Origin of the sequence: Altererythrobacter sp. B11 (assembly GCF_003569745.1) — a bacterium.
In the GTDB taxonomy this organism is placed as follows: domain Bacteria; phylum Pseudomonadota; class Alphaproteobacteria; order Sphingomonadales; family Sphingomonadaceae; genus Croceibacterium_C.
Map to the genome: position 1 here is coordinate 2,820,344 of NZ_AP018498.1, position 112,896 is coordinate 2,933,239.

The window sequence follows — 112,896 nt, forward strand, 5'->3', positions numbered from 1 at the left end:
GTGCGCGAGGAGGCGCAGATTTTTCGGGGAGCGTCGAGCGATGGCTACGACCTCAAGGCGCTCGTCGCCAATCACGTCTTGCTGCGGTTCCCGAACGTGATTGTGACGCCCCATAATGCCTATAATACGCAAAGCGCCGTTCGGCGGATCATCGAAACCACCGTGGAGAATATCGAGGCATTCGGGCGCGGCGAGCCGCGTAATCTGGTTGGGGAACGGTAAAGTTCACACCTTCTCCAGTGCACAGAACCAGCAGCCAAGTCCGCTACGGGCCTTTACCGCGCCCCCTGATCGGCGCCCGGATGGTTTCGGGCCGGCGAACACCGCCGTCGGAACATCAAACTTTTGCTCGCTTTGATCATGCTCCGGGTCGTAGCGATCACGGCACGACGCTTATGGCGGCACCAGGCTCAGGTATCCCTGATCAACCCCCTGCGATGGTGCGCGCTAAGGGCATCCGGCATGAACCGCTGCCCCAATGGAGCGATCCACCATTTTTGCCCTTGCCCGCGTCGTGTTCAGACAGAGCCTTCAGGCGACCCAGCCATAAGCCCCCCAGGCATAGGGAGGCATTGTTTCGACGCTCAGTTCCAGACCCTTTACGCCCGGGACATTCTCGGCTGCGACCCGGAGCGCGTCCACTTGATCCTGCGAATCCACAAGGCCCCAGATACGCACGATCCCGTCTGCGACAATCACGCTGATACCGTAGGACGGGGCCCAATCCGCTTGCTCGAGTTCCTTGAGAAGCTGTTCGCGGATTGTCTCGTCTGCGACTGACACGGGGGGAGACGCCATGTCTTTGCCCGCGGCCAGACCGCGTATAAGATCGGCGCGACTGACAATGCCGACTACTTTGTCCTCGCGCATGACCGGAACACGCTTGATCCTTTGGGTTTCGAGCAGGTGTGCCACTTCGCTGCTCAGGGAATCCTCCGTGACGGTAACTACTTCGGGCGTCATCACGTCTGCGGCGGAGCGCCCGCGTGCCTTCACATAATCCGCCGCGCTTGCCCCCTTTTTGGAGAAATGTCTCAACCACCAGGAACCGTGCGGATGGCTACCGTCCTCGGTCCTGCGCAGCAGGTCCCCTTCGCTAACAATACCCCTGAGCTCGCCGCTGGCATCGATCACCGGCACGGCACTGATATGCCGCTCAAGAAGGAGCCGGGCAACCTCCGGGATCGGTGTCTCAGGCGTAACCGAAACGACCGAGGGTGTCATAATGTGTTTCATCTTCATCATTGATGTCCCAGAGCTTTGGCGATGGTACCGATGCCGAGCGCGGTATTGGTCCTGGCAATGGATTCATTCGGATCACGAATTTGCCCGACCAGAGCCCTTATTGCGTCGATCGTTTCAGGAATGACGATCGCCTGGTTATCGACCATGTAACCGTAGAAGAGTTCATCCCCTTCCACCTTCAGCATGTCCGACCACAGGGCTACTTCGTAGAGGTTGTCGTGAGGCCGGCCGAGATCGGCCATCAACTCCTTCACGGTGTTGATGGCCGTCAGTCCATCTGCCATGCGGATGAGTGCGATGCGGCTTGACGAACGAAAGGCCTCGAGGACCTCTTCCTTTTCCGCCGGGCGGGTCAGTTGCACCGCCCAGTAGTGCAGGTGCGCCAGGGTTTCGGGTACCTTTACCGCCATAGTGACGACATCGAGCTCGGAATCGACACTCTTTGCATCAGGCCCCTGATGGCTAGGAATTTCGGGTTCGGGAACCAACGTATTCATGATTCCGCCGAGATGACTCTCCCACGGGTCGGTGGCGCGGCGCAGCAACGTACCCCGGGCCCGGCGGAGCAGGCCGGCATTTTTCAGCGCGCTCAACGTCCGGACAATCGAGGTCGTGTTGCAGGAAACAACGCGGGTGCTCTCCCGATCGAGCGCGCCCACGTAACTCGACTCGGCCACGAACGAATGCCCGGTGACCGTATGCTTCTCGCCGCCCTGAACGATGAATTTGATACCCACCTGCCGGTAGATTTCGACATTCTTGGCCGCTACGTGCTTCGGCGTGCAATCGACGACCAGGTCGGCTGCTGCGAGCAGATCCTCAAGCGTTCCGCTCACATTGAGTCCGGCTTCACGCATGAGGTCGGCCTGTTCTTTCGCCGCACCAAATAGCCGATAGCCCTTTTGCGTCACCATGCGTGAGCGCCAGTCGGCGTTGATGTCGGAAACCCCTGCGAGTTCCATATCGTCCTGCCGGGCAACCGCGTCGGCCACCCGTTTGCCGATGACACCATAACCGTTGACGGCTACGCGGATCTTTCGATTTCCATTCACGTCATTCTCCTCAGGTTGATTGATTCTCGCTGGCTGTCCATCGGTCAATCCTTCTATAGCCGGCCTGACCGCCCGACCGCCCCGACCAGTCGGAATGATAACCCCAACGCCAATAAATAGCCGAGGAGCGCGAGCAGCGGGACGTTGCCCAGCACCCGTGGCCCGGCGCTGTGCAGCATCAAAAGGGACGCCGCGATGTAGAGGCCCAGGGTCACGAGCGCCAAGGCGAGCCGGTTGCCGGTCCTGTCGAGGTGAGCTTCGATGGTTTCCAGTCCCTCGTGCCGGACAATTATGGCGGGGTGGAAGCCATCGCTCTGCAGGCGCCGGAGAAAGGCCGCGAGCACGCCGGGCAAGTCATGGGCTGCCAGCGCGGCTTCTGCCTTCAAACGAGCGCGGCCACCATTGCCCGTCTCATCACTCAGGAGGCGTTTCATCACGTCGCGACCGCGCGCCAGCAGCGTATCGAGGATTTTGAGGTCCGGATCGAGCGTACGCAGAGCGCTCTCGATGAGGAATAGGGTCCGCATCAGAACCACGAGGTTTTGCGGCAACATAACCTTGTCGTCAGGACCCAGATGCGCAACCCGCAGGACCGCCTCGGCAAGCGACCAGTCTTTCAATGGCAGTGACGCATAGTCGGCGAGTATTTCGTCGATGCCCCTGATAAACGCGGATCGGTCATCGACCTGATGGAGCAGCCCCAGGTCGATCGCTGAATCCAGCATCCACAGCGGGTCGCCACTTACGAAGGCCTGAAGGAAAAACGCGAGCGCGCGGCGTGTACGGTTATCGAGATATCCTGTCAGACCAAAGTCGTGGAAGCACAGTCTTCCATCAGGCGTGACGAATAAATTGCCGGGGTGTGGATCGCCGTGGAAGAGCCCGATGACGAAGAACTGGTTAAGATAGGCGTCGACAAGTACTTCCGCCAGGCGAGGGCCATCAACCGAAGGGTCGGCAATCCCCGTCCCACCGCTCATTTCCTGGACCAGAACGGTCTCGGTTTGAAGGTCGTCAATTACATTGGGGATAAAGAGCGACGGCCAGTCGCGAAAGGCTTCGTTGAAACGGCGGATGTTGCGTGCCTCTTGCCGGAAATCGGTTTCCTTGCGCAGATTAGCCCATATTTCGTCGACGAGACGCAGCGGTTGAAGGCGCTCAAGTCGGGGGGCAATGATTATGAGTAACCGGGTGGTAGCGACCAGCGCACGCATGTCGCGGTCGATGCGGGCGCGGATTGCGGGCCGGCGAATCTTGACGATGACCGCGCGCCCGTTGTGCAGACGGGCGCGGTGGACCTGCGCAATGGACGCGGCCGCCAAAGGTTTGGTCTCGAAAGTCGCAAAGAGTTGCTCGGTCGACTGGCCAAAGGCTTCCTCGACCGCCTGTTGCGCCTCAGCACCTGGAAAAGGCTCGACATTATCCTGCAGCCGCCCCAGTTCATCGAGCCACCGCTCGGACAACAAATCCCGGCGCAAGCTCAATGTCTGCCCGAGCTTGACGAATGTCGGACCGAGCCGTTCAAGCGAAATGCGGGCGCGGCGTGGTAAGCACGAGCGATCGGGCGGTGTGCGGCGCAATCGCTCATACGCAGCGAGGCCGAGCAGACCTATAGCCCGTGCGCCAATGTGGAGAAGCCGACCGATCATGATGCCCGCAATCGGACTCTCGCGCTCATAGCGCGGCTTTCGAGAAGTGCCCGCGCGCCGGCCACTGGCCCCTGGGAAATCGCGCGGACGGACGGTTGCCGGCGGCGACAGTCTCGTAGAGTCGACCCTGGTATCCGGTGCCTCCGACAGGATCAATGCGAGGCCTGATGTCGCAGTCGCGGGGCGATGAGCGCGGACCAAGAATGGATTGCCTCTGGTCGCAATTGCCGAGTCGCGCTTTCCGGGCTGTAAGAACTCGTACGGCAGGGAAACGCCGCGCGTCCCCTTGCCGCGCGCGTCCACCGAGAGCTATCGCATGCATCCGTGCATCGCGCCGCAGCCATTCCATCCTCATGCCAACCTCCTCTCTGGAAAAACCGCCTGGCCGGGTCGCCATCAAAACCGGCGGGCTGACCTCGAGAGAGACGCGCGAGCACCGGCATTGTTACAGAGGCGCCTTAGCGAAAGGTCAGGAGCGGCGAGTGAGGACCGCGCTTATCCTCGCTTTGCCGCGGAGGAAATATCGTCGCCCCGGTGCCACTGTTCGAGCCATGATAGATCGGTGTATCGTGCCGGCATTTGGTTATCCTCCGCGTCTCCAATATACTTGGAAAATTCCACCTGACGGATACGATGACCGGCCGCCTCGAGACAGGCGCGAACGCTCCGCTGTGATGAGGCAACGCTGGTCTGTATGATCTCGCAGCCAAGTCGGAACGCGAGGCTGTCAATGGCAGCGACCAGAGACCGGGCGACCGGCGCCTGCTGACCGATGCCGAACGTGGCGAGATAATGTGCTACAAGGGGCTTGGGACTCTTAAGCGGTTCGACTCGGTACAGGCACAGCCCATAAAGGTGGCCAGAAGCGACTGTCGCTGCGAGAATTCCGCGTCTGTCGAATTTATCTTCCAATGTCAGGGGACTGGCAATCCGGATCCATTGCTCGAACATCAAAATGGGTGCGACTTCTCGGACAAGAGGAAACGCCTGGCCGATTTGCGTGCTCCGGAGCGGGGCGACGCTGATCGGATTCCCGAAATTCATCTCGTGCGGCATTCACAACTCCATCACCGCAGCAGTTGATAATGCGGGGATCGCGGAGTTCCTTGATGTGTCTCAATTGTTAAGCTAAAAATTGGTGGACGAAGGAAGTCCATGAAGAGCGCATGCGCACAGCAAGTACAGTCACTCTCGTCCGGAAAGGAGCTCTTGCCGGAACCCTGCGCTGCATGTGCCGCGCGCGTCCTCAGTGTATGCGATGCGATCGACGATTGCGATCTTGACCGACTTGCCGCGATTACCAGCGTGCAGGACATTGCTCGGCATCAGATTTTCGTGACCGAAGGCGACCCGGCAGACCACCTTTTCAATGTCACCGACGGTACGGTAAAAGTCTACAAGCTGTTACCCGATGGCCGGCAACAGATTACCGGTTTTCTGTTTGCCGGTGACTTCCTCGGGCTCTCTTTCCTGGAAAGATACGGCTGCAGTGCAGAGGCAGTCACGCGGGTGCGATGTTGCCGATTCCCCCGCAAGCAGTTCGCTGCCATGCTGACGGACTTTCCGGGCATCGAGCGGCGGCTTCTCGGGATAGCATCCAACGAACTTGCGGCCGCACAGGACCATATGGTGCTGCTCGGCCGCAAGACCGCGCGCGAACGGGTCTCCACATTCCTCCTCATGCTATCCCGCCGCGCCGCGCGGTCCGGAGGAACCACTGATCCTGTCATACTGCCCATGACCCGGACCGATATCGCCGACTATCTCGGTCTCACGGTAGAAACCGTAAGCCGTACCTTCACCCATCTGAAAAAGGGTGGGTTCATAGAACTTCGCGAAGCTGGCATCGTCCATCTCTCCAACCTATCTGCGCTTGAGGACCTCAGCCAAGGTTTCTAAACTGCCGGGCCGTCAGGTCAGGACCAGCTCCTGACTTCAACGGTTACCCACCCCATCTGCCGTCCAGGTCGTGTTGACGGCGCGGTCACTATATTTTGGCGCATCCGCCCAGTTGCCCGCGGCGGCGGCGCCATCGCTCTGCCTCGTCACATCGACAGTCGAGGAAACCATGAACCGGGCAGGTCATGCACATTTCTTCCAGCCGCTTCTTGAGCGCCTGACGACCGCGATGGAGCCTGACGGTGATATTGTTTAGACTAACACCAAGGCTCGCCGCGACGCGGTCGCGGGGTTCTTCTAGCAAGTCTATGCGCCAGATCACTTCGGCATATTCCGGCTTGAGAGTTGGCAAGAGCTTGTAAAGACAATTGCAGATCGCCTCTTCGAGCTCGTCATCCGGCTCGATCGACAGTTCCTCGAGATCGAAGGGATCCACGATTTCCTCCCGTTTACGCCGTTTGCTGGCTCGACGCTGGTGATCAACGATTGTCGTGGCGAGAATGCGGCTGAGCCAGCCACGAACGCTGCGCACATCGCGCAGGTCAGCAGACCGCTCGACAGCGCGGAGCATGAACATCTGCAGGACCTCCTCGGCCTCATCCCCGCTGCCCAGTCTCCGGCGAAGAAAACCTAGTATTTGCCGATGGCCTTCGACGAGCGCGCGGCGAACTGCAGCATCCGCTGCCCGGGCGGCGATGTCCGGATCATCATCCGGCAATGGGTCGTCATGCGTCAATGTGCGTCTCCAGCCATTATCGACGCAGTGGCGTAGCGGTTGTTACAGGCAAGCCTGCCTATAAAGGCTTTTCAGACCTCGATTGATGCAAGTGTGCCTTAACGGAAGTGAAGCTTGGGTCTGACCTTTGAGGGGCCTGCGCCTCGACGAATATACCTGCCGAATCCCTGCGGCCCTTGAGCCGCGGTGACGTGACCCGCTAGCGCGATGGCGCAACCGATCGGACCGTCCTCGGGCTCGCTGGTGGCCGATGCAGTGCACTCTCGCATCCGGCGCACCACGAACACCAGGCGGGCGATCCAAGCCGCACGGCCAATGCCCTCGGAATTGCCAGAACGCCTCCGCCCGCACCGATACCGCGCCTTGCCGGGATCACCCTCTGTCAGGAGAACCGGCGCGTGCCAGAGGAGCAGTCTGATCCATTGGGTGAAATGATCTTGGTTAGAATCCCGATGTGATTGACTGCTCTTCTGACGATGCGAGGGCGTTTGATATTCAAACGATCACTCCACTCCTTCCTGGCCCTGCCAGGGCGCGCCATGCCGCCAATCCTCCCCTGTCTCGCACAATGGACAACAGGTGGCGCGCAAGTCAGAAGAAGGACGCCGCAATGGCAGCTCCTTTCAGACCATCGTGTTCGCTGTTCCGGTGCGCCCCGTGCGCTATAGGACGACAATCGCAGTCGCCGGAGTTCCTGAAATGGCAGGTGGAACAGCGCTTTTCGATCTGATCCTTCATCGCCCTACGCGCCCTGTGCAGGCGCACTCCGATATTGTTGGACGTGAGCCCGAGATCAGCCGAAATAGTTTCTCGCGGTTCTCCTTCGAGATCGACGCGCCGAATGATCTCGGCGTAATCCGAGCGAAGCGCCGGCAAGGCGTCCTGAACGCAAGTGCATGGATTTTCATCGTAGTCCGTTTCGGGAGTATCCGCCATTTCCCGGGGCTCGGCTTCATAGGCATCCCTGCCCCGCTGCCGCGCCGCGCGCCGCCGATAGTGGTCAATAAGCGAATTGCGCAGGACCCGGCGAAGCCAGGCGTCCACCTTCCCGTTGTCCTGCGGTTCCCGGGCGGCCCGAAGGACTTTGACGCAGAAATCCTGAAACGCATCTTCCGCTTCCTCGGTACGGCTCAGCCGCCGTTGGAAGTACCGCATGAATTCGGCGCGACACTCGGTCAGTCGTTGGATGACGGCGTCCTCGCCGAGCGCAGACGAGGGTCGGAATGGCCCGTTATGTGTTAAGGTTGGCATAGTAAGACCTCCATGCCGAGAGGAAATCAAAAGGGGGGTTCGGATCGCAAAGGACCCGCGTGTACCCACCGCGGAAAGCCGGATTTACGCGGTGAGCCGGGGCGGTGGGATCTCTTGTTCGAGGAGTGCAGGATCAAAAGCGTCCGCTGGCCCGATCGACCATGCTCCGGTTGTCGGTGCGGCGCGACGAGACAAGGTGCTATCGGGCAGAACCGCGCAGCAGATCGACGAGCGGCAATGGCCAGCGGGTGCAGGGGACTGTTTGTGAACCGCGCCGGTCGTGCAATGCTCTTCCAGTTCGGCTACTTGCGAAGTGGATGGCGCGACCGGAGCCGCGAACACGGCCGCATCGAGATGAAGAAAGTTCAGGCCGAGCGCCAGCAACAAGGAGAGCACCAAGCGGCGCAAGCTTGCAGCACGATTGGGGTTTCTTGCAGAAGCTTTTCTCACTGGAGCGGCACCGACATATCCGATGGCCCGGTCGCCATCGGGGGCACCTGACACGCGAATGCCTCGGCCGGCATTGAGCTATGTCAACGCCGCGCATCTAAGTCGGCCGGCCGGGCGCCCTACCGGGTTCGCTCCAACGAGCGCCAACATTGGTTTGTCTTTTCCGTTGTTCGACTTTCCGGTGCGCTCACGGCCGAGGCGGAATTTGCCTGCTCAGTTCGCCGTAAAGCCGCTCGACATCTTCACGGCGGCACAGGCCAGTGCCAGGCGACAGTACGGCGGCAGCGCCTGCCGCCATGCCGTAGGCGAAGGCATCTTGCTCATCGCGGCCCTGCGCCAAAGCGAGTGTCATCGCCGCGACGAAGCTGTCGCCAGCGCCGACCGCGCTCTTCGCGACCACGTCGAGCGCCGGCTGACGTAGCGCGGCTTGAGCGGTCACGAGCAGCGCACCGTCGCGCCCAAGCGTCAGGGCCACCATCTCTGCCGAACCAGCATCAATGAGTTCCCTGGCCGCCGCCTCTTGTGCCGCGCCGTCGGCGAGCCTGCGTCCGACCAGCGCCTCGAGTTCGCCAAGGCTGGGCTTCACCAGGTGGACGCCGCGAACAAGCCCGGCACGAAGCGCGCTTCCCGACGTATCGAGAACCAGTCGAATTCCCTTGCGGTGCGCCAGGGCAGCTACGGTCTCATAGAAATCGTCGGGAACAGCACGCGGCAAGCTGCCGCTGGCGACGAGGTATTCGCAATCGATATCTTCGAGGGCCTCCAGGATTGCGCGCCATTCCCACTCCATCACGAGCGGGCCCGCGGGGACGAAGCGATATTCCTCGCCGCTCGAGCGTTCAAAGACTGCGTGGCTGATGCGGGTATGGTCCTCGATCGGTATACGACGGTGTGCAATCAATGCGGTTTCGAGAAGGTCGTCGAGCACACTGCCGGTCGCGCCGCCGGCCAGATACATCGCAAGTGCAGGGCCACCCAGCTCCCGGATGACCCGGGCCACATTGATACCGCCTCCTCCAGGGTCATAGCGTTCATCGGACGTTCGGATCTTGTGAACCGGTCGCACCAAGTCCGCCTCGGCAGAGCCGTCAATCGAGGGATTCAGAGTCAATGTCACAATCGTCTTCATTCGCCAGCTCCTCCCAGCTATCCTGGACACGATGCCGGCCGATGGACAGCAACCGGGTAGCGCCGCCCGCCAAGGGCAGCGTAGCAAGTCTTCTGTGATCTCGAGCCGGACATCGTGCGACAGACGTTGCTTATGCCGATTTGTTACGCGCGGGCCGCTCCCATGGTCCTTTCGAGAACCGCCGACAGGTGAAAAGCCGCGCCGATACGTCGGTCGTCTCCCCGGCCCATGCCGCAAACTTGCCCGTCCGGAGGACCACCGCAGGAGCGAGCGGCGCGCGCACCGGTGTAATGCGCCAGCAGCGCGTTCGTCTAATGGTAGTCCTTCTTCTTGGGAGCCTCTCTTGTGCGCCCGCAGGGAGAAAAGAAGCTTCATCACTCGAAGTAGGGCAGAGCGCTGATGCCGGTCATCGGTGGACCGCCGCAGAACGGAGACACAGCAAAGCGATGAGCCCTGGTCCGGCCGATCCGCATGAAGAGGGTTACGCGGCCTTCCTCTTTGACCTTGACGGCGTGGTCACCAATACGGCGCAGCTGCATGCAGCGGCATGGAAGCAATTGTTCGACGAATACCTTGCCCAGCGTACAAACCGGCGCGGCAAGCCATATCGAGCGTTCGGAGAAGAGGACTACCGACGCTTCATCGATGGCATGCCCCGATACGAGGGAGTGCGCAGCTTCCTCGTATCGCGCAAGATCAGCCTGCCCCATGGCGATCCTGCCGATCCGCCTGATCGCGAGACGATCTGTGGTCTCGGCAACCGCAAGAATCGTTTCTTCCAGGAGCAGCTGGCAGATAGCGGCGTAGAAGTCTTCGAAACCAGCGTTGCCTTCATCCGAGAGCTTCGCCGTCAAGGCGTGAAAACCGCTCTCGTCTCCTCAAGCAAGAACGCATCGGCTGTCCTCGATGCAGCCGGTCTGAAAGGGATTTTCGACGTGCGGATCGACGGCGTGGAAGCCGAACGGCTTTCGCTGGCAGGAAAGCCGCGGCCAGATACCTTTCTCGAAGCAGCGCGGCGCCTGGAAACGCCCCCGCAACACTCGGTTGTCATAGAAGATGCCATTGCCGGTGTAGCGGCCGGCAGGGCGGGCGGCTTCGGACTCGTGATCGGTATCGACCGGACCGGCGTTGCGGCTGCCATGAAAGCAAATGGTGCCCATATCGTGGTTGAGGATCTTGCCGAACTGGAGCTTCGCCCGATTCCTCCGATCCAGTATCATCAGACCGCCGATCTGCTGCCCGACGCCCTCTCCTGCACGGCCGGCATATGCGCACTATTTTCCAGAAAGCGTCCGGCCGTTTTTCTCGACTACGACGGCACGCTGACGCCGATCGTCGCCCGGCCAGAACTTGCCGTCCTGTCCGCCGAAATGCGGGGGATCCTCGCGGATCTTGCCTCGCATTGCCATGTCGCCATCGTCAGCGGGCGCGACCGCGCGGAGGTGGCTCGTCTGGTGGGCCTAGACGGTCTCGTCTATGCTGGAAGTCATGGCTTCGACATCGCAGGTCCCGATGGCTTGCATGAGGAGCATGAAGGCGCTTCCGCCTTTCTTTCGGCGCTGGACCGTGCCGAAGCACTGCTCCAGGCCGAGATTGGCGACATCGAAGGCGTTCTGCTCGAACGCAAGAAGTTCGCCATCGCTGTCCACTACCGTCTGGTGGCGCGAAGGCAAATCACGCGAATCAAACGCGCCGCGGAGACGGCGGCTGAACGCCATGGCCTGAGGCAAACGACCGGCAAGAAGGTTTTCGAGTTGCGTCCGGATTTGGACTGGGACAAGGGCAAAGCCGTTCTCTGGCTGTTGTCCGCGCTCGATCTCGAAGCAGAAGACGTCGTGCCGCTCTATGTCGGCGACGACGATACGGACGAAGACGCGTTTGCCGCACTGTCAGGTCGGGGGATCGGCATCCTGGTGACGAACGCTGACCGCCATACCTTAGCGCAGTATAAATTGTCGGACACCCAGGCGGTCGAGCAGTTTCTGGGCTCCCTCTCTCGAAAGCTGGCGCGTCGTGGCTAGTTGGACCCTTGCCTATGACGGCTTCGACCCGGACCAGGAAGCCTTGCGCGAAGCGCTGTGCACGCTCGGCAACGGCTATTTCGCGACCCGCGGCGCCGCGGAAGAGAGCGATGCGGACGAAACCCACTATCCCGGCACGTACCTGGCGGGCGGATACAATCGTCTGGTGACGGACATTGCCGGGCGGCCGGTCGAAAATGAGGATCTCGTCAACCTGCCGAACTGGCTCCCGCTCAACTTCCGGCCGGAGGGCGGCGAGTGGCTCAATCTGCCCAGCTCCCAGATCCTCTCCTACCGCCAGGAGCTGGACCTCGAGCAAGGCGTGCTCCGGCGCGTAATGCGCGTGCGCGACCGCGAAGGGAGGGAAACGCGTCTCACCGCCCGCCGTCTCGTCCACATGGGTTCGCCCCACCTTGCCGCGATAGAATGGACGCTTGCACCAGACAACTGGTCGGGGGGCATCGAAGTGCTGTCCGCCCTCGACGGACGAGTGACCAACAGCGGCGTTACGCGCTACCGCCAGCTCGATGGCAAGCACCTCATTCCATTGATCGCCGAGGAGCTTGGTGAGGACGGACTCCTTCTCGTCGCTGAGACCAGCCAATCGCATATCCGGATCGCCGAGGCGGCCCAAACTCGCGCTTACAGCAACAACGAACGGATAAAGAGCGAACGCCAGTTCCGGCAAAATCACGGTTATGCCGCTCACGCGCTCTCTTTCGAGGTGGCCGAAGGAAGCCCCGTCACGATCGAAAAGATTGTCGCGCTACACACTTCGCGTGACCGGGCTATTTCGAGTCCCGAGCAGGCGGCGCGGAACACGCTGCGCAAGGCAGGGCGCTTTGCGGCGCTGCTCGAGGATCACGCCCGCGCCTGGTCGCAACTGTGGCGCCGCTGCGACATCAGTATGGAGGGACGAAAGCGCACGCAGATGATCCTGCGGCTGCATATCTTTCATTTGCTGCAGACCGTTTCACCGCACAGCGTCGATCTCGATGCCGGTGTGCCCGCGCGCGGCCTTCATGGCGAGGCGTATCGGGGGCATATCTTCTGGGACGAACTCTTCGTCTTCCCTTTCTTCAACCTGCGCATCCCCGAGATCACGCGCGCGCTGCTGTGCTACCGGCATCGCAGGCTGCCCATGGCACGATGGCTGGCGAGCGAGAGCGGATATCGCGGCGCCATGTACCCGTGGCAGAGCGGCAGCGACGGGCGGGAGGAGACGCAGGTGCTCCATCTCAACCCCAAATCCGGCCGCTGGTTGCCCGACAACTCGCACCTGCAACGTCATGTCAACGCCGCCATCGCGTACAATGTCTGGCGCTATTACCAGGCGACGGGAGATCACGAGTTCCTGTCATTTTACGGCGCGGAAATGCTATTCGAGATCGCCCGATTCTGGGCGAGCATAGCAGTCTTCAACCCAATTCGCGGCCGATACGAAATTCGCGGCGTAATGGGCCCGGACGAATTCCACGATCGCTATCCCTGGTCAGATACGCCCGGACTCGACAACAACGCCTACACCAATGTCATGGCAGCCTGGGTGCTCGGTCGCGCATTGGAGGCCCGCAACCACCTCGATGCTGAACGGCGGACCGAACTCGACGAATCACTCGGCCTCAGCGCGGAGGACCTCGCCGCCTGGGATGAGATCGGCCGCAAGCTGATGGTGCCGTTCCACGAAGGAGTGATCAGCCAGTTCGAAGGTTATGAAAGGCTGCTGGAGTTCGAGTGGGAGGCTTACCGAGAGAGGTACGGAGACATTCGCCGGCTCGATCGCATCCTTGAGGCCGAGGGAGACACCGTCAATCGCTACAAGGCATCAAAGCAGGCCGACGTGCTGATGCTGTTTTATCTCTTTTCGTCCGAAGAACTGGAACAATTGTTTAGCCGTCTTGGCTTTAGCTTCGAGAGCGAGATGATCCCGCGAACCGTCGATTATTATCTACGACGAACTTCCAACGGCTCGACGCTGAGCGGGATTGTCCATTCGTGGGTTCTGGCCCGATCGAACCGCGCGGAATCCTGGATGCAGCTGAAAGAGGCTCTGGAGAGCGACATTGCCGATGTACAGGGAGGGACGACGCCAGAGGGCATTCATCTTGGCGCCATGGCCGGTACGGTTGATCTGATCCAGCGCGGGCAGACCGGCCTGGAAATTCGCGACGACATGCTGCGGCTCGACCCTTGCCTTCCACACGAGCTGCAAGGCCTGAGCTTTCGCATTCGCCACCGCGGTCAGTGGCTCGATGTCGAAATCGAAGGCGGCCGCATCAGCGTGTCTGCATCCGAGAGCTGGAATGGGCCCAGCCGGCTTGTGATCGGCGACAGAAGCTATCCTCTGAGCGCGGGCGAAGTCCGTCAGGTGGCTTGCCATTACCCACGGCGTGGTGCTGGCCCGGTTGAAGGTGGCTGAGCGTGATGATCAACGGGACTGTCCTGCGATTTCGACCTAGGCGGCCCAAGCAACCGTGGTGCGGAGCTTGTGGCAATTTGGAGTTCGCTCAGGCACGCCTCTCAGCAAGTTGCCGGCGCCGCGTCGTCGGACCGGGTGATGAATGGCTCTGTGCGCCGCGCGTGCATGACCACCTCAATCGGCACGATCCGGCACTTTCGGCACCTAGGCCGGCCCGCAACAACACAGGAAACGAAAGTGAGCTACTACTTTGCCGAGACCATCAAAGCAGGAGACATCGAAGCCGCGCACGGGCGCGTTAAGGCGGCGCTGCAAGAACATGGGTTCGGCATTCTCACCGAGATCGACCAGCAGGCAACGCTAAGGAAAAGATCGGCGCGGACTTCCGGCCTTACCGCATCCTTGGCGCGTGCAATCCAAGCCTGGCGCACAACGCATTGCTGGCCGAGGACAAGATCGGAACCATGCTGCCCTGCAACGTCACTATCCAGCAGGTTGCTGCCGAGGCGTTCGAAGTCGCTGCGGTCGATCCGGCCGCTCGATGCAAGCGATCGAAAACGCGGCGCCGGCATAGGTCGCGGCAAGCGTGAGGGATAAATTGAAAGCGGTGATAGCGGCGCTCTGATAGCGGCTCAATCGGCCCGTGCACCCCCCGAGAAATGAACAAGGAGAATGCCTACCCAAGGAAATATTCACGATCAACCCATCGAAATCAAGAGGAAATGATGATGAAACGTACGTTTTTTACTGCCGCACTCGCCACTGCGCTCGCCGTGTCGCCAGCTATGGCGCAGCAGGCCCAACATCAGCACGGCACTACAAATACCGAGGCCGGTCAACCGGACCATCCGGCCGGCATGATGTTGGGGTCCCAGGCGATGAGAGAGCACCAGCAGAAGATGGAGGAAATGCGTGCACTTGTGCAGAAGGCGCGCGCCGCCACCGCTCCCGCCGAGCGCCAACGGCTGATGGCCGAGCACCAGCAGAAAATGCAGGAACACATGGCAAGCATGATGCAAGGCGACCATTCCGCCATGATGCAGGCATGTCAGGAGCGCATGGCGATGATGCATGACATGATGGAGCAAATGGCGGCTCAGCAGAGCGAAATGTCCCACCAATAGCGACCCGATTACGAGCCGCCGCGCCGGTAAAACGGCACGGCGGCCGATCGGGCGTCCAGTAGGAAGTCGCGGAAACGCAGCTCGAAAGACTGTCTCGCCATGCTTCGCGCTCGGGGCTCATCGACGCGATAATCGTCTGTTGTTTGTTTCCATGGCGCCGCGGCAGGAGCTATTCAATTCTCGGCGGCGTCGAGCGGCACCATTATGCGGCAGAGCAGGCCGCGGGGGAGATAGTCAAATTTAACTGTTCCGCGCAGAGATCGCGTGAGCGATGTTTCGATCAGGGTGCTGCCAAAGCCGCGGTGTGTTGGCGGAGATACGGGCGGACCGCCGCTCTCTCTCCATTCCAGTGTCAAAAGACGGCTTCCATCTCCTTGCTCAATACCCCATTTCACCTCCACGACACCCGTCGAGACGCTCAGGGCGCCGTATTTCGCGGCATTGGTAGCCAATTCATGCAACACCAATCCGACTGAAAGCCCCATCTTCGCGTCGAACGAGATCGGTGGACCCTCGAGCACGACATTGGTGCCGTCCGCGTTCCGGAAAGGCTCCAACTCACGAAGGATCTGATCAAGCAGAGTGGTGCGGCTCTCGCCACCCTGCGTCAGGTTCAGGCTCTTGGCGATCGCGCCAAGCCGCCCCTGCAGCGCTTGCTTGTAAGCGTCCACGGAGCTGGTACCACGGGACGTCAGACTCACCACGGACTGGACCAGCGCCATCATGTTCTTCATGCGGTGATTCAACTCGGCGGCGAGCAGGCGGCGTTGCTCCTCGAGTTCTCGCCGCTCGCTCACATCGAAGGTGACGCCTACCATAGTCTCGGCTTCTCCGGCCCGCCCCCACAAAACCGCTCCCTGCCCGGCTACCCAGCGGGACGACTCTTCCCGGTCGAGAACCCGGAATTCACGGGCGAATTCGCCATCCTTCGCAATTGCTCTATCGAGAACTCGACGCAGCTCTGGCAGATCGTCCGGGTGAACTTTTGCAAAAGCGTCATCGACATTTAGCGGTCCCTGTTCGCTCAGACCCCATAGGTGACGCATGGCGCCGTCTCCGACGAGTTCGTTGTTCTGCAGGTTCCATTCCCATGTGCCCATGCGCCCCCCCTCCAGCGCGAGGCGCAGGCGGCTTTCGCTCGCTGCAAGCTTACGGTTGTGAGCCTCGAGTTCCTGCTCAAAACGCCTGCTCTCCGACACGTCTCGGATCACGACCGTGAGGGTAATCCTCCCATCGAGCACATGCCGGGATAACGTGGCTTCCACGGGGAACTCTTCCCCATTCTTGCGTCGGCCGAGAACCTCCCTGCGATGCCCCATGATACGCCGGGTTGCCTCGGAACCAGCCGCGAACGCTTGGACGTCGCTGACATGTCTGGCATGGAAACGGCTGGGAAGAAGGATCTCGACCGCTTTACCAAGTATCTCGTCGGCATCGTAGCCGAAAATCTCTTCAGCTGCGCGGTTGAAAAGCAGGATGTGTCCGCTTTCGTCTGTGCTGACGACACCATCGCCAATCAGCGCAAGAATATCCGATCCTGAAGCTGCTGATGCAGGATGGTTTCGGCCGACCATGGATCCCCTCCCGATGTGGCCATCTACATGAAAAGTCGGCATGTCTTGCCCCCGTCCCACGGCAATGCCAAGAGCTATCGGGCCATCGCACTGAAGAGCTTGGGAGCCGACATGAAAGCTCATCATGGAAATGGTCGCTTCGAGGCCTCCTGTCCGGAGAGAGCTTCAGAAGCGCGCTGTTGATCCCGATCTACCGCCCCCCGGTCCAGACATCGTGAACGCGTCATTTGACTGCCGGCAGAGATGGCAGGACGCGATTGTCTCCCATCGACAAAACCCCCGATGAAACCGGGAGCCAACTTTCCGCGCGCCAGCCCAAAATTATCATCTATTCTGATGCCCCGAGTTTTCTGGAGGTACACAAATCCTGTGACGAACGAACACCGGGGGGATAAGAATATAAGCCAGTGAAATCGTCAGATCGGCCGATATGAAGAAACGACTGTACGCACGGCAGATTACGGCAATTTGCTTGTTGATAACGGCCGCTTGTGACCGCACGGGGGCCCAGATCGGCGGCGATCCCTCCGAGGTCATTTCACATGATCTGGGGCCATTCTTCCCGGCCGAAACCGCCATGTACGACAGCATGAAAGCCGCCATCGGAACGAGCTCGGGCGACAATTGGGTAAGAATGATGATTGCGCACCACGAGGGCGGAGCGGCACTGTCGCGGGTGCTTCTTCAGGAAGATCCACCTCCTGAAATCCGGGCGCTGGCAATGCACACGGTGCGAGCGCAGGAACGCGCAGTCCGCGAGCTTGAGAAGCTGCTGCGCGACGGGCCTATTGATGTCGAGAGCGCGCTGGTCTTCCTACGGCCGATACAAAAAATGCACGATGCAACCACTGGCGTTTTCGGTCCCGATGTGTCCAGGGTCTGGTTGAGGAAGATGATCGAACATCATCGCGGCGCGATAGAAATGTCCAATATCTTACTGAAGCAACCTGGCGTTCCCAGTGACACGGCCAGTGCGGTCCGGATGCTCAGGAACGAGCAGGCTAAGGAGATGAAGGTTCTCGAGCGTGCGCGGGAGGGAACGGAATCCTAGAGGTGCGACGGAACGAAGTCCTAGACGGTTGTGTACACATTTTGATCTCACCTTCATCGTCGCAGCGCCACGATGCCGGGCAAAGCCTTGCCCTCTAGCCATTCGAGGAACGCTCCACCTGCGCTCGACACGTAACTGAACCGGTCGGCAACGCCGGCATGATTGAGCGCCGCGGACGTGTCACCCCCGCCCGCGACTGCCCGAAGTTGCCCGGCATCCGCCAGATCGGCGATCGCCCGGGCGAGAGCTACCGTTCCCTGGTCGAAAGGCGGAACCTCGAACGCTCCAAGCGGACCATTCCAGACGACGGTCCGCATGTGCTTCAGCGCCTTCTCAAGAAGCGCTACTGTCGCGGGACCGACGTCGAGGATCATGTCGTCTGCGCGGACCCGCTCAACCGAAATCGTACGCGAGACGGCACCGGCGCTCAACTCGGTGGCTACGACCACGTCGATCGGCAGGAAAATCGCGCAACCGGCTTCGTTGGCACGGTGGATAACCTCACGGGCATTGTCCAGCATTTCGCGTTCGGCCATCGATCTGCCTATCGGCCGGTCCTGGGCAGCCAGAAAAGTGTTGGCCATCGCACCCCCAATCCCGAGGCCCTGTACCTTAGCGACCAAATTGACGAGGAGATCGAGCTTGGTGGAAACCTTTGCTCCGCCGACAAACGCGAGCACCGGACGATCCGGGTTCTCGAGAATCAAGCTCAGGGACTCGAGCTCAGCCTGCAGAGCGCGCCCTGCCACCGCCGGCAGCACGTGCGCGATGCCCTCCGTCGATGCATGGGTACGATGCGCTGCGGAAAATGCGTCATTGACGTATATGTCGCCGAGGTTCGCGAACTGCGCAGCCAGCTCCGGATCGTTGGTCTCCTCACCCGGATGAAACCGCGTGTTCTCCATAAGCAGCACGTCGCCCGGTGCCGCGGCTTTGACAGCCTCTTTCGCTTGGCCGTCGCGCCAGTTCGTCGCGACGAAACCAACCGGCATGCCCATCGCTTCCTCCAGCGCGCCCGCGACCGGCTCGAGACTCATATCGGCAACCACCTTTCCCTTCGGACGCCCCAGGTGCGAAAGGAGGACAACTTTCGCGCCCTTCGCGATCAGTTCGCGAAGCGTAGGGATAATGCGCTCGATCCGGGTGGCATCGGACACGACCCCTCCCTCCACAGGCACATTGAGATCGACCCTGACGATCGCGGTCTTGCCGCCAAAGCAGATGTCATCGAGAGTTCGCAACGATGCGGCAGAGGAGGGCCCGGCCATAATGTGCGCCTTTCATTCTGTTTGCGAACGGGTGGAAAATCTCCACGCTCAGTACAAAATTTGTTCCGATCGCCTTATCAGCTTTGCTCGGCCGAAGAACTGGCCGAGACCGCCACTGCAATTGACGATCCGGCTCATACTCGAGAATATTCGCTTCCCAGCAGAGGCTTGCGTGTCAGAACCATAGACGCACGCCAACGACGAAACTGGTGACGCTCGGATCCTCTCCGGCAGCCCTGGCATAATCGGCGCTTTGGCCAAGCCGCCACTCCTGATCGATCCCGATATAAGGCGCAAATTCTCGCACGAACTCGTATCGCAAGCGCAAGCCGGCTTCGATCCGGTCGACGCCGGCGCCTATCCCGAGCTCTGGAATGTCCTGCGCTGCGAGGCCTATCTCGGCGCGCGGCTGCAGGATCAGCCGCTGGGTGAGACGCTGGTCAAGCTCGCCCTCGATACGCGCGGTGACATCACCTTTGTTGGAAACGAAGGCGGCCGCATCGACTTCGAAAAGGTAAGGCGCAAGGCCTTGGATGCCAACGACTGCGTGCGTCCGGTCGGGACCGGCAAGATCTTGTCGTACACCCGCTTGCAGATCCCACCAGGGGCCAATTGCGTGGCTCCAGAGCGCCTGCACTTCAGCCGATTCCGGCTTCTCGCCGAAGACGCCTTCACCTTCGCTCTTGAACCAGAACTTGTCGATATCGCCGCCGTAATAGCCTTGAACATCCCACAAATATCCATCTTTGCCCTGGCGGGCGCGATATTCCGTCCGGTCAGCGATGAACCAGAAGACGGGCAGGCCGCTGACCACGCGCGCCACGGCTGCGCGCGAAGCTGCCATGGTTTGGGAGCCGACGAAGGCGTCGGCCGCATAGGCAGGGCCAGAAAACGCCTCCGGCGGCGGCGGAGCTTCCGGGATTCCCGCAACTTTATCCATCGCGCCATGGGCAGAGTGATCCATGGCGCCCTGGTCCATCTCCATGGCGCTCGCGGGATCGTGGCTGACGGCGCCCGAATCCATTCCCCCCGGCTCGCCCTCCTGCTGATGATCCATCGACCCGTGATCCATCGGCGGCAGCGCTGTGGCTGCCTGAACTTCACTTCCCTGTTCGGGATGCGCCGAATGCGGCGGCGCCTTATCTGGTGCATCTGCTTGCACTTCGTGGCGTTGGTGCGCCTCATGGTCTTGTGCGTATGCAGGAGCTGCCGAAGCCAGCAGAAGAATGAACGCTCCAGTCCTCATTGCCCAACCTCCCCGTTCAGAGGGCGGACGGTGACGACCTGAAACATGCCGTTGTGCATGTGGTAGATCAGGTGGCAGTGGAATGCCCAGTCGCCAGGCTCATCGGCAGTCAGATCAAAAGTTGCACTGCTTCCTGGCTGGACCGTAAGCGTATGCTTGAGGGGCTGAAAACCGTCGTGGCCATTCACCAGTTCGAAGAAGTGGCCGTGCAGATGGATGGGATGCGCCATCATCGTATCGTTCACCAGACGCACACGGACGCGTTCGTTGAACGCGAAGCGAATGGGGTCATCGGTGACGGCAGAAAACTTCTTCCCGTCAAACGACCACATGTAGCGCTCCATGTTACCGGTCAGATGAATCTCGACCGAGCGCGAGGGCCGGCGCTGATCCCTGTTCGGTTTGGCCGCCACCAGGTCCTTGTACGTCAGCACGCGGTGGGAGACCTTGTCGAGCCCGGTACCGGGATAGCCCATGCGGTCGACCGGATTCATCGCCACCATGTCGAGCCCCGGACCGACCTTTACGTCCGGTGGCAACTTCGATGTGTCGCGCATGCTCATTCCGTCCATCGCCATCGCACCCATTGGCGCAGACTGCGCGCCTCCGACGCCTTCATGGTCCATGGAGCCAGGTTCCATGTCGCTCATGCCCATATCGGCCATTGTCAGCAGCGGCGGCGCGCGGAGTTCAGGGACGGAAGCGCGCGCGCCCGGTCGGGCCGCGAACATGGCCAGCCCCATCCCGGTGCGATCCATTGCTTCTGCGATAAAAGCAAAGGCATCGCCATCTCTCGGCTCGATGATGACATCGTATGTTTCCGCGTTGCCAATCTGGAACTCGTCCACCTCGAAGGGGCGGACATTCTGCCCGTCTGCGGCGACAACTGTCATCGGCAATCCGGGAATCCGCACATTAAAATAGGTCATCGCGGCGCCGTTGATGATTCTGAGGCGGATTCGTTCACCCGGGCGATAGGCAAATTCCAGCCCGTCCTCGGGACCATATCCGTTGACGAGGAAGCTGTAGGTCGACCCGGTCACATCGGAGATGTCGGTCGGCATCATTCGCATGCGCGCCCACATCCTGCGCGTCGCACCGCTCAGCGGATAATTGTCGGTTGCAGTGGTTTTGTTGTAGTTGAAATAGGCGTCGGCCACCTTGAGCTTTTTCATGATCGTATGCGGGTTCATCGGCGACCAGTCCGAGAGCATGAGGACATAGTCACGATCATAGGCGAAAGGTTCAGGCTCGGCCGGATCGATGATGATGGGGCCGTAATGTCCCATTGGCTCCTGCAACGTGTGCGCGTGCCACCAGTAGGTCCCTGCCTGCCGGACCGGGAATTCGTAGCGGAAGCGGTCGCCGGGCTTGAGGCCGGCCATCGATACGCCCGGAACACCGTCCATTAGGAATGGAACCAGCATGCCATGCCAGTGGACCGAGGTATCTTCCGAGCTGTTGTTGAGCAAATCGACGACGAGATTCTGTCCCTCTCTCAGACGTAACAACGGTCCCGGGATCGTTCCATTGACCGTGACAGCGGGACCATGACGAGTCCCCGTCTCGAAAACGGCGTCGGCCACCGTCAGGCTTAGATAGTCTCCCGACAGGACATCGCTCCCGCGACGGGCAAGAGTTCCCCCAATCGCTCCGCGCGCCCAAGCCGGAATGGCGCCCACGATACCCAAGGCACCGAGCGAAGCGCTGCCTGCGGCCAAAAACTTTCGTCGATCAATTGATGTCATCTATTATCTCTGCTGGCTGTCGGTCGTGCGTTTTCTGATTCGTGAGTTGGCAAACACCCTTTGATTGCCCTCGCCCATGATCCAGATCAAAATATCCATTGATTGTATCGGCTTGCTCTTGGCCAAGTCCCAAAGCCCGGGGCCTATGGAGAGAGGTGGGCTCATCTAAGGTGTGATTGCCACTTTGAGGACACCGTCACGCTGGTGGGCAAAGAGTTCATAGGCCGCTTCGATGTCGTCGAGCTTATAGCGATGGGTAACCATGGGCCGGAGGTCTACCCTCCCCGCCGCCACGACCTCGATGAGCCGGCGCATGCGTTCCTTTCCGCCCGGACACAGCGTCGTTACGATGCTGAGATCGCCAAGCCCGGCGGCGAACGCATTCAGCGGGACCTTGATATCCGCGGAATAGACGCCAAGGCTCGAAAGCGTTCCGCCTGGACGCAGCACCCTCAGGCATGCCTCGAATGTTGCCTGGCTTCCGAGTGCCTCGATCGCGACGTCCACCCCGCGCCCGTCGGTCAGGCGCAGTATCTCGTTCACGGGATCGAGGGTGCCGGCGTCGATCACGGCATCAATGCCCAGCGCCCTGGCGGTGTGGAGACGCGCGGGCAAGCGATCGACTCCAATGACGAGGGTTGCCCCGGCAAGCTTCGCCCCGGCCGCAGCGCAGAGGCCAATCGGCCCCTGCGCGAATACCGCGACGGTATCACCGATCCGGACGCCGCCTCGCTCTGCGCCCCCAAAGCCCGTCGACATGATATCCGGGCACATCAACACCTGCTCGTCCGTCAGACCGTCGGGTACAGGGGCCAGGTTAGCCATGGCGTCCGGCACCAGCACATACTCCGCCTGGCAGCCGTCGATGGTGTTTCCGAGCTTCCATCCACCGATCGGTTTCCAGCCATGGCGAGCGCCCGCCCCGTCTTGCGAATGAAAGCCTGCAAGACAGGCGTTGCTGTGGCCGCTGGGGGAGATCGCGCCTGCGATTACCCGCTGACCTTCCTGGTACCCCGTGACGGCCGAGCCCAGCTTTTCGATAATCCCGACCGGTTCGTGTCCAACGGTGAGGCCGGGGACAACCGGGTATTCGCCTTTCAGAATGTGCACGTCGGTGCCGCAGATGGTGGTTGTGGTGATCCGCACAAGCGCATCGAGTGCCCCGACTTCCGGAATCGGCTTCTCATCGAGGACAATTCGCCCCGGCTCCACGAACACCGCTGCCCTCATCTTCGCCATGATCGTCCTTTTCTTTGTGCACACGCACCTCTTGCGAGGACACAAAGAGATGTACCAAGCCCGCGCAACGCGTACTGATCGGCAAATTTTTGCTGGCAGGCGTTTCCGTGCACAAGGCCACAGACGCTTGTCGAGACGTGATATTACAGCTTTCGGAGCTGTCATATTCCCGGCGAAAAATCGCCAAGATCAGGTTTGATGGAAATCGCATTGTAGGACCCGATTAGCTAACGGCCTCCAGTGGTCCGTGCAGCGAAGTCCGAGCGGGCAAGACCAATAGCCGGTCTTCAAACAATTTTTGCGGATAGGCCCCTGAACCGAAGAACTTTCGCTTTCATAACCAGTGTGACTCCGTGTCGCCGGTAGGTAAGCGTGATGCTGGACGGTCGGATTTGCCACTAAGCTGGCGCCGCGCCAGAGCGGCGGCCGCATCGAGCCGCAGTCTTAAATCGTCAGGAAGGCAGCGCATCAGTCTGCGGCCACCCGGCGACGATTGACCGCAAAGCCGAGGACAAGCGCGACAAGGACGAGAATCTGCGCCGCGATCGTCTCGAGCGTGGGGAAAAGGCCGATGATCGAAAGTCGCGGCACGAACGATAGCGGCGCGATATCGATCCAGCCTGCCTCCTGCAATGCGGCGACACCCTTGCCCGCGAGCACCACTGTCAACGCGGCCATCAGCCAGGAGCTGTAGCGGAAGAAGCTGGCGATCGGCAGTTGCCGGCTGTACCGCAGCATCGTCCACGCGAGGCCGGCGAGCACGAGCACGGCGGCGACCGTTCCAGCAAGCATTGCCGCTCCGTTGCCCTGCGACCACAAGGCGGCAAAGAACAGGATCGTCTCGAACACCTCGCGGTATACGACGACGAAAGCGAGGCCGAACAGCAACCAGCCCGACTGGCCGCCCAAGGCCCTGGCGAGCTTTTCCTGAATATACCTCTGCCACTGGCCGGCCTGCGCCTTGCCGTGCATCCAGATGCCCACCGACAGCAGCACGACCGCCGCAAACAGGGAGCCGAACCCTTCGGTCAGCTCGCGGCTCGCGCCGCTGATGCCGATCGCATAGGTGGCCACCAGCCAGGTCGCTCCTCCGGCAACGAGAGCGCTCGTCCAGCCGCCGTGAACGTAGCGCAACACGTCCTTGCGGTCCGCCTTCTCCAGAAACGCCAGCATCGCCACGACGATGAGCAGCGCTTCGAGGCCTTCGCGCAACAGGACGGCAAACGCGCCGGCGAACGTGGTGACGGCGCTCGACGCGCCGGGCGCGAGGGCGCGCTCGGCGTCATCGAGGAGCGTATCGATTGCTCCCGCCTGCGTCGCTAGGGCATCGGGCGCTATTCCGTCGCCGATCGCTGCCCGGAACGCGCCCATGCGCGTCTCGATATTCGCCATCAGTCCGGCGTCCTTGGCGCTGAGCAGCGGCTCGATGGGTTCGAAGCCGTCGAGATAGGCCGACAGAGCGAGCGCCTTGGCCCGTTTCCTGTCTCCGGAGCGGTAGGCGTCGACGCTTTCGCCGAGCCTGGCGCGGGTCGTGGCGATGGCTTTGCCGGCATCGCCCGAAGGCCGCGCCGTCACGGCTTCGGGATGGCCGCGGAGATAGGCCATGACGGCATCGGCCCGCGCCTGTCCGATCTGCTCGCCCAGCGCTTCGGGGGTGGTCGTGACCAGAGCCTTGAGGTCGGGAATTCTGGCGCGAATGTCGGCGCTGCTCTGCCACAACGTTTCGCCGCGGCGGACATCGGCCTGTGAAAAGGCGAACGCTCCGGCGCGGAAGGCGAGCGCCCAGCGATCCTCGGCAGAAAGGTCGCGAAAGCTCTGCATCGCGGTGCCGTCGATCCCTTGAGAGATGACCTGCTCGAGTGCCGCGAGGCTGCGCTTGCGCGCGCGGGCGGTGTCGGTGAACGCAACGGGCGGCGTTTCGAGCCCGGCAGCATCGGGTCCCTTGCCGTTGCCGCTCGCGCCATGGCAGGCGGCGCAATTATCGGCGAAGAGAGCAGCACCACGCGCGACGTCCGGCGCCGTCGAAGGCGCGACCGGGACGGGATAAGCCTCGAGCAGAACGCCGGAGATCGTCTGAGAGGTCGCAGCTATCCGCGCCGCTGGAGCTTTCGCGGCGATCTGGTTGCGCAGGACGCGCGCCTCGCGGACCAGCTCGGCCTTCTTCGGCCGGTCGGGCAGTGCACCGATCTCGTCTGCGATTGTGGCCGCGAACTCCTGCATCTCGGCATATTCGCCCTCGCTGGCGATCTTGCCCCCCGACACCGCGCCCTCGTAGTCGACCGCGATGTAATCGAGGAGCTTCCACGTGGTGCCGACCCTTTGCGCGGTTGCCGGATCGAGCGTCTGGGCTGCCGCAGGCGACACCGTGAGCCCCGAAGCTACGATTGTGAGCAGGATTGCCAGAAACACGCCCAGACGGCGCACCATGAGATCCGATCCGAGATTCGTCATGCGGCGCGCCTACACCCTGAAGTCGCTACAGGGTCAAGGCTATTGCGACGCATTCTTAGAATGGACCTCGACCAATGTGGCGGACGAACCTGACGCTTCTGCGAGATCGCTCAGTGCATGCCTCACGATTTGCCACCCGCCAGACAGACCGAGCGCCGCCATGATCGCGGCGACGATGAGATCGGGCCAGGCCGTGCCGGTCCCGAATACACCCGCGGCAGCGGCAACTACCGTGAATACAACAAGGCGTCGCTCGCTAGGCTCACCTTCATCAAGCGGGGACGCGATCTCGGCTTCTCGATCGATCAGGTCAGCCAGCTGATGAATCTCACGCGTAGCGCGGGGGAAAACTGTGCCACGGTCGATGCGATCGCGGTTCAGCATCTCGCCGCGGTCGACCGCAAGATTGCCGATCTGACCGCCTTGCGCCGGGAATTGACGGGGCTCGTGGACTCTTGCGCCGGCGGTTCGATCGGCGATTGCGATATATTGCGAGCCCTTTCGCCAGAGGGCACCGAAGAATAGGTCTCGATGACTACGTAGAGCGGCACGCCAACTTCGCAGCGACAAGAAGACAGGAACCCGGTGTCGCCGGGTTAAAGATGCGACCCACCACCGACGGATCTATCTGCCGTCAACGGCAGCCACGGCGTCCCATCGCTGCATTTTTCGCCGTCGTTCCCGTCGAGCTCCGGAAGGTGGTTCAGCGAGGCCACCCCGGATTGTCGGCGTCAGAGCAAAATGGTGCTCGGCCTGACCGTGCAGCGAACCGATTCAATCTTACTCCGGGTCACGCGATGTCCGAAAAGGTAAGCGGATCGCGTCGCCCGAACTCGACGCAACTTCTCCCACCCACCTGTCAATTTCGGATTCAAGCCAGACCGTGCAACGCGGGCCCAGAACGCGAGAGCGCGGGAACCGCCCTTCCCGCATCCTCTGGTAGATAGCCGACCGCTTCAGGCCTACGCGATGCATCACCTGAGGTAACCGCAGGAGCCGGTCGCTTCCATTTCCATCGCGCCCACGGACAGTCTGCTCAATCGCATCCGGGTCAGCGAGGTGATCGCGCGTTTGATCCATCTCACGCCGGTTCGACATAGAGTGCATCCCTGCGGTCGAGCTCGTCGATATGGTCCGACAGCAGCCGGGCGACGCGATGCGCCGTGCCCTTGGCCCAGCGCGGTTTCACGTCATGTACCTGATTGCCGAGCACGCGCTCGAGCGCGGAGGGAAGCTCGGCGATAAACTCGCCGAAGAACAACGCGAGATCCGACTGCAGCCAGCTGGTCGCATGGTCGCCGCTGCTTCCGAGGAAGAGCAGCAGGTGCGCATGCGGCGGGATGCCGCACGCCGACAAGAGTCGCAGTGCCTCGCCGATGCTGGCGGATCTCTCTCCTGACAGGATGCGCCTCAGCGCGTCCCTGTGAATGTGCGCCTCGCGCGCGATGTCGCAGCGGGTACGGCCGCTGGCCTCAAAGGCAGCCAGAAGCACCCGCGCGAGGTCTGCACGAACCAGGGGTTCGGCGAGCGGGCCATTCTCGGTCATGGTCGATTCCTTGAAAACTGCAGAACGACTCACCGGCTAGCCGCGAAGGAAAGGTGTAGGAAAGCGAAAAGAACAGTAGAAGAACATGGAGGAAGCAGCGAATCAGCCGTGGTCTGTGATTCGCGCGAATTCCGGCTGATGAAGCGCAGAATGCGGCACCGTGCGCGCAGATCGCATCCGGGGATGCGCATCAGACGGTCCGAGGCCTGCAAAAATCGGCCTGAACCCGATTCGATGTCGGTTTCTGCTTGGCCGGTGCTTCCGAAACTCAGTTCCTGATTTCCTACAAAACCGGCGGGTATGGGCCCCCGATTACCCTCGCTGGGAATTATGCGTTCCGCTGGTCAGAAGGCAACACCTCGCTCCCGTACCTGCTGGTCGAAGTTGCTCCGGCTCAGGTAGGTTCTGCCTGAGAAATTTGAGAACCATCAAGCCGCGCCGATCAAGGCTCGAGCTTGATCTGCAATTGTTCTAGAGCTGTCACGTCGACACCTTCATCAACGAGACGGTCAAGATAGGCCAGCAGGTCGTCTTGCCGCGGCTGCCCAAATGCCAGCCTGTAGAGTGTCAGGCTGCGTTTGAGCCAACGCAGCCGCGTGTTTTCTCGACTCATCGGTAGCATTGGTACGCGGCGCTCGACCTTCACCGGACCATCAAAAACCCAGTACGGAACCAGTTCGGATTTGCTCGTGGTAGCGCGCTTGGCCGCGTTGAACATCGCCTCCCATGGGTCCGCAGGTTCCTTTGTAGACGTGCGGATTGCATCGGCGTGTGCCCGGGCAACATTGTGCCGGACCGCATGTCCTTTGAACCGGTGAACACGCCCTTCCCTTTGCTCAAGATCGACCGGGTTCCCCGGGAGATTCCAGTGATAGACTCGATAGCAATAGGGATGAAAATCCAAGCCCTCCTGACCAATCGATGTCGTGGCCAGCACGAATGGTCTGAAGGGCGAATTGAACGCATCTCGCACGCTTCCGAGCCGCACTGTTCCGCCTTCATCGTCCTTGTATTCAGCCAATCGCATAGCGAAGCGACCGCGCATCCTGATGGACGGATGAAAGACGACCCTGCCGTCCTCAACTCCCACATCATCGACATCAATCTGGGAGGGGCGGACTGACAAGGCGTGGGTCATGGCCGCGGCCACGCCGGCGACACGTTCACGCTCGGAGCTCCCGGCCAAACCCTCGCCTTCGACGAGATAATGGGCGTACTCGTCGAGCACTGACTGGAGGTTGTGCTCGACACCATGCGTCAATGCGCTGCGCCAGTAATGGTCATCGCGCTCTTGCCGTAGGAGAGCAACGGCGTCGTGCTGATTGAAGAGCGCCCGAAAACCCCAGGCGATTGATGCCGCGGCGTCCAGCAAATGCGGGTCATCCCAAGCCAGTCCTGGCGCAATGCGATGGAGCGCGCGCAATGCACAGACAGCCGGACTTCCCAAGGCTACATCGACCAGCAGATCCAGCGTGTCGTTGTCGAGCTCCCCGAGGGATGCCTCGGTTGCAGTCCTTCGCAACTCGGCGATGTGCTCTCGAAAGCCTTCCTCCTGGATCGTCCATCTGTAACCGAGATACTGCAACCATCCGGAAGACTTGGTCTTCAACAATACGTCGATCGTTGCCGGTGTGGACCATTCTGCATCCCTGCCAGCTACTTCTTCACCATTTTCCTTGGCGAACAGGTGCCCCAGTGCAGTACGAATACGATCCGCAATCGCTGCGCGCATTTCTGCAACCGACAATTGTTGCGGAGCGCCAGAAAAGACGCTTAGCGGATCACAGATTCTGGCCAGTGTTGGTGACGGATAGATCAGGTGCAACGCGCGCATAGCAGCCGGGCGACCATCGACCAGCTTGAACTGAAGCGGACGGCGGCGCGTGGCTTCCGAGTAGGACCGAACCACCGACGCTGCCCCCATCCGCCGTTCGGCTTCGTAGGAAAGCAGTGCAGCAAGCGCATCGGGCACCATCTGCCATGCAGAAAAGACAAGCGCTTTCGTAGCCGGTGCGCCCTCAGATGCCGGACCATAATATGTGACCGCCGGGGGAAGCCAGAGGTGCTGATGCAGCCCGGAGTCAAACAAATCAGCCATCAATGCTCGAAGGCGCCCATTAGCCGGATCAATCGGCTGATAAGCTTCGACCTGTTCGCGACTAATGCCCAGCGCCTGCGCATCGCTCAACGCTGATATCAGGGCCGGGTTCGAATTTGCGGCTTTATCCTTCAGGCGATGCTTAAGCGTGTAATCACGCATAAAATTCAGGAGGTAAGGTGCGGACTTCCAATACTCGATGATTTCGCGCGCATCGACGGCTCGCGCTACGCGGGCAAACGCTTCGGCCTGATGGAGATCCGCAGGTGCGAGCGGCACTTTGATCGATGGCTCCGTCAGCATCGAATCTCGTTCAGCAGTACTGCCAACGCGCTCGGTGCGCGCCATAACGCGCTTCAGTGTACGCTGAACCTTGTTGCGCGCGCGCTTGGCGTCGGTCGCGCTCGTCGGCAGTTGCTGGATGAGGTGGTCCCGGAAATCTGGACAGGGTGCTAAGCTAATCCCGACCTGAGGAATGGACGGGAAATGAAGAAGACGAGGAAGCGGTACAGCGCAGATTTCAAGGCGAAGGTGGCGCTGGAGGCGCTCCGGGGTGACCTGACCCTGGCCGAGCTGGCAGCGAAGCATGGCATCCACCATACGATGATCGCGGCCTGGAAGCGCCAGGCTGTCGAGGGAATGGGGAGCACGTTCTCCGGAGCCGGCGATGCAGCCAAGGCAGCCAGCGAGGCCGAGGTGGAGAAGCTGCACGCCAAGATCGGCCAGTTGGTCGTGGAGCGGGATTTTTTAGCCAAAGCCTCCGGTCGATGAGCGTGGCACGGAGGCGTTCGATGATCGAACCTGCTCACCACCGGCTGTCGATTGCGGCGCAATGCCGGCTGCTGTCGATCAGCCGGTCTTCCTATTATTATGCGCCGGTGCCGGAGACCGACGAGACGCTGGCACTGATGCGGATGATCGACGCGGCGTTCCTCGACATGCCATGGTATGGTAGCCGCCAGATGGTCCGGCACCTGCGCCGCGAGGGCCACGATGTCGGCCGACGACGTGTGCGGCGGCTGATGGCGAAGATGGGCTTGTCGCCGATTTACCAGCGCCCTCGGACCAGCGATCCGAACCCGCAGCACCGGATCTATCCGTATCTTCTGCGCAAACTGGTGATCGAGCGCCCCAACCAGGTGTGGTGCGCCGATGTGACGTATATCCCGATGCGCCGGGGCTTCTTGTATCTGGTCGCGGTGATGGACTGGGCGACCCGCAAGGTGCTGGCCTGGCGGCTGTCGAATACGATGGACGCCGGCTTCTGCGTCGCCGCACTGGAAGATGCGCTGGCGCGCTTCGGTAAGCCGGAGATCTTCAATACGGATCAGGGTAGCCAGTTCACCAGCTTCGCCTTCACCAGCGTGCTGCGCAACGCAGAGGTCAAGATCAGCATGGACGGTCGAGGCCGTTGGATGGATAATGTGTTCATCGAGCGGCTGTGGCGATCTCTGAAGTATGAATGCGTCTATCTCCACGCCTTCGAGACCGGCTCGGAGCTGCGCACTGGCCTCCGGCGATGGATCACCTATTACAACACGCAGCGACCGCACTCGGGTCTCGCCGGGCGGACCCCGGCAGAGGCCTACGGGCGGATCAGCGAACCAGATCATGGGGGGCATGCCCCCCATGATCTGACGACCAGACTGGCGGCATAATCACATCGGGGATTAGCTTAACTTCGTCGCCGACCTGTCCAAGAAGGCGGAACCACCTCAGATGAATTCGAAGAATTTCGTGCGATCCGTGTTGGCGAACATGTCGTCACGCAGCGCGTAGAGGAATCGGACCCTGCGCTTCACGCCCGCATTCTCGTTAACCAGGCTGTTAATCTCCCTCAGGGTTACGAAGATCTCGGCGTTGTCGAACCGATCCAGATCCTCAATGATCACGAGATCGTGGTCCGTCGACTGGAAGAAGTAGATAATCTCGTCAAGGTGGCGGTTAAGGATGGAATCGAGGTCGTCGGAGGCGGGCCGAAGTTCCACATCTTTGAGCGAGATGCTCTTCAACGAGAGGCCGAAGCTGGCGACGTAGAGGTGGTGTATGCTCGCCCACAAAAATGCCGTCGCGAGCGCGAAGCTCGCCAAGTTACGCCAGTTCTCGAGAGCGATTGGATCAAAGAAGCTGCCGTCGACGACTGTCGAGGCCTGCGAGAGGACGTGCCAGAGCGCGATCAGGCCGACGGTCACGAAGATCGAGACGAAAGTGGCCGACAGGCCTGGTGACCTGATCCGCTTGAACCGTGAGAGGGGCAACTTGTCGGCGTCCGCCCCGTAGAGCATCTGCTGTAGGATGCTTCGCTCGATCTCCTGCCCGCTTACCTTTTCGATTTGGGAACCTGCCTCGGGAAGGAAGGCCGCCAAGGATATGTGGAGTGCCGTGCGGTCATACCTCTTCAGGAAAGTCTGTATGATGCTGCTCTTGCCCGATCCATAAGGGCCGGTGAGCGCGATATTTGAAACTTTGGGTCTGCTGAGCGCGTATTCGAGGGCATCCGAGTAGACGCCGGACTTGTCCGCTTGGTCCGTCGGTGCGAGATCGACGAACTTCGACGGAGCTTCGACGGCCTCGTTCTGCCTCCCGATGTCCGCCGCGAAGCCCGAGAGCTTGTCGGCCGACCATTCGAGCGCGTTCTTGAGTATAATTCTCATCGCGCGACGATGTAGCATTGCAACGGCTTCCGCAAATAATCGCGTCGGCTTTTGTCCCCCTAATCCGTTGCGGAACCGTCGGACGCGACGTCAGAGAGTTTGTTTCATAAGATCCGTAAGTTGAACGGCTGCTCTGCCGCGACCTGTCGCCTTTAGCAGACAGTCCGCTTCCGGCCCAGTTTCAGTCGTGCGGGGATCGCATGAGCCAGAGGAACTGAAGACTTCAAGGAATGCAATTCGAACGGATTCTCGGTTCCGGGACACATCAGCCCTTATCAGAAGCTTCAGCAGCCAGACAAAACCTTGCGATCAACCCCGTGAGTAATGCAGCCAACAGCATCGGCACGGCGAACACGAGAAAGCTGGCAAACAGGCTGTGACCGGAACTCAATGCGACCCCGCCAACAGCCGGACCTGCGACAGCGCCTAGCCGACCAATGCCAATCCCCCAGCCGACTCCGGTCGTCTTGAACTCGGCCGGATAAAGTTTTGCGGCAACCGCATACAGGCCGCCAAAGCCGCCTTGGACAAGAAAGCCGATTGCGAACAGGCCGATGAAAAAGATCAACACGGGCGTATGAACAGCGCCGAACGCCAGCATCGCCAAGAAGGCGAGGATGAAGAAGCCGACGATCAGCAAAGCCAACTCGAACTTGGCAGCAATCCAGCCCAGGCAGAATAGCCCGACTAAAGCCCCGAGATTGAACACGGCGCTTCCGTTAATGGCGGTTGCCAGCGAGTAGCCAGCGGCGATGGCCAGGCGAGGTATCCAGCTCGTCAAAAAATATAGCGTGAAGAACGAAGCGAAGAACGCGCCCCAGAGCAGGATTGTGCCAAGACGATAACTTGAACCAAATAGCTTGGCAATTGGCGGCGATTTCGACGCTGAGCGCCCTTCGGGCAGTGCCTCGATTTCAGCAAGCCGCTGCGCCGCAAGGTACCGGTTTGCCTTGGCGAGCGCTCCGCGTGGCTGCCGCGCCAACAGGAAATCGATCGATTCCGGCAGGGCTACCAAGACGACCGGTACAATGATTGCCGATGCCAGGCCGATCAGCACGAACATACCTTGCCAACCAAACTCCGGAATGATCCAGCTGCCTGCCAGACCTGCCAGGGTGGCACCGGCAGGATAGCCAGCCGTGGCCGTTGTCACAGCAAACGCCCTGTAGCGATCAGGTGCATATTCCGAAGCCAGGGCAGCGACACTGGCCAGGATCGAGCCGATACCCAGTCCCGTAATCACCCGCAGCACTGCCAGCATCGTCAATGACGTTGCCAGCGCCGACAGCAGCATTCCCAATCCGATAATGACCGATGCGAGGACGATGACCTTCTTACGCCCATAGGTATCGGCAAAAGGAGCCAGGAACAGCGCCCCCAGTGTCATTCCGGCCAGCCCACTGCTGAACACCAGCCCGAAAGCTGCGTCGCTAACCTGCCATTCTTCAGTCAGGACGGGTGCCACGAATGAAACGACCAAGACGTCTGCGCCGTCCAGCATGTTCAGGACAAAGCAAAGAATCAGAGTCCTGACCTGAAGGGCACTCCAATTCGACACTGCTACAACTCCTCTAGCCCAACCAACCATTCGCACATTTGCGTCAGGCCGTTGACGTCGCGGTCAATGGCCGGACGCTGGTCACTGAAGCTCAAGCCAGTTCAGGTACTGCTCGATCCAGCCGTCGCTGGTGGTCCCCTGCGGCCTCATGCCAAAGCCGTGCCCACCGCCGGAGAACAGATGGAACTCCACCCGATTGCTTTCGGCCAACCAGGATTGCAGTGGAGCAAGCCCGGATTGTTGGAACAGCGGATCATCGACCGAAATCGCATAGAACAGGTCAGGACGAGCCCCGCTCCCGACGGGCTCCGGCAGCGGCGGGTAAATCAGCGCAACATGATCAAGCAGTTCGGCTTGAGAGCGTTCTTCCAGCAGGCGAATTGTAGTGTGTGCACCGGCTGAGAACCCGATTACTCCCAAGCTGTCTGGATCGATGTTCAAATCATCAGCCATCGCTCGCACGACATCAATCGAGCTTGCCAGGTCATCCATGGCCATAGGTTGTTCGACCAAGGTGCCGCTGCCGAGACTTCCAAAGCTCGCCAGCACTTCCGCCGCAAATTCGTCGGCATCTCTTGGAGTGCTGTTGTGCCGGTATTTCAGGACCAGCGCTGTGTAGCCGTTCGCTGCAAGTCGGTTGGCCACATCGATGCCTTCACTCCCGAAGGAAACAAACGAATATCCGCCCCCCGGTACGACGATGACCGCTCGACCATTTGACCTGCCGACGGGCGGTCGAACAACATACAATGCCGGACGACTTACGTTGCGCACCCACATCTGGTTAAAGACGCGGTTCCACTGTTCGGTATCTTGCGTGTCGGCGGGCACGGTTGGGAGCGGAATTGTCTCACCTATGAATGCGGGAAGTTCTTGTGCCACCAACGGTGGAAATGAAGGCCCGGCTTCCTGAGCGTAGGCAGGTGCTATGCATAGGCTTGCAGCCAAGGCAAGAATTTGTGTGAAGCGCATGCCTTCCTCCCGGACTAGTCCGTTATTCCCATCACGCGCTTGTTGAGGTCGCGGTCTGCGTTACCCGCAGCGAAGTCGTCGAAGGCGTGTTCGGTGACGCGGATGATGTGATCGGCGATGAATGGCGCGCCTTCAGCCGCGCCTTGCGCCGGGTGCTTCAGCGCGCACTCCCATTCGAGCACGGCCCAACCGGCGAAATCGTACTGCGCCATCTTCGAAAAGATGCCCGAGAAATCGACTTGCCCGTCACCCAGCGAGCGAAAACGACCAGCCCGATCTACCCATGACTGGTAGCCGCCGTAGACGCCCTGCCGCCCGGTCGGGTTGAACTCCGCATCCTTCACATGGAAGCACTTGATGCGCTCGTGATAGATATCGATGTAGTCGAGGTAGTCGAGGCATTGCAGCACGAAGTGGCTGGGATCGTAAAGGATGTTCGCGCGCGGGTGGTTGCCGGTGCGCGCGAGGAACATCTCATAGGTCACGCCGTCGTGCAGGTCTTCGCCGGGATGGATCTCGTAGGCGATATCAACGCCGCAATCGTCGAAGTGATCGAGGATTGGCAGCCAGCGACGCGCCAGTTCGTCGAAGGCGTCTTCCACCAGCCCAGCGGGGCGCTGCGGCCAGGGATAGATGTAGGGCCACGCCAGCGCGCCGGAGAAGCTGGCGTGGGCGTTGAGGCCCAGCCGCTTGCTGGCCGTGCCTGCCTTCTTCACCTGGTCGACCGCCCATTCCTGCCGCGCCTTGGGATTGCCGCGCACGTGTTCTGCCGCAAAGCCATCGAACATGGCATCGTAGGCCGGATGCACGGCGACCAGCTGACCTTGCAAGTGAGATGAAAGCTCGGTGATTTCGAGACCATGCGAGGCGGCGACACCTGTCACTTCATCGCAGTAGTCTTGGCTGTCGGCAGCCTTCATCAAGTCGAACAAGCGTCCGTCCCAGCTGGGGATTTGGATACCCTTGTAGCCTAGGCCCGAAACCCATTCGCAGATCGCGTCGAGCGAATTGAACGGGGCTGAGTCGCCCGCGAACTGGGCGAGGAAGATCGCCGGTCCCTTGATCGTTTTCATGTGCTCTCTCCCGCTTCTCAGACAGTCAGGTCCACCCAGCCAGCCTCGTTGGCGCTGGCGCGGACGGCGGTATCGATGAAAGCCATGCCGCGCAGCCCTTCGGCAATGCCCGGCAAGCATGGCGCATCCTCACCGCGCAAGGTGGCGGCAAAGTCACGGTAGATATTGGCGAAGGCTTCGAGGTAGCCTTCGGGATGGCCGCCCGGCGTGCGGGTTCGCGCCGCGGCGAGCGGACCGACCGCGTCGGTACCGGTCTGGATCGTCTCTATCCGGCCATCGGCGTGGAGTATCTCCAGCCGGTTCGCATCGTCCTGCTGCCAGCGCATCCCGGCCTTGTCGCCATAGACGCGGATGCGCGTGCCGTTGAGCTCGCCCACTTCGATCTGGCTCGCCAGCAGCACGCCGCGCGCACCGTTGGCGAAGCGCAGCAATACGGTGCAATCGTCGTCCAGCGTACGACCGGGAACCACCGCATCAAGGTCGCCCAACAGGCGCGTGACTTTCTCCCCGGTAACAAATTCGGCGAGGTTGAAAGCGTGCACACCGATGTCGCCGATGCACCCGCCCGCGCCCGCCTGCGCCGGATCGACACGCCATTCGGCCTGCTTGCCCTCAGCGGGTTGCGACAGCCAGCCTTGAGGGTATTCGACCACGACCTTGCGCAAGGTCCCGATAGCGCCAGCAGCGATCCGCTCGCGCATTTCGCGGACCAGTGGATAGCCGGTGTAGGTGAAGGTGACACCGAAGGGCAGGCCCGCTTTGGCGACCGTTCCTGATAGTTCTTGCGCTTCAGCCAGCGTTGCGGTCAATGGCTTGTCTGTCATGACCGGAAGACCCGCCGCCAGCGCAGCGCGAGCAGACGGCAGGTGGTTGTGGTTCGGCGTAACGATCGAGACGAAATCGATCCCGTCCTCGCGAGCCTTCTCGGCAGCGAACATCTCGTCCAGCGAGCCGTAAGCGCGGGCCGGATCGATCAGATACTGAGCGGCAGCTGAGCTCGATCGATCAGCGTTTGAAGAAAACACACCCGCGACCAATTCGATTTCGCGATCAAGCTCGGCAGCGAAGCGGTGCACCGGACCGATAAAGGCTCCCGGTCCGCCACCGATCATGCCCATCCTGAGACGACGCATCATTTTGCTCCTCTTCCACTATGTGTCGGCTCGAGTCTGGCAAATGCTACGAACGCGGGATCAGGCACCGTCGCCTGCGCCAACAAGGTGAGTGCGCCAGAGCGATCGCAAACCGAATATGATGCCACGAGGTCAGCCGGTCGGTCGGCGACCATCAGAAAGCTTCCACCCGGGGCAAAAGCAAAGCTGCGCGCTGCTACGCCAGGGTGCAGGGACTTGGCCAGCGGGACCGAGCCTTGGCGTTCGAGTTGGCCGTCCTGCCCGATTGCAAACCAGGCGATGCAGTCCTCGCCGCGATTATTGGCATAGACGAACCCGCCCTGTGGATGGACCCGAATTTCAGCAGGTTCATTCGGGCCGTCATAGCCGGACGGCAAGGTGCTCACCTGAGACAGTTCTTCGAGCATTCCCGTTGCGGCATCAAACGCCAGCGTTGCTATCGTGGACGCGAACTCGCAGGTCGCGAAAGCAAGGCCGGTTACCGGATCGAAGGCGAGATGGCGCGGCCCGGTTTCTTCGGCCAATTGCAGAACGAAGACCTCCTCCAGCTTCGCGCTTAGCTGGAAGACGTGAATGCGGTCTGTGCCCTTGTCGCAGACCAGCAGGAACTCGCCCGAGGGATCGATCACAGCGCTGTGTGCATGCGGGCCGGACTGCGCGTGACCGCCGTTTTGCGGCGAAGAATTGGGGTCTTTGCCATGGCCTGAAAAGAGGTGAACGTCGCTAGCCGGTTCGATCCGACCATCCGCTGTCAGCGGAAAGACCGAAACCGTAGAGTCATCGTAGTCGAAACGAGTTTCCCAATGGCCATCGTCGCGCTGAACCAGTTTCTCGACGTGGGTGAAGCCCGCATGGTTGGCGCTGACGAGCAAGCCTCGCTTCGGGTCGTGCGCAAGGTAGCAGGGGAAGGCACCAAGAGATGGTCGGGAACCAAGGTGGGCAAGTTCCCCAGATTCAAGATCGAGCCTCAGCGCATGGACCGAAGACGCTCTGCCCACCGGCCCGCGCCCATCGGTCTTGACCTCGTTCACGGCGAACAAGGTTTCGGTCGCCGGCGAATAGACAAGGTAGCCAGCTTCTTGCGGCACGGAATGGTGACCGAGTTGTTCGATATTCCGGCCATCATCGCTGATTTCGAAGGTGTAGATGCCGCCCGGACCACCGCCTTCACCAGCGTAAGTGCCGACAAAAGCAAGAAGACGATTTGCAGGCCCTTCCGCCACGATATTAGGCGTCCACCGGAACGCGCAGCAGTCGGCGCAGCATTTCGTGATGGCGGTGGACCTGCTCCACCTCGTCCATCATTTCAGCGCGCGTGCGGTCCTGCGAGTAGCGCTGACCTTCATATTCGGTGTTGATGTAGCCGGTGAAGCCACCTTGTTGCAGAGCGCGAAGGGCACCTTCATAATCGATGGCGATGTCCTGATACTCGCCGGGTCGCCCCGGGATTTCGGACATATGATTGAACTTGCCGTGGCAGCTGACGACGTGTCCGGCAAGCTGGCGCATCGTATCAAGCCCGGTGTTCGACTGCATGATCGCCTCGGCGACGACGATGTAGTCAAGCTCGCCGGGTTGCTCGACGCGCGCATCGGCGAATGCTTTGAGTTCCGAAAACGGGCCAGCCAGTTCCGCCACAGCTTCGCCAGTGGTCAGGTAGCGTTTGAAAGCTGCACGCAGATTGCCCGCAGTCTCCAGCGACACGGCGTCGAGTGGAAACGGCCCTCTGTCCTCGCGCAGGAGCAGGGACAGTTCCACCGCTGCCGCGCTTGCTTGCGGGCTTGCACCGCGACGTTCGTATTGCGCCAGAAGGACTTCAGTGGGGCGAAAACCAAAAATGCCGAAATCAGGCACGATGCCCAAACGGTCAGTCCCTTCGCGCTCGGCAAATTCAATGATCTCGGTAACCTGCCTGCCTTCCAGTTTCATCGGCTGGTGCACTTCCTTGCCCAGCCTGAGGTCCAGCTTTTCGGCAGTCGGCAGAGCCATCACCATGACCTCGAACGGACAGGTGGAAAGCACGCGAACATTGCTGAAGCCCAGCCGCTTGGCGAGATGCATGTCGCGAATGAGGCGATCCGCCACTTCCTCGTAGGACATGACATGATCGCGGAACTGGAGGACGTCGAAAGACACATCCATCGTTACCGGAACCGTGCCGTACCGTTCCATCCACCCGAACCACTGGCGCACGAACTCCTCGCCCGGATCGGGGTAACGCAGGCTCATTTCATCAACGATCTCGATACCGTCCGCGCCCGGCAGGTTCTCGCCCACTTCGCGGATCTGGTCTTCAAGCGTCAGCTCGCGAAAGAACTGTGACTGCTGGTAGCTATAGAGTGAGACACCGAGCTTCATGCGAGCACCTGTTCGTTGGGCTGGAGTTCGAGTTCGTAGGTTACCACCTGCGGTGTCTTGTCAGAACCCGCGCCGGTGCCAGGTTCGGGTGGCGCTTCCACCCACGCTTCGTCCGTGGGCAGGTAACCATAGGCCGCGATCACGCATTGCTGGAAATCGATCACATGCGTGCCGGGCTCAAGGCCGCCGGGCTTGCGAACGTGGAGTATGGCTTCGTCGTCATAGTCCCAGTGCTCCCAGACAGCCTTTTTGATCTCCTCGAAGCTGCGTGGCGGCTGGCCATTGACCTCGAACGTCTGCGCGTCACGCGGGAAGACGGTGCCATCAACGCACAGGTAGTAGCCGGTGTGCAGCGAGAGGAAAACGCCGCGATAGTTCGCGATCCGGACGGCCATCGAAAAGCCGACTACCTCGCCATCTTCGACGTCGTTGCGGAGGCTATCCTGGCGGATAAGGTAGTTATCAAACATTGTAGTCTTCCTTGGGCTTCTCGCCCGCGGGCTTGGATGGAAACAGGGCGATCCAAATCACGGTAGTGGCGACCGCAAGGCCGACCGGAACCCACCACATTGGGACCCATGCGCTCGCTCCTTCAGCCACGTTACGCGTGACGAAGGCCGCGAAAAGCTGGCCAGACAAGGCCGATCCAATCGCAGCACCAAAGCCGGAGATCATCAGGATCAACCAGCTCTGAGCCTGCGCAGCCAGACGCGCAGGGGCAATCTTTGCGATGAACATGGCGGCGATCACGATGAAGTAGTCGTTGCAGATGCCGTGCAGCGCGACGCCAACGACAGCGAAAGTGTTGGAACCATCGGCTGCCAGAATGAAAAGCAGGAAGCGCACGCCCCACATGGCCATCCCGAACAGCATCGCCGCCTTCATGCTGATCCGCGCCAGGACGAAGGGAATGGTGACGATGAAGAGCACTTCGGACAATTGCCCAAGTGCCAACACGCCTGCGACATTCTCGAACCCCAGCGCACCAAGATATGGCGAAGCAAAGGCGTTGTAGAATGCCAGCGAAATCGAAGTGAACAGAGTGCATCCCATCAGCACCGCGAACTTGCGATCACGGAAAAGGCTGAGCGCATCGATGCCGATGACGTCTCCAAGCGAGAACCTTGCGCCTTTGGCCGGAGGGGGGCTGGCGGGGAGCGTAAGTGCATAGATCGCGAGCGCAACCGCACCTGCGGCGGCGACATAAAATACATTGGTCGAAGCGGAGAAGCCGAGTGCACCGACTGTAAGGCCTGCCACGACCCATCCAAGCGGACCGAAAACCCGCACATAGGGGAAGATCCGCTGCTGCACGCCAAGTTCAGCCAGAGCGAGCGAGTTCACCAGTCCAAGCGTCGGCTGGAAGAACAGCATATGTACGAAGATCATCGCCAGCGTCGTTCCAGTCGCGCCGCTGGCAATGAGATTGGGGATCGCGAAGAGGACGATCGCCCCGGCCACGTGCAGCAATGACAGCAAGACGCGTGGCGGCAGGTAGCGGTCACCGATCGCACCCATGAAAAGCGGTGAGATGATCGCGGCGACTGCACTCAACAGATAGGCCTGCCCAATGATGTCGGCAGCGCCATTGGTCGCCAGCACCAGTCCCAGCGTTGCGAACCAAGCTCCGAAGACGAAGAACTCGAGGAGCATCATGGCGCTCAGCCGCATTGCAAGCGTGCGATCGCCTCCACTCAGGGGGATGACTTCGAGATTGGCCTCGCTCGCCGGGGGTGTTGCAGGTCCTGCCATCGTGTCCTCGTCTAGAGCTCCCCGTTGGTCATTGCCTTTGCGGCATACTCGCCCGCACGCAGGCTCAACGCCATCAAGGTAAGAGTAGTGCCCGAGCAGCCGCTGGTTGCGAAGCTGCTGGCATCGGTCACGAAAACGTTCGGCGCGTCCCACAACTGGTTGTGCGGATTGAGCACCGACTTTGCCGGATCATCGCCCATGCGCGCGCCGCCGCTTTCGTGGATCGCGGCACCCATTGCCATGCTCTTGCGGAAATTGGTGCGGAACAGGAAACGGCTGAACCAGTCTGCTTCCGGGAAGGCGCCCTCCCCCTTTTCCTGCAAGCCCAGGTAGGAACCAACGAACTGGGTACCGAGGCCAGCCGCGGAAGCCATTTCGTCGATAGCCTCGACCTGGCGTGCGAGCATCGCCTTGTCGTTCTCGCCCATCGCACAGGCAATGTGCGGGATCGGCATGCCCCACTTGTCCTTGCGGCGACGGTCGAGCGAGACACGGTTGTCCGCCTGCGGCAGCATTTCGCCGAACCCCATGATGCCGAACTTGGCAGGCTGGTCGTCCCGCGAGAAGAGCCTGCCGATGGTGCCCTGGAAGCCGAACCCGCGAATAAAGTCCGGGTCACTGCGATTGCCGAGGTTGGCGAAACGCGGAATGTAGACGCCGCCGCTCACGCCATAAAATGGATCAGGCTCGACAGTATCGTCTGCTTCCCAGCCGGTCCGACCGGGAACAGTGCCCATGATCATGCTCGGCAACTGATCCATGAAATAGCGACCAAGGTTGCCAGAGGAATTGCCAAGCCCATCAGGATGACGGTCCGAGCTTGAATTAAGCAAAAGGCGCACCGTCTCGATCGCCGACGCGCCGACGAACACTGTGCGACAGCCTACCTGATGCACTTCGCGCGTTTGCCGATCGACAAACTCGACACCTGTCGCTTTCCCGGTCGTGGGATCAGTCACGATCCGCCGCACCACCGCATCCGAGCGAACGTCGAGATTGCCGGTGTCGAGTGCCGCCTGAAGTGGTTGGGGAGTGCGCTTGATATTGGGCGGCATGTAGCGCCACGAGATCGCGTGGCGCTCCTCCCATTCATTCTCAACCTTCGATTTGAAGTCGGCTTCGGCCTCGGTCAGCTTCGACGGACCAGCATAGACTCCATCAGGAAGGTTGGGGATCCCGTCTTTGCAGCCACGAATGCCAAGGGTCTCTTCGACACGTGAGTAGTATGGCGCGAGATCGTCATAGCCAATCGGCCAGTCTTCCCCGTAACCGTCCCGGCTGGCTGCCTTGAAGTCTGCATCCGACCAGCGCATCAGCACCCGGCCATATGTGTGCAGACGCCCGCCAAGCTGCTTGCCCCTGATCCACAGGTACGGCTTGCCGGGAGGGGTCGAATAGGGATGCTCGCGATCGTTCACGAACAGGTGGCGCTGATGCTGGCTGTATAGAGCAACGCGCGATTGCAGCGGCTGGCCATCGAGAGCCGCACGGATGCGCGCCCACAGCTGGATACCTTTTTCACGCGGTCCCTTGCCGTTGACCGGGAAGTCTTCCATGGTGATGGCTCGACCGGCTTCCAGCAACAGGACATCCAGCCCGTGTCGCGTCAGTTCCATCGCGGCGAAGCTTCCCGCCGCCCCGGAACCGACAACAATCACATCATAGGCCGATTTCATGTCCATCATCCTGTCGAGTTCCTAGTCCGGTACTAGGCCAGCCGCCACTGTTCTCCGGTTCAGGGAGTCCTGGAGGCTGGGCGGCACCCGGACATGAGGTCCGGGTTCCAGGGAGGAGAAGTAAGTCTCGGTGTGGGCCTAGAACTGGAAGCCAGCGCGCACGCCGTACTGGCGTGGATCTGTCAGCGTGAAAGCACCCAATTCAAACTGGCCAAGCAGCCTGTTGTCTTCCAGATTGCGCGCAAACGCCTGGATGAACCATGCGTCATCCGGAGCGAAATAGCCGAGTGTCAGGTCGGTGCGGGTATAATTTTCCTGCGCGATCTGGGCGCCGGTATTGCCATCGGTCACGACATAGGAGCTTGAGAACTTCAACGCGGCGCTGCCCGAAATCCGGCCACCATTGGCGAGCTCGAAATCCTGCGTGATGCCGATCCGGCCAGACCATTCAGGCGAACGGTCGAGCGGTGTACCAGCAAAGTTCAGGGTTGGATCGCTCTGTAGCGGGAAGAAATCGTTATATTCCGCATTGAGATAAGCGAGGCTGTAATCGATCTGCGTTCCGGGACCGAGACGCAGCCAACCTTCGGCTTCGAGTCCAACAATATCGGCACTCGGAATATTGCGCGTAACTTGGCCACCGGTCGACAGAACGAGGCCAAGCTGTAGATCCTTGTAGTCGTACATAAAGCCGGTCAGCGCGAAATACAGCGCTTCGTCGAGCACGGTACCCTTGATCCCGGCCTCATACGAGGTGATCGTTTCCGGCTGGTAGTAGAACGGCACCGGAGAGACGTCGGCGGGAGAGCCATCGTTAAAGCCACCAGCCTTGTATCCGGTGGTGACGTTGGCGAATGCCAGAACGTCAGGGTTGAGGTCTGCTTCCAGTCCTACGCGCCAGGTAAACTTGTCACCTGAAATGCCGCCACCTGGATACGTTCCGTCAAAGATTGTGCGGCAATTGCCGGGTACGCTGCAAAAGCCTTCAGCTTGCAGGAAGTCTTGGTATCCCAGTCGGCGCTTCTTGTCGTCAGTATAGCGGAGGCCACCCGTTACCCGGAATCCGTCAACTAGCTCGTATGTCGCCTGACCAAAGACAGCAGCGGATTCGGCTTGGGTGTCGATATCGTAATCCAGAACAAAGCCGACGTTCACGAAGTCGAGGTTTGGTTGAACGTGCACTTTTTCCTTGAAGTAGTATGCCCCTACGACCCATTCCAGCGGTCCGCCACCGTTCGAGGCCAGCCGCAGTTCGTGAGACTGCTGGTTGCTGTCACCAACGTTCAGGAAGTCACCGTTTGAGGTAAACGGCACGAAGGGTGCCGGGATATCGTTGCGCGAAGCCCGGTCGCTGGCAGAGGTTTCGCGGTAGCCGAACAGGTAGGTGAGGTCGGCAAAGTCAAAGCCGTGGTTCAGTTCGACGGTTACGCCACCGGTATTGCGGCGACCGAAGGTATCGCGGCCCGGATTCTGGTACCGCAGGCTCTTGTCGTCGTTCTGGGCCAGCGCACGATCGAGAGCGATCGAACCGGCGCCACTGTTGCGCAGCCAGGCGTAGTCGCCCGATACGAACAAGTCGGTGGCATCACCCAGTTCAGCACTGAGGCTGACACGCATCGCAAAGTCGTCCTGGCTGTCGAGCGGGTCGTTGCCGTCCTGAGTGGCCGTGAAGCCATCGTGACGGTTGTACGAACCAGCCACGCGTAGAGCCACTCCGTCGGCTAGCGGGGCGTTGATCATGCCATTCAGGCGAACGGTATCCCAGTTGCCGTACTCGGCTGAGCCAGAAGCTTCGAAATAGTTGCGCGGACGGGCGCTGATCACGTTGACCACACCGGCCGTGGCATTACGACCGTAAAGCGTACCCTGCGGCCCGCGAAGGACCTCAACCCGTTCAACGTCGAACATGGTCGCGTATTGGTCGGGGAAACGAGCGATGTAGATGCCGTTCAGGTTGAACGCAGTCGACGGGTCACCCTTGTCAGTGAAGTCAGCACTGGCCACGCCTCGAATGCTGAAACCGGCGACACCCACCTGGATGTTGGGCAGCACGTTGGGCAGATCGGTCGCGCTAGTGACGCCTTCCGACTGCAGTTCGTCGCCCGAAATCGCGACGATAGCGCCAGCGACATCTTCAAGCGCCTGCTCACGGCGGTTTGCGGTGACAACGATGGTGCCGCCAGAGCTGTCATCGCTGGCTGCTGCGCCGTCGACATTTTCTTGAGCAATTGCCGGAGCCGACACGGCCATAGCCACGCCGAGCGCGAGCGTAGAAATTCCGGTGCGAACAGAAAGCATAGCATCCTCCCAAAGAGCGTTCGAGTTCTCAGTCTCGAATCACATCCAAATGTTGTGGGATCTTTCTACCGTTCGACCGTTCACACCCTCAATCTCTTTATTGTTCGCGTCTGGAGCGCGAATTTCGCTAAAACTGCAGAAGTCGGCGCTTGACCATTCGGATTTGGAACATAGAAATCAGAACCAAGTGGCAGGGTGGACGAGATGGGCAAAACTCCTAATCGCACCGATCGGACCGCGAACGTCCAGTTGGTGCTCGATCATCTCAGGCAGAAAGGGCCATCGACGCAGGCTGAGATCGCCCGCGCGACGAACCTGGCGCGAGCAACAGTCAACAATATCGTGCAAGCCCTGCGCGATCAGGGAACGCTCGAATACAACTGGAAGAACAAGCGTGAGGCGCTCGTTTCGCTTTCTTCTGCACGGGGATCGATCGTTTCCATCCTCGTGCATTCTGGCCAGGCCGAAGCAACCCTGTTCGACTTCCAGGTACAGGAGCGGATCACGCTCGATGTTGCGGCTCTCAGGAATCCGGATGACCGGATCGGCAGCCCCGAAGAAGTATTGCATGTAGCCAAGGGGGCCATCGCGATCGGTGCCGCGCGCAATGCTCCCGTTTCTGGCATCTGCATCGCCATGGAAGGGCCTATCGAGCGGCGGTCAGGTATGATCGCCCGGTGGGCATGGCAACGCTATCCCGACTGGACCAACCTGCCCGTGTTCCAGCACTTCGATCGACATCTGCGTGTGCCATTGGTCGTCGACAACGACGCCAACCTCGCCGCATTGGCTGAATGGATGTGGGGCGTCGGACAGGGCCACAACGACTTCGTCCATCTCACCTGCTCACAGGGCATCGGCGGGGGCATAATCATCGATGGCAAAATCTATCACGGCGGCACCGGATTGGCCGGTGAGATGGGTCACATGGTGATCGAAGAAGATGGAGAGCTGTGCTTCTGCGGCAGCCGCGGCTGCCTCACCGGCTTCGCCTCAGAGCGCGCAATCTTGACGGCGCTTGGTAGCATGGACCACCGCAAGGACTCGCTCGATGAAGTTGTCGAGAGTGCCAAGGCTGGTGATGCCGCCTGTCAGAGGGTTCTCTACGAGGCGGGCGTCCACCTGGGACGTGCGCTTGCAACCGTTGTGCGGGTCCTTGGGCCAAGCATGGTTTCGCTAGGCGGTACGCTAGGCGAGGCAGGCAGGTTCGTTTTCGACGGACTGCACTCGTCGCCGGAAATCATCAATCTCCGGGCGATCGGCACAGCTGCAGAGTTTCGCGCTTCCGAAGTTGGCAAGGATGCCGCCATGCTTGGCGGCGTCGCGGCGATCCTTGCGCAGATCAACCTCGGATTGGAACGGGTCGATCCATGGATGAAGAGCCCGGCCCCTGCGGCGAGTGAGAAAATATCGCCGGAGCCGGACTCTGACTGATCAGGCTGCAAGATAGGGGCGGTAACCCTCACGCACCTTGCTTTCGAGCGGGCTCGAAGAGACCGTGGCACGCACGGTGCACTGACGGTGACGTTCGACCAGCGGACGGTTGGAGCCGCCATTGGGTTCACCCCAGGTCAGTTCCACCTCGTCACCTTCGGAGACGGCGCTGGAGTCGAGCAGTGCCAGCGAAATCCAGCGACGAGCGTTGGAGCTGTAGACGACATAGGTCGAGAAACCGCCGATCTTTTCGCCGTTCTTCATCACCGTATCGAAGGGGAAGGTGGCGTAGTAGGCTGCCGGTGCTTCCATGAACTTGCAGCGTTCATCACCCTCGTTGAACTGCGAGCGGAAAATGTCCACTACGTCTTCGTTGTTCCACATCAGGGTCACCTTCTTCAGGCGTGGCTCGTCCTTGGCAGCGACCAGGGCGTCACGACCAATGAAATCGCGGTCGTAGTCGATGAAGTTGTACCCGGCGTCCCAGGGCCTGATGTAGTAGTCTTCGATGCGATCGCTGACCATGCTGCCGCCAAGCGAAGCGCCTGCCTCGAAGCCACGATCCGGCAGCCATTTGCGATAGTCAGCCAGCTTGGGGTCAGTATACACCGCAGGCAGCACAGAGGCATACCAGCCGCTCTCGGTGCTGGCGGTGGAGTAGGCGCGTGCGCCACCCTGGATCAGGCCGAGATCGCGGCCCGCTTCAAGGATCGTCTGGCGCACTTCCTCAGCTTCGTCAGCCGGACCCCAGAGCTCGAGACCGGGAGCGGCTGCCATGCCGTGCTTGAGTGCACGAACGTTGCGACCGGCGACCTTGATCTGGCCCATGTTGAAGAACTTGATGTCCTCGATCGGACCTCCGTTCACGCGCTCCAGGACTTCCCATGCCTTGGGACCCTGCACTTCAAAGCGGAAGGTACGGCGACCACGAGTACTGGCAATGGTGCGCTCGTCGCGTTCGACGACGACGTCATAACCACCGGCAACAGCGTTGTACTGCACCCAGTTGGGGATGTGCGGGCGACCGACCAGGTTCACGCGGTGATCGTCGAGGCCGAACAGGACAGCGTCGCCAATCACCTCGCCATTGTGGTTGCAGCAAACGAACTGCTTCGCCTTGTTGCGACCAAAGTTCTTGAACTTGTTGATACCGAGATCCGACAGCAGGCGGATGGTGTCAGGGCCTTCGACATAAAGGTCCGGCATGTGGTGCGACTGGTCGAGCAGGACCGCGGTGTTGTTCCACGCCTCGCATTCGTCGCGCCAGTTGGAAAATTCCGGCGCAACCGGGAAAACGTAGCTACCGATCTGCGAATTGCGCAGCATTTCGAGCGCGCCGCCCGACTGATCAATCTTGTCCTGCAAAGTGCCCATGGCGTCTCTCCGATTTCGTTGCTTCGGCGCTGCACCTACGCCAGCACACAAGTCGGCTCAACGATTTTTGTATCCCAAACTTGAACGATCGAGGTCATATTCTCGGATTTCTGCGGGATATTCGCGCTCTTGGTATCCCAAAATGGGCAAAAAGGCCGTCGAAGTGATTGACAAGGGCTTCGCTGAGCCTTCCAATAAGCCCATGCAAAATGGTTCACTCGAAAACACCGTCAAGGAAATGATCCTTCGCGAAGACCTAGCTCCCGGCGAGCGCCTGACCGAAGCCGGTCTGGCAGAACTCCTTGGCGTCTCGCGCACTCCCGTCCGCAGCTTGCTACCAATGCTCGCGGCACAGGGATTCCTGGAGCCAGTAGGGAAGCGCGGATACGTCGTTGCGAAATTCGGCGAGAAGGAAATCTTCGACGCGCTGGACTTGCGTGCCATGCTCGAAGGCTGGGCCGCGCGAAAGCTGGCAGAAGAAGGCGCCAGCGAAGAAGTCCTTGCCAAGCTGGACGAATGTCTGGCCGAAGGGGATCGCCTGTTCGACAAGGGCAGCTTCTCTCTGGACGACGAAAACCGCTACGGCAGCATGAACGAACGCTTCCACCGGCTTGTGATCGAAGCATGCACGTCGCCGATCCTGACGACCTTCATGGAGCGGCTCGAGCACGTGCCATTCGTCGCACCCTCGGTCATCGTCTTCGACCAGATCGGTCTACGCAAGGCATTCGAAATGCTGCACCGCGCCCACGGCTTCCACCACGCAATCGTCGATGCAATCCGCGATCGCGACGGCGCACGCGCCGAGTTCCTCTTCCGCGAGCACGCCAATCATCAGCGTGTGAGCATGTTCGCCCGGCGGAAGGCGTCAGCGAGCGCTTAAGCGAGTATTCGGCCGACAGCGCATATTGGCACCGCATCCGCAAGCGTGGAACGTCGCCCTCCAACTACGGGCAAAAATCAAGCCACCGCATCCAACCCGTTGCGCTGAATGATCGACAGCAGTCGCAGCGCTGGACCTCCCGGTTTCTTCGCGCCGCGCTCCCAGTCCGAAACAAGGTTCTTTGACACATTGAGGTAGCGCGCGAACACCGGTTGCGAGACATGCTCAGCCTCGCGAATAGCCTTGATCTCGTCGGGAGACAGGACAGGCGCAGGCGCAAGGCAGGCTGCGTCGAACTCGCGCATGGTGCGCTTGTCGATGCTGCCCGCGTCGGACAAGCCTTCCATCATCTCGTGGACGGCGGCCATCGCCTCGCTCTTATAGGTCTTTGCCTTAGCCTTGCTCATCGTTCTTCACCTCGACCAATCGGCCTGCTTCAACTTCAGTTTCGATCTGGTCCTCGTCCAGCTCCAGCATGATGCCAGCAGCCTTGCGATAGACCTTCAGTTCCGCCGCACTCAGGTTTGCTTTCCCACTCTTGGCGAAAGCAAACACGAATATGGCCCGCTCGCCCGAGCGGAAGATCAGGATCGAGCGATAGCCGCCTGACTTGCCTCGACCCTGACGCGCAATGCGCTGCTTGATAAGGCCGCTTCCGAGATCGGCATCGATCAGGCCGGATTCGGCCCGATGAACGGCATCAGCAAGCGTGGCATCGCTGATCCTTTCCTTTGCTGCAAACTTGGCGAACCAGCGGTTGGCATAAATGCGGATGTGCGGGCTCTTAGTCATGCAACACCGCCTCACTATCACACATAGTGTTATGGTTCAATGAATGGCTGCCGCCCATCATTTGCTCGATCAGGTCGCCAACCCGCTGCCCAGCTTCGATGACCGGGCCATCGTCAAGGTGCGCGTAGCGGGCGGTGGTGGTCACATGCCTATGACCTAGCAGTTTGCCGATCATCGGCAGTGTTTCGGAGCGAGCGGCTGCGTGACTGGCGAAACTGTGCCGCAGGTCGTGCAGGCGCACGCCCGGCAGATCTGCATCCGCCCGCACATCTTTCCAGCATCCGTCGACGACCAAGGGACGCCGGGTCATGGGATTCCAGAACACTTCCGGTTGGTTCTTGTGACGCGGCAGGCATTGCAGGATTGTCCATGCGGCTTCGCCGAGCCAGACGGTGCGCGGTCCGGTCTTGCTGTCGGTCAGTCGCAAACGCCTCGCCTTCACCTCGCTCCACAATAGCCCAGTGATCTCGGATTTGCGGCATCCAGTAAGCATCAAGAGATAGAGCGCGGCGCAATGTAGCGGATGCGAATTTCGGCGCTTATTGAGCGCTTCTCCCAGACGCTGGAACTCCTGATCGGACAGGAACCGCTCGCATTTGCGCCGTCTGTTCATCCTAATCGCAGCGCAGGGATTTGAACCTTCGGGCTTGATCCCCCACTTTTCAGCCTTGTTCATCAAGGCGCGCAGGATTTCATAGGAACGGTTGGCGGCTCCCGGACCTCCGATGTCAGTCACGCGATTAAACCACTCCTGCACATGGGATTCGTCTATCTCGTCGAGGAACATTCCTGCGAACGCCGATTGCAGGTAGTTCTGGCGGTAGAGCCCGTGCGTTGTCTGCGTCGAACGCTTCCAGCTCGGCGAGACCTTGCGCCAATAGGTGTCGAGGAAGTCGGAATAAAGCGGCACCTTGCGTCGTTGCTTGCGCTTCTCGGCCGGGTTCTGACCAACCTGCGCGCGCAATAGGACGCGGCGGGCGACATCCATCGCCCTGGCTTTGCTCAGCACCTTGGCATTGCCGATCGTCACCGTACGTGTGCGACCCTGCATCGCGGCCTGGACGATGTAGATCCTCCGTCCGCTGGCATAGTGTCTGATGCCAAAGCCTGGCAGCTGCTTCGACCAGGTCGTTCTTCGCAGCTGACTGTCCCCATCGGTCCTGCCAATCGCGACGACCTTCATCGACCCCATTTCCTCGGCGACGATGGACTTGAGCGTGCGCGCGTTCATCGACCCACTCCCACAAGGCGAGCAATCGATCCCGAGACGCGCTCGGCTGCATCGGCGACCACTTCATCCGACAGATGCGCGTAGCGCGATGTAGTTTCCGCCAGGGCGTGGCCAAGCAGCTTGCCGATCACCATCAGCGAGATGTTGTCGCGGATCGCGGTCGAAGCGAAGCTGTGCCGTAGGTCATGAAGGCGCACATCAGGCAATGCGGCGCGATTGCGGATTTCCGGCCAGTACATGCTCAGCTTGGTCGGCTTGTCAGAATCACGCGTCGAGGGGAACAGCAGTCCGCTCGTGTCTCGATCCGGGATCGAAGCGATGACGCTCACGGCCTGCCGATTGAGATATACGATCTTCGCACCCGTCTTGCTGTCTGGCAGCATCAGGCGGGGTTCCTGGACCCATTCCCAGCGAAGCTTCTCGATCTCTCCGCAGCGCGCGCCGGTGTAGATCAGGAGACGGATCGCCGCGACGACCAGTGGGTTCTCCAACTCGAAGTCAATCAGTGCGGACCCCATTTGCCCATACTCACGGGCGGAGAGGAAACGCTCCATTCGTTTGCGCTTGTAGCGGGGCGTGCCTCGGCAGGGGTTCGACCCGCGCGGTCGAAGGCCGAGCTTCTCGGCGTAGCTCATCATCACTGACAGGATCGGAATGGTTCGATTGAAAGTGCCGGTCCGCTCGGCAAATCCGTCGCGCCAGAACAAGACATCAGCCTTAGTGATCTCATCGACGCGGCGATTGCCGAAAGCCGGAAGGATATGGCGCTTGATGCTGCCACGATTGCCGCGCCGGGTGCTTGGTTTCCAGTGTCGCGCATAATCTGCCCAGAAGCGTTCGGCGTAGTCGCGCATCAGCGGCACCTGCTTTGACCCAGACCCAGAAGTTTTTCGCGTAGGCAGGCCATCAAGCGCCACCTCGATCAGCTTGTCGCGTGCCAGTCTCCGCGCTTCCCTTGCGGTGATCTGGCGCGATGTGCCGAGCGATACGCGCCGCTGCTTGCGGCGCTGGCGGAACATCACGAACCAGGTCCGTCGCCCAGAGGGATGCACCCGCAGGCCAAAGCCGGGCAGGTCTTCATCCCAATACTCGATCATCTCCTTGCCAGGCCTGCGCCGGGCAATATTGCCGTTGAGCCTTACCTTCCGCGCGCTTGTCTCACCCTTCCCCTCGCGCCCATCAGACGCTCCGGAAAACAAGTGATTCTGGCTTGATTTTTCAGGTAGCACATGGCCATTTGCACCCATTGTTCTGCTCCTCGATTTCGAGGAACAAAATCAGGCAACCGTTTGGTAAATAATACCTTTCTGCGGCAGAGCTGCGTCCGGTGTGCTCTTCCGTCCCCAGCTTAGAGGGTAGATCCCAGTGTCATGACCTGCACGGGATCGACGGTTTTGAAGTCCGAAGTCCAAGGGATGAAGACGATGCCGCTCGATTGCCGATTGTGCTAAAGATCGATCGAGTCCGCCGGCAGGAAGAATGGTGTCGCGGGCATCCCACCGGGAGCATGGATATGGCGGACGTTACACTGAGCGCGACACCCAAAGGCAACGGATTCCAGGCAACCGTTACCTATTCGAGCGGCGTGTCGATCAGTTCAGCGGAAGCCTTTCCGACGAAGGCCGAGGCCATTTCAGCAGCGGCCATGAAGGTGCTCGACATGCCCGATCGGCTGGAGGAATTCGATGTGTCGGACGCCGAGGACTGATGCTGCAGGGAATGCTCGCGCGAAACCCAGGGGAGGGACGATACGGGACCCGAGCAAAAAGAAAGGAGGAAGCCCTGACGGACTTCCTCCTTGTGTGTAGCCTCAGAATTCATCGCTCAGCTTTCCAGGCACCGTGTCGATGACCCGGTCCAGCATGGCCTTGGGCAGTGCGCCGTAATCGCCCTCATCGACCGCGATGTAACCTGCCTCACCATCGGTCAGGACATATTGGGTGAAGTAGCTGTGAAGGGACCGGGCATGAGCCTTGTCGAGTGCGGCAACGAAAGCTGCCTGATCTGCCTGGAATGAACCCTGCGCGATGTTCAGTGAAGCGTACATGATCTTTCCTCCTGATGTTCGATGCGTCGCATCAGGAGCTGCGAGGATGTGGGTGACGGGCCGGGTCAGGGACCGCGCATAGCGCGGCGGCGAAGCGGCGATGGGGGAAACGATTTTTGCCGGGCTTGCCCGGTAAAAATGGTGGGGCCCCGTCGTCCTTGACGCGGCCCCAAAGCCCGCATCACACTTGGACTTTCTGCGAGAGAGACCTCTCCAACGTCAGCGTGAAAAACACTGGCATCGCGGCAAAAACCGTTTTCCTACATGGCCCCATGCTGGCACTGTCGCGCGTGGAGGGGACCAACGGCCAGCGAAAGGACAATATGATGGCCAGGTCCAAACCGAGTGCGCGTAATGCGCTCAAGAAGCTGCGCGAGCAGCGCGATGAACTCGATGCACAGGAGGCCAGGCTCCGTGATGAAGCAGCCGGCGAACTGGGCAAGGTTCTTCTCGAATGCGGAGCCGAGACGATCGAACCGGCGCAACTGAAGCAGCTCATCCGCGCATCGCTTACCATCGGAATCGACGATGCTCTCAAGCGGCTCTCCCCAGCCTGACACTTCAACCGCGGCGGGGTGTGGGCTCGATGCCCCGCCCCGCCGTTCACGCCAGCGAGCACAAAAAAAGGCCCCGATGGCGCGAACCATCGGAGCCTTGTTGTTTGCGGGAAGAACTCAGTCCTCGTCGATGTCGGGCGCACCCTCATTGTTCGACGCCCGGCCTTTGGTGAGGAAGTCCACCTTGTCGGCGATGATCTCGCAGCCGTAGCGCTTGGTGCCGTCCTGGTCTTCCCACTGCGTATAGTGGATGCGCCCCTCGACCGTCACGAGCTGGCCCTTGGTGCAATACTTGGCGACGTTCTGGCCGAGCCCGTTGAAGCAGGTCACGCGGTGGAATTCGCTGTCCTTGGCGGTGTAGCCGTTTTCGTCCTTGTAGGTCTTGCCGTCCTTGCGGGCGGGACGGTCGGTGACGACCGAGATCGAGGTGATGTTGGTGCCGCCCTGGGTAGTGCGGGTTTCGGGGTCGCGAGCGATGCGGCCAACGAGGATAACGAGATTGGTCATGGTCTTTCTCCTGATCGAGCATTCCGGGTCCATCCCGGCTGCAAACCCGACTAGGAAGCGGCCACGGCGAAGCGCACCGAAGGGCAACCTCAATCTGGTTCGGGTGGTGCGGGCCGCCGGGCGCAGCCCGGCAACTCGGCCGGACCTGATCGGGGTTGCGCGTCTCGACGGGGATGCTTCAGGAAAGGTTTGCTTACAGGCCGGGTTGGTCCCGAGTGCCTTGCACAGGCTAAGCCATGACTTTTCGCATTGACGGGCTGCGACGTGCGCCCCCCGACCTCGCCTGCCTTCAAGGCGACATCATATCTCGACGACGAAAGCTCCTCCCGAAGCCGACGAATGACCACCTGAAAACGCACCGCTAGCACCAGTCTCCACGGTGCCAAGCGGCATCGGCTCGTCCAGGCGATGCCCCCGCAACATCCAGTCTTGGGGCGTGATGAGGCGCCCCCAATCCGCAAAGGAAGGGATCGCACCCAAGTCCTCGCGGACGTGCTGCTCGCCTATAAGACGAACGGGCACGACACGGCTGTCGGCGTTGACGATGGTAGGCCCGAACAGCGTTTCAAGCATGAAAATGCCTTCGGCATGGTGCCGAAGGGCCCGGTGCCGCGGATCAGCAAAGATCGCCTTCGACTGGTCAAACCATTGGTGGAGCGGCAGGTAATCTTCCACCACCCCTCCCCATTTCCGGACCGACGATAGGGCGTGATAATAGCAATGAGCCATCGCACTTCTCCTAGAGATCAGTCGAATGGTCGTCGGTCGCCGTGTAACGCAGCTGGCAGTCCAGAACGAAACTCGGCGTAGCCACGTCGATGATCAGTTCGCCGCAGGCACCATCATTGATTTCCCATCCGGGATGATGGCGTTCGAGAGCAAGGTACGTCAGTTGCTCGATGGCGGAATTGAGGCTCTGGTCGTCGCCTTCTCCAGCATAGTCGATCGTCACTTCGGGACACGGAACACTCGCCCCGACGGCATCAGAGAAGACGCATTCTTCGACCGCACCGCTGTCGCCGCACCCATCGAAGCGGATTTCTACGCGGGCAATTTCGGCATTGCGCAGCGGGTCAATGATAGCTGCCTTGAGCCGTTGGATTTCACTTTGTGCCTGCGCCGCGCGTTCGGCCTGGCGGACAGCAAAGTCCGCCATGATTGCCTGAAAATCAGTCATGAGAAATCTCCTGATATGTACGGGCAAGCACCAATCGTCTTGCCCACGATAACAAGCGATCTCTTTCCTCTGACGGGCTGCGCCAGCGCCGATAGCGCTGGCGCGATGCCCGACGCATCAGTCGGTATCCTGCGCCGCGCGCTTGGGGGAAGTGCCCAGCGGACCACGGCGATCGACGACGGTAATCCGTCGGGATTTCGCTTCGATGACGAGGCGCTCCAGGACCCCGTTTCCGGGAAAGGCGACGACATAACGGGGGTCGAGCGAGAGCATACGCTCGTTGCGCTTGAAGCCTGCGCGCGCGCCCAGGCGCATGTCGAGGGAGAAGCTGATTTGGGGGATGTTGCGTCGTTCCGCCCATGAGGATGCCAGACGGTCAACGCCCTTGGTATCACCGCCATGGACAAGAACCATGTCTGGAACCCGGTCGTGGACCTTGTCCAGTGTAGCCCAAACATTGTTGGCAAAGGTGAGAGCGTCCTGCTCGTTTGGATGGCGTGTGCGGCCACCGGCAAAGATCACCGGCGTACCTTCTGGGATGGCGGCGCGGCGTTTCGCTTCGGACCGAGCTCGGACGAACTCGCGGCCTTCGACAAGCGCAGAAGTCAGCATGGCGCTGTGATTGAAGCGCGAGCTCGACACAGGTTTCCACGAAGATCCGAACTCGTTGAGATAGAGGGCGGCGGCTACCTCACGCATCTCTTCGAGAGCGAGCATGGCGCCTTCGGCACACTGCGCACGCTCAACCTGGGTCTCGAGTTCATGGGTGTGAATTTCGGATCCATCGGCAGTGGCCAAGAGCGCTCGGACTTCGTCGGTTGCGCGGTCGACTGCGGTCGATTTGCGGGTCGCGGAACGGTGGAAGATGTTGACGAACGCCCAGCCGAGGTCCTCGGCATCGGCCTCCAGCGCAGTCCCAGAGACCATCGCAAATAGATCGGACCAGACAGCTTCGAGAGTCTGGACGACCGCATCGTGGACCGGAAAATCATTGGTTGAAACCGGGGCAGGACCAATCGAAAAACCGGAAAGATCGAGGCCGGCAAGTTGGTCAGAAAATGATGAATGCATGGGTATTGTCCTCCTGACTGGCGTGAGGCTGACGCACCCGCTCATGGCTGCGCCAGCGAGAGCCCGTCAGGGCCAGCTTGAGGCAGTCTCCGCACCCGACAGGGGAAACCCGCTTGGGCAGGCTGGCGCGGGCAGGCCAACGGCCCACAGGGCCGGGCCAACTCGGGCCTGCGCAAGCCGGGTTGCGGCAGACTGGCGGCTGGCCCAGGGCCTTTCTCGCATGGCTTCAGGCCATGAGTGCAAAAGCAAGTTTCGTCAGGGAGGACAGGCACCTCGCCACGATCAAAGTGACTGGCGCATTCAGGCCACCCGTTTTGCGTAGACGCCCTCACCGTTCGACATGTGACCGAGGCAGACGAAGTCGCCGAACAACGCTTCAAAGCGCGAGGCGATCTGGGACAGCCAGCGCTGTGCTCTGGGCGATCTGGCCGTGCGCCAATCGGCATCCCAATAGGCGCCATCGTCACGCTCGACGATCCACACCGCAACCAGGCCGGCGTAAACCGACACGCCGAAATCTGCATAGGCATTGCGCATGAGGATGCGGTCTTCGCGGCCCCGCCAACCGTCGTGGGCGATCAGGGAAGGGAATGCCTGCCCTGCGCGCTCGCGCAGATCTTCGCGGAGCCACTCATATTCGAAGTCCCAGTCGTCGTCGTTTTCAACTTCGAGCACGGTGAAGGCCACGATGGCCCCGCTGGGGTAACTGACTGATCGGCCCATGACACCCTCCTTCAGGCGGCCAACGCAGCGTCGGCGGACACTTCGTCGGTATCATCGGCAGAGATCCGTCCTCCAAGTTTGAGCAGAAGCCTTGATGCTTCCTCCGCCTTTGCGGCAGCGGTGAGAATGGCACGGTCATCCTGCTTCAAGAGCTTGAGCCAGTGCTCGATATAGCTCGCATGGCTATCCAAGTGTGTGACTGGCAGACCGAGTTCAGCGCCAAGCATAGCGCTCGAAAGTTCGGCAATGAGTTCCTCGGCGGCGTAAGCTGCAGAACCAAATCGATTCTTGAGATTACGGTCGAGGCGGCTGGCATGGCCGGTCCAATGCGACAGCTCGTGCGCGAGCGTCGCGTAATAGTGGTCGAAGCCCGAGAAGAGATGCGCGGGCGGCATTGTCACCCGGTCAGCCACTGGCTCATAATAGGCTTCGTCGCCCTGATGCCGCAGGACGGCCGGAATATTGGCAAAGAATGAGTCGAGTTCAGCCTGACGGCCCTCGGGTTCCACCACCTCAAGCGTCGCGGCGGGATGGAAACGTTCTGGAAGACCTTCGACCTGAACGGCATTGAAAACCGGATAGGCCTTCAACACGCGACGACTTTCGTCGGTTTTTTCGCCGGTGTCGGGGGCTTCGACTTCCTTGGTGTAGCTCTTGTAAAAGATGGCGATGGTGGATTTTTCGCCCTTGCGCACCTGTGCGCCCAGTTCTTTGGCCTGATTGTAGGTCATCCAGAACGGCGAGGCGTAACCGCACATATCGGCAACCATCCAGAGCCAGAATACATTCATGCCGCGATAAGGGACGCCGCACGCCCGCAATGGACGCGAGACTGGCACACCGCGCCATGGCTTGATCCACGGCCTCGTGCCGGACTCGAGGCGGGCGATGATTTCCTGGGTGATACGGGTAGCAGGCGACACTCCGCCGCTTTGTCCCTTGCGATAGGCCATGTTGGATCTCCTGAAATGGCCTGACGACAGTTCCGTCGGTCAGTGCCGGAGATCCCGGAGCCCCCTCCGCTCTCTTTCCATGAAGGAAGCGGCCCCCCGGCATTTGCCGGAGGACCGCTTCACGGTGGCGAGCAGCCGTTCCTGTCAGGAGGAGGTCAGGCGGCCAGCTCGCTCGGGGGCTGATTGTCGTCGTTGGCGACGAAATCCGCGTCGGGACTTTGCGCTTCGTTATCGGCAGGAATCTCCGGCTGGTCGGCAAAGCGCATGACTTCGGGCACCCAGGCGAGCGCCCTTTCCCGAACTTCGACCTCGGTGATGTAGGTCCCCGCGAAGACGCGCTCGGCGCTCATCGCAAGATCGCCCTTTTTCACCGATGCGAAGCGTGAGGACAGTTCCAAACCGCCAACATCGGTGAGCGCATCAAGGATGACCTGCTTCGAGACGCGGTCGAAGTAGTTTGCCGCGGTCGGACGCCACCATTGCGCCATGTCGATGCCGATCGTGCTGCCCAGATGATCCTGGAACGTGATCTGACGTTCGCCTGCCATGTTGAGGCTCGCCTCGAGTGTGCGAGCGACGACGAAGCCGAGCCATGCTGCGCGGCTTTCATCAGCGAGTGCCCGAAACATCTTGAAGCGCGACGAAGCGTCTTCGCCAGATCGCCAGCTCTCATCGAGACCCGAGCGCAGGTCCGCAAGGGATGCGCTTGCCGGCGCATCCTTCGCTTCGAACCCGACAATCGGACCCGCAGGGACGCCGCCACGCAGGGTCGTGGCCGCGCGTGACCGCCAGTCGTGGGTGTCGACATCCGCGAGGGTGAAGACCATGATGTCGAGCGAAAGGCCGGGATCCGATGCCACGTGGAGCGCGAGCACGTCACGACGTTGCATCGCAAGTTCGTCGACCAGACGCTTGGAAAGCGCTGCACGACGTTTGCCATCACTGCCGACACTCGCCACGACTTCGACGACATCGTCGTCACCAACGACTTCGATGTCGCGCTCGCCGTAGAACACCGGCTGGAGGACCGGTGTGCCGTCGCGCGAGAGAACGAGGATCATTCCGGCATCGGCCTTCAGTTCGGGCGCCAGCTCCGGGGGCTTTGCCCGAATGTCCTGGCATTCGCGCTCAATCGCTTCGATCGTCGCCTCGGCCGCAGCAATTGCTTCTTCTGCGCTGTCTTCATCCTCGAGAATGGCCGCATGCTCGTCGTAAGAAGCATCGAGTTCGTCAAGGCGGGCCAATTCGGCGTCAGTCAACGGAGCCGGCTCGGCCGGAAGGCGAATGAGACCTTCTACGAGATCGTGACTGGCATAGGCGTCAAGCGTAGGCTTGACCCAGGCAAGACCTTGCTCTGCTGCGAGCGCCTTGGCGCGCCTTTCCATCTCCTCCGAGGCGAGGGTTTCCAGAAGCGCGACATCAACCCATGACTCGCTGTCATCGTCGTCGAAGAGTTCGCGTTCGACCCGGCCACCTGCAGCGATATAGGCGTCGCGACCGACAAGACGGGCCCGAGCATCGCTGCCGCGAACCGTGCCGGTGAGCACCATGCGCCGGATACTGTCGGCGCTGGGCGCATAATAGCCCGAGGACGCCTGTTCATAGACGCGAGCCTGAATTTCCTGGTCGGAGGTCGCACCGAAGGCTTTGGCGAGATCGAGAGTGATTTCGCCGGCCGCCAGAGCATCGAAGACGACGGGTGCAAGGGTCGCGAGACGCAAACGGCCTTCTACGAAGCGGACCGTCAGCCCGAAGCGGCGCGCGACATCTTCCGTCGAGGCACCAGCATCAATAAGGGCAGCGAACGCCTGTGCTTCGTCGGCGGGGTTCATCGCGAGGCGATGGAAGTTCTCGGCCAGGCTCGTTTCGACTGCGATTTGCGCATCGTCCTCAAGCACGAGGCAGGTAACCTCGTAGCCCTTCGGCAGGACTTTCTCTTCGGCAAGCGCCAGCAAGGCGCACCGGCGGCGCTCTCCGGCTTCGACCTCGAATTTGCCACGAGCCGCTGGCCGAACGATGAGGTTCTGCAACAACCCATGGGCTGCAATGCTCGCTTTCAGTTCGGAATCTGCGGCGGGGTCACCGTGACGGCGCACATTGCGAGGGGACTGGACCAACTTGGTCAGCGGGATCGACTTGATCATGGGAAATACTCCTGAATATGAGCACAGGCATCGACCTTCGACGCTCATCCGGCTCAAACAGAAACAAGCCCCCTTCCCTCTCAATGACTGCCGATGGGCCGGCAGCTGCCGAACCGCTTTCAGCGGCGCGTCTTAGCTCGAAGTTCGCTGCGCTTGATACTTTACAATAATTAGCGGGAGACTTAGCGTTTCACATCTATGTTTGTGGAGCGGGGTCAGCGCTTCGCCGCACGACAGGGGGAGCAATATCGCTTCGAACTATAACGCCACCGGGTCGATGCTCGGCTATTTGTACCAATGCCGAGAGGCGCTGCTGCTTGCGATCGTCGAGACGAGATCGCAGCCTGGCCTATCGGTGTCGATTGAGCGGTTCGACGATGTGGCTTTCGAGCAAAACGGCACCGCAACCGAACTGCTGCAGCTCAAACATCATGTGAACCCTGCGAGCCTGACCGACATGAGTGTCGACCTGTGGAAGACGCTGCGCATTTGGAGCGAGGCAGTCGCTGCTGATCCCCAAGCGCCGTTCGAGCGACGCTTCAGCATCATCACGACCGCGCAGGCACCGGCGGGCTCTGCTGCGGAACTATTACGCGCGACTAGGCCATCCATCGACGCGGAGAAAGATGCGCTCGCGCTGCTGAAGGCCGCCGCAACGACATCGATCAGCGAGGAAACCGCGGTCGGCCGCAAGGCTTTTCTCGCGCTGTCGGATCGTGATCAGGAGAATCTCCTTGCGGCTATCCATATCCATGACCAAGCGCCGAGCATCACCAATGCGCGCAGCGAGATCGAGGAGCAGCTGTTTTTCTCGGCACCGGATGGGAAAGTCGCGGATCTCGTCGACCATCTCGAGGGCTGGTGGTTCTCGCAAGTTGTTGCCTGTCTCGCCGATGTCGCTTCGCCGGCTATTTCGCTTCTGGCGCTTCGGGCGAAGATCGACGAGATCGCCAAAGCGTTTCGGAACAATGAGCTGCTAATCAGTCCGGAAGCTTTGGCGGTTTCGGCCGACGACCTTCCCGAGTCTGACGGGCGGACGTTCGTTCGCCAGATGCGGTGTGTCGATGTCGCTGAGGAATCGATCGAACTCGCCAAGCTCGATTTCTATCGCGCGACGGCGCAACGCTCGACCTGGGCGCGGGAAAATGCGTTGCTCGACGGTGAGGCGGCGCGATATGATGCCGATCTCGTCGAACGCTGGAAACGCGAGCGTTTGGCCCGCGAAAGCGGCGGCAAACCAATCAGCGACGACGAAAAGAAAACGTTCGGACGCGACCTATTTCACTGGGCGAGCCGAGCCCAGGCGCCGTTCCGCAATCGCCATGAGCAATGGCTTTGCACGGGCTCCTATCAGATCCTTTCTGATGGCGTGACGGTCGGTTGGCATCCTGATCACAGCACCATGTTCGGCACGTCGGCGAAGGATGAGGCCGCATGAGCCTCACGCTCTGGGATAAGCGACCGCGCGAGGAAGCGTATCTGTTCAACCCAGCCTTCTGCGCTGCGCTTCTGCACGAGTTCGTGAAGGAATTTCAAAAGGCGAAAGGCCAAGCTGCGCCTTATGCGCTGCTGTTCTGCGCCTTGCCGATCGCCCTGCACGGCAAGACCAGGCGTGCGCTGCCCGGATCGACGGTGACATCCCTCTATTCATGGCGGGAACGTAATCCCGAAGTGCTTGTCGGCTTTGCGGAGCGCGCTCGGTCGCTCCGTCCGATCGTGCAGGAAGCCTTGCGCTTCGCGATCGACCGATCGGCGCTCGCCTTCGCCGAAGATGGCGGGGTGATGCTGGGTAATCGCGCGCTGTCGGTTGCGCGCAGGTTCGAGGAAACTTTGACCGACGATGCGCGAGATTGTGTCGCCGCAACCCGCCTCCTCGGCCGTTGGCTTGCCAAGGCAGGCACGGCCTCGACGATCATGGCGGCTTGGGGGATCAAACCATGAGCATGAATATCGGTGCGATCATTCTTTATTCGCATACAGGTGAAGAGCGTGAGCTCACCTTTAAGAGCGGCTGCCTCAACGTCATCACCGGCGATTCAAAGACAGGCAAATCCGCAATCATCGATATCATCGATTATTGTCTCGGACGAAGCAGCTGCAATGTCGCCGAGGGCGTGATTCGGCGAAGCGTCGCCTGGTTCGCAGTCCGACTGCTGAATGGCGACGACGAGCTGCTCGTTGCGCGCAAAAATCCGGGTCCAGGCACCGATACGGGCGGCGACATCTACGTGCGGCGCGGGAGCTTTGATGCGGCCCCCGCCTTTGAAGATCTCGCGCGCAATATGGTCGAGGGAGAGCTTATCTCGCTCCTATCACGTTTTGTGGGCATCTCTGAGAACGAGCATCGGCCTTTGAGTGGTACGCGACATCCGCTGCAGGCGACTATCCGCCACGCGCTGTTTCTGTGTTTTCAGAAGCAGGATGAGATCGACAATCGTGACCGGCTATTTCACCGGCAGGGCGACCAGTTCATTCCACAGGCGATCAAGGACACGCTCCCCTATTTCGTGGGCGCGGTGGACGAACAGCATTTCCTGCGGCAGCATGAACTCGATCTCGCGCGCGAGGCGCTGCGCGAACTAGAGCAACGCGTCCAGCGTCAGAACGAGGCACGCAATGTCGACATCAGTCGCATTCGCCGGCTGGTGACCGACGGCAAGCGTGTCGGGTTGATCGTCCCGGAATATGAACCGGTCGAGACCGACATTGCACTGGAAGTCCTGGACCGCGCCGCACGCACCGACCTGGCATCAACCACCAACCTTCCCGATTTCGGCGATTCCATCAACCGATTGCGCAATGAGCAGGCTACGCTGAGGTCAGCGCTAGAGCGAGTGAACGACGAGGCGAGGGCTTCCCGGCTGATGCTGTCGGAGCAGAGCGCCTATTCGCGTGAAGGCCATGAGCAACGCGCGCGACTCAGCTCGATCGGATTGTTCAAGGTAGAGGCAGACGGTCATCACTGTCCGCTGTGCGAAAGCGAGCTCGCGATCCCTACGCCTGCCAGCGACCAAGTCGCGAACGCACTTCGTTTGGTGGGCGAGCAACTTGCGGCAGTTGAAGTTGAGCAACCTCATCTCCAGCGCCACATCGAGGGACTGGAGCAACGAAAGGGCAAGCTCGAGCGGGAATTAGTTGAGGCGCAAAATAGCCTCGCCCGCTTGATCGCGGATGATGCGAGGGCCAAGGCGCAACAGGACCTGCTGGTCGACCAGGCGCGCGTTGTCGGCCGGATTGGCGCCTTTCTCGATGCAGTGCGACCCAGCGACAGCGAACCCGACCTAACGCCCCTTATCGAAGCAGCCAAGCGCCGCGTCGAAACGCTCGAGGCGGCGGTAAATGCGGACGACGTCGCGCAGCGCCTCGACACCTATCTAAATCTCATCAGCAAGCAGATGTCGGCTTTCGCCGAGTACCTCGATCTAGAGCACAGTGGCAGCGAGCTACGGCTCGATGTGAAGAAGCTCACGGTTGTCGCCGATACACTTGACGGCCCGATCCCGCTCAATCGGATGGGAAGCGGTGAGAACTGGGTCGGTTATCATGTGCTGACCTATCTCGCGCTCCATTGGTGGTTTCGGAAACGCAATCGCCCAGTTCCGGCGATGCTGATCTTCGATCAGCCGAGTCAAGCGCATTATCCCGCCGAGCGCGATCAGGAAGGAAGCCTTGATCCGCTCGACGACAAGGACCGCCATGCCGTACAGGCGCTCTTTGAGTTGATGCACCGCGCATGCCAAGAGATCGAAGGCCTGCAGCTGATCGTACTCGACCACGCTCATCTCGCCGACGAGTGGTTTGAGGCTTCGATAGTCGAGGAGTGGCGCCGCCACCGCTTCCTTGTGCCGCCCGAATGGGACACGCGCGGACGGTGATCGCTTAGGTGCGCGACGCGAACGCGCGTCTGGCCCGTGTCTCTGCCGCCCCGAAAGGGCCCGGCTATCCATGCGGCCGCCTGGCCAATCCTATGTCTGCTCGTGCGCCACTGCGGTGAGGTTCAACAACTGTTCAAGGAACACTGGTCCATCCTCGACCGCGAAGCATTGCTCATTCTCGCAGAATAGAACGAACGCGCGCTCCCCGCCTTCCCGGGAACTGCTATAGATAATGCCGTCGATCACGCTGTCGTCGGCGTCACGGAACACCCGTCGGAAATATTCGGTAACGATCTGCGTCGGAACATATTCGATGTGCTCGCGCCCGTCGCACGCGATCGGTTTAACAATATCGCGTGCAAAGGCGTGGAGGAAGCGAAGCGGATGGATGCAGTGATGGCTGTCCTCCTCAAACACGCTCGGGATATCCGGCAGGTCGGCCAGGTCGAGCACCCGAAGAGCGCGCGTCGCACGAAATGTCCCGATCGACAGGATCTGACCGGCATGGTGGTCGGGATCGAAGGTCTCGAGCCGGGCCGTGTCGACGTCGAAAGCGCCATAGAACATGGGAATGCCCGCCGGGCTCATCCGGTTCGATTGCATCGCGAACTGCGCCGGTGGCGTGCCGATTTCCGCACTAGTATGGAAGGGTTCTGCGCCGATGCGGATGCGGAAGAGGTCGGTATCGGCCGGGATCTCGGTGATGAGATTCAGCTCAGCGAGTTCATCGATTACCGTTTCGCCGATTGCCGCCAGCATGCGCGATGGAGGAACCTCCGGCGAGTGATCGCTGTCATCTGGTGTGAGGAAGACATAGCGCGTCTGGTGTTTGACGGTTTCCTTGAAAGCATCCCAGCCCCATTCGAGCCGCTGACTCTTGTCGCCGATGTAGAACTCGCGCTCGACCCAACCGTCACTCCCGACAACATCGATAATTGCCTCAACGACGTCGCTATCGTCGCTGATGTCGTAATCGCCGAGGACATCCCAGGTGTCACTGATTGAGGCCTGATACCCCCCTTCCGCCGAGACATACATGATGCCCTCGTCGTCCGGATGGTTCCAGTCGAAGCGAACACCCGTCAGGACGACACCGATGAATTCATCAAAGCTGGCGGCCATCGGGTCCTCGGATTCCGCGCCGCAGAACCGACACTGCGTTTCCGACACGTTGTCCGACACCCAAGATTTGAGAGCAGGATCAGTAACGCAGTCCTCGCAAATCGCTCCGTCGGCTTCGTAATAGCCGCGCTCTTCCTGCTCCATCTGCCACGCTTTTGCTCGGCCCATTACACCACCCTCGATACGCTCATTGCAGTCAAGGCGCTTGAGCAAGTGTGAGCCCACGCAACTGACATGCTCGGCAACACGCCGGACATGATCCAGACCGGCCCCTTCGGCAAGCAGATCAACCGCATCTACATCTCCGATGGCGCTTTCGACATCGACAGGGAATTCTACCTCGGTCTACTGGTCGATCGCGCCAGAGGCCGCTCCGCGATGATCGCCCGCTTTCGGGGACGCTGATTGAGCGAAAGGAACGACCGAAGTTAGGTGCGGGCTGCCGGAAACACCGCAGCAGAACCCGGACGTTGGATCTTCAAGTCACGCAGCATCAACCACCCGAAACACCGCCCCTGTGCCAGCGTCTCGAACCAGATCGACACCCTGAGGTGGTCCCGGAAATCTGGACAGGGTGCTAAGCTAATCCCGACCTGAGGAATGGACGGGAAATGAAGAAGACGAGGAAGCGGTACAGCGCAGATTTCAAGGCGAAGGTGGCGCTGGAGGCGCTCCGGGGTGACCTGACCCTGGCCGAGCTGGCAGCGAAGCATGGCATCCACCATACGATGATCGCGGCCTGGAAGCGCCAGGCTGTCGAGGGAATGGGGAGCACGTTCTCCGGAGCCGGCGATGCAGCCAAGGCAGCCAGCGAGGCCGAGGTGGAGAAGCTGCACGCCAAGATCGGCCAGTTGGTCGTGGAGCGGGATTTTTTAGCCAAAGCCTCCGGTCGATGAGCGTGGCACGGAGGCGTTCGATGATCGAACCTGCTCACCACCGGCTGTCGATTGCGGCGCAATGCCGGCTGCTGTCGATCAGCCGGTCTTCCTATTATTATGCGCCGGTGCCGGAGACCGACGAGACGCTGGCACTGATGCGGATGATCGACGCGGCGTTCCTCGACATGCCATGGTATGGTAGCCGCCAGATGGTCCGGCACCTGCGCCGCGAGGGCCACGATGTCGGCCGACGACGTGTGCGGCGGCTGATGGCGAAGATGGGCTTGTCGCCGATTTACCAGCGCCCTCGGACCAGCGATCCGAACCCGCAGCACCGGATCTATCCGTATCTTCTGCGCAAACTGGTGATCGAGCGCCCCAACCAGGTGTGGTGCGCCGATGTGACGTATATCCCGATGCGCCGGGGCTTCTTGTATCTGGTCGCGGTGATGGACTGGGCGACCCGCAAGGTGCTGGCCTGGCGGCTGTCGAATACGATGGACGCCGGCTTCTGCGTCGCCGCACTGGAAGATGCGCTGGCGCGCTTCGGTAAGCCGGAGATCTTCAATACGGATCAGGGTAGCCAGTTCACCAGCTTCGCCTTCACCAGCGTGCTGCGCAACGCAGAGGTCAAGATCAGCATGGACGGTCGAGGCCGTTGGATGGATAATGTGTTCATCGAGCGGCTGTGGCGATCTCTGAAGTATGAATGCGTCTATCTCCACGCCTTCGAGACCGGCTCGGAGCTGCGCACTGGCCTCCGGCGATGGATCACCTATTACAACACGCAGCGACCGCACTCGGGTCTCGCCGGGCGGACCCCGGCAGAGGCCTACGGGCGGATCAGCGAACCAGATCATGGGGGGCATGCCCCCCATGATCTGACGACCAGACTGGCGGCATAATCACATCGGGGATTAGCTTAACTTCGTCGCCGACCTGTCCAAGAAGGCGGAACCACCTCACCCGTTCCATTCCAGTGGTAGTCGAGGTGACGTCCTTGAGTGGGGTCGGATGCACAATCCGGGTAGAACAAGCCGACACATTCACCACCCGGATGCCGGATGCTCGGATAAACAAGACCTTCGGCCCCGCCCCCTCTGAGCCTAACAGCGAGGGCTTGCGAGGCAGCATAGTTGTCGGGATCAAGTGCGGGATCGCCTGCGTCAAGGCTCCTGAGATCGTGAAGATCGGCGCTTACCGAAAGGATGATCTCACGGAACTGTGAGGTCCAGCCTGGCGCTTCAAAAGTGCGAGCCATGAAGCGGGCATGATGATGGATTGTTTCGAACAGCGCTGTTTCGAATGTACCCCCCGCGTATAATACGCCGTAGGTCCCATCGGTGAAGCGACTTGGTCGGTCAGTGCTGACATGCGTGAACGGGGCCATCAGATAGGATGCGCCGTTGCCCCCTACCCGGCGGTCAGCAGGTAACAGATCGAGATTGCCGATCGTCGCCATGATGCGGGGATTGGTTTTTTGCTCGGCAGAGATCAGCAGCGGCCAATCTGCGGGGTCTGCGATATCTTCGAACAGGTCGATCGGTGGAAAGGCACTGCGGATAATCCGCACAGCACCTTTCCACTCGACCTGGGCAATCGGAATTGCCTTGGGATCAATCACCCGACACCACGTTCGGCATCAAGATAGCGACGCACCCGCATGATATCAGTCAGTTCGCCGCCAAGCATGACATCGAGCGCACTCGCTCCGGCAAAAGCGGAGTTACCTGCCTTGATCCAGGCGTAGCCACGTTGGGCTTCGGAAAAGATGATCCTCAGCGCCTTGTGGATACCCATCAGATTGGAAAGCCGCGCCGCACCATCGCGCGAGATACGGCCCGGGCCCTCAGCTTTCCACCGCCGATAGGAGCGAACCGGCATGTCGAGCAAAGTCGCTGCCTGTTCGTCAGTTAGTTCCCATTTCCCAAACAGGTTCAGCACGGCGCGGAACATCGCCGCTGCTTCCTCCTGGGTTACAGGATCGGGCCGGAAGGCATGGGGGACGGTATCAACGGGTTGCAGTGCCAACATGAGTATCCTCCATATGGCAGTGTATAGCGCATTTAATGCCATTTGGCAAGCTAACGATCTCATCCCACAAGTCGCGCCAAGACCGCTACTGCGCTCGTCGTCGGGACGAAAAGTCGCGTTTGATAGCGTATGATCTCGGTGAAACACCCATGTGCCTTGTACCAGTCTAGGCGAGACGCCGACCAACCAGTCAGTTCGAGCCGCTGCGCGCCGTTGACGAGGCTGCGCTTGAGCGTGAGCGCTTCGCGGCTTTTGATTTGCATCGGCCGTCCGGTCCCGTTCACCGCATCGACGATTTGCTCTGCCGAGAAGGCATGTTCGTCTTCAAGCCCAAGCGCCTGGCATAGTTCGGGCACACAGTGGAGCGGAACCTCCCGGCCCAACAACGAGCGTCCGTCTCGCGCCGAAATCCGGCTGACGCGAACATAGTCGGAAGGGAGTTTGTCCCACACCGGAAGCAGCAGGCCCGTTGCAAGATGCAGTCGCTCACGCTTGTGATCGGAGGCGGCGTCATCGACCTCAGCCTGCCAGAGGCGGCGAAATTCGGTTGGATCCACCGTTTCCCAGTTGCTCTCCTCGAGTTGATCGGCGGTGATGTGCCCGTGCTTCAAGGGACGGACAAGCTCGAAACGGGCCACACGCATGCCTTCGTCGGTGAGCAGACTGCGCGCCGGGACAAGCAGACCGATCCGGCCTGAGCGCGCATTACGCAGAAGTTGCTGACGCGAACCTGAAAAGCCGTAGAGCTCCTCGAGGCGTTCGAGACGCAAAGGCTTGAGAGCGCGGGCGATCTCGAGTTCCAGGAGATGCGTAGTCGCACCCGACAGCGCATCGGAGCGCAGTAGCGTGTCGGTCACCACCTCGTAATGCTCTACCGCAATGGTCTCGACCCCAATGTCGAGCGTGCCGGCCTGGCGTGCTGCATCGATCCGCGCTTCGACGAGGCCGAGAAACTCGTCAAATATGCCGTTTTGCAAAGCAATCGGCAACGCGAGGATGCGATTGAGCCAACGCTGGATTGTTGGCAGGTCATCGACCATCCCGCCGTCGGGCCCTTCAACCCTGAGCCCGCTCAATTCCTCAAACCGAGAAAGCGTAACGGCTTTCAGCTTGCCTGCGAACAACAGGCCGAACCAGCGATGAAGCGCCTCCTTGGCGTATGTGCTCTCGAGATTGTCGGCAGGATCGAAGAGGTTCTGCCCACCTGTCTGGCGCTGCCCTCGGGTCAGTGCCCCGAGACTGTCGAGCCGACGTGCAATGGTCGATATAAACCGACGTTCGCCACGCACGTCGGTGGTCACCGGGCGGAACAGCGGGGCCGACGCCTGATTGGTGCGGTTGGTACGGCCAAGGCCCTGAATTGCGGCATCGGCCCGCCAGCCCGGCTCAAGCAGGAAGTGGACCCGGCGCATCTGGTTCTTTGCCGCAAGGTCGGCATGATAACTGCGGCCGGTGCCACCGGCATCGGAGAAAACCAGAATCCGCTTTGTCCCGTCCATAAAATCTCGCGTTTCGGCGACATTGGCGCGCGGAGAGCGCGACTGGAGCACCTGGCGTCCATCGCGCCCGACGATCAGGCGGCGGGTACGGCCGGTGACCTCGGCGACCTGATCGACGCCGAACCGTTCGATGATCGCATCGAGCGCCGTCGCGATCGGCGGCAAGGCACAGAGCTGCTCGATCATGCTATCGCGCGCGGCAAGCGCCGAACGACAGAGAACAGGGGCACCGTTCTCATCACTCATCGGTTCGGACCGGGCATTGCCATTCTCGTCCGTAAACACGGCCATCAACCGAACCGGGAAGCTTTTGGTGAGGTAATCGACCACGTATTCGCGGGGGGAGAGATCGATTTCGAGTGCTTCACGTTCCGCATCGGAGAGATCAGCGAGGCGGCGGTTGAGCATGGCTTCGGCGGTCGAGACGAGTTGCACTACAACAGCGTTGCCGTCGGCAAGTGCCGTATCAATCGCAGGCAGCAGGCTCGGCAGCTTCATGGATAGAAGGAGCTGCGCGAAGAAGCGCTGCTTGGTGCCTTCAAACACCGAAAACGCAGCCGATTTGGCACTTGAATTGAGTGTCTCGCCACTGTCAGTGTCGACGATCCGCGTTGCCTCGAGAGCTTCGCGCAGGTTGGCATGAATGATTGCCCAGGCGTCTGCAAAGGCGTCATAAACCGCTACCTGGTCGGGGGTCAGGCAATGCTCGAGAATCTCGTACTCAACTCCGGCGAATGAAAGGGCCCTCGCCGCATACAGCCCCAGTGACTTCAGATCGCGCGCGACCAGTTCCATTGCAGCGATACCGCCATCGCGGATATCTGCGACGAAGGCTTCGCGATTGGCAAAAGCCGTCTCGGGACCCCAAAGGCCAAGACGGGTGGCATAGGCGAGATTATTGACGTCGGATGCCCCGGTCGCCGAAGCGTAGAGCACGCGGGCGCGCGGCAGCAGATTCTGGATGCGAACACCGGCAATGCCCTGCTCCGATCCCTTGACCTTACCACGTGAGCCCTCCCCGCCTGCGGCGTTGGCCATCGCATGGGCTTCGTCGAAGACGATGAGCCCGTCGAAGTCCTCCCCTGCCCATTCGAGAATCTGATCGAGCCGGGTCGCGTCGCTTCGACCCGAACGCAGTGTCGGATAAGTCACGAAGAGTATGCCCTCGCGCATCCCGATCGGGACACCGAGCTTCCATTGGCCAAGGGGCTGGACGTCGATGGGAAGGCCGCCGAGCGCGCTCCAGTCGCGGCGGGCATCTTCGAGCAAAGCTTCGTTCTTGGAAATCCAGATGTGGCGCCGTTCGCCCCTCACCCACCGGTCGAGGATGACGGAAGCGACCTGCCGTCCTTTCCCTGCACCAGTTCCGTCACCAAGAAAGTAGCCCATGCGGTAGGCGTGCCCCTCGGCGCTCGCCTTCAAGGCGCAGCCCTTGTCGTCGGGCTCAAACCGTCCCGGCAGATCGCGGGCATGCGCGCTTGCGGCATAGATCAGGGTCTCGGCCTGCGCAGCGGATAGGACGCCCCCAGCAATGAGGTTCGACGGAAGCTGAGGCACCACTTCGGGCACGGGTGCGGTTATCGAACCCATCGCAACGGATTCGACCAGGGGGGTCGGATGCGGGACAGCATCTGCAATTGAGATCCGGCTCGGCCGGTAGGGCAAATAATGCCCAACCTGGCTTTCGATCGGCGCAGGTGCTTCGAGCGGAGTAAAATCAAGCGGCAGGATCGACGGCGCCGCAGCGGTTGGATGGACCTTAAGTGGAACTGGTTTCGTCCTGTTCGCAACCAGCCGAAGCGGCAATGCTGGCTTGATGCCGATGCTGGGCTCGGCGGGCAGGCTTACCCGGTCAGGCAGCATGTCGATCAGCAGATGAAGCTCGGCAAAGTTTGCCGGCTGGGCGATGATCGGGCTGGTACCATCCTTAGCCTTGTCGAGAACCAAGAGCCGGGTTGAGATAGAGGTGCCCTGCTTGACGAAACCGCGCTCGATCGTCGCGTTGAGGCGCAACGAGACGGGACCGGCGATCCCGACAAGAAACTTCGGAAGCTCGAACCATTCGGGCATCACTGCGACCAGGCGGCCACCGGGCAGAAGGCGCTTCCAGGCAGAACGCAAGTGCCGATCGCCAGTGCGGCTATCGTGGCCCCTCTCGATTCCGTGTGAATAAGGCGGGTTCATCAGCACCACGCTCGGCCCCACGTCGGGCGTGAGAAGTTCGTCGATCAGTTCCGCGTCAAATCCCGTGACTGTCGCCTCCGGAAACACGGCGCCCAGGCATTCGCGGCGCAGCGGCGATATCTCGTTGAGAGCGAGACGCGCAGCTGCCTTTGCCGCCCATACGCCCAGCATACCGGTCCCGGCCGACGGTTCGAGAACCAGTTCAGCGGCAGAAATGGCGCATGCCTTTGCAGCCATCCAGGCCAGACGGGGCGGCGTCGCGAATTGTTGCCACTCGATCTGCTCGTCGCTCCGGTTGGACTGGGTCGGGACCAGACCTTCAAGGCGCGTGAAAGCCTCATCGGCAAAGCTGGATGACATTGCAGGTGAGAATTCAGTTGCCTGCGCCAGGAACAGCACCTGCGCCAATTCAAGTGCAGCATGGGCATCACGTACGGACCAGCGTCCTTCGGCGTCGCTACCGCCGAAGTGATCGGCCATTGTTGCATTTACAGTGAGCCGTGAAATTGCTTGATCTGCAGCGAGCCGCGCGGCCAGCGCCCTCGCCGCTGCCAACACTTGCGGCTCGGCGGGATCGGAGAATGCGAAAGCGGTATTTGCGTGTGACATGGGAGACCTCCTGAAGAGGCCCTGGGTTTGTCCGGGTGTCCGTTCGGATGGATCCGCCCGGGGGCCTCACAAGGCCCCAAGCCCGCTTTTCTCTCACCGACATTCAGACCGCAGCTCGGACTGAGCGCATGAGCACATCATTCCAGTCGTCGCCGGTCAGCTCCGGACGCCTGGTGACAATCAGCCGCCCTTCGCAAGCGTAGGCCTCTCGCGCACGCTCTTCAGCAAGGTGCCCGCCCGCATCATTGTCGACAAAGAGATACAGCTGGTGCACCGATTCCGGGATTGTGGCCAAGCCGAAGCGTTCGTTTCCCAGCGTCGCCCAGCAGGGAACCTTGAACATTTGCATCGCTGAGAGGGCCGTTTCGTTTCCTTCTGCGAGGCCAAGGCGTCCCCCATCCGGGTACGCGAAACGCACCGCGCCAGAACCGGGGCTGCCTAACGCACGCCTGGGCTGATCGAAAGAAGCCAAGCTGGTTTTGTCGAGGTCAAGGAAGGAGCGGTGCAGCGCCAGAATTCCGGCATCATTACGCACGGCCGCCACCATCGCGGGTAGAAACCGGACAGCACCCTTTGGCCCCAGCGGCATATGCGGGTGGAAACGCAGCTCCGGCGAAGAAATCGTGATGCCTCTGGACACGAGGTACTTCTCGGCGGGGCTGCCAGCGATGGTCGACGCCTCACGCCAGAGCCTCAGCGCATTGCGATTGGCGACTTCCTCGCGCGGTTCGGCCACGATCGGACCACTCGTGCCATCGAACAGGTCCGCAATTCGTATTCCGAGCCCGGCCATGGCTTCTAACACCGCCTCGTTCGTGCAGCCGGCAAAGCAATGAACAAGAATTGCGCGCTTTCCGAGTGTGATGCTTAGCGAAGGAGTGCGATCGTCGTGGGCCGGGCAGCAGCACATTCCGCGCGAACGCGACCAGGCACCGCCCAGCTGCTCGACTATCTTGCGCGCGCGGTTTTCCAGTTGCAGACCTCGGAATTGGGATGATCGGTGTTGGTGCATGGGGGCATCTCCATCGTAACGTGCCTCCACCCGCGCAGCCTCCGCTCTGCGTCGCTGACGTTTCATTTTCCTACATCAGATGTTCTATATATGTTCTTTCCCGATTCGACCACCAAAGGATTCGGGAATGAGACTGAAATGGGCAGTAGTTGCAGGGGCAACGACAGGACTTGGGTCCGTCCTCCCCGCTCACGCGCAGGAGATGGAGCCCCCTCAGATGACCGTTGCCTCGGAGTTGACGACCGACGGCTTCCGCGTTGCAGAAGGGACTGATGGCTTCCTTCTCGTCGAACATGGCATTTGGAGAAAGCCTCCAACGGTCTCGTCCGAGCCGCCGGCTACCGATACGGGTCGAACCTATCTGCCCTATCGATATCCAAAGCCCCAAGGCAGCGCGCCATCGGGATTCCGTCGGGCAAGCTACCTTCCTCATGTTTACGCTGCTGAGGCTCAATACTCGCTACCAAGCGGCCTTCTCGACGCTCTCGTATGGACGGAATCACGATATAATCCGATGGCCATCAGCAAGGCCGGGGCCGCAGGTTTGGGGCAATTGATGCCAGGGACAGCGCGGGACCTTGGCGTTTCAAATCGCTTCGATCCCAAGGCGAACATCTTGGGTGCGGCCCGATACCTACGCCAGATGCTGGACAAGTTCGGGGTAGTTCATCTGGCCCTCGCTGCCTACAACGCAGGTCCAGGTGCCGTCGAGCGCGCAGGCGGTATTCCTCGCAATGGCGAGACGCCGGCCTATGTGCGCGAAGTGCTGCGCCATTGGCGTTTTTGAACGGGGGGTGTTGTGAGCGCGGGTCGAATACGCGTCTCGGGAATTTTAAGCCGCGGTAGACGCGGGATGTTCCTGACCACGACAGACGAAGTCGTCTGGATCATCGAGAGCGAAGAACCCGAATGCGAATTCGTCGGATCAGCGGTGATTGTCGAGGGGGTTGTCGCAGGTCGAGATCGTTTGCGCGCAGACTGGATTGGACCGGTCTGATCGACGCCATAGTTATCAGGCTGCGCGCTTCCCTGCCTTCTTGATGTCGATGACCTTCCCGCCGCTCAGATAGTCAGCCCAGTCCTGCATCATCCGGCGCCGAGGAGCCAGGTATTCAGCGGCATTGTAAGCTCCACGCACGTCGTTTTTCTCCGAATGCGCGAGCTGTAGTTCGACCCAATCCTCATGGTATTTCCTGATCCACATGGGCGGCTTGCCGAACTCGACCAACTGCTCATTGGCCCAGGTGCTCGCCAAGCCCCGGAAGCCGTGTACGGTTTGGCGACTGTGGTATCCGAGGCGATAGAGCGCGTAGATCATTGTGTTCTCTGAAAGCGGCTTGTTTGGGCCATTACCCGGGAAGAGAAACTCGCCAGGCGCTGCTGCTATCATAGATTTCGCGATGTGCGTTGCCTGCTGCGAGAGGGGCACCAAATGCTCTCGTCCCATCTTCATTCGCTCGGCCGGTATGCGCCAGACAGGTGATTTGCCGCCGAGGTCTTCGAACTCGGATTTGGCGGCGAAGCGGAGCTCCTTCGTTCGAACCCAAGTCAGGAGCGCAAAGAGAACTGCGTCACGGGTGATTGAGGACCGCCGTTCGCCCTCTTCCTGGTAGGCATGCAGCTTCTCGATGAATGCGGGCAATTCGCTGAGCGGCAGACGGCTCATATGCTTCACTCGTGGTCGCGGCTTTAGCGCCCCACGCAGATGTGTCGTCGGATCATTCGAGGCCAGGCCACACGCGATTGCGAACTGGAAGACTTGCCCCACCCCTTGCTTCGCACGCCGGCTGATATCGAGCGCGCCTCTTGCTTCGATTTTGCGTATCATTGCCAGGACGTCGGGCGCCGTGATTTCATGAACGAGTTTCTCGCCGATGGCTGGAAACACGTCCCTTTCCATGCGCGACCAGACGCGTTCGGCGTGCGCGGCATTCAACGCGCTCTTTCGATTTTCATGCCAGCGCTTTGCGACATCAAAGAAAGTGGCACCCTCCTGCGAGATCACTTCCCCCTTGGATTTCATTGGATCCTTGCCCTCGGCTAGCAACGCCTTTGCGGCTGTGCGCTTGGCACGCGCTGCAGCTATCCCGAGGTCTGGGTAAGCGCCGAACGAGAGCAACTTCTCCTTGCCTGCGAAGCGGTACTTCATCCGCCACAACTTTGATCCGTTCGGCTGGACGAACAGGAATAGGCCCTCCCCGTCGGCCAGCTTGTAGGCGCGATCACTTGGCTTGGAATTTCGGGCCTGAGTCTCCGTGAGAGGCATTGGGGGTATCGCTCCTTTCCGATACTCCGCGAAAATACCCCCAAAATACCCCCACACCAAATCTGGCTGCATGTGGAAGACCATGGGCGCATGCGGACGCGAATCACCCGCAAACCTCTGCTTTTCTTTCGATTTCTGGAAAAATGCGGAAGCTAGTGGAAGCTTCCGGATCAAGGAATGGTAGCGGAGGAGGGACTCGAACCCCCGACACGCGGATTATGATTCCGCTGCTCTAACCACCTGAGCTACTCCGCCCCAAGAGAGGCATCGGTGCCATCAAAAGCACCGGCAAGGCGGCGCGTTTAGGGCTGGTGTGGCGGCCGGTCAACCGCGAAAAAGCATGGTTTGCAGCAAGGTTGAAAAGTGAGGCGCCGCTACATCTCCCCGCGGGCGCGGCGGAGGGCGAACCACTTGGCGACATTGGCGTTATGCTCGGCCAATGTCTCCGCGAAGGCATGGCCGCCGGTGCCGTCCGCCACCATGTACAGCGCCTTCGTTTTGGCCGGATTCAGTACTGCGGCGATGGAATCGCGGCCGGGATTGGTGATCGGCCCTTCGGGCAGGCCAACCATCGTGTAGGTGTTGTAGCCGTTCACCGCCTGAATCTCGGACTGGCGGATGCGGCGGCCCAGGGGCCGGCCCTTGGTTATGGGGTAGATGATGGTGGGATCGGCCTGCAGCATGATCCCCTGCTTCAGGCGATTCGAGTAGAGCCCGGCCACCATGCGCCGCTCGCGCGCTACGCCCGTCTCCTTCTCCACGATGGAGGCCAGCACGAGTGCCTCCTCGGGAGTGGACACGGCGATCCCGGGCGAGCGCTTTGCCCATAGCTCCGCCAGGGTGCGCTTCATCGCCGCCTGCATGCGGGCAAGGACGGCACTGCGGGCCTCGCCCCGTTCGAAGGCATAGCTTTCCGGGAGAACGGAGCCTTCCGCCGGTACCGCCACCTCCCCGGTGAGCAGAGGTTCCGCCATCAGCCGGTCGCGCACCATCACCGAGGGAAGCCCTTCGGGGATGGTCACGAAGCGGCGGATCACGTCGCCATGCTGGAAGGTGTCGAGAATCTGCGCCGGGCTTGCCCCCGCGGGGAGCAGGAACTCGCCGGCGCGCACCGGATCATCGCTGGCGAGCAGCTTGGCGCGCAGAAGGAATCCCTCCGCGGAGGGGATCAGCCGCTCTTCCTCCAGTTTCGCGGCAATAGCCGTCAGGCTGGCGCCCGAAGGCACGGTGAAGCTGGTATCCTGCTCCACATCCGACGCGCCCCACCAGCTCCAGGCGAACCAGCCCAGCGCAAGGAACGCTGCAGCAAGCAGCGCGACCACGAACAGGCAGCCGCGCCGCAGCATCGTCAGTCAGCCTTTTTCATCACCAGGCTGGCGTTGGTGCCGCCGAAGCCGAAGCTGTTGTTGAGCACCGCCCGCACCTCGCGCTTGCGCGCCTTGTGCGGCACCAGATCCACGCCTTCCGTTCCCTCGTCGGGATTGTCGAGGTTGAGCGTGGGCGGCACGATCTGATCGCGCATGGCGAGGATGCAGAAGATGCTTTCCACCGCGCCTGCGCCGCCGAGCAGATGGCCGATCGCGGACTTGGTCGAGCTCATCGACGCGCCGGAAAGGTCATCGCCCATCAGCCGCTTCACCGCGCCCAGTTCGATCGTATCCGCCATGGTCGAGGTGCCATGGGCGTTGATGTAATCGATGTCGCCCGGCACCATGCCCGCCTTGCGCATGGCCATTTCCATGGCGAGGAAGGCGCCCAGCCCCTCCGGGTGGGGGGCGGTGACGTGATAGGCATCGCCCGAAAGGCCATAGCCGACAACCTCGGCATAGATCTTCGCGCCGCGCGCCTTGGCATGCTCATACTCTTCGAGCACCACCACACCGGCGCCCTCGCCCATCACGAAGCCGTCCCGATCCTTGTCATAGGGGCGGCTCGCCTGCTCGGGCCGGTCGTTATAGGAGCTATTGAGCGCCCGTGCCTGCGCGAAGCCGGCAACGCCGAGCGGGTTGATCGTGCTTTCCGAGCCGCCAGCCAGCATGATATCGGCATCGCCATCGCGGATCATCCGCGCCGCATCGCCGATGGAATGCGCACCGGTGGAACAGGCCGTCACCACTGCATGATTGGGGCCCATCAGGCCGTATTTGATCGAAACCTGGCCGCTGATGAGATTGATCAGCCGGCCATGGACGAAATGCGGCGAGACGCGGCTGGGGCCGCGTTCATGCAGCACGATCGATTCCTTCTCGATCCCCGGCAGGCCGCCGATACCCGAACCGATCGAACAGCCGGTGCGGCGCTTCAGCGCCTCGTCCATGTCGGTGAGGCCGGCATCCTCGAGCGCCTGACCGGCAGCATCGATGCCATAGACGATGAAGGGATCGACCTGGCGCTGGATCTTCGGATCAACGCGCTTGTCCGGGTCGAAGCCCCAGGGGTGATCCTTCGGCTTCACCTCGCAGGCGATGGTGCACTTCTGATCGGACGGATCAAATCTGGTGATGCGGCCCGCGCCGCTTTTGCCGGCGATGATATTCGCCCAGCTCGTTTCCACATCGCCGCCCAGAGGCGTGACGAGACCCAGACCGGTAACGACAACACGACGCATATTCACTCTCCAAAATCACGAAAGGCTCAGCCATTCCCGGCTGAGCCTTCCTTCCCCGTCGCGCCCGGCGGGACCTGTCGCGGCGGGGTCGAGCCGGGTTTAGCCCTTGTGCTCTTCGATATACTTGTTGGCGTCACCCACCGTGTTGATCTTCTCGGCCGCATCGTCCGGAATCTCGACCCCGAACTCTTCCTCGAAGGCCATGACCAGTTCCACGATGTCGAGGCTGTCAGCGCCCAGATCATCAATGAAGCTGGCGTCCGGCGTGACCTTGTCTTCCTCGACGCCGAGATGTTCGACGACGATCTTCTTCACGCGGTCGGCAGTATCGCTCATGTTTTGCCCTCTCGAACTGGCAGATTGAAAATTGGTTTCGCCGTAATGCGCACCGTGCTGGCTGGCAAGGGGGATGGCCAACTGGCTGTTACAACTCTCCCCCGCCAGCCGTGTTCCGTCCCCATCAGGGCTGCTCGGCCCGGTCCACCCGCGTGGTTTCCCCGGCGGCGGCCTGCGGCTGCTCAGCCAGGCGGATGCTCAGCTCGCGCAATTGCCTCGGGCTTACCACGCTGGGCGCGCCCATCATGAGGTCCTGCGCACGCTGGTTCATCGGGAAGGCAATGACTTCGCGAATGTTTGGCTCGTCCGCCAGCAGCATCACGATGCGGTCGATGCCCGGCGCGGAGCCGCCGTGCGGCGGGGCGCCCAGCTTGAACGCCTCGATCATGCCGGAGAAATTCGCGTCCACATCCGCCTGCGAATAGCCCGCGATTTCGAAGGCCTTGTACATGATGTCGGGGCGGTGGTTCCGGATGGCGCCGCTGCTCAGCTCATAGCCGTTGCAGACGATGTCATACTGCCAGGCAAGGATATCGAGCGGGTCCTGCGTCTCCAGCGCTTCCAGCTCGCCCTGCGGCATGCTGAAGGGATTGTGGCTGAAATCCACCTTCTTCTGCTCTTCATCATATTCGAACATTGGGAAGTCCACGATCCAGCAGAACTTGAAGCAGCCCTGCTCGATCAACCCCAACTCTTCGGCCACGCGGGTGCGCGCGGCCCCGGCCAGCTTCACCGCGTCCTTCTCCTTGCCGGCGGCGAAGAACAGGCCGTCATTCTCGCCGAGGCCAAGCTCGGCATAGGTCTTCTCCATGTTCTCCGGCCCGTGATTCTTGGCGATAGGGCCGCCGAACTCACCGCCCTTGCGGGTGACATAGCCGAGGCCGGCGAAGCCTTCGCGCCGGGCCCAATCGTTCATGTCGTCGAAGAACTTGCGGCTCTTCTCATTGGTCGCCGGCGCGGGAATCGCCCGCACCACGCCGCCGCCACCCACGATCTTCTCGAACAGACCGAAACCCGACTGGGTGAAATGCTGCGAAACGTCGGTGATGATCAGCGGATTGCGCAGATCCGGCTTGTCAGAGCCATATTTCAGCATGGCTTCGCGATAGGGGATACGCGGGAACTCGCCCGCCGGGGTCACGCTCTTGCCGCCGGAAAACTCTTCGAACACGCCGGCCAGCACCGGCTCGATCGCGTTGAACACGTCCTCCTGGGTGACGAAGCTCATTTCAAAGTCGAGCTGGTAGAACTCGGGGCTGCGGTCTGCTCGCAGATCCTCATCCCGGAAGCAGGGCGCAATCTGGAAATAGCGATCGAAGCCGGCCACCATCAGCAGCTGCTTGAACATCTGCGGCGCCTGCGGCAGCGCATAGAAGCGGCCCGGATGAAGGCGGCTGGGCACGAGATAGTCCCGCGCGCCTTCGGGGCTGGAAGCGCCGAGAATCGGCGTCTGGAATTCGGTGAAGCCCTGATCCTGCATCCGGCGGCGCAGGCTGGAAATCACCTGGCTGCGCAGCATGATATTGCGGTGCATGGTTTCACGCCGCAGGTCCACGAAGCGGTATTTGAGGCGGATGTCCTCGGGATATTCCTGCTCCCCGGCCACCGGCAGCGGCAGCTCTTCCGCGCGGCTCTGCACCGTCACGTCGCGGGCGAACACCTCGATCGCGCCGGTCGGCAGGTTGGGATTCACGGTCCCCTCGCTGCGCGCCTTCACTTCGCCGTCGATCGTCACCACGCTTTCGACCTTCAGGCCATCGAGCAGCGGCAGGGCGGGCGAATCCTCATCCGCCACGATCTGCGTGATCCCGTAGTGATCGCGCAGATCGACGAACAGCACGCCGCCATGGTCGCGCTTGCGGTGCACCCAGCCGGACAGGCGAACCGTCTCGCCGACATTCTCGGCGCGAAGGGCGGCGCAATTGTGGGTACGATAGGCGTGCATCGCTGACTCTTCCGTTTCTCGGGTCTATGGCGCTAGGAAGCCGGCGCTAACAGGGTATGGCCGCCCGCTTGTCAAGCTGCCGCTTGACGCTCACTGCCGTATAGAAAAGACCAGATGAAAATACACCCGCTGATCACCACCACCGATGAACTTGCCGATCTGTGCGAACGGCTCGGCCGATCCGAGTTCGTGGCCGTGGACACCGAGTTCATGCGCGAGAACACCTATTACCCGCTGCTGTGCCTGGTGCAGGTGGGCAATGAGGAGGAGGCCGCGGCAATCGACCCGCTGGCCGACGGCATCGATCTCGCCCCACTGCTCGAGCTGCTGACCGAGAACGAGGACGTGCTCAAGGTCTTCCACGCCGGCGGGCAGGACGTCGAAATCATCTACAACCTCACCGGGAAGACGCCGCACCCGATCTTCGACACACAGGTGGCGATGATGGCGGTCAGCCAGAACGAGCAGATCGGCTATGCCAATCTGGTCGAAAGCTGGCTGGGCAAGACGATCGACAAGGGTGCGCGTTTTACCGACTGGAGCCGCCGCCCGCTTACCGAACGGCAGATCGAATATGCCATCGGCGACGTGACCTATCTCGCGAAGATCTTCCCCCGCCTGCTCAAGAAGCTGATCAAGACCGAACGCGGCAGCTGGCTGAATGCCGAAATGGACAAGCTGGCCGATCCCGCGAACTACGCCAATGATCTCGAGCTTGCCTGGCACCGTATCCGCCCACCCAGCCGCAGCGCGGTGGTGCTCGGCCGGCTCAAGGCGCTCGCCGCCTGGCGCGAGACGGAGGCGCAGGATAAGAACATTCCGCGCGGCCGCATCATGCGGGACGAGACGCTGGCCGATCTCGCCAGCCAGCCGCCCAAGAAACAGGACGACCTCGCCAAGGTGCGCGGCCTTTCGCAAGCCTGGAAGGATAATGACATCGGCAAGCGGTTGATGCGCGTGCTGCGCGATGCCGGCCCGCTGCCGAGCGACGAGATGCCCGACAAGCCGAAGCGCGGCGCGCCTCTGGGCAAGGAAGGCGCGCTGGTGGCGGATTTGCTCAAGCTGCTGCTGAAAATCCGCGCCCGTGAAATCGACGTGGCTGCCCGGCTGCTCACCCGCTCGGACGAGCTGGAGGCGCTCGCGGCGGGCGTGCGCAAGCTACCTGTGCTCGAGGGCTGGCGCTACGAAGTGTTCGGCCGCGATGCACTCGATCTTGTAGAGGGGAAGCTGGCCTTCGCGGTGGAGAATGGGCGGCTCAAGATGACCCATATCGATGACGCCGAACCGCCATCGCAGGAGCAGGCTGCCGAGTGAGCACCTATCTGCCCACGATCAAGCAGCTGCAATATCTGGTTGCGCTGCATGAGCATGGCCATTTCGGCCGGGCGGCGGATGCCTGTTTCGTATCGCAATCCACTCTCTCGGCGGGGATTCGCGAGCTGGAATCGCTGCTGGGGGTGACGCTGGTGGAGCGCAGCCGCCGCGTGGTGCGTTTCACGCCGCTGGGCAATGCGGTGGTGGCGAAGGCCCACCGTCTGCTGCGCGAAGCGGAGGAACTTTCGGACCTGGTGCAGGCCAGCGGCAAGCCGCTTTCCGGCGAATTGCGGATGAGCGTGATCCCCACAATCGCGCCCTTCCTGCTGCCCAAGATCCTGCCGCGCCTGCGCAAGGAACGGCCGAATCTCAAGCTGTTCCTGCGCGAAGAGACGAGCGATCACGCCGTCGAATCGCTGCATCATGGGCGCGCCGATTGCGTGCTGCTCGCCCTCCCCTTCGCCACGGGCGAAGTGGAGTACGACCATATCGAGGACGATCGGCTGCTGGTGGCCTTTCCCAAGGACGATCCGCGCGATCCGCCGGATGCGGTGCCACCCTCCATGATCGACGAAGGCCGGCTGCTGCTGCTGGAGGACGGGCACTGCCTGAAGGAACATGCCCTGGCCGCCTGTAATCGGCCGGAATTGCGCGCCAGCGCCACCATGATCGGCACCAGCCTGCACACGCTGGTGCAGATGGTGGACAATGGCCTGGGTCTCACCATGCTGCCGCAAATGGCCGTGGATGCTGGCATTTTGCAGGGTACGGATGTGGTGGCCCGCCCATTGAAGGCGCCCAACGCCAGCCGCGAGATCGTGCTCGCCTGGCGCAAGAATTCCCCCCGGGCGGAGGAGTTCAAGCTGCTGGCAAAGGAACTGCGCGCGGGCTGAAAGCCCTGTGCAAGTGTTTCAATCCATGTGGCGCAGGCCGACCCGCAGATAGTCCCACCCGGTGACGAGGGTAAGGATCGCGGCAGCCCACAGGAACACCAGCCCGCTCAGGTGAATCCATTCCATCGCCGGCAGCGCCCCGCCCAGGATCAGCGCGCCGAGCGAGACGAGCTGGAACGTCGTCTTCCATTTGGCGAGCTTGCTGACGGGGACGGACACCTGCAGCCCGCCGAGAAATTCCCGCAAGCCCGACACGGCGATTTCGCGCACCAGTATGATGAGCCCGGCGACCACATGCAGATCGCCGACATGGGGCCCGGTGAACACGCCCTTGGCCGTCAGCACCAGAATCACCGCGGCGATCATGATCTTGTCCGCAATGGGATCGAGGAAGATGCCCAGGCGGCTGACCGCACCGCTCGACCGGGCAAGCATGCCGTCGAAATAATCGGTGATGCCCATCAGGCAGTAAAGTGCGAAGGCCAGGGCATAGCCCAGCTGCCAGTGCGGCCACCACAGCAGGGCAGCCAGCAGCGGCACGGCAAGGATGCGCGACAAGGTGAGGATGTTGGGCAAGGTCAGCATGATCTCCGGGGCACTAGCCCTTCCCGGCGCCGGGAAAAAGTGTCCTTCGCGCTTGTCCTTGCGCCAGATGGCGGTAAGGCGATGGCCGCGCTCGTCGAAAGGCTGAACCAGGCGGCTCATGCTCACATCCACCTACCTGCTCCGGCAAAGGCGGTTCCTGCCGCTTTTCGCCACCCAGTTGCTCAACGCCTTCAACGACAACCTCTACAAGAACGCGATGGTGCTGTTCGTCGTCTATGGCGTCTACAGCTCCGAAAAGGCGGAAGCACAATTCAGCGCCGTCGCCTCCGGCCTGTTCATCCTGCCGTTCTTCCTGCTGTCTGCGCTGGCCGGCCAGATGGCGGACATGCGCGACAAGGCAATGATCATCCGCCGGGTCAAGGCGGCAGAGATCGGCATCATGACCGTGGGCGCGGCCGGCCTCGCCCTCGCCTGGCTGGGCGTGTTCACCCAGGCGGTCGCGATCCCGCTGATGCTGGCGGCCCTGTTCGCCATGGGCATCCATTCCACCTTCTTCGGCCCGATTAAATACGCGATCCTGCCCCAGCACCTCAATCGAGAGGAAGTGCTGGCCGGCACCGGTCTGGTGGAAGCGGGGACCTATATCGCCATCCTCGCGGGCACGGTGCTGGCCGGCTTCATCCCGGTGGAGGTGGCCGCCGCGCTGGTGATCGTGACGGCGCTGATCGGCTTCTTCACCAGCCAGCAAGTGCCCCCCGCCCCGCCGCTTTCAGCCGAGAACCACGCCGATTTCGAAACGCTGGCCAATCTCAAGCACATCGTCTGCCGCCGCGTGGGGCTGGGCCGCATGGTCTGCGCACCCTTCTCCTTCTTCTTCTGGACCGTGGGATCGTCGGTGAAGCTGGTGCGCAAATCCATGCACCACCGCGAGGTGTTTCTGGCGATCCTGGCGATCAGCTTCTTCTGGACGATCGGCGCGGTGCTGTTCATCCAGTTCCCCCCGCTGGCGAAGAACGTGCTGATGGCCAGCAAGGAGGTCGCGAGCCTGTTCCTCGTCATCTTCTCGATCGGCGTGGCGATCGGCTCCGTGGCGATCAACGCGCTGCTGAAGGGCGATGTCTCTGCCCGCTATGCCCCGGCTTCGGTGATCGCGATGGGCGTCTTCGTGGCCGCCTTCTACTTCGTCTGCCGCCAGTGGCAGATGTCGGTCACGTCTGACGAGCTGATGGGCGTCGGCGCGTTCCTCAGCCATTCGCTGGCCCCGCTCGTGCTGCTGACCTTGCTGCTGATCGCCATATCCGGCGGTATGTTCGTGGTGCCGCTTTACGCCTTCCTCACCACCAAATGCGAACCGGCCGAAGCCGCTCGTACCGTGGCGGCGAACAATATCGTCAATTCCGGGGCGATGGTGGCCGGCTCGCTGATCGCGGGGGCGCTTACTGCGTTGCACATCCCGCTAGTGGAGCAATTGCTGCTGAGTGCGGCGATGTGCCTGGTTTCGGCCTGGCTCGGCGCCAAGTTGCACCGGGCGGAAAAGCTCTCCCTCGCCGCCGCGTAATGCTCAGGCGATAAAGGCCGTCACACCCACCAGGCACGCGCAATAGGCCAGCGCGAAATGGCGCAGATCGTCCGCTTCCAGCCGCAGGCGCTGGCGCAGCGGCACGCAGGGTTCGATATCATCGGCCAGCCGCTCGAACACATGCGGCGGCAGGCTCGCCCGGAACGGGTGACGGGCGGTTTCGGTGGTGAGAACGAGTGACCGGCGCATGCGCAGAGTGTTAACCTGAAAGTAACCATCTGCGCGAGCGTGAACGAGCGAATGTCCACAAGCGGCACAGGGCATAGGCGATTGCCCCCATCTGCCCGCTGCGATAGATCATCAGCGATGATGAGAACGGCTTCCCGCCTGCTGGTAGACTGTCTGGTGGAACAGGGCTGCGAGCGTGTGTTCACCGTGCCGGGCGAAAGTTTTCTGCCGGTGCTGGATTCGCTCCGCGATTGCCATGCAATCGAAACGATTACCTGTCGGCAGGAGGGCGGCGCAGCCTTCATGGCCTGTGCGGAGGGTACGATGACGGGGCGCCCCGGCGTATGCTTCGTCACGCGCGGTCCGGGTGCGACCAACGCCAGCATCGGCGTGCATGTCGCCATGCAGGATTCGCAGCCGCTGGTCCTGTTCGTGGGCGATGTGGCGCATGACCAGCGGGATCGGGAGGGTTTTCAGGAGGTGGATTTTCCCGCCTTCTTTGCGCCGATCGCCAAATGGGCGGCGCGGATAGACGACGCCAAACGGATTCCCGAATATGTCGCCCGCGCCTGGGCGACGGCTATCTCCGGTCGCCCCGGGCCCGTCGTGCTTGCACTGCCGGAAGACATGCTGCGCGAAAGCGGGCTGTCCGCGGAGCCGCGGCCCTTTGTCCATCGACCGGCGCAGGCCCCCTGCCCCGATGCGCTGGCTGCCATGATGGAGATGATCGGTGATGCCGCGGCGCCCGTCGCCATCGTGGGCGGCGCTGGCTGGGGAGACAAGGCGCGGGATTACTTCACCGCTTTCGCGGAGCGTCTGGGCCTCCCGGTGGCGACGGCGTTCCGCCGGCAGGATGCGATATCGCCCGAATCGCGCGTCTATGCGGGCAATCTGGGTTACGGCCCCAATCCGGTATTGAAGGAGCGCATCCGCGCGGCCGACCTGCTGCTGGTGGTGGGTGCGCGGCTGGGCGAGGCGACCACCGATGGCTATGAACTGGTGACGCCGGAACATCCCGGACAGCTGCTGATCCACGTTCACCCTGACCCTGCAGAGTTGAACAGCGTCTATCGCACCGATCTCGCCATCTGCGCCGATCCGGGCGAATTCGCCGAAAGCGCTGCCCTGTGGGACGAAGGCGCCGCCCTGCCCTTCGATGCCGGCGCCGAGGCGCATCGCCAGTGGCAGGACTGGTCCACCCCGAAGAGCGGCGGCTTCGAGCTGGACCTTGCCGAATGCCTGGCCGCAGCGCGCGAGATCCTTCCGCCCGAGAGCATCATCTGCAACGGCGCGGGCAATTTTTCCGGCTGGTGGCACCGCTACTGGCCCTATCGCGGCTTCCCATCCCAGCTCGCGCCCACCTGTGGCGCAATGGGTTATGGCATACCGGCGGCTATCGCCGCCGCACTGCGCTTCCGCGACCGCTGCGTGGTGGCGGTGACCGGTGACGGCGATTTCCTGATGAACGCCCAGGAACTGGCCACGGCAGCGCAATTCGGTGCGGAAATGATCGTGATCGTGATCGACAACCATTCCTATGGCACGATCCGCATGCATCAGGAGCGGGATTATCCCGGCCGCGTCGCTTCCACCGACCTCGCGAGCCCCGATTTCGCCGCCTATGGGCGCGCTTTCGGTGCGCGTGCATGGCGGGTGGAGCGCACGAGCGAGTTCGGCGCGGCGTTACGCGACGCGAAGGGAGCGAGCGGGCTGCGGCTGATCCATTGCCTCACCGATGTGGAACAGCTCAGCGCCGGCGGAGCGAGAATCAGCGAACTGCGCAGCAAGGCCGGGCTCACATGAAAAAGGCCGCCCCCGAAGGGGCGGCCTCTTTTTCAAAAAAGGGTCTGCGTCAGACCTTGTCGCCGAACGCGCCCTTGACCTTGCCGGTCAGGTTCTGCGCTTCGCCCTTGCGTTCCTGGGCGTGGCCTTCGGCGCGGGTGGCCGGGTCGCCGGACTGCTGCTTGGCCTTGCCGGCGACTTCGTTGGCGATACCCTTCGCCTTGTCGGTCAGTTCACCCATCATCATTCTCCTTAAAGCGTGCGGCGTACTTGCCGTCTGCTTTCTAAACACGCGGGAGAACGCGCGGGTTCCTGCCTCAACCCTTTGCCATGTCGAGAATTTTCTTCCACTCGGCCGGGCTTACTTCGGCCACGGACAGGCGCGAAAGGCGGACCAGTTCCATCTCCGCAAGCGTTGGTTCTGCCTTCACTTCGGCGAGCGTCACCGGGCGTTCCAGCGCGCGCACCGGCTTGACCTTCACGGTCGCCCATTTGCCCTCCGGATCGCTGGGATCGGTAAGGTCTGCCGCGCTCACTTCGGCGATGCCGACGATCTCCTTGCCCTTCACCGAATGGTAGAAGAATGCCTTCTCCCCCACCTTCATGGCGCGCATATTGTTGGAGGCACGGTGATTGCGCACCCCGTCCCAGATCGTCTCGCCGTCGCGCTGCAGATCGTCCCAGCTGAAAGCCTCGGGTTCCGATTTCATCAACCAATAGCGTGCGGCCATGCGATCCTCCTTCGCGGCTGCCCTAACGGCCGATCCGGAGCGACGCAATTAACCGAATCTTGATCATGATCGCCTAAATCCTACGCAAGCATAGGGGAGCTTGCGCCTTGTCTACACAAGCTGCCGCGATCGAGGAGCACCAGGGCAACCGCTTCGGCCAGGCCGAACGCGATCTGGTGGCGCTGGGAATCGCGATTTCAGCACTGATCCTGTTCGTCGGAACGGGCGGCCGGCTGATGCCGCAAATCATCCGTTCGTGGCTGGGCCAGGGTGACCCGCCCGACGTGCTGCTGACCAACGCCGTCCTGCTCAACATCGCGCTGCTGATCTTCGGCTGGCGCCGCTACGAGGAACTGCGCCGGGAAGTCGCGCAGCGCCGCACGGCTGAGCAGCGTGCCCGGCAACTGGCAGAGATCGACCCGCTGACCGGCTGCCACAACCGGCGCAGCGGCCCGCCCGCCATCGCGCGTCTCTGCGCGAGCGAGGCGAGCCTCGGCGGCGCCGTGGCGGTGTTGATGCTCGATCTCGACAATTTCAAGCACATCAACGATCTGAACGGCCACAAGGTGGGCGATCAGGTGCTGATGGAAGTCGCCCGTCGCGTGCGGCGTCGCTTGCCCTCCGACGGGGTAATCGCGCGCATCGGGGGAGACGAGTTCGTCCTCGCCCTGCCCTTCGATCCGGCAGATCTGGCCGCGGTGGACCGCTTCGCCACGCGCCTCATCGAAGCGGTCTCGCAGCCGATCCATCATGAAGACGTCTGCGTCGAAGCCACCGTATCGGTGGGGATCGCCCGCGCCGTCTGTCGTGAGGGGGAAGAGAACGTCGGCGAGGACCTGATTCACCCTGCCGACGTCGCCATGTATGCCGCCAAGAAGCGCGGCCGGAACCGCTATGTGTGGTTTGACGAGCGCATGGAAGAGGAGCGGCGGCTCCGCAACGAGCTGGAAACCGGCATCCGCCGCGGGCTCGCCCGCGGGGAGTTCGTGCCCTTTTACGAGCAGCAGGTCGATCTCGCGACCGGGGAGCTGGTCGGCTTCGAAATGCTCGCGCGGTGGAATTCGCCGCAGTTCGGCCTCGTGGGGCCGGAAACCTTCATCCCCATCGCCGAGGAGATGGACCTGATCGCCGACCTTTCGGAATCGGTCATCCGGCAGGCCCTCCTCGACGCGAAGGAGTGGGATCCCAGCCTGTCCCTCTCGGTCAACATCTCCCCGCTGCAGTTGCGCGACCCGTGGTTCGCCCAGCGCATCCTGCGGCTGCTGGCGGATACCGGCTTCCCGCCCGCGCGGCTGGAGATCGAGATTACCGAGAACTGCCTGCATGAAGACCTGGCCGCCGTGCAGGCGATCGTCGGCAGCCTCAAGAACCAGGGTATCCGCCTGAGCCTCGACGATTTCGGCACTGGCTATGCCAGCATTTCGCAGCTGCGCTCGCTGCCGTTCGACCGGCTCAAGATCGATCGCAGCTTCGTGACGGAACTGGCCAAGGACGGCAGCAACAATTCGCTGGTGGAATCCATCGTCTCGATCGGGCGCGGCCTTTCGCTGCCGGTGACCGCTGAAGGGGTGGAAACGCCCGCCGTGCTGGAGGCGCTGCGCAAGATGGGCGACCTCAAGGGCCAGGGCTATCTCTACGGCAAGCCGGAAGATGGCGAGACCACCCGCGCCCGCCTTGCGGCTCTGCACCGCCTCGTGGGCGACGCTCTTGCCGGAGCGGGCGAGGTTGCCGCCGAAGCGTTGGGAGCCGGGCCCGCCGAGCGCAAGGCTCTCTGACCGGGCGCCGGGGCGCTCCTGCCCATTGCCCTTGGGCCACGCGGCCACTAGGTGGCACGGATGCGCGCCTCCTTCACCAAGATGCATGGCCTCGGCAATGATTTCGTCGTGCTCGACGCACGCGAAGCGGCGCTTCCCGCCATCACGCCAGCCTTCGCCCGCGCAGTGGCCGACCGGCATACGGGCATCGGCTGCGATCAGCTGATCCTGCTCGAACGCTCGGCCACGGCCGATCTCAGGATGCGCATCTACAATGCCGATGGCAGCGAAGTGGGCGCCTGCGGCAATGCCTCGCGCGCGGTCGCCCTCCTCCACGGCTCTCCGGCAGTGATTGAAACCGCCGGCGGCCTGATCGAAGTATGCCCCAGCGAAGGGGGCGCCGCCGTGGACATGGGCGAACCGCGCTTCGGCTGGGACGATGTGCCGCTGGCCTACCCCATGGACACCATGGCCCTGCCAGTCGGGTGGGACGAGCTGGAACGGCCCGTGGCGGTCAACGTCGGCAATCCGCATGCCGTGTTCTTCGTGCGCGATGCCGACAAGGTGGAGCTGGACGTGCTCGGCCCGGTGATCGAGCGCGATGCGCTGTTCCCCGAACGGATCAACGTCAATGTCGCCACGGTGGACAGCCGCAGCGAAATCCGCCTGCATGTGTGGGAACGCGGCGCCGGCCTCACCCGCGCCTGCGGCACCGGCGCCTGCGCCACGGCGGTGGCGGCCATGCGGCGCGGGCTGGTGGACCGCACGGTGACGGTGCACCTGCCCGGCGGCTCGCTGCAGATCGACTGGGGCGAAGACAATCACATCACCATGACCGGCCCCGCGACGGAGAGCTTCCGCGGCAGCTTCGACTGGGGGGCCTTCGCTTGAGCGCAGCGCCTTCCGTCGAAGTCGTCTCGCTGGGTTGCCGCCTGAATATCGCCGAGAGCGAGCGCATCCGTGCGCTGCTGGCCGAAGAGCGCGATGTGGTGGTGGTGAACAGCTGTGCCGTCACCTCGGAAGCGGTGCGGCAGACGCGCCAGGCGATCCGCCGCGCGCGCCGTTCGCGCCCCTCCGCCCGCCTGCTGGTAACCGGCTGCGCGGCCGAGGTGGAGCGGCAGCAGCTTTCCGCCATGCCCGAAGTGGACGGGCTGATCGCCAACGCCGAGAAGCTCGACCCGCGCGCCTGGAACGTGCCGCCCCGCGCCGCGCCCGTACCGGGGCTGCACACGCGCGCCTTCGTGGCGGTGCAGAACGGCTGCGATCATGCCTGCACCTTCTGCGTGATCCCCCAGGGGCGCGGACCCAGCCGCTCGCTCAGCGTGGCGGAGGTGCTGCGCGAGGTAGAGCGCCACCTTGCCAATGCCGCGCCGGAAGTGGTGCTGACCGGAGTGGACGTGACCAGCTGGGGGCATGATCTCCCGGGCTCGCCGTCGCTTGGCCAACTCGTCCGCGCGGTGCTGGACGCATTCCCCAGCCTCGCCCGCCTGCGCATGTCTTCGCTCGACGGCGTGGAGATCGACCCGCTGCTGTTCGAGCTGATCGCGCATGAGCCGCGGGTGATGCCGCATCTGCATCTCTCGCTGCAGCATGGGCATGATCTCATCCTCAAGCGCATGAAGCGGCGGCACCTGCGGCGCGACGCCGAAGACATCGTCGGCCGCCTGCGCGAGGCGCGGCCCGATCTTGCCGTCGGCGCCGATCTCATCGCCGGCTTCCCGACCGAGGACGAGGCGATGCACGCGGCCAATCGTTCCATCCTGCGCGAGCTGCGCATCGTCCACGGCCATATCTTCCCCTATTCGCCGCGCCCCGGCACCCCGGCCGCGCGCATGCCGCAGGTCGAAAAGCCGGTTATCCGCCGCCGCGCCGCCGAATTGCGCGAGGATGTGGCTGCGGTGCGGGAGGACTGGCTGCGCTCCCTCATCGGTCAGCCACTGTCCGTGCTCGCGGAGAAGGACGGGACCGGCTATTCCCCGCAATTCGCCCGCGTGAGCCTGCCCGAAGGCACGCGTCCCGGCACCATCGTCACCGTCGTCCCCCAAACGCTCGAACAAGGCCTTCTGCGATGAGCGGCACAAGCTGGACCGACCGCCTCTTCGGCGGTTTCCGCAAGACCTCCGAACGGCTTTCGGAAAACCTAGCCGGCGCCGTGAGCACGGCGACGCTGGACGATGCAACGCTGGACGAGGTGGAGGACGCGCTGATCCTCTCCGACCTCGGCCCCAGCGCCGCGGCCCGGATCCGCGCGCGGCTGGCGGAAAAGCGCTTCGGCCTGTCCATCACGGAGCGCGAGCTGAAGGAAGCCGTGGCGGAGGAAATCGCCGCCATCCTGCGCCCGGTGGCGAAGCCGCTGGAGATCACCGCCTTCCCGCGCCCGCAGGTGATCCTTGTAATCGGCGTCAACGGCAGCGGCAAGACGACCACGATCGCCAAGCTTGCGCATCTGTTCCAGGAAGACGATTACGGCGTGCTGCTGGCGGCCGGCGACACCTTCCGCGCGGCGGCGATCGGCCAGCTGGCCGTTTGGGCCGACCGCATCGGGGTGGACATCGTGAAGGGGCCGGAAGGCGGCGATCCGGCCAGCATCGTCTTCGATGCGGTGAAACAGGCCACCGCGACCGGTATCGATGCGCTGGTGGTGGACACCGCCGGCCGCCTGCAGAACAAGCGCGAGCTGATGGACGAGCTGGCGAAGATCCGCCGCGTGCTAGGCCGCCTCAACCCTGAAGCGCCGCATGACGTGGTGCTGGTGCTGGATGCGACCAATGGGCAGAACGCGCTGAACCAGATCGACGTGTTTCGCGAAGTCGCCGGTGTCACCGGCCTCATCATGACCAAGCTCGATGGAACGGCGCGCGGCGGCGTGCTGGTGGCCGCAGCAGAACAATATGGCCTGCCCATCCATGCGATCGGCGTGGGGGAGAAGATCGACGATCTTCGCCCCTTCGATCCCGATCTCGTCGCCCGCGTTATCGCCGGCGTGGCGTGACGGCCCCAAGGAACCAACAACCCATGGCAGAGAACAAGAAGCGCTCCGGCTGGCTCAATGTCGGCATCGACTACGGGCCGCTGATCGCCTTCCTCGCGGTCTATTACGTGAAGGCGCCGGAGGACAAGACGGACAGCGTCGGCGTTGTGCTGGCGGTGGTCCACAGCACCGGCGCCTTCATCGTCGCGGCGCTGGTGGCGCTGGCCCTATCGCGCTGGCTGCTCGGCACGATTTCGCGCATGCTGCTGCTTTCCACCATTCTCATCGTCGGCTTCGGCGGGCTGACGATCCTGCTGCGCGATCCCTTCTACGTGCAGGTCAAGCCCACCGTGCTGTACCTGTTCTTCGGCATCGTGCTGCTGCTGGGCTGGATACGGGGCAAGGCCCTGCTGCAATGGCTGCTGGAAGCCGCCTTCGAAGGGTTGAACGAGCAGGGCTGGCTCAAGCTCTCGCGCAATTGGGGCGTGTTCTTCCTGTTCCTCGCCGCGCTGAACGAAGGCCTGCGCCATTTCCTCAGCTTCGGGGACTGGCTCACCGCCAAGGTGTGGGTGTTCATGCCGCTGAGCTTCCTCTTCACCTTCAGCCAGTTGCCGATGCTGCTACGCCACGGGCTCAGCGCCGGCAGCGAGGAAGAGGTGGTGGAGAACCCGCCAATCGACTGATCGCCCGGCGCTGCGGCGGGAGCGAAGGCCGCCTCCCCCTTGCCCTGGGCTCGCAGCCCGGCTGAGCGGCCTCAGATCTCGACCTGGCTCCCCAGTTCCACCACGCGGTTGGTGGGCAGGCGGAAAAACTCCATCGGCGTTGCCGCGTTGCGCATCATCCAGGCGAAGAGCTTCTCCCGCCATATGGCCATGCCGGGCTTTTCGGCGCTGAGCAGCGTCTGGCGCGAGAGGAAGAAGCTGGTCTGCATCATGTTGAACGGCCCGCCGCACATGGTGGCACCCTTCAGCGCGCTGGGCACGTCGGTTTCTTCCATGAAGCCGTAATGCAGCTTCACGCGATAGAAGCCGTCGCCAATCTCCTTCGCCTCCATCCGCTGTGTCGGATCGACATAGGGAACGCCGGCGACCTGCACCGTCAGCACCACCACGCGTTCATGCAGCACCTTGTTGTGCTTGATGTTGTGGAGCAGCGCCGAAGGCGTTCCGCTGGAGCCGGAGTTCATGAAGATCGCTGTGCCCGGCACCGTCACCGTGCTGTTGCGCGCGGACTTCGCGAAGATGTCCAGCGGCAGGCCGACTTCGGTCATCCGCTCGTGCATCAGGCGGCGCCCCTTGGCCCAGGTGGTCAGCAGGGTGAAGGCGATCCCGCCGATCAGCAGCGGGAACCAGCCGCCATCGGCCACCTTGGTGAAGTTCGCCGCAAAATAGGCGCCGTCCACGATGAAGAACACCAGCACGGCGGGCACGCCCAGCCACCATTTCCACTTCCACACCGCCAGCAGCATCACCGCCAGCAGGCAGGTGTCGATCAGCATCGCCCCCGTCACCGCGATGCCATAGGCGGAGGCGAGATTGGACGAATTGCGGAAGAACAGCACCAGCAGGATCACCGAGAAGCACAGCACCCAGTTGATCAGCGGGATATAGATCTGGCCGTGATGCTCGTCGCTGGTATGCAGGATCGACAGGCGCGGGATGAAGCCCAGCTGGATCGCCTGGTGCGTGACCGAGAAGGAGCCCGAAATCACCGCCTGGCTGGCGATAAAGGTGGCGCCCGTTGCCAGCAGCACCAGCGGCAGGCGCAGGCTTTCCGGGGCGAGGAAGAAGAACGGGTTCTGGATCGCCTCGGCCGCGGCGGCATCGCCCAGGCTGATGATCATCGCGCCCTGCCCGAAATAGTTCAGCAGCAGGCACGGCATCACGAAGCCGAACCATGAAAGCCGCATGGGGCCGCGGCCGAAATGGCCCATGTCCGAATAGAGCGCTTCCGAACCCGTCACCGCCAGCACGACGGAGCCGAGCGCCAGGAAGGCCAGCCACTTGTCCAGCAGGAAGAACTGGATCGCGTACCAGGGGTTGAGCGCGATGAGGATGCCGGGCGCCTGCGCGATATGGATCACGCCCAGCACCGCCAGCACTGCAAAATAGACCAGCATCACCGGCGCAAACAGCGCGCCCACCTTGGTCGTACCGCGCTTCTGGATCAGGAACAGCGCCACCAGCAGCACCAGCGCGATCGGGATGACGAAGGCGCCCATTCGGCGATCGACCACCGTCAGGCCTTCCACGGCCGACAGCACCGACACCGCCGGCGTGATCATGCTGTCGCCATAGAACAGCGCCGTGGCGAACACGCCCAGCATCACCGCGATCCAGCCATAGCTGGATTTCTTGAGGAAGCGCGAGATCAACGCGACCAGCGCCAGCGTGCCGCCCTGCCCGTTGTTGTCCGCGCGCATGAGCAGCGCGACATACTGGATCGAGACGACCAGCGTCATCGACCAGAAGATCAGGCTGACCACGCCCATGATATGGGCATCGTCGATGGCCAGTTTGTGCGGCCCCACGAAGGTTTCGCGGAAGGCGTAGATCGGGCTGGTGCCGATATCGCCGAAGACGATACCGATAGCACCCACCGCCAGCTTCAGCCGGGCGGACACAGGTCGTTCAGCTTGTGCAGCGCTCATCGGCTTTGGCAGCCCCTCTTGCAGCTCTCGCGCAGCGAAGCGCGGCGCTTAGCAGCGGTTCGGGACACTATCAACTTGGCCGGATCCGGCATGTCACTGGCCGCCGGCGCTCTGCGCGGCATTCACCTGCGCAATCAGGGCATCCAATCGGGCGAGCCGTTCTTGCATGACCGCCCGCCCCGCCGCATCGGCAGGCGCGCGGGCCAGAGTCTGCGCCCACATCTGCCGCCCTTCGAGGATGCGGCCATCGCGAATCAACGCGAGGCCGAAGAAATAGCCGGGCCCCAGCCCTTCCCGATCCGCCTGCGAAGCGCGGCGATAGGCGAGCAGCGCCGGTGCGGTGAGCATCCCGTCGGCATGTTCGACCAAGGCGTTGCCCAGCGCCAGCCAGGCTTCCCCATCACGGGGATTGGCCTCCACCGCGCCGCGCAGCAGCGCCGCCGCGGTGTCGTATTGCCCCTGCCGGACCATGGCATCGGCCACGATGATCTGGTCGCTGCGGGAGCGACGATCCTCGTCGATCAGCTCCTTGCGCGCGTCCACCAGCGCCCAGCCATCTTCCGGCGCCCCCTGGCGCGGCTGCTTGGGCGCGCCGGGAAGGCTCGGGCTCGCCTGCAGGGCATAGCCCGCGAGGCCGAAGGCCAGCGCCGCGGCCAGCGTGGTCCAGCCCCGCTTGCCCACGCCGAGGACGAGGCCGCCCAGCAGGAAGGCGCCGAGTGCCAGTGCAATGACGACAAGCCAGGTCATTTCGTGCCTTTCAGACGGCTGCGGATCACCAGCCCCGCCACCACCAGCAGCAGGGCCGGAATGGCGAACAGCGGCCAGGTGGTGGCGCTGATCTCCGGCTTGTAGCTCACATAATCGCCATAGCGATCCATCAGCCAGGCGCGCACCGCCTCCGGATCCTCCCCCGCGGCGATACGGGTGCGGACCTGGTGGCGCATGTCGCCCGCCATGGGCGCGTCGCTGTCGGCGATGGACTGGCTCTGGCACTTGAGGCAGCGCAGCGTTTCCATCAGCGCCTGCGCCTTCGCTTCCAGCGCCGGATCGTCCAGCTGGCGATAGGCATAGGGCGCGGGCGGCAGCGCATCTTGCGCCGCAGCCGGAAGGGCGGCGCACAGCAGCGCCAGCACGGCGAGCAGCAGGCGCATCACGCCCCCGCCTCGCGCAATTTCTGCAGGATCAGCGGCACGTCGTCTTCGCGAATGTCGCCGATATGCTGGTAGCGGATCACGCCCTTGCCATCGACCACGAAGGTCTCCGGCACGCCGCTGGAGCCAAGGGCCAGCTGAACCGCGCTGATGTCATCCGCGCCTATGCGGCTGTAGGGGTTGCCGTAATTGCCGAGGAATGCGGCCAGATCCTCCGGCCGGTCACGGATGGCCACGCCCACGATGGTGGCGCCCTGCGCCTCCAGCTCCGCCAGTTGCGGCGCCTCGGCAGCGCAGGGGATACACCAGCTGGCAAAGATGTTGACCAGCTTCGTCTGCCCGTCTGCCAGATCGGTACTGGCGAGCCCCGGCCGGTCCGCAATCGCGGGCTTCAGCGCGAAGCTGGGCATCGGCTTGCCGATCATTGCGGAATGGACGAAATCATCCTTCGGACGGGAAAGCTGCAGGGCGAAGAGCCCCAGCAGCGCGACCACACCGGCCACCACCGCCCACAGGACCAGCCGCAGGCGGCTCATGCCGCATTCTCCATCGCCACGCGACGCTCGGCGCCCTTGCGCAGCGCCGTACGGCGCTTCACATCGCCCGCCACGCGGCCCACCAGCGCGAGCAGGCCGCCGAGCGCGATCAGCAGACCGCCATACCAGATGTAGGTGACGAACGGCTTCCACCACAGCCGCAGCTGCCAGCGATCGCCCTCGGCCTCCCCGCCCAGCACGGCGTAAAGCTGTCCGTTCCACCGCGTGAGCAAGGCGCTTTCGCTGGTCTGCTGCGGCGGCGTCCAGAAGCTGCGCGCCTGCGGATCCAGTTCGGTCTCGCGGCCGCCCTGATAGCGCACGCCCAGCCGCGCCTCCAGCGCGGTCCAGTTCGGCCCCGCCACCGGCGCCACCGAAGCGAGCGTGACTGTCCAGGGGCCGACCTCCGCCGTGTCGCCCACCCGCGCCGCGACGAGCTTTTCCACCGTGAAGGCGCTATCCGCCGCCATGCCGAACAGCGCCACGGCGACACCGAAATGGGCGATCACCATGCCCCACACGGTCAGCGGCAGGCGGCGCAGCGAACGGCCCCGCAGCGGCAGGAAGCTGCCCACGGCCACGCACAGCGCCAGGGCCATGCCCAGCAGCGGCAGGATCGCGATGCCGGCAAAGACCCACACCGCCAGCGCCGCCAGCACGACAATCGCCGCGAGCAGGATCACCGGCCATTTAACGCGCGCGAAGCTGTCCCGCCGCCAGCGCAGCAGCGGCCCGACGGCCAGCACCAGCAGCATCGGCAGGAAGAAGATGGCGCCCACCGGGTTGAAATAGGGCGGCCCCACCGAAACCTTTGCGCCGAAGGCTTCGGCCAGCAGCGGGTAGAGCGTGCCGAGCAACACGATGCCGAGGATCGCGGAGAGCATGACATTGTTCACCACCAGCGCCCCTTCGCGGCTCAGCACGGCGAAGCGTTCACCCTCCGCCACCGTATTGGCGCGCAGGGCGAACAGCACCATCGCCCCGCCGATATAGATTGCCAGCAGGGCGAGGATGAAGGTGCCCCGCTCCGGGTCCACCGCAAAGGCATGCACGCTGGTGAGGATGCCCGACCGGACGAGGAAGGTGCCGATCATGCTCATCGAGAAGGCGACCACGCCGAGCATGATCGTCCAGGCGCGCAGCGCATCGCGCGCGGCCAGCACGCTCGCCGAATGGAGCAGCGCCGTGGCGGCGAGCCACGGCATCAGCGAGGCATTCTCCACCGGATCCCAGAACCACCAGCCGCCCCAGCCCAGCTCGTAATAAGCCCAATAGCTGCCGGCGGTGATGCCCAGCGTCAGGAAGATCCACGCGCCCAGCACCCAGGGGCGCATCACGCGGGCGAAATCCGGCGTCACCTGCCGCGTCAGCAGCGCGCCCACGGCAAAGCTGAACGCGACCGACAGGCCGACATAGCCAAGATAAAGCGTGGGCGGATGGAAAGCGAGGCCCATGTCCTGCAGCAGCGGATTGAGGCCCTGCCCTTCCGGCGCCGGCGGACTCAGCCGCTCGAACGGATTGGAGGACAGCAGCAGGAAGGCATAGAAGCCCAGCCCCACGAAGGCCTGCGCCGCCAGTGTCGCCAGCATCGTCCGCTCCGGCAGGCGCCGCTCGATCAGCGCGATGAGCCCGCCGGCGAGCGACATCACCGTGACCCACAGCAGCATGGAGCCTTCATGGTTGCCCCAGGCGCCCGCGAGCTTGAAGATGAACGGCTTTTCGGAGTGCGAGTTCTCCGCGACCAGCGCGACCGAAAGATCGGTGCGCACGAACACCAGCAGCAGGCACAGGAAGGCGAGCCCGCAGAGCAGCGCCTGCAGCACGGCCGCGGGGCGCACCAGTTCGGCCAGCGCCGCCCCGCTGTCCCGCTGCGCGAGGAAGCCGGCGAGCAGCTGCAGCGCGGCCAGCGCGGCGGCGAGCCACAGCGAAGCGAGGCCGATCTCCGCGATCACTGGGTGGTTTCCGCCACAGTGGCGCGCGCCTGATCCTTGGTCATGTCCTCGAGCTCGCGCGGCATGTAGTTCTCGTCATGCTTGGCGAGCAGATTGTCCGCCACGAAGGTGCCATCGGGGCGCAGCGATCCTTCGGCCACCACGCCCGAACCTTCCACGAACAGGTCGGGCACGATGCCGGAAAACACCACCGGCACCTGCGCCTTGCCATCGCCCACCAGGAAATGGATCGTCACCCCATCGGGCGCGGTCTGGAGCGAGCCCTGCTGCACCATGCCGCCCAGCCGCACGGCGCGGCCCGCTTCGGGCGGATTCGCGCGCATGTCGCTGGGCACGTAGAAATAGCTCGCCTGGTTGCGCAGCGCCCAGGCGGCCAGCAGCGCGGCGCCGATCAGCGCCACCAGCGCCACGATCAGCAGCACCAGCCGCTGGTGCTTCGGTTTCAACGCGCCGGCCATGCAAACCCCCTGACAGAGCAGATCATTTCCTGCGCGCCTCTTCCCGCCGCCGCTCCGCCCTGCGCATCGCGAGCCAGCTCCAGCCGAGCAGCACCAGCGTGGCGAGGATCGTCACCGCATAGGCCGCCAGCACGAAATTCCATTGATCCAGCCCCTCGCGCATCAGGCTGCCCCCAGCGCCTTGCGGCGGAGCCGCGCCTCTGCCTGCGTATCGGCCAGCAATGCGCGCATCCGCATCAGCACCACGGCGCCGAACAGCAGCGAGAAGCCGAGCGTGGCCACCAGCAGGCCCCACAGGAAGGGCGCGGCCATGGCCGAACCGCCGGTGGTGATGCTGGGCGGCTGGTGCAGGCTGTTCCACCACAGCACGGAGTAATGGATGATCGGGATATTCACCGCGCCCACCAGGCCGAAGATCGCCGTGATGCGGCTCGATCCGCCTTCACGGCTCACCGCCCCGGCAAGCGCGATATAGCCGAGATAAAGAAACAGCAGGACGAGGAAGGAGGTGAGCCGCCCGTCCCACACCCACCATGTGCCCCAGGTGGGACGCGCCCAGATGGATCCGGTGGCGAGGCCCAGCCCCGTGAACACCGCGCCCGGCACTGCCGCACCGCGCGCCGCCAGCGCCGCCAGCGGGTGGCGCCAGACCAGTTCGACCAGGCTGCCGACCGCGATGGCCGACCAGCCGGCCATGCCGAGCCATGCGCTGGGGATATGGACATAGAGAATGCGCACCGTCTCCCCCTGCAGCCGTTCGGCCGGGGCGAAGAACAGGCCATAGACCAGCGCCGCCGTTGTCAGGACGAGACCCGACACGAGCAGAGCCGGCGTAAGCCAGCGGGCGATCCTCAGGAATCGGGCAGGATTGGCGAAACCGTGCATCAATCTCGGGCGTGTCGCTAGAACGCGCCGCTTTGACAGGTGCTGAACCGCCCGGCAAGGGCGGAGTCAACGAACTGCCCGGCTACGCGCCAACCGGTCAGCCGCGGCCGATCAGCCTCTGGGCCATCCGGTCGGCCACGACATCCGGCCGCTCGCCGGTTTCATCGCATTCGCGCCAGATGGCGGAGAGCCGCTCGGGGATCATCCCGATCCGCTCGCGCAGGTCGTCCATCGTATAGGGCTTGCCCTCACGGCGGCCGAGATATTCAAGGCCCACGTCGATGATGCCGGCGGCATTGATGACATAGTCCGGCGCATAAAGGATGCCGCGCTCCGCCAGCATTCGGCCATGTTCGGGCCGCGCCAGTTGGTTGTTGGCGCCGCCCGCCACGATCGCGCAATCCAGCTGCGGGATGCTGCTGTCGTTGAGGATGGCGCCCAGCGCATTGGGGCTGAACACGTCGCAGGCCACTGTCGCCACGGTTTCAGCCGCCACGGCTTCGCCGCCGATCTGGCCCGCCAGCGTCTTTGCCCGCGCGGCATCGACATCGGCCACCGTCATCCGCGCACCTTCCGCCGCCGCCAGCCGGGCGACTCCGCCGCCCACGCTGCCGCATCCCTGCAGCGCGATGCGCACGCCTTCGAGGCTGTCCTGCCCCAATTTGTGGCGCACCGCCGCCTTGATGCCCAGGAAAACGCCCATGGCGGTGAAAGGGCCGGGATCGCCGCCCACGGCACCCTCTTCCACAGGCAGGCCGCAGACATGCTGCGTCTCTGCGGAAATGGCGACCATGTCGGCCACGCTGGCGCCCACATCCTCGGCCGTCACATAACGGCCGCCAAGATCGTTCACCGCCCGGCCGAAAGCCGCCAGCATCTCCGGCGTCTTGGTGCGGTTCTCGTCCAGCAGCACCACCGCCTTGCCGCCGCCCATGGGGAGGCCGGCCATGGCATTCTTGTAGCTCATCCCGCGGCTCAGCCGCAGGGCGTCTCGCATGGCCAGCGCCGGATCGGGATAGTGCCAGAAGCGCGTGCCGCCCGCGCCGGGGCCGAGATGGGTGGAATGCACGGCGATGATCGCGGTGAGGCCGGAGGCGCGATCATGCACCACCTCCACCTGCTCGTGCTCGTCCCAATCCGCTTCGGTCCAGAAAGCCGCCATGCCATGCTCCTAAGGCGTGTCACTGAAGCGGCGCTGGGTGGAAAGGTGGGGCGATTGACGGGGTTTGAACCCGCGACCTCCGGTACCACAAACCGGCGCTCTAACCAACTGAGCTACAATCGCCATCAGCCTAGGCCGCTTGGAGAAGCGGCTGTTAGGGCCCTGCGCCGGCCGGTCAAGCGTCGATCGGCGCGGGGGCGAGCCTGTTGCACAGCATCGCGCCGAAGCAAAGTGAAAACTGCGCCGCGCTTGCGGACGCGCAATAAAATTACGCGGGCACCGCAGACTTGCAGCGGCAATGGCGACGGCTATCAGGCGAGTCATGACGAATCCCGGCGACACTTCCGCCCCGCACCTCACCGCGCGGCCCGGCCTGCGCCGCATTCCCACGCCGCGGCTGGAGCTGTTCGATTCTCCCCATTTCCTGCCGCCTGCGCTCTGCGCCGATCTGATCGCGCTGATCGAGCAGGACCGGCGCCCCTCCACCATCGCCGATCCCAATGGCGACAATTACTTCCGCACCAGCGAAACCTGCAATCTCGATTCGGGCGAGCCGGCGGTGCGCGAGCTGGAGGATCGCCTGTTCGCGCTCAACGGCATCGACCCCGCCTTCGGAGAGCCGGTGCAGGGGCAGCGCTACGCCGTGGGGCAGGAGTTCAAACCGCACACCGATTATTTCGAACCCAATGGGCGCGATTACGCCAAATATTGCTCGGTCGCGGGCAATCGCACCTGGACCTTCATGGTCTATCTGAACGAGGTGGAGGCCGGTGGGGCCACGCGGTTCAAGGTGATCGGCAAGACCTTCCAGCCCGAAGCCGGCAAGCTGCTATGCTGGAACAACCGCCGGCCCGATGGCACCCCCAATCCGGCCACGCTTCACCACGGCATGAAGGTGCGGAAGGGAGCCAAATATGTCATCACCAAATGGTACCGCGAGAAGCCCTGGGGCTGACATGGACGAGGCGGAAACCGCCAAGCCACGCGACTGTGCATGCCATTGCGGCGGGGTTACCTTCACTGCGGCCATGCCCGACCATCCGCGCGGCGGGCGCTGCAACTGCTCGATCTGTTCGATGAAGGGCGCGGTGATGATCGGCGTGCCGCTCAATGCACTGCAGGTGACGGGCGGGGAGGATTTGCTGCGCTGCTATCAGTTCAACACCGGCGTGGCGAAGCACTGGTTCTGTTCGCGCTGCGGTATTCATTGCTTCCACCAGCGCCGTTCGGACCCCGGCCAGTATGGCGTGAACGCAGCCTGCGTGAAGGGTCTCAGCCCCTACAACGATTTTCCCGAATTGCCGGTGAGCGACGGGATGAACCACGCCTCCGACGGGAACCCGCAGCGGCTGGCGGGATGGCTAAGGTTCGAAGAGAACGCCAGATAGCAAAAGGGCGGCCCCGCAGGACCGCCCCCATGGCAAGCACGCGGCTGGCGCGGCTTACTTCTTCTTCAGCGAAAGACCGCCGAAACGCTTGTTGAACTGCGCCACGCGGCCGCCATCCTGCAGACGCTGCGTGCCGCCCGTCCAGGCCGGGTGGCTCGTCGGGTCGATTTCCAGCGACATCGTGTCACCTTCGCTGCCCCAAGTGGAGCGCGTCTGGAACTCGGTGCCGTCGGTCATCTTGACGGTGATCATGTGGTAATCGGGATGCGTATCGGCCTTCATGGCGTGGTCCTTCGTGCGTAAAGCCGGTTCCGACCGGCCGGGCAATATCGGGGAAGCGGCGCCCTTACGGCCGCCGCGCCCGTTTTGCAAGCCCCGCCCCGCCGGTTGCCCGGCGGAACGGCAGGCAGATCAATCGGCGGGGGCGTCCGCGATCATGGCGGTGAAGTTCACCTCGCAGGTGACCTTGCCCTCCACGCTTGCCTTGCCCCAGAACTTGCAGACCCGCGCGCGCTTCTGCACGAAGCCCGCCTGCAGGTCGAGCAGGCAGCCGGGCTCCACCGGGCTGCGGAACTTCGCCTCCTCGATGGCCATGAAATACACGAGCTTGCCGCTGCCGGCGAGTTCGAGCGTTTCCACCGCCAATATACCCGCGGCCTGCGCCAGCGCTTCGATCTGGAGCACGCCGGGCATGATCGGGCGGCCGGGGAAATGGCCCTGGAAGAAGGCTTCGTTGAAGCTCACCGCCTTCACCGCATGAATCTCCTCATCGACCTTGAGGGCTTTCACCCGGTCGACGAGCAGCATGGGGTAGCGGTGCGGCAGCGCCTTCAGCACCTTGGCGATATCGTATTCTGCCGCCTCGCTCATTCCATCGCTCCCGCTGCGATCAGCGGCCGGCGGCCGCCGGCGCGGCCTGCTGCTGCGGCTGGGCCGCCTGCTGCTGCGCCGCCTGCTGCGCCTGCTGCTCACGCACTTCGCGCGGCACCCAGCCTTCCGGCGGCACCAGCTGCGCGGTGGGGAGCAGCTTGTTCAGCTCGTCCAGCACCGGCTGGTTGATGTTATAGGCGTTGTCCGCATAGACGATGTTGTCCGGCGTCAGGATCAGCGTGATCTTCTTCGCCGCAGCGACATTCTTCAGCGCAACCTGCAGCTTCTCGTCGATCTGTTCCTCGACATAGGCCTGGCTGTAGGCGACCGGCTGCAGGATCTGCTGCAGTTCGCGATTGCCCGCTTCCTGGATCTGCTGGATCTGCTGAGCCTGCTGCTGCAGCGCGGCCTGGTTGGCGCCGGCCGCCTGGCTGTCGGTCTGCAGCTTCTGCGCCATCGGCTGCAGCTGCTGTTCGATCTGCGTGCGCCGCGCATTGGCCTGGTCGATCTGCGCCTTGTAGGTCACCGGGCGCTGGGTCTGCGCAGCCTTGTAGGCGGCGGAATTCACCGCCACCGCCGGAAGATTGACGACGCCCACGCCCTGCACCGCCTGTGCGGCAGCCGGCGCAACAAGCGCGGGTGCAGTGAGGGCGGCGATGGCGATTCCGGCCGCGAGAGCCGGCTTGAGGAAATGCTTCATCAGAATTGGGTCCCTACGTTGAAGGAGAATCGTTTCGTGTCATCGCCTTCCTGCTTCAGCAGGGGATAGGCGAAGTTGATGCGGAACGGGCCGAAGGGCGAGTTCCAGTTCACCCCGATGCCTACCGCCACGCGTGGCTTGGGCGTATCACCGAGGAATTGCTCTTCGAAAGGCGGAATGGTGGTCCGCAGGAAAGGCTGGTTCGCCTCGCCGTTCGGCGCAGTGGGATTGGTCACCGCCACCGTGCCCGTCTGCGTTCCGGCATCGTTGAACACCGGTTGCAGATACAGCAGATTGCCATCCTGATCGCGCTGCGGGATCGGCGTGCCGCCGGGGAACGGGCTGCTCGTCAGCGTGGGCCGCTTCACATTGAATACGGCGCCGGCATCGAGGAAGATCGAGGGGCGCAGGCCCAGTTCACGCGCGCCCGAACCCAGCGGAATCTCCAGTTCGGCCTTGGCGAGATACATCGCCTTGCCGCCCAGCGCGTCGTCATAATTGTTGTTCGCGTCATAGGGCTGGAGCACGCCCTCGCTGTCGTAGAAGCGGCGCACCACGCGCGGGCCGACGCCGCGAATATCGAAGCCGCGGATATCCGGCTCGCCCAGGAAGAAGCGGTCCGTCAGCAGCACGTCATCCGTGCCGGCGCCGCGGTCGCGCAGGCCCTTGATGTAGCCGGACTGGCCGGTGACGGAGAAAATCCAGCCCGGGCCGAGCTGCCAGTACTTCGCCGCTTCGGCGGTCAGGCGGACATAGCGCGTGTCGCCTCCCACGCCGGCGAAATCGAGGCCCACAGTCGCCGTTTCGCCGCGCGTCGGACGGAGGCGGCTGTCCAGCGTGCTGTAAACCAGCGACGCCCCCAGGATCGAGCTGGTCCGCTTGCCCACCGCATCGCAAAGATAGCGGCCGGCCAGCAGCGGGCTGCAGGTCAAATCGCCATTGTCATCGACGGTGTAGAACTGGTTCCGATCGACCGAAATGTCGTCGTAATTGAAGGTGTAGCGCGCGAAAGCCGTCAGATATTCGCTGAGCGGCACGCCCACGCGCAGCTGCATGCCGGTGGTCGCCGATTCATAGGTGGCGGAACGGCGGTTGTAATAGCCGTTGTTGTAATCGCGGCGGTAGATATCGATCCCGGCCGAGATGTTCTTGTCGAACAGATAGGGCTCAGTGAAGCTGATCGATCCGGCGCGCGAATAGCTGGAATAGTTGAGCGAGAGGCCCACCGTCTGGCCCCGCCCGCGGAAGTTGCGCTGGCGGATCGAGCCCTGGAAGATGAAGCTTTCCAGGCTGGAGAAGCCCGCCGAGAGCGAAAGTTCGCCGGTCGCCTGTTCCTGCACATTGGCTTCGAGCACGATCCGGTCGGGCGAGCTGCCCTCCACCTGGTCGATCTCGAAATTCTCCTGGAAATAGCCCAGCGAGTTGATGCGCGCGGTGGACCGCTTGACCTGCAGCGAGCTGAAGGCATCGCCTTCCGCGATGCGGAATTCGCGGCGGATCACCTTGTCCTGCGTCAGCGTGTTGCCGTTGACGTTGATCGATTCGACGTACACGCGCGGCGCTTCGCGGATGACGAACTTCACATCCATCGTGCGATCGTCGCGATGCGGGGTGAACTGCGGGTCCACGTCGGCAAACGCATAGCCGAAGGTGCCCGCCGTCTCGTTCAGCTGCTCCACCGTGTCTTCGACCAGCTTGGCATTATACCAGTCGCCGGTCTTCATCGGGAGCGCGCGGGTCATCACATTGCTGTCGAAGTCGCGCAGCTGGCTTTCCACCGAGACATCGGCGAATTTGTAGCGGTCGCCTTCCTCCACCACATAGGTGATGATGAAGTCCTTCTTGTCCGGCGTCAGCTCCGCCACGGCGGACACCACGCGGAAATCGGCATAGCCGTTCTCGAGATAGAAGGCGCGCAGCTGCTGCTGGTCGAAGGCGAGCCGGTCCGGGTCGTAGCTGGTGCCGGAGCTGAAGATCTTCAGCAGCCCCGTTTCCTTCGTCACCATCTCGCCCTTCAATTCCCCGTCGGAGAAATTTTCGTTGCCGATGATGTTGATCTTGCGGACCTTGGACTTGGGGCCTTCGGTGATCTCGAACACCACGTCCACGCGGTTCTGGTCGAGCTTGACCATCTGCGGCTCCACCGTCGCTGCGAAGCGGCCCTGCCGCTTGTAGAGCTCGATGATGCGGGCCACGTCGGCGCGCACCTTGGACCGGGTGAAGATCTGCCGCGGCGCCAGCTGGATTTCCGGAAGGATCTTGTCGTCCTTCAGCCGCTTGTTGCCTTCCAGCACGATGCGGTTAATCACCGGGTTTTCCGTCACCCGGATCACCACATTGCCGCCGTTGTTCTCGATCGAATAAGCGGAGAACAGCTCGGTCGCGGCAATATCCTTCAGCGCCTGGTCGGCGGCGGCCGCAGTGTAAGTGTCGCCCGGCCGCAGGCGAATGTAGCTGACGATGGTTTCAGGCTCGAGCCGCTGGGCGCCCGCCACGGCGATGGTGCGGATCACCTCCCCTTCCGGGGCCGGCGCAGCGGCAGCGGTAGGCGCAGGGCTGGCGGAAGGGGTCGGCGCGGGCGTCTGCCCTTCGGCCGCCGCATCCTGCGCGGCCGCTGCGCAGGGCAGGCCCGCCAGCATCGTGCAGCCCAGCAGGCCCGCCGCGAAATGGGAGACCGGAATCGTCTTGGCCCTACCGCTCATGTACCGTCCATTCCTTCGACACCGCGCATCTGTAGCTTCCCGAACCGTTTTCGGCCCCAGCCCATCGCCGCCCCTGCGATAGAAGGAGCGCCCTTGCCCGATGCGGGACAAGCGATCAAGCTGACATGCCGGAAATGCGCCGCGGGTGTCTTCCTTATCCCCGCCCCGGCCATGCAATTGCACCATCCGGGGCCCGTCCGCCCGCCTAGCTGCCGAAGATCGGCAGCGAGACGATATCGTTGATGGTCACGAACAGCATCAGCGCGAGCACGAAGGCTATGCCGGTTTTGAACGCCCATTCCTGACTGCGTGCGCTGGCTGGTTTACGGCGGACCGCTTCGGCCGCGTAGAAAGCCAGGTGCCCGCCGTCTAACGCGGGAATTGGCAGCAGGTTAATGAATGCCAAGTTAATCGAGATCAGCGCCGCGAAACCCACGAAATTGCGCCATCCCAAGCTCAGCTGCTCGCCCGAGAACTTGGCGATCTTGATCGGCCCGCCCAGCTCTTCCACCGATCGGCGACCGGTCACGATCTGCCAGATGCCCGTGACCATCGCCCGCACCGTTTCCCCGGTCTGCGTGACACCCAGGCCCAGGGCTTCGACCGGCCCCACGGCGGCCACTTCCCGCTGGCTGGAGCCGATGCCGAGCTGGCCGATCTTGAACTCATTGCCGAAGCGATCCTGCTCATGCACCGTGCCGAGCACGGCGGGCAGGCTGCGCGTTTCGCCGTCGCGCTCCAGCCGCACCGTCACCGGCTCGCCCGGATAGAGCGAGACCCAGCGGGCCAGATCCTCGAAGCTCTGCATCTCGCGCCCGTTGATGGAGAGGATGCGGTCGCCCGGCTCGATGCCCGCTTCGGCCGCCGCGCTGCCTTCGGCCACCACTTCCACCACCGGCGGGGTGACGAGCTTGCCATACAGCAGGTTGAAGCTGCCGAGGATCGCAATCGCGATCAGGAAATTGGTCAGGGGTCCGGCGGCGACGATCAGCGCGCGCTGCCACAGCGGCTTGGACTGGAACGTGCGGTTGCGTTCTTCCTCCGGCAGGGAAAGCCATTCCGCGCTGGGCTGGCTGGCCGGGTTCATGTCGCCTGCGAATTGCACATAGCCGCCCAGCGGCAGCGCCGAGAGCTTCCAGCGCGTACCGCGCCGATCGGTAAAGCCGGCGATTTCCTTGCCGAAGCCGACCGAAAAGGCATCGGCCTTCACGCCGAAGAGGCGGCCGACAAGATAGTGGCCGAACTCATGCAAGGTAACGAGCGGCCCCAGCACGAGCAGGAAGCCGAGGATCCACATCCAGAAGGGCGGAGATTCGAACAAGTCAGGCAGGCTCCAGCATTTCGGCGGTCAGTGCCCGCGCCTCCGCATCGACGGACATGACATCCTCGAGGCAGGCAGGTGCGGGAGGGCGATCGCGATTCAGCGTCTGCGCCACAATTGCCGAAATTTGCGTGAACGCGATCTGACCGGCGAGGAAGGCCGCCACCGCCACTTCATTCGCGGCATTGAGCACGGCCGGCGCCGAACCGCCCTCTTCCGCCGCTTCCCGCGCCAGCCTGGTCGCCGGAAAGCGCACTTCGTCTGGCGCAAAAAAGGTCAGCTCGCCGATGCCGGCAAGGTCCAGCGGCAGGCAGGGCGTGTCCATCCGCTCCGGCCAGGCGAGGCAGGAGGCGATCGGCACGCGCATGTCCGAAGGGCCGAGCTGCGCCAGCGTTGAGCCGTCACGATATTCGACCATGGAATGCACCACGCTTTGCGGGTGGACGAGGATGCGCAGCCGGTCGAGCCCCACGGGGAACAGGTGATGCGCCTCGATCAGTTCCAGCCCCTTGTTCATCATGGTGGCGGAATCGACGCTGATCTTCGCCCCCATGTCCCAATTGGGATGGGCCACGGCCTGCGCCGGCGTCGCCCGCGCAAGTTCATCAAGGCTCCACAGCCGCAACGGCCCGCCGCTGGCGGTCAGCGTGATACGGCTGACGTCGGATCGCTTGTTGCCCTGCAGGCACTGGAAGATCGCATTGTGTTCGGAATCGACCGGCAGCAGCGTGGCCCCGTGATGCGCGACCGCCGCCGTCATCACATCGCCCGCAGAAACCAGCGCTTCCTTGTTGGCCAGCGCGATGGTGCCGCCCTGCTCGATCGCCCGCATCGTCGGGCCGAGCCCGGCGCAGCCGACGATCGCCGCCACGGTCAGGTCCGCCGGGCGGCCCGCCGCCTCGCACAGCGCCTCGCGCCCGCCCGCGGCCTCGATACCGCTGCCGGCCAGCGCCTCGCGCAGTTCGCCAAGGCAGCTCTCGTCTCCCACCACCGCCAGTTCCGCATCGAACTCGCGCGCCAGACGCGCCAGTTCCCTGGCCTGGCAATTGGCGGTGAGCGCCACCACCCGCCATTCACCCCGGTTGCGGCGAATGAGATCGAGCGTCGAGGCGCCGATGGAGCCCGTCGCGCCCAGGATCGAGATCGAACGCATCACCATGCCGTCGCCGCTCCCGAGAGACCGACGATCAGCGCCACCGGCAGCAATCCATCGACGCGATCAAGCACGCCGCCATGGCCCGGGATCAGCCGCGAGCTGTCTTTCACCCCGGCCTTGCGCTTGAGCCAACTCTCCAGAAAATCTCCGGCCTGCGCCGCAATCGCCAGCAGGGCACCGGCGAAAAAGGCGGCGGTCGCAAAGGAAACTCTTGCACTCTCCTCCCACCCGGCTTGTGGTCCCACTGCAAAGCCGATGCAGGCCAGCACCAGCCCGGCCCCCAGCATCCCCCCGGCAAGGCCGGACCAGGTCTTGGAAGGGCTGATCCGCGGCGCGATCTTCGGCCCGCCGAAGCGGCGGCCGGTGAAATAGGCGCCGGTGTCGGTGGCGATCACCACCCCCAGCACGGCCAGTACCATCGCCGGGCGCATTTCCGCCAGCGCGCTGGCAGCCAGCCCGATGTAGAAGAACGCGACCAGCACGCCGGCCAGCCGCACGGCAAGGTTCGGCGTTGCGCGAAAGATCAGCAGGGCCGCCTCGCCAAAGCCGACCACGGCGACCAGCGCGACGAAGATATCGAGCACCATCCCGCCCAGCCACAGTGCGACGCCGGCCACCAGCAGCATTACCGCCGCCGAAGCGGCCCGCACGGGCAGGTCCGAGGTCCTTACCGCCAGCGGTACGGGGACGCTTTCACCTTCCGCCAAAACGCCGCTCCCGTCCGGCAAAGCTCGCCAGCGCCTCTTCCAGATGGCCGACAGTGAAATCGGGCCACAGCACGTCGGTGAACCACATTTCGGCATAGGCCGCCTGCCACAGCAGGAAATTGGACAGGCGCAATTCGCCGGACGTGCGCACCAGCAGATCCAGCGGCGGCAGATCGGCCGTGTCGAGATTGGCGGAGATCGTCTCCACGCTCACCTCGCCCCGCTCGGCCGCGCGCGCCGCGGCGCGGGCGATTTCCTGCTGCGAGCCATAGTTCAGCGCCACCGCCAGCGTGCGCGTGCCCTTGGCCGTGCGCTCCAGCGCATCTTCGAGCATGGCGACAATATCCGGCTCCAAGGCCTTGTAATCGCCGATAATCCTCAGCCGCACGTCATTGGCGAGAAATTCGGGCAGATCGCTTTTGATGAAGCGCCGCATCAGGCCCATCAGATCGCTGATCTCGTCCTGCGGGCGCTTCCAGTTCTCGCTGGAAAAGGCATAGAGCGTGACGCAGTCGAGCCCGAGCGGCTCCAGCGCCCGCACCATGCTGCGCACCGCTTCCACGCCCTTGCGATGCCCCATGACGCGCGGCAGGCGGTGCTGCTTCGCCCAGCGGCCGTTCCCGTCCATGATGATGGCGACATGGCGCGCACCATGCGCAGACCCGCCCGCGAGCGGCGCAGCCGCTTCCGCCTGCCCGCGCCCTCCGGCCTCGCGCGAGGCGAAAGGAGAGGTGGGCTGCACGCTCACTGCTGCAGGATTTCCTTCTCCTTGGCGGCAGCGGCGGCATCGACATCGGCCACGAAGCGATCGGTCATCTTCTGGACTTCCTCTTCCAGACGCTTGCGATCGTCCTCGGAGATGTCCTTCTTCTTCTCGTCTTCCTTCAGCGCTTCCATCCCGTCGCGGCGGACATTGCGGATCGCGATCTTGGCCTTTTCGGCATATTGCCCGGCGAGCTTCGCCAGCTCCTTGCGGCGTTCCTGGGTCAGGTCGGGGATCGGCAGGCGCAGCGTCTGGCCGTCGATCATCGGGTTGAGGCCGAGTCCGGCGTGGGCAATGCCCTTTTCTACCGCGATCACATTCGCCTTGTCCCACACCTGCACGCTCAGCATGCGCGGTTCGGGCGTGTTCACCGTGGCGACCTGGTTCAGCGGCATCATGGAGCCATAGACCTCCACCACCACGGGATCGAGCAGCGCCACATTGGCACGCCCGGTGCGCAGGCCGGAAAGGTCTCCCTTCAGGCTGTCCACCGCTCCCTGCATCCGACGTTCGATGTCGGCCTTGTCATATTTCGCCATTGTCAGGCTTCCTTTTGCACTACCGTCTGCACACCTTCGCCCGCCAGCACCCGCGCCAGATTACCCTTCTCGCGGATCGAAAAGACCACGATGGGAATATCATTGTCGCGGCACAGCGCCACGGCGGAGGCGTCCATCACCTTGAGATTTTCCGCCAGCACAGTGTCGTAACTGACGGTTTCGAAACGCTTTGCCCCCGGATTTTTCTTCGGGTCCGAATCATAGACCCCGTCCACGCTGGTGCCCTTCATCAGCGCGTCGCACTTCATTTCCGCGGCGCGCAGAGCGGCGCCGCTGTCGGTGGTGAAATAGGGGCTGCCGACGCCGGCGGCGAAGATCACCACTCTGCCCTTCTCCAGATGCCGCTCCGCCCGGCGACGGATCACCGGCTCGCACACCTGGTCCATCTGCACGGCAGACTGTACCCGCGTATCCACCCCGAGCTGTTCCAGCGCGTTCTGCATGGCAAGGGCGTTCATCACCGTGGCCAGCATGCCCATGTAATCGGCCTGCGCCCGGTCCATGCCCTGCGCGGCGCCGGCCATGCCGCGGAAGATGTTGCCGCCGCCGATCACCAGGCAGATTTCCAGTCCGCCGTCCTTGGCCTGCTTCACTTCCCTGGCGAGTTCCGCGACGAAGGCGGGATCGATGCCGAATTGCTGATCCCCCATCAGCACCTCGCCCGAAAGCTTGAGCAGGATGCGTTTGGCTTTCGGCGCTGGCATAGGGTCGCTTACCTCTTCGGGGCTGTCTGGATGGCGGCTCTTATAGAGGGCACAGGGGCGGTGCCAAGTATCAAGGCCGATTAGGCGGCGGAGCGATGATGGCCCCCTCCGCCTCTTTCGCGGCCACGCCGATGGCGGCCGTAGAAAAGGCCGCCGGACACTGGTCCGGCGGCCCATTCGGATCACTTGCGAGGCAGGATCAGCCGGCGACGGCCGCAGCCACTTCCGCTGCGAAGTCGCTCGTTTCCTTCTCGATGCCTTCGCCGAGCTGGAAGCGGACATAGTCCTTGAGCACGATCGCCGTGCCTGCATCCTTGCCCGCCTGGGCCACGACGTCGGAAATCGCGGTCTTGTTGTCCATCACGAACAGCTGGCTGAGCAGCGCGTTTTCCTTGGCGAACTTCTTCACCGCGCCCTCGACCATCTTTTCCTGCACGTTCTCGGGCTTGCCGCTCTCCGCCGCTTTTTCGGCCGCGATCTTGCGCTCGCGCTCGAGAACCTCGGGATCGAGGCTATCGGCATCCAGCGCCTGCGGGAAGGCCGCGGCGATGTGCATGGCCAGCTGCTTGCCCAGCGGCTCCAGCACCTCTGCACCCGCGTCGCTTTCCAGCGCCACGAGCACGCCGATCTTGCCGAGGTTCGGCGCCTGCGCATTGTGCATATAGGGCACGACGAGGCCCTGGGTCACTTCCACGCTCTTGATGCGGCGCAGCTGCTGGTTCTCGCCGATGGTGGCGATGTTGTTGGTCAGCGCTTCGCCCACCGTGCCGCCGGCCGGATAGGCAGCGGCCTTGAGCGCTTCGACATCGTCGCTGTCCAGCGCCAGCGCGGCCGCGGTGGCGGTGCGCACGAAGTTCTGGAACTGCTCGTTCTTGGCGACGAAGTCCGTCTCGGAATTGACTTCCAGCGCCACGCCCTTGGTGCCTTCGACGGCAACGCCGACGAGACCTTCGGCCGCAGTGCGGCTGGACTTCTTCTGGGCGGTGGCGAGGCCCTTCGCGCGCAGCGCGTCAACCGCGGCCTCGATGTCGCCATTGCTCTCTTCGAGAGCCTTCTTGGCGTCCATCATGCCTGCGCCGGTCTTCTCGCGCAGCTTCTTCACGTCGGCGATGGTGTAAGCAGCCATCTTTCTGATCCTCTTGAATGTATGCGGGCGCCGGGCCCTGTGACTGGCCCGGCGCGCTAGGTCCTGAATGTGACGCGCCGATGGCGCGCCGGAAGGCTTCAGGCGGAAGCGGCTTCCTGCTCGGCCGGAGCCTCGGCAGCGGCGGCTTCCTCAGGCGGAGTGTCCATGGCGCCGATGTCGGCACCCGAATCGACCACGCCTTCCTGGTGGCCCTTGGTCGCGGCAGCGGCGATGGCATCGCAATAGAGGCGCACCGCACGGCTGGCATCGTCATTGCCCGGGATCGGGAAGGCGATGCCGCTCGGATCGACATTGGTATCGAGCACGGCGACGACCGGGATGCCGAGAACATTGGCTTCCTTGATCGCCAGCTCTTCCTTGTTGGCGTCGATCACGATCATCACGTCGGGGATGCCGCCCATATCGCGGATACCGCCCA

The 112,896-nt window shown here is 62.4% G+C and carries 106 protein-coding genes, 2 tRNA genes and 2 pseudogenes (2 of these 110 only partly in view); 31 read left to right on the forward strand and 79 right to left on the reverse strand.

The window, feature by feature from the left end; all coding sequences use genetic code 11:
- On the forward strand, positions 1 to 222 hold the end of the coding sequence (locus AEB_RS13375; protein WP_119083595.1) for a hydroxyacid dehydrogenase. The gene continues 786 nt to the left of window position 1, outside the view; only the last 222 of its 1,008 coding nucleotides appear in the window; its start codon lies off the left edge, out of view; it ends in the stop codon at positions 220 to 222.
- A 309-nt stretch (positions 223 to 531) separates the two neighbouring features.
- On the opposite strand, the gene AEB_RS13380 is transcribed toward AEB_RS13375, so the two are convergent.
- From AEB_RS13380 to AEB_RS13395, 4 genes are all read right to left on the reverse strand, one after another.
- Complete coding sequence (locus tag AEB_RS13380) at positions 532 to 1,245, reverse strand: CBS domain-containing protein (protein WP_197714440.1); 714 nt, start codon at positions 1,243 to 1,245, stop codon at positions 532 to 534.
- Positions 1,242 to 2,345 carry a type II glyceraldehyde-3-phosphate dehydrogenase gene (locus tag AEB_RS13385; RefSeq protein WP_231958723.1) on the reverse strand — a complete coding sequence of 368 codons (1,104 nt, stop codon included), beginning with the start codon at positions 2,343 to 2,345 and terminating at the stop codon, positions 1,242 to 1,244. The genes AEB_RS13380 and AEB_RS13385 overlap by 4 nt, the downstream gene beginning before the upstream one ends.
- A 5-nt stretch (positions 2,346 to 2,350) precedes the next feature.
- A complete protein-coding gene (locus AEB_RS13390; RefSeq protein ID WP_066850937.1) occupies positions 2,351 to 3,946 on the reverse strand; it encodes an ABC1 kinase family protein in 1,596 nt (531 codons plus the stop codon).
- A 495-nt stretch (positions 3,947 to 4,441) separates the two neighbouring features.
- Positions 4,442 to 5,002, reverse strand: coding sequence for a hypothetical protein (locus AEB_RS13395; RefSeq protein WP_145985312.1), 561 nt, complete (start codon positions 5,000 to 5,002; stop codon positions 4,442 to 4,444).
- A gap of 153 nt (positions 5,003 to 5,155) precedes the next feature.
- Here AEB_RS13395 and AEB_RS13400 point away from each other — a divergent pair, with 153 nt between their 5' ends.
- Complete coding sequence (locus tag AEB_RS13400; RefSeq protein WP_231958725.1) at positions 5,156 to 5,845, forward strand: Crp/Fnr family transcriptional regulator; 690 nt, start codon at positions 5,156 to 5,158, stop codon at positions 5,843 to 5,845.
- 88 nt (positions 5,846 to 5,933) lie between these two features.
- On the opposite strand, the gene AEB_RS13405 is transcribed toward AEB_RS13400, so the two are convergent.
- The 4 genes from AEB_RS13405 to AEB_RS13420 form a co-directional block, all read right to left on the reverse strand.
- On the reverse strand, positions 5,934 to 6,581 hold the full coding sequence (locus AEB_RS13405) for an RNA polymerase sigma factor (protein WP_119083599.1): 648 nt from the start codon (positions 6,579 to 6,581) through the stop codon (positions 5,934 to 5,936).
- Between the two features lie 591 nt (positions 6,582 to 7,172).
- Positions 7,173 to 7,832: a sigma-70 family RNA polymerase sigma factor gene (locus tag AEB_RS18640; protein ID WP_119083600.1), complete on the reverse strand. Its 660-nt coding sequence runs from the start codon at positions 7,830 to 7,832 to the stop codon at positions 7,173 to 7,175.
- 84 nt (positions 7,833 to 7,916) lie between these two features.
- Entirely contained in the window at positions 7,917 to 8,219 is a 303-nt protein-coding gene (locus AEB_RS18210) for a hypothetical protein (RefSeq protein ID WP_172593104.1), read from the reverse strand.
- A gap of 250 nt (positions 8,220 to 8,469) precedes the next feature.
- Entirely contained in the window at positions 8,470 to 9,411 is a 942-nt protein-coding gene (locus AEB_RS13420) for a 1-phosphofructokinase family hexose kinase (RefSeq protein WP_119083602.1), read from the reverse strand.
- A gap of 446 nt (positions 9,412 to 9,857) precedes the next feature.
- Between AEB_RS13420 and otsB the strand changes: the two genes are divergently transcribed.
- The 4 genes from otsB (at position 9,858) to AEB_RS13440 (ending at position 14,975) form a co-directional block, all read left to right on the forward strand.
- The gene (gene otsB, locus AEB_RS13425; RefSeq protein ID WP_119083603.1) at positions 9,858 to 11,432 is read left to right on the forward strand and encodes a trehalose-phosphatase; all 1,575 of its coding nucleotides are present in this window, start codon (positions 9,858 to 9,860) and stop codon (positions 11,430 to 11,432) included.
- Positions 11,425 to 13,851, forward strand: a complete 2,427-nt coding sequence (locus AEB_RS13430; RefSeq protein ID WP_119083604.1) for a glycoside hydrolase family 65 protein — start codon at positions 11,425 to 11,427, stop codon at positions 13,849 to 13,851. The genes otsB and AEB_RS13430 overlap by 8 nt, the downstream gene beginning before the upstream one ends.
- 398 nt (positions 13,852 to 14,249) lie before the next feature.
- Positions 14,250 to 14,441, forward strand: a complete 192-nt coding sequence (locus AEB_RS18465; protein ID WP_231958993.1) for a DUF302 domain-containing protein — start codon at positions 14,250 to 14,252, stop codon at positions 14,439 to 14,441.
- A gap of 135 nt (positions 14,442 to 14,576) precedes the next feature.
- Positions 14,577 to 14,975 carry a hypothetical protein gene (locus AEB_RS13440; protein ID WP_231958728.1) on the forward strand — a complete coding sequence of 133 codons (399 nt, stop codon included), beginning with the start codon at positions 14,577 to 14,579 and terminating at the stop codon, positions 14,973 to 14,975.
- Between the two features lie 173 nt (positions 14,976 to 15,148).
- Here AEB_RS13440 and AEB_RS13445 read toward each other — a convergent pair whose 3' ends face one another.
- The gene (locus AEB_RS13445; protein WP_172593105.1) at positions 15,149 to 16,549 is read right to left on the reverse strand and encodes a sensor histidine kinase; all 1,401 of its coding nucleotides are present in this window, start codon (positions 16,547 to 16,549) and stop codon (positions 15,149 to 15,151) included.
- 430 nt (positions 16,550 to 16,979) lie between these two features.
- Between AEB_RS13445 and AEB_RS18470 the strand changes: the two genes are divergently transcribed.
- Positions 16,980 to 17,600, forward strand: a complete 621-nt coding sequence (locus AEB_RS18470; protein WP_119083606.1) for a DUF305 domain-containing protein — start codon at positions 16,980 to 16,982, stop codon at positions 17,598 to 17,600.
- Between the two features lie 53 nt (positions 17,601 to 17,653).
- On the opposite strand, the gene AEB_RS13455 is transcribed toward AEB_RS18470, so the two are convergent.
- The 6 genes and pseudogenes from AEB_RS13455 to AEB_RS18475 all read right to left on the reverse strand — a co-directional run.
- Positions 17,654 to 18,868: a phosphoglycerate kinase gene (locus AEB_RS13455; RefSeq protein ID WP_119083607.1), complete on the reverse strand. Its 1,215-nt coding sequence runs from the start codon at positions 18,866 to 18,868 to the stop codon at positions 17,654 to 17,656.
- A gap of 175 nt (positions 18,869 to 19,043) precedes the next feature.
- Positions 19,044 to 20,114, reverse strand: a complete 1,071-nt coding sequence (locus AEB_RS13460; RefSeq protein WP_119083608.1) for a copper resistance protein B — start codon at positions 20,112 to 20,114, stop codon at positions 19,044 to 19,046.
- Entirely contained in the window at positions 20,111 to 21,862 is a 1,752-nt protein-coding gene (locus AEB_RS13465) for a copper resistance system multicopper oxidase (protein ID WP_119083609.1), read from the reverse strand. The genes AEB_RS13460 and AEB_RS13465 overlap by 4 nt, the downstream gene beginning before the upstream one ends.
- Before the next feature lie 165 nt (positions 21,863 to 22,027).
- Positions 22,028 to 23,101: a zinc-binding dehydrogenase gene (locus AEB_RS13470; RefSeq protein WP_119083610.1), complete on the reverse strand. Its 1,074-nt coding sequence runs from the start codon at positions 23,099 to 23,101 to the stop codon at positions 22,028 to 22,030.
- Positions 23,102 to 23,569: 468 nt separating this feature from the next.
- Positions 23,570 to 25,552: a cytochrome c/FTR1 family iron permease gene (locus AEB_RS13475; protein WP_119083611.1), complete on the reverse strand. Its 1,983-nt coding sequence runs from the start codon at positions 25,550 to 25,552 to the stop codon at positions 23,570 to 23,572.
- 39 nt (positions 25,553 to 25,591) lie between these two features.
- Positions 25,592 to 25,783, reverse strand: a pseudogene (locus tag AEB_RS18475) (hypothetical protein); the annotation flags it as partial.
- On the opposite strand from AEB_RS18475, the gene AEB_RS13480 reads away from it, so the two are divergent.
- Positions 25,733 to 26,077: a MerR family DNA-binding protein gene (locus AEB_RS13480; RefSeq protein ID WP_231958994.1), complete on the forward strand. Its 345-nt coding sequence runs from the start codon at positions 25,733 to 25,735 to the stop codon at positions 26,075 to 26,077. The pseudogene AEB_RS18475 and the gene AEB_RS13480 overlap by 51 nt on opposite strands.
- Before the next feature lie 255 nt (positions 26,078 to 26,332).
- Here the strand turns inward: AEB_RS13480 and AEB_RS18645 are convergent, their stop codons facing one another.
- From AEB_RS18645 to AEB_RS13495, 3 genes are all read right to left on the reverse strand, one after another.
- Positions 26,333 to 26,659 carry an AlpA family transcriptional regulator gene (locus AEB_RS18645; protein ID WP_442858037.1) on the reverse strand — a complete coding sequence of 109 codons (327 nt, stop codon included), beginning with the start codon at positions 26,657 to 26,659 and terminating at the stop codon, positions 26,333 to 26,335.
- Complete coding sequence (locus AEB_RS13490; protein ID WP_119083614.1) at positions 26,634 to 27,098, reverse strand: helix-turn-helix domain-containing protein; 465 nt, start codon at positions 27,096 to 27,098, stop codon at positions 26,634 to 26,636. Before AEB_RS13490 ends, AEB_RS18645 begins: the two co-directional genes overlap by 26 nt.
- 442 nt (positions 27,099 to 27,540) lie before the next feature.
- A complete protein-coding gene (locus AEB_RS13495; RefSeq protein WP_188115282.1) occupies positions 27,541 to 29,544 on the reverse strand; it encodes a helicase C-terminal domain-containing protein in 2,004 nt (667 codons plus the stop codon).
- Positions 29,545 to 29,682: 138 nt separating this feature from the next.
- Here AEB_RS13495 and AEB_RS13500 point away from each other — a divergent pair.
- Positions 29,683 to 30,854, forward strand: a protein-coding gene (locus tag AEB_RS13500; protein WP_119081383.1) for an IS3 family transposase whose coding sequence is annotated in 2 segments (ribosomal slippage) — positions 29,683 to 29,947 and positions 29,947 to 30,854 — 1,173 coding nt in all. Because the reading frame shifts where the segments join, the coding sequence is not laid out codon by codon here.
- A 57-nt stretch (positions 30,855 to 30,911) separates the two neighbouring features.
- Here the strand turns inward: AEB_RS13500 and AEB_RS13505 are convergent.
- The 11 genes from AEB_RS13505 to AEB_RS13555 all read right to left on the reverse strand — a co-directional run bounded on the left by AEB_RS13505 (position 30,912) and on the right by AEB_RS13555 (position 44,670).
- Complete coding sequence (locus AEB_RS13505) at positions 30,912 to 31,850, reverse strand: YobI family P-loop NTPase (protein ID WP_119083615.1); 939 nt, start codon at positions 31,848 to 31,850, stop codon at positions 30,912 to 30,914.
- Positions 31,851 to 32,115: 265 nt separating this feature from the next.
- Positions 32,116 to 33,408 carry an MFS transporter gene (locus tag AEB_RS13510; protein WP_172593106.1) on the reverse strand — a complete coding sequence of 431 codons (1,293 nt, stop codon included), beginning with the start codon at positions 33,406 to 33,408 and terminating at the stop codon, positions 32,116 to 32,118.
- A gap of 81 nt (positions 33,409 to 33,489) precedes the next feature.
- The gene (locus AEB_RS13515) at positions 33,490 to 34,380 is read right to left on the reverse strand and encodes an alpha/beta hydrolase (RefSeq protein WP_119083617.1); all 891 of its coding nucleotides are present in this window, start codon (positions 34,378 to 34,380) and stop codon (positions 33,490 to 33,492) included.
- 14 nt (positions 34,381 to 34,394) lie between these two features.
- Positions 34,395 to 35,453, reverse strand: a complete 1,059-nt coding sequence (locus AEB_RS13520) for a sugar phosphate isomerase/epimerase family protein (RefSeq protein ID WP_119083618.1) — start codon at positions 35,451 to 35,453, stop codon at positions 34,395 to 34,397.
- A 17-nt stretch (positions 35,454 to 35,470) separates the two neighbouring features.
- A complete protein-coding gene (locus AEB_RS13525) occupies positions 35,471 to 36,586 on the reverse strand; it encodes a Gfo/Idh/MocA family protein (protein WP_119083619.1) in 1,116 nt (371 codons plus the stop codon).
- A complete protein-coding gene (locus AEB_RS13530; RefSeq protein WP_119083620.1) occupies positions 36,586 to 37,809 on the reverse strand; it encodes a lactonase family protein in 1,224 nt (407 codons plus the stop codon). The genes AEB_RS13525 and AEB_RS13530 overlap by 1 nt, the downstream gene beginning before the upstream one ends.
- Before the next feature lie 4 nt (positions 37,810 to 37,813).
- Positions 37,814 to 38,944: a xylose isomerase gene (locus tag AEB_RS13535; RefSeq protein ID WP_119083621.1), complete on the reverse strand. Its 1,131-nt coding sequence runs from the start codon at positions 38,942 to 38,944 to the stop codon at positions 37,814 to 37,816.
- The gene (locus AEB_RS13540) at positions 38,941 to 39,414 is read right to left on the reverse strand and encodes a C-glycoside deglycosidase beta subunit domain-containing protein (protein WP_119083622.1); all 474 of its coding nucleotides are present in this window, start codon (positions 39,412 to 39,414) and stop codon (positions 38,941 to 38,943) included. Before AEB_RS13540 ends, AEB_RS13535 begins: the two co-directional genes overlap by 4 nt.
- Positions 39,407 to 40,615, reverse strand: a complete 1,209-nt coding sequence (locus AEB_RS13545) for an MFS transporter (RefSeq protein ID WP_231958730.1) — start codon at positions 40,613 to 40,615, stop codon at positions 39,407 to 39,409. The genes AEB_RS13540 and AEB_RS13545 overlap by 8 nt, the downstream gene beginning before the upstream one ends.
- 92 nt (positions 40,616 to 40,707) lie before the next feature.
- Positions 40,708 to 42,372, reverse strand: a complete 1,665-nt coding sequence (locus AEB_RS13550) for an FAD-dependent oxidoreductase (RefSeq protein ID WP_119084637.1) — start codon at positions 42,370 to 42,372, stop codon at positions 40,708 to 40,710.
- Between the two features lie 138 nt (positions 42,373 to 42,510).
- A complete protein-coding gene (locus AEB_RS13555) occupies positions 42,511 to 44,670 on the reverse strand; it encodes a TonB-dependent receptor (protein ID WP_119083624.1) in 2,160 nt (719 codons plus the stop codon).
- 204 nt (positions 44,671 to 44,874) lie between these two features.
- Between AEB_RS13555 and AEB_RS13560 the strand changes: the two genes are divergently transcribed.
- Complete coding sequence (locus AEB_RS13560) at positions 44,875 to 46,104, forward strand: ROK family transcriptional regulator (protein WP_119083625.1); 1,230 nt, start codon at positions 44,875 to 44,877, stop codon at positions 46,102 to 46,104.
- Here the strand turns inward: AEB_RS13560 and AEB_RS13565 are convergent, their stop codons facing one another.
- Positions 46,105 to 47,478, reverse strand: coding sequence for an aminomethyltransferase family protein (locus AEB_RS13565; protein WP_119083626.1), 1,374 nt, complete (start codon positions 47,476 to 47,478; stop codon positions 46,105 to 46,107).
- A 142-nt stretch (positions 47,479 to 47,620) separates the two neighbouring features.
- Here AEB_RS13565 and AEB_RS13570 point away from each other — a divergent pair, with 142 nt between their 5' ends.
- Entirely contained in the window at positions 47,621 to 48,361 is a 741-nt protein-coding gene (locus tag AEB_RS13570) for a GntR family transcriptional regulator (RefSeq protein ID WP_231958732.1), read from the forward strand.
- Positions 48,362 to 48,438: 77 nt separating this feature from the next.
- On the opposite strand, the gene AEB_RS13575 is transcribed toward AEB_RS13570, so the two are convergent.
- From AEB_RS13575 to AEB_RS13590, 4 genes are read right to left on the reverse strand one after another with little or no spacing between them, the layout of a single operon-like run.
- A complete protein-coding gene (locus tag AEB_RS13575; RefSeq protein ID WP_231958734.1) occupies positions 48,439 to 48,729 on the reverse strand; it encodes a helix-turn-helix domain-containing protein in 291 nt (96 codons plus the stop codon).
- 25 nt (positions 48,730 to 48,754) lie between these two features.
- Positions 48,755 to 49,153: a type II toxin-antitoxin system RelE/ParE family toxin gene (locus tag AEB_RS13580; RefSeq protein WP_231958736.1), complete on the reverse strand. Its 399-nt coding sequence runs from the start codon at positions 49,151 to 49,153 to the stop codon at positions 48,755 to 48,757.
- On the reverse strand, positions 49,146 to 50,384 hold the full coding sequence (locus AEB_RS13585; RefSeq protein WP_119083629.1) for a tyrosine-type recombinase/integrase: 1,239 nt from the start codon (positions 50,382 to 50,384) through the stop codon (positions 49,146 to 49,148). The genes AEB_RS13580 and AEB_RS13585 overlap by 8 nt, the downstream gene beginning before the upstream one ends.
- On the reverse strand, positions 50,381 to 51,631 hold the full coding sequence (locus AEB_RS13590; RefSeq protein WP_188115283.1) for a tyrosine-type recombinase/integrase: 1,251 nt from the start codon (positions 51,629 to 51,631) through the stop codon (positions 50,381 to 50,383). Before AEB_RS13590 ends, AEB_RS13585 begins: the two co-directional genes overlap by 4 nt.
- 266 nt (positions 51,632 to 51,897) lie before the next feature.
- Here AEB_RS13590 and AEB_RS13595 point away from each other — a divergent pair, with 266 nt between their 5' ends.
- A complete protein-coding gene (locus tag AEB_RS13595) occupies positions 51,898 to 52,092 on the forward strand; it encodes a hypothetical protein (RefSeq protein WP_103729563.1) in 195 nt (64 codons plus the stop codon).
- Between the two features lie 102 nt (positions 52,093 to 52,194).
- Here AEB_RS13595 and AEB_RS13600 read toward each other — a convergent pair whose 3' ends face one another.
- Positions 52,195 to 52,431, reverse strand: coding sequence for a hypothetical protein (locus AEB_RS13600; protein WP_013832744.1), 237 nt, complete (start codon positions 52,429 to 52,431; stop codon positions 52,195 to 52,197).
- Positions 52,432 to 52,703: 272 nt separating this feature from the next.
- On the opposite strand from AEB_RS13600, the gene AEB_RS13605 reads away from it, so the two are divergent.
- Positions 52,704 to 52,988, forward strand: coding sequence for a DUF6437 family protein (locus tag AEB_RS13605; protein ID WP_231958738.1), 285 nt, complete (start codon positions 52,704 to 52,706; stop codon positions 52,986 to 52,988).
- Between the two features lie 117 nt (positions 52,989 to 53,105).
- Here the strand turns inward: AEB_RS13605 and AEB_RS13610 are convergent, their stop codons facing one another.
- From AEB_RS13610 to AEB_RS13640, 7 genes are all read right to left on the reverse strand, one after another.
- A complete protein-coding gene (locus tag AEB_RS13610; RefSeq protein WP_038575578.1) occupies positions 53,106 to 53,495 on the reverse strand; it encodes a single-stranded DNA-binding protein in 390 nt (129 codons plus the stop codon).
- Between the two features lie 300 nt (positions 53,496 to 53,795).
- Positions 53,796 to 54,224 carry a DUF6915 family protein gene (locus tag AEB_RS13615; RefSeq protein WP_119083631.1) on the reverse strand — a complete coding sequence of 143 codons (429 nt, stop codon included), beginning with the start codon at positions 54,222 to 54,224 and terminating at the stop codon, positions 53,796 to 53,798.
- Positions 54,225 to 54,234: 10 nt separating this feature from the next.
- Positions 54,235 to 54,672 carry a DUF6878 family protein gene (locus AEB_RS13620; protein ID WP_119083632.1) on the reverse strand — a complete coding sequence of 146 codons (438 nt, stop codon included), beginning with the start codon at positions 54,670 to 54,672 and terminating at the stop codon, positions 54,235 to 54,237.
- A 117-nt stretch (positions 54,673 to 54,789) separates the two neighbouring features.
- Positions 54,790 to 55,743, reverse strand: a complete 954-nt coding sequence (locus AEB_RS13625; RefSeq protein WP_119083633.1) for a DUF2493 domain-containing protein — start codon at positions 55,741 to 55,743, stop codon at positions 54,790 to 54,792.
- Positions 55,744 to 56,043: 300 nt separating this feature from the next.
- Positions 56,044 to 56,466 carry a hypothetical protein gene (locus AEB_RS13630; RefSeq protein ID WP_119083634.1) on the reverse strand — a complete coding sequence of 141 codons (423 nt, stop codon included), beginning with the start codon at positions 56,464 to 56,466 and terminating at the stop codon, positions 56,044 to 56,046.
- An 11-nt stretch (positions 56,467 to 56,477) separates the two neighbouring features.
- Positions 56,478 to 57,419: an ArdC family protein gene (locus AEB_RS13635; protein WP_119083635.1), complete on the reverse strand. Its 942-nt coding sequence runs from the start codon at positions 57,417 to 57,419 to the stop codon at positions 56,478 to 56,480.
- Positions 57,420 to 57,574: 155 nt separating this feature from the next.
- Complete coding sequence (locus tag AEB_RS13640) at positions 57,575 to 59,563, reverse strand: ParB/RepB/Spo0J family partition protein (RefSeq protein WP_119083636.1); 1,989 nt, start codon at positions 59,561 to 59,563, stop codon at positions 57,575 to 57,577.
- Between the two features lie 277 nt (positions 59,564 to 59,840).
- Here AEB_RS13640 and AEB_RS13645 point away from each other — a divergent pair, with 277 nt between their 5' ends.
- From AEB_RS13645 to AEB_RS13655, 3 genes are read left to right on the forward strand one after another with little or no spacing between them, the layout of a single operon-like run.
- Positions 59,841 to 61,001, forward strand: coding sequence for an ABC-three component system protein (locus tag AEB_RS13645; protein WP_119083637.1), 1,161 nt, complete (start codon positions 59,841 to 59,843; stop codon positions 60,999 to 61,001).
- Positions 60,998 to 61,504 (forward strand): three component ABC system middle component, encoded by a 507-nt coding sequence (locus AEB_RS13650; RefSeq protein ID WP_119083638.1) that lies wholly within the window; start codon positions 60,998 to 61,000, stop codon positions 61,502 to 61,504. The genes AEB_RS13645 and AEB_RS13650 overlap by 4 nt, the downstream gene beginning before the upstream one ends.
- Entirely contained in the window at positions 61,501 to 63,438 is a 1,938-nt protein-coding gene (locus AEB_RS13655; protein WP_119083639.1) for a DUF3732 domain-containing protein, read from the forward strand. Before AEB_RS13650 ends, AEB_RS13655 begins: the two co-directional genes overlap by 4 nt.
- 90 nt (positions 63,439 to 63,528) lie before the next feature.
- Here the strand turns inward: AEB_RS13655 and AEB_RS13660 are convergent, their stop codons facing one another.
- The gene (locus tag AEB_RS13660; RefSeq protein ID WP_231958739.1) at positions 63,529 to 64,704 is read right to left on the reverse strand and encodes a HEPN-associated N-terminal domain-containing protein; all 1,176 of its coding nucleotides are present in this window, start codon (positions 64,702 to 64,704) and stop codon (positions 63,529 to 63,531) included.
- Positions 64,705 to 64,779: 75 nt separating this feature from the next.
- Between AEB_RS13660 and AEB_RS18480 the strand changes: the two are divergent.
- Together AEB_RS18480 and AEB_RS13670 are read left to right on the forward strand one after the other, a co-directional pair.
- Positions 64,780 to 64,959, forward strand: a pseudogene (locus AEB_RS18480) (ATP-grasp domain-containing protein); the annotation flags it as partial.
- Between the two features lie 212 nt (positions 64,960 to 65,171).
- A protein-coding gene (locus AEB_RS13670) for an IS3 family transposase (RefSeq protein WP_119081383.1) occupies positions 65,172 to 66,343 on the forward strand; the annotation gives its coding sequence in 2 pieces (ribosomal slippage) (positions 65,172 to 65,436 and positions 65,436 to 66,343; 1,173 coding nt in all).
- Positions 66,344 to 66,360: 17 nt separating this feature from the next.
- Here AEB_RS13670 and AEB_RS13675 read toward each other — a convergent pair.
- The 4 genes from AEB_RS13675 to AEB_RS13690 form a co-directional block, all read right to left on the reverse strand.
- A complete protein-coding gene (locus AEB_RS13675) occupies positions 66,361 to 67,062 on the reverse strand; it encodes an RES family NAD+ phosphorylase (protein WP_119083641.1) in 702 nt (233 codons plus the stop codon).
- On the reverse strand, positions 67,059 to 67,472 hold the full coding sequence (locus AEB_RS13680) for an MbcA/ParS/Xre antitoxin family protein (RefSeq protein WP_119083642.1): 414 nt from the start codon (positions 67,470 to 67,472) through the stop codon (positions 67,059 to 67,061). The genes AEB_RS13675 and AEB_RS13680 overlap by 4 nt, the downstream gene beginning before the upstream one ends.
- Before the next feature lie 59 nt (positions 67,473 to 67,531).
- Positions 67,532 to 71,764 carry a strawberry notch family protein gene (locus AEB_RS13685; protein ID WP_119083643.1) on the reverse strand — a complete coding sequence of 1,411 codons (4,233 nt, stop codon included), beginning with the start codon at positions 71,762 to 71,764 and terminating at the stop codon, positions 67,532 to 67,534.
- Between the two features lie 103 nt (positions 71,765 to 71,867).
- Positions 71,868 to 72,776 carry a DUF7146 domain-containing protein gene (locus AEB_RS13690; RefSeq protein ID WP_119083644.1) on the reverse strand — a complete coding sequence of 303 codons (909 nt, stop codon included), beginning with the start codon at positions 72,774 to 72,776 and terminating at the stop codon, positions 71,868 to 71,870.
- A gap of 127 nt (positions 72,777 to 72,903) precedes the next feature.
- Between AEB_RS13690 and AEB_RS13695 the strand changes: the two genes are divergently transcribed.
- Together AEB_RS13695 and AEB_RS18220 are read left to right on the forward strand one after the other, a co-directional pair.
- Positions 72,904 to 73,563, forward strand: a complete 660-nt coding sequence (locus AEB_RS13695; protein WP_119083645.1) for a lytic transglycosylase domain-containing protein — start codon at positions 72,904 to 72,906, stop codon at positions 73,561 to 73,563.
- A 66-nt stretch (positions 73,564 to 73,629) separates the two neighbouring features.
- Positions 73,630 to 73,773 (forward strand): DUF5818 domain-containing protein, encoded by a 144-nt coding sequence (locus tag AEB_RS18220; RefSeq protein ID WP_007013843.1) that lies wholly within the window; start codon positions 73,630 to 73,632, stop codon positions 73,771 to 73,773.
- A gap of 15 nt (positions 73,774 to 73,788) precedes the next feature.
- Here the strand turns inward: AEB_RS18220 and AEB_RS13700 are convergent, their stop codons facing one another.
- The 6 genes from AEB_RS13700 to aspS form a co-directional block, all read right to left on the reverse strand.
- Entirely contained in the window at positions 73,789 to 75,042 is a 1,254-nt protein-coding gene (locus tag AEB_RS13700) for a tyrosine-type recombinase/integrase (protein WP_119084639.1), read from the reverse strand.
- A gap of 178 nt (positions 75,043 to 75,220) precedes the next feature.
- Positions 75,221 to 75,297: transfer RNA gene (locus AEB_RS13705), tRNA-Met, on the reverse strand.
- 119 nt (positions 75,298 to 75,416) lie between these two features.
- Positions 75,417 to 76,388 (reverse strand): endolytic transglycosylase MltG, encoded by a 972-nt coding sequence (mltG, locus tag AEB_RS13710; RefSeq protein ID WP_119083646.1) that lies wholly within the window; start codon positions 76,386 to 76,388, stop codon positions 75,417 to 75,419.
- Between the two features lie 2 nt (positions 76,389 to 76,390).
- Complete coding sequence (gene fabF, locus AEB_RS13715) at positions 76,391 to 77,650, reverse strand: beta-ketoacyl-ACP synthase II (RefSeq protein ID WP_119083647.1); 1,260 nt, start codon at positions 77,648 to 77,650, stop codon at positions 76,391 to 76,393.
- A 99-nt stretch (positions 77,651 to 77,749) separates the two neighbouring features.
- Positions 77,750 to 77,986, reverse strand: a complete 237-nt coding sequence (locus tag AEB_RS13720) for an acyl carrier protein (RefSeq protein WP_039094202.1) — start codon at positions 77,984 to 77,986, stop codon at positions 77,750 to 77,752.
- Positions 77,987 to 78,110: 124 nt separating this feature from the next.
- A complete protein-coding gene (gene aspS / locus AEB_RS13725; RefSeq protein WP_119083648.1) occupies positions 78,111 to 79,931 on the reverse strand; it encodes an aspartate--tRNA ligase in 1,821 nt (606 codons plus the stop codon).
- 114 nt (positions 79,932 to 80,045) lie between these two features.
- Between aspS and rnd the strand changes: the two genes are divergently transcribed.
- Together rnd and AEB_RS13735 are read left to right on the forward strand one after the other, a co-directional pair.
- Positions 80,046 to 81,245, forward strand: coding sequence for a ribonuclease D (rnd, locus tag AEB_RS13730; RefSeq protein WP_119083649.1), 1,200 nt, complete (start codon positions 80,046 to 80,048; stop codon positions 81,243 to 81,245).
- A complete protein-coding gene (locus AEB_RS13735) occupies positions 81,242 to 82,138 on the forward strand; it encodes a hydrogen peroxide-inducible genes activator (protein ID WP_119083650.1) in 897 nt (298 codons plus the stop codon). The genes rnd and AEB_RS13735 overlap by 4 nt, the downstream gene beginning before the upstream one ends.
- Before the next feature lie 18 nt (positions 82,139 to 82,156).
- On the opposite strand, the gene pgsA is transcribed toward AEB_RS13735, so the two are convergent.
- Positions 82,157 to 82,723, reverse strand: a complete 567-nt coding sequence (gene pgsA / locus AEB_RS13740) for a CDP-diacylglycerol--glycerol-3-phosphate 3-phosphatidyltransferase (RefSeq protein WP_119084640.1) — start codon at positions 82,721 to 82,723, stop codon at positions 82,157 to 82,159.
- Between the two features lie 118 nt (positions 82,724 to 82,841).
- Between pgsA and AEB_RS13745 the strand changes: the two genes are divergently transcribed.
- On the forward strand, positions 82,842 to 84,242 hold the full coding sequence (locus AEB_RS13745; RefSeq protein WP_119083651.1) for an MFS transporter: 1,401 nt from the start codon (positions 82,842 to 82,844) through the stop codon (positions 84,240 to 84,242).
- 3 nt (positions 84,243 to 84,245) lie between these two features.
- On the opposite strand, the gene AEB_RS13750 is transcribed toward AEB_RS13745, so the two are convergent.
- Complete coding sequence (locus AEB_RS13750) at positions 84,246 to 84,452, reverse strand: hypothetical protein (protein ID WP_119083652.1); 207 nt, start codon at positions 84,450 to 84,452, stop codon at positions 84,246 to 84,248.
- A 117-nt stretch (positions 84,453 to 84,569) separates the two neighbouring features.
- Between AEB_RS13750 and AEB_RS13755 the strand changes: the two genes are divergently transcribed.
- Complete coding sequence (locus AEB_RS13755) at positions 84,570 to 86,234, forward strand: thiamine pyrophosphate-binding protein (protein ID WP_119083653.1); 1,665 nt, start codon at positions 84,570 to 84,572, stop codon at positions 86,232 to 86,234.
- Positions 86,235 to 86,283: 49 nt separating this feature from the next.
- Here AEB_RS13755 and AEB_RS13760 read toward each other — a convergent pair whose 3' ends face one another.
- Positions 86,284 to 86,454: a CsbD family protein gene (locus tag AEB_RS13760; protein WP_119083654.1), complete on the reverse strand. Its 171-nt coding sequence runs from the start codon at positions 86,452 to 86,454 to the stop codon at positions 86,284 to 86,286.
- Between the two features lie 76 nt (positions 86,455 to 86,530).
- On the reverse strand, positions 86,531 to 86,944 hold the full coding sequence (locus tag AEB_RS13765; protein WP_119083655.1) for an EVE domain-containing protein: 414 nt from the start codon (positions 86,942 to 86,944) through the stop codon (positions 86,531 to 86,533).
- A gap of 107 nt (positions 86,945 to 87,051) precedes the next feature.
- Between AEB_RS13765 and AEB_RS13770 the strand changes: the two genes are divergently transcribed.
- Genes AEB_RS13770 through AEB_RS13790 form a run of 5 tightly spaced genes read left to right on the forward strand, consistent with a single transcriptional unit; the run spans position 87,052 to position 92,352 of the window.
- Positions 87,052 to 88,719: a putative bifunctional diguanylate cyclase/phosphodiesterase gene (locus AEB_RS13770; RefSeq protein WP_119083656.1), complete on the forward strand. Its 1,668-nt coding sequence runs from the start codon at positions 87,052 to 87,054 to the stop codon at positions 88,717 to 88,719.
- Positions 88,720 to 88,779: 60 nt separating this feature from the next.
- Positions 88,780 to 89,589: a diaminopimelate epimerase gene (dapF, locus tag AEB_RS13775; RefSeq protein WP_119083657.1), complete on the forward strand. Its 810-nt coding sequence runs from the start codon at positions 88,780 to 88,782 to the stop codon at positions 89,587 to 89,589.
- Positions 89,586 to 90,770 carry a MiaB/RimO family radical SAM methylthiotransferase gene (locus AEB_RS13780; protein WP_119083658.1) on the forward strand — a complete coding sequence of 395 codons (1,185 nt, stop codon included), beginning with the start codon at positions 89,586 to 89,588 and terminating at the stop codon, positions 90,768 to 90,770. Before dapF ends, AEB_RS13780 begins: the two co-directional genes overlap by 4 nt.
- Positions 90,767 to 91,690, forward strand: coding sequence for a signal recognition particle-docking protein FtsY (ftsY, locus tag AEB_RS13785; RefSeq protein ID WP_119083659.1), 924 nt, complete (start codon positions 90,767 to 90,769; stop codon positions 91,688 to 91,690). Before AEB_RS13780 ends, ftsY begins: the two co-directional genes overlap by 4 nt.
- 23 nt (positions 91,691 to 91,713) lie before the next feature.
- Positions 91,714 to 92,352 carry an inner membrane-spanning protein YciB gene (locus AEB_RS13790; protein WP_119083660.1) on the forward strand — a complete coding sequence of 213 codons (639 nt, stop codon included), beginning with the start codon at positions 91,714 to 91,716 and terminating at the stop codon, positions 92,350 to 92,352.
- Between the two features lie 71 nt (positions 92,353 to 92,423).
- Here AEB_RS13790 and AEB_RS13795 read toward each other — a convergent pair whose 3' ends face one another.
- From AEB_RS13795 to AEB_RS13840, 10 genes are all read right to left on the reverse strand, one after another.
- Positions 92,424 to 94,319, reverse strand: coding sequence for a potassium transporter Kup (locus AEB_RS13795; protein WP_119083661.1), 1,896 nt, complete (start codon positions 94,317 to 94,319; stop codon positions 92,424 to 92,426).
- Between the two features lie 93 nt (positions 94,320 to 94,412).
- Positions 94,413 to 95,066: a tetratricopeptide repeat protein gene (locus tag AEB_RS13800; protein ID WP_119083662.1), complete on the reverse strand. Its 654-nt coding sequence runs from the start codon at positions 95,064 to 95,066 to the stop codon at positions 94,413 to 94,415.
- Positions 95,063 to 95,470 carry a cytochrome c-type biogenesis protein gene (locus tag AEB_RS13805; RefSeq protein ID WP_119083663.1) on the reverse strand — a complete coding sequence of 136 codons (408 nt, stop codon included), beginning with the start codon at positions 95,468 to 95,470 and terminating at the stop codon, positions 95,063 to 95,065. Before AEB_RS13805 ends, AEB_RS13800 begins: the two co-directional genes overlap by 4 nt.
- Positions 95,470 to 96,006 carry a DsbE family thiol:disulfide interchange protein gene (locus AEB_RS13810; RefSeq protein ID WP_119083664.1) on the reverse strand — a complete coding sequence of 179 codons (537 nt, stop codon included), beginning with the start codon at positions 96,004 to 96,006 and terminating at the stop codon, positions 95,470 to 95,472. Before AEB_RS13810 ends, AEB_RS13805 begins: the two co-directional genes overlap by 1 nt.
- Complete coding sequence (locus AEB_RS13815; RefSeq protein WP_119083665.1) at positions 96,003 to 97,955, reverse strand: heme lyase CcmF/NrfE family subunit; 1,953 nt, start codon at positions 97,953 to 97,955, stop codon at positions 96,003 to 96,005. Before AEB_RS13815 ends, AEB_RS13810 begins: the two co-directional genes overlap by 4 nt.
- A complete protein-coding gene (ccmE, locus tag AEB_RS13820) occupies positions 97,952 to 98,413 on the reverse strand; it encodes a cytochrome c maturation protein CcmE (RefSeq protein ID WP_119083666.1) in 462 nt (153 codons plus the stop codon). Before ccmE ends, AEB_RS13815 begins: the two co-directional genes overlap by 4 nt.
- Positions 98,414 to 98,435: 22 nt before the next feature.
- Positions 98,436 to 98,576 carry a heme exporter protein CcmD gene (gene ccmD / locus AEB_RS13825; RefSeq protein ID WP_119083667.1) on the reverse strand — a complete coding sequence of 47 codons (141 nt, stop codon included), beginning with the start codon at positions 98,574 to 98,576 and terminating at the stop codon, positions 98,436 to 98,438.
- A complete protein-coding gene (gene ccmC, locus AEB_RS13830) occupies positions 98,576 to 99,298 on the reverse strand; it encodes a heme ABC transporter permease CcmC (protein WP_119083668.1) in 723 nt (240 codons plus the stop codon). Before ccmC ends, ccmD begins: the two co-directional genes overlap by 1 nt.
- Before the next feature lie 97 nt (positions 99,299 to 99,395).
- Positions 99,396 to 100,460, reverse strand: a complete 1,065-nt coding sequence (locus AEB_RS13835; RefSeq protein WP_119083669.1) for a Glu/Leu/Phe/Val family dehydrogenase — start codon at positions 100,458 to 100,460, stop codon at positions 99,396 to 99,398.
- Positions 100,461 to 100,506: 46 nt separating this feature from the next.
- A tRNA-His gene (locus tag AEB_RS13840) sits at positions 100,507 to 100,583 on the reverse strand.
- Positions 100,584 to 100,782: 199 nt separating this feature from the next.
- On the opposite strand from AEB_RS13840, the gene AEB_RS13845 reads away from it, so the two are divergent.
- A complete protein-coding gene (locus tag AEB_RS13845) occupies positions 100,783 to 101,415 on the forward strand; it encodes a prolyl hydroxylase family protein (protein ID WP_119083670.1) in 633 nt (210 codons plus the stop codon).
- 1 nt (position 101,416) lies between these two features.
- The gene (locus AEB_RS13850) at positions 101,417 to 101,848 is read left to right on the forward strand and encodes a GFA family protein (RefSeq protein ID WP_119083671.1); all 432 of its coding nucleotides are present in this window, start codon (positions 101,417 to 101,419) and stop codon (positions 101,846 to 101,848) included.
- A 54-nt stretch (positions 101,849 to 101,902) separates the two neighbouring features.
- Here the strand turns inward: AEB_RS13850 and rpmE are convergent, their stop codons facing one another.
- The 12 genes from rpmE to rpsB all read right to left on the reverse strand — a co-directional run.
- On the reverse strand, positions 101,903 to 102,130 hold the full coding sequence (rpmE, locus tag AEB_RS13855) for a 50S ribosomal protein L31 (RefSeq protein WP_119083672.1): 228 nt from the start codon (positions 102,128 to 102,130) through the stop codon (positions 101,903 to 101,905).
- Between the two features lie 129 nt (positions 102,131 to 102,259).
- Positions 102,260 to 102,718, reverse strand: a complete 459-nt coding sequence (fabZ, locus tag AEB_RS13860; RefSeq protein WP_119083673.1) for a 3-hydroxyacyl-ACP dehydratase FabZ — start codon at positions 102,716 to 102,718, stop codon at positions 102,260 to 102,262.
- Positions 102,719 to 102,737: 19 nt separating this feature from the next.
- A complete protein-coding gene (locus tag AEB_RS13865) occupies positions 102,738 to 103,418 on the reverse strand; it encodes an OmpH family outer membrane protein (RefSeq protein ID WP_119083674.1) in 681 nt (226 codons plus the stop codon).
- The gene (gene bamA / locus AEB_RS13870) at positions 103,418 to 106,120 is read right to left on the reverse strand and encodes an outer membrane protein assembly factor BamA (protein ID WP_119083675.1); all 2,703 of its coding nucleotides are present in this window, start codon (positions 106,118 to 106,120) and stop codon (positions 103,418 to 103,420) included. The genes AEB_RS13865 and bamA overlap by 1 nt, the downstream gene beginning before the upstream one ends.
- Before the next feature lie 205 nt (positions 106,121 to 106,325).
- The gene (rseP, locus tag AEB_RS13875) at positions 106,326 to 107,441 is read right to left on the reverse strand and encodes an RIP metalloprotease RseP (protein WP_231958740.1); all 1,116 of its coding nucleotides are present in this window, start codon (positions 107,439 to 107,441) and stop codon (positions 106,326 to 106,328) included.
- 1 nt (position 107,442) lies between these two features.
- Positions 107,443 to 108,594 (reverse strand): 1-deoxy-D-xylulose-5-phosphate reductoisomerase, encoded by a 1,152-nt coding sequence (dxr, locus tag AEB_RS13880; RefSeq protein ID WP_119084642.1) that lies wholly within the window; start codon positions 108,592 to 108,594, stop codon positions 107,443 to 107,445.
- A complete protein-coding gene (locus AEB_RS13885; RefSeq protein WP_231958741.1) occupies positions 108,594 to 109,304 on the reverse strand; it encodes a phosphatidate cytidylyltransferase in 711 nt (236 codons plus the stop codon). The genes dxr and AEB_RS13885 overlap by 1 nt, the downstream gene beginning before the upstream one ends.
- A complete protein-coding gene (gene uppS / locus AEB_RS13890) occupies positions 109,291 to 109,932 on the reverse strand; it encodes a polyprenyl diphosphate synthase (RefSeq protein WP_119084643.1) in 642 nt (213 codons plus the stop codon). Before uppS ends, AEB_RS13885 begins: the two co-directional genes overlap by 14 nt.
- A gap of 116 nt (positions 109,933 to 110,048) precedes the next feature.
- Entirely contained in the window at positions 110,049 to 110,606 is a 558-nt protein-coding gene (frr, locus tag AEB_RS13895; protein WP_119083677.1) for a ribosome recycling factor, read from the reverse strand.
- A gap of 2 nt (positions 110,607 to 110,608) precedes the next feature.
- Positions 110,609 to 111,331: a UMP kinase gene (pyrH, locus tag AEB_RS13900; RefSeq protein WP_119083678.1), complete on the reverse strand. Its 723-nt coding sequence runs from the start codon at positions 111,329 to 111,331 to the stop codon at positions 110,609 to 110,611.
- A gap of 199 nt (positions 111,332 to 111,530) precedes the next feature.
- Positions 111,531 to 112,457 carry a translation elongation factor Ts gene (gene tsf / locus AEB_RS13905; protein ID WP_119083679.1) on the reverse strand — a complete coding sequence of 309 codons (927 nt, stop codon included), beginning with the start codon at positions 112,455 to 112,457 and terminating at the stop codon, positions 111,531 to 111,533.
- Between the two features lie 98 nt (positions 112,458 to 112,555).
- A protein-coding gene (gene rpsB, locus AEB_RS13910; protein WP_119083680.1) for a 30S ribosomal protein S2 crosses the window boundary here: on the reverse strand, positions 112,556 to 112,896 show its end. It continues 445 nt past the right edge of the window; 341 of the gene's 786 nt are visible here — the last part of the coding sequence; its start codon lies beyond the right edge, outside the window; it ends in the stop codon at positions 112,556 to 112,558.

What these genes read in the sequence shown, in the direction of transcription:
- AEB_RS13380 (WP_197714440.1), bottom strand. Translation starts at nt 1,245, where the DNA reads ATGATGAAGATGAAACACATTATGACACCCTCGGTCGTTTCGGTTACG.
- AEB_RS13390 (WP_066850937.1), bottom strand. Translation starts at nt 3,946, where the DNA reads ATGATCGGTCGGCTTCTCCACATTGGCGCACGGGCTATAGGTCTGCTC.
- AEB_RS13395 (WP_145985312.1), bottom strand. Translation starts at nt 5,002, where the DNA reads ATGCCGCACGAGATGAATTTCGGGAATCCGATCAGCGTCGCCCCGCTC.
- AEB_RS18640 (WP_119083600.1), bottom strand. Translation starts at nt 7,832, where the DNA reads ATGCCAACCTTAACACATAACGGGCCATTCCGACCCTCGTCTGCGCTC.
- AEB_RS13420 (WP_119083602.1), bottom strand. Translation starts at nt 9,411, where the DNA reads ATGAAGACGATTGTGACATTGACTCTGAATCCCTCGATTGACGGCTCT.
- otsB (WP_119083603.1), top strand. Translation starts at nt 9,858, where the DNA reads ATGAGCCCTGGTCCGGCCGATCCGCATGAAGAGGGTTACGCGGCCTTC.
- AEB_RS13440 (WP_231958728.1), top strand. Translation starts at nt 14,577, where the DNA reads ATGATGAAACGTACGTTTTTTACTGCCGCACTCGCCACTGCGCTCGCC.
- AEB_RS13445 (WP_172593105.1), bottom strand. Translation starts at nt 16,549, where the DNA reads ATGGTCGGCCGAAACCATCCTGCATCAGCAGCTTCAGGATCGGATATT.
- AEB_RS18470 (WP_119083606.1), top strand. Translation starts at nt 16,980, where the DNA reads ATGAAGAAACGACTGTACGCACGGCAGATTACGGCAATTTGCTTGTTG.
- AEB_RS13455 (WP_119083607.1), bottom strand. Translation starts at nt 18,868, where the DNA reads ATGGCCGGGCCCTCCTCTGCCGCATCGTTGCGAACTCTCGATGACATC.
- AEB_RS13460 (WP_119083608.1), bottom strand. Translation starts at nt 20,114, where the DNA reads ATGAGGACTGGAGCGTTCATTCTTCTGCTGGCTTCGGCAGCTCCTGCA.
- AEB_RS13465 (WP_119083609.1), bottom strand. Translation starts at nt 21,862, where the DNA reads ATGACATCAATTGATCGACGAAAGTTTTTGGCCGCAGGCAGCGCTTCG.
- AEB_RS13470 (WP_119083610.1), bottom strand. Translation starts at nt 23,101, where the DNA reads ATGGCGAAGATGAGGGCAGCGGTGTTCGTGGAGCCGGGGCGAATTGTC.
- AEB_RS13475 (WP_119083611.1), bottom strand. Translation starts at nt 25,552, where the DNA reads ATGACGAATCTCGGATCGGATCTCATGGTGCGCCGTCTGGGCGTGTTT.
- AEB_RS18645 (WP_442858037.1), bottom strand. Translation starts at nt 26,659, where the DNA reads ATGCACTCTATGTCGAACCGGCGTGAGATGGATCAAACGCGCGATCAC.
- AEB_RS13490 (WP_119083614.1), bottom strand. Translation starts at nt 27,098, where the DNA reads ATGACCGAGAATGGCCCGCTCGCCGAACCCCTGGTTCGTGCAGACCTC.
- AEB_RS13495 (WP_188115282.1), bottom strand. Translation starts at nt 29,544, where the DNA reads ATGGCGCGCACCGAGCGCGTTGGCAGTACTGCTGAACGAGATTCGATG.
- AEB_RS13505 (WP_119083615.1), bottom strand. Translation starts at nt 31,850, where the DNA reads ATGAGAATTATACTCAAGAACGCGCTCGAATGGTCGGCCGACAAGCTC.
- AEB_RS13515 (WP_119083617.1), bottom strand. Translation starts at nt 34,380, where the DNA reads ATGCGCTTCACACAAATTCTTGCCTTGGCTGCAAGCCTATGCATAGCA.
- AEB_RS13520 (WP_119083618.1), bottom strand. Translation starts at nt 35,453, where the DNA reads ATGAAAACGATCAAGGGACCGGCGATCTTCCTCGCCCAGTTCGCGGGC.
- AEB_RS13525 (WP_119083619.1), bottom strand. Translation starts at nt 36,586, where the DNA reads ATGCGTCGTCTCAGGATGGGCATGATCGGTGGCGGACCGGGAGCCTTT.
- AEB_RS13535 (WP_119083621.1), bottom strand. Translation starts at nt 38,944, where the DNA reads ATGAAGCTCGGTGTCTCACTCTATAGCTACCAGCAGTCACAGTTCTTT.
- AEB_RS13540 (WP_119083622.1), bottom strand. Translation starts at nt 39,414, where the DNA reads ATGTTTGATAACTACCTTATCCGCCAGGATAGCCTCCGCAACGACGTC.
- AEB_RS13545 (WP_231958730.1), bottom strand. Translation starts at nt 40,615, where the DNA reads ATGCGGCTGAGCGCCATGATGCTCCTCGAGTTCTTCGTCTTCGGAGCT.
- AEB_RS13550 (WP_119084637.1), bottom strand. Translation starts at nt 42,372, where the DNA reads ATGAAATCGGCCTATGATGTGATTGTTGTCGGTTCCGGGGCGGCGGGA.
- AEB_RS13555 (WP_119083624.1), bottom strand. Translation starts at nt 44,670, where the DNA reads ATGCTTTCTGTTCGCACCGGAATTTCTACGCTCGCGCTCGGCGTGGCT.
- AEB_RS13560 (WP_119083625.1), top strand. Translation starts at nt 44,875, where the DNA reads ATGGGCAAAACTCCTAATCGCACCGATCGGACCGCGAACGTCCAGTTG.
- AEB_RS13565 (WP_119083626.1), bottom strand. Translation starts at nt 47,478, where the DNA reads ATGGGCACTTTGCAGGACAAGATTGATCAGTCGGGCGGCGCGCTCGAA.
- AEB_RS13570 (WP_231958732.1), top strand. Translation starts at nt 47,621, where the DNA reads ATGGGCAAAAAGGCCGTCGAAGTGATTGACAAGGGCTTCGCTGAGCCT.
- AEB_RS13575 (WP_231958734.1), bottom strand. Translation starts at nt 48,729, where the DNA reads ATGGCCGCCGTCCACGAGATGATGGAAGGCTTGTCCGACGCGGGCAGC.
- AEB_RS13580 (WP_231958736.1), bottom strand. Translation starts at nt 49,153, where the DNA reads ATGACTAAGAGCCCGCACATCCGCATTTATGCCAACCGCTGGTTCGCC.
- AEB_RS13585 (WP_119083629.1), bottom strand. Translation starts at nt 50,384, where the DNA reads ATGAACGCGCGCACGCTCAAGTCCATCGTCGCCGAGGAAATGGGGTCG.
- AEB_RS13590 (WP_188115283.1), bottom strand. Translation starts at nt 51,631, where the DNA reads ATGGGTGCAAATGGCCATGTGCTACCTGAAAAATCAAGCCAGAATCAC.
- AEB_RS13595 (WP_103729563.1), top strand. Translation starts at nt 51,898, where the DNA reads ATGGCGGACGTTACACTGAGCGCGACACCCAAAGGCAACGGATTCCAG.
- AEB_RS13600 (WP_013832744.1), bottom strand. Translation starts at nt 52,431, where the DNA reads ATGTACGCTTCACTGAACATCGCGCAGGGTTCATTCCAGGCAGATCAG.
- AEB_RS13605 (WP_231958738.1), top strand. Translation starts at nt 52,704, where the DNA reads ATGCTGGCACTGTCGCGCGTGGAGGGGACCAACGGCCAGCGAAAGGAC.
- AEB_RS13610 (WP_038575578.1), bottom strand. Translation starts at nt 53,495, where the DNA reads ATGACCAATCTCGTTATCCTCGTTGGCCGCATCGCTCGCGACCCCGAA.
- AEB_RS13615 (WP_119083631.1), bottom strand. Translation starts at nt 54,224, where the DNA reads ATGGCTCATTGCTATTATCACGCCCTATCGTCGGTCCGGAAATGGGGA.
- AEB_RS13620 (WP_119083632.1), bottom strand. Translation starts at nt 54,672, where the DNA reads ATGACTGATTTTCAGGCAATCATGGCGGACTTTGCTGTCCGCCAGGCC.
- AEB_RS13625 (WP_119083633.1), bottom strand. Translation starts at nt 55,743, where the DNA reads ATGCATTCATCATTTTCTGACCAACTTGCCGGCCTCGATCTTTCCGGT.
- AEB_RS13630 (WP_119083634.1), bottom strand. Translation starts at nt 56,466, where the DNA reads ATGGGCCGATCAGTCAGTTACCCCAGCGGGGCCATCGTGGCCTTCACC.
- AEB_RS13635 (WP_119083635.1), bottom strand. Translation starts at nt 57,419, where the DNA reads ATGGCCTATCGCAAGGGACAAAGCGGCGGAGTGTCGCCTGCTACCCGT.
- AEB_RS13640 (WP_119083636.1), bottom strand. Translation starts at nt 59,563, where the DNA reads ATGATCAAGTCGATCCCGCTGACCAAGTTGGTCCAGTCCCCTCGCAAT.
- AEB_RS13645 (WP_119083637.1), top strand. Translation starts at nt 59,841, where the DNA reads ATGCTCGGCTATTTGTACCAATGCCGAGAGGCGCTGCTGCTTGCGATC.
- AEB_RS13650 (WP_119083638.1), top strand. Translation starts at nt 60,998, where the DNA reads ATGAGCCTCACGCTCTGGGATAAGCGACCGCGCGAGGAAGCGTATCTG.
- AEB_RS13655 (WP_119083639.1), top strand. Translation starts at nt 61,501, where the DNA reads ATGAGCATGAATATCGGTGCGATCATTCTTTATTCGCATACAGGTGAA.
- AEB_RS13660 (WP_231958739.1), bottom strand. Translation starts at nt 64,704, where the DNA reads ATGGAGCAGGAAGAGCGCGGCTATTACGAAGCCGACGGAGCGATTTGC.
- AEB_RS13680 (WP_119083642.1), bottom strand. Translation starts at nt 67,472, where the DNA reads ATGTTGGCACTGCAACCCGTTGATACCGTCCCCCATGCCTTCCGGCCC.
- AEB_RS13685 (WP_119083643.1), bottom strand. Translation starts at nt 71,764, where the DNA reads ATGTCACACGCAAATACCGCTTTCGCATTCTCCGATCCCGCCGAGCCG.
- AEB_RS13690 (WP_119083644.1), bottom strand. Translation starts at nt 72,776, where the DNA reads ATGCACCAACACCGATCATCCCAATTCCGAGGTCTGCAACTGGAAAAC.
- AEB_RS13695 (WP_119083645.1), top strand. Translation starts at nt 72,904, where the DNA reads ATGAGACTGAAATGGGCAGTAGTTGCAGGGGCAACGACAGGACTTGGG.
- AEB_RS18220 (WP_007013843.1), top strand. Translation starts at nt 73,630, where the DNA reads ATGTTCCTGACCACGACAGACGAAGTCGTCTGGATCATCGAGAGCGAA.
- AEB_RS13700 (WP_119084639.1), bottom strand. Translation starts at nt 75,042, where the DNA reads ATGCCTCTCACGGAGACTCAGGCCCGAAATTCCAAGCCAAGTGATCGC.
- mltG (WP_119083646.1), bottom strand. Translation starts at nt 76,388, where the DNA reads ATGCTGCGGCGCGGCTGCCTGTTCGTGGTCGCGCTGCTTGCTGCAGCG.
- fabF (WP_119083647.1), bottom strand. Translation starts at nt 77,650, where the DNA reads ATGCGTCGTGTTGTCGTTACCGGTCTGGGTCTCGTCACGCCTCTGGGC.
- AEB_RS13720 (WP_039094202.1), bottom strand. Translation starts at nt 77,986, where the DNA reads ATGAGCGATACTGCCGACCGCGTGAAGAAGATCGTCGTCGAACATCTC.
- aspS (WP_119083648.1), bottom strand. Translation starts at nt 79,931, where the DNA reads ATGCACGCCTATCGTACCCACAATTGCGCCGCCCTTCGCGCCGAGAAT.
- rnd (WP_119083649.1), top strand. Translation starts at nt 80,046, where the DNA reads ATGAAAATACACCCGCTGATCACCACCACCGATGAACTTGCCGATCTG.
- pgsA (WP_119084640.1), bottom strand. Translation starts at nt 82,723, where the DNA reads ATGCTGACCTTGCCCAACATCCTCACCTTGTCGCGCATCCTTGCCGTG.
- AEB_RS13745 (WP_119083651.1), top strand. Translation starts at nt 82,842, where the DNA reads ATGCTCACATCCACCTACCTGCTCCGGCAAAGGCGGTTCCTGCCGCTT.
- AEB_RS13750 (WP_119083652.1), bottom strand. Translation starts at nt 84,452, where the DNA reads ATGCGCCGGTCACTCGTTCTCACCACCGAAACCGCCCGTCACCCGTTC.
- AEB_RS13755 (WP_119083653.1), top strand. Translation starts at nt 84,570, where the DNA reads ATGATGAGAACGGCTTCCCGCCTGCTGGTAGACTGTCTGGTGGAACAG.
- AEB_RS13760 (WP_119083654.1), bottom strand. Translation starts at nt 86,454, where the DNA reads ATGGGTGAACTGACCGACAAGGCGAAGGGTATCGCCAACGAAGTCGCC.
- AEB_RS13765 (WP_119083655.1), bottom strand. Translation starts at nt 86,944, where the DNA reads ATGGCCGCACGCTATTGGTTGATGAAATCGGAACCCGAGGCTTTCAGC.
- dapF (WP_119083657.1), top strand. Translation starts at nt 88,780, where the DNA reads ATGCGCGCCTCCTTCACCAAGATGCATGGCCTCGGCAATGATTTCGTC.
- ftsY (WP_119083659.1), top strand. Translation starts at nt 90,767, where the DNA reads ATGAGCGGCACAAGCTGGACCGACCGCCTCTTCGGCGGTTTCCGCAAG.
- AEB_RS13790 (WP_119083660.1), top strand. Translation starts at nt 91,714, where the DNA reads ATGGCAGAGAACAAGAAGCGCTCCGGCTGGCTCAATGTCGGCATCGAC.
- AEB_RS13795 (WP_119083661.1), bottom strand. Translation starts at nt 94,319, where the DNA reads ATGAGCGCTGCACAAGCTGAACGACCTGTGTCCGCCCGGCTGAAGCTG.
- AEB_RS13800 (WP_119083662.1), bottom strand. Translation starts at nt 95,066, where the DNA reads ATGACCTGGCTTGTCGTCATTGCACTGGCACTCGGCGCCTTCCTGCTG.
- AEB_RS13805 (WP_119083663.1), bottom strand. Translation starts at nt 95,470, where the DNA reads ATGCGCCTGCTGCTCGCCGTGCTGGCGCTGCTGTGCGCCGCCCTTCCG.
- AEB_RS13810 (WP_119083664.1), bottom strand. Translation starts at nt 96,006, where the DNA reads ATGAGCCGCCTGCGGCTGGTCCTGTGGGCGGTGGTGGCCGGTGTGGTC.
- ccmE (WP_119083666.1), bottom strand. Translation starts at nt 98,413, where the DNA reads ATGGCCGGCGCGTTGAAACCGAAGCACCAGCGGCTGGTGCTGCTGATC.
- ccmD (WP_119083667.1), bottom strand. Translation starts at nt 98,576, where the DNA reads ATGCGCGAGGGGCTGGATCAATGGAATTTCGTGCTGGCGGCCTATGCG.
- ccmC (WP_119083668.1), bottom strand. Translation starts at nt 99,298, where the DNA reads ATGCACGGTTTCGCCAATCCTGCCCGATTCCTGAGGATCGCCCGCTGG.
- AEB_RS13835 (WP_119083669.1), bottom strand. Translation starts at nt 100,460, where the DNA reads ATGGCGGCTTTCTGGACCGAAGCGGATTGGGACGAGCACGAGCAGGTG.
- AEB_RS13845 (WP_119083670.1), top strand. Translation starts at nt 100,783, where the DNA reads ATGACGAATCCCGGCGACACTTCCGCCCCGCACCTCACCGCGCGGCCC.
- AEB_RS13850 (WP_119083671.1), top strand. Translation starts at nt 101,417, where the DNA reads ATGGACGAGGCGGAAACCGCCAAGCCACGCGACTGTGCATGCCATTGC.
- rpmE (WP_119083672.1), bottom strand. Translation starts at nt 102,130, where the DNA reads ATGAAGGCCGATACGCATCCCGATTACCACATGATCACCGTCAAGATG.
- fabZ (WP_119083673.1), bottom strand. Translation starts at nt 102,718, where the DNA reads ATGAGCGAGGCGGCAGAATACGATATCGCCAAGGTGCTGAAGGCGCTG.
- AEB_RS13865 (WP_119083674.1), bottom strand. Translation starts at nt 103,418, where the DNA reads ATGAAGCATTTCCTCAAGCCGGCTCTCGCGGCCGGAATCGCCATCGCC.
- bamA (WP_119083675.1), bottom strand. Translation starts at nt 106,120, where the DNA reads ATGAGCGGTAGGGCCAAGACGATTCCGGTCTCCCATTTCGCGGCGGGC.
- dxr (WP_119084642.1), bottom strand. Translation starts at nt 108,594, where the DNA reads ATGCGTTCGATCTCGATCCTGGGCGCGACGGGCTCCATCGGCGCCTCG.
- uppS (WP_119084643.1), bottom strand. Translation starts at nt 109,932, where the DNA reads ATGGACGGGAACGGCCGCTGGGCGAAGCAGCACCGCCTGCCGCGCGTC.
- frr (WP_119083677.1), bottom strand. Translation starts at nt 110,606, where the DNA reads ATGGCGAAATATGACAAGGCCGACATCGAACGTCGGATGCAGGGAGCG.
- pyrH (WP_119083678.1), bottom strand. Translation starts at nt 111,331, where the DNA reads ATGCCAGCGCCGAAAGCCAAACGCATCCTGCTCAAGCTTTCGGGCGAG.
- tsf (WP_119083679.1), bottom strand. Translation starts at nt 112,457, where the DNA reads ATGGCTGCTTACACCATCGCCGACGTGAAGAAGCTGCGCGAGAAGACC.